The 95,138-nt window shown below is 70.4% G+C and carries 78 protein-coding genes and 9 pseudogenes; 46 read left to right on the plus strand and 41 right to left on the minus strand.

Annotated elements, in window-relative coordinates:
• Nucleotides 1–91 precede the first annotated feature (91 nt).
• The 3 genes from ACGFSA_RS08140 to ACGFSA_RS08150 form a co-directional block, all read right to left on the minus strand.
• Nucleotides 92–382: a hypothetical protein gene (locus ACGFSA_RS08140; RefSeq protein WP_393301382.1), complete on the minus strand. Its 291-nt coding sequence runs from the start codon at nt 380–382 to the stop codon at nt 92–94.
• 437 nt (nt 383–819) lie between these two features.
• Entirely contained in the window at nt 820–1,053 is a 234-nt protein-coding gene (locus ACGFSA_RS08145; protein WP_393301385.1) for a chaplin, read from the minus strand.
• 297 nt (nt 1,054–1,350) lie between these two features.
• The gene (locus ACGFSA_RS08150) at nt 1,351–1,761 is read right to left on the minus strand and encodes a rodlin (protein ID WP_393301388.1); all 411 of its coding nucleotides are present in this window, start codon (nt 1,759–1,761) and stop codon (nt 1,351–1,353) included.
• A 457-nt stretch (nt 1,762–2,218) separates the two neighbouring features.
• On the opposite strand from ACGFSA_RS08150, the gene ACGFSA_RS08155 reads away from it, so the two are divergent.
• Nucleotides 2,219–3,061: a chaplin gene (locus ACGFSA_RS08155; protein ID WP_393301391.1), complete on the plus strand. Its 843-nt coding sequence runs from the start codon at nt 2,219–2,221 to the stop codon at nt 3,059–3,061.
• 79 nt (nt 3,062–3,140) lie between these two features.
• Here ACGFSA_RS08155 and ACGFSA_RS08160 read toward each other — a convergent pair.
• The 5 genes and pseudogenes from ACGFSA_RS08160 to ACGFSA_RS08180 all read right to left on the minus strand — a co-directional run.
• Nucleotides 3,141–3,395, minus strand: a pseudogene (locus ACGFSA_RS08160) (dihydrodipicolinate synthase family protein); the annotation flags it as partial.
• Nucleotides 3,379–4,383, minus strand: coding sequence for an oligopeptide/dipeptide ABC transporter ATP-binding protein (locus ACGFSA_RS08165; protein WP_393301394.1), 1,005 nt, complete (start codon nt 4,381–4,383; stop codon nt 3,379–3,381). The pseudogene ACGFSA_RS08160 and the gene ACGFSA_RS08165, both read right to left, overlap by 17 nt.
• A complete protein-coding gene (locus ACGFSA_RS08170) occupies nt 4,380–6,347 on the minus strand; it encodes a dipeptide/oligopeptide/nickel ABC transporter permease/ATP-binding protein (protein WP_393301397.1) in 1,968 nt (655 codons plus the stop codon). The genes ACGFSA_RS08165 and ACGFSA_RS08170 overlap by 4 nt, the downstream gene beginning before the upstream one ends.
• Before the next feature lies 1 nt (nt 6,348).
• A complete protein-coding gene (locus tag ACGFSA_RS08175) occupies nt 6,349–7,299 on the minus strand; it encodes an ABC transporter permease (protein ID WP_393301400.1) in 951 nt (316 codons plus the stop codon).
• Between the two features lie 199 nt (nt 7,300–7,498).
• Complete coding sequence (locus ACGFSA_RS08180) at nt 7,499–9,094, minus strand: ABC transporter substrate-binding protein (protein ID WP_393301403.1); 1,596 nt, start codon at nt 9,092–9,094, stop codon at nt 7,499–7,501.
• Nucleotides 9,095–9,266: 172 nt separating this feature from the next.
• Here ACGFSA_RS08180 and ACGFSA_RS08185 point away from each other — a divergent pair, with 172 nt between their 5' ends.
• Entirely contained in the window at nt 9,267–10,001 is a 735-nt protein-coding gene (locus tag ACGFSA_RS08185; protein WP_393301406.1) for a FadR/GntR family transcriptional regulator, read from the plus strand.
• Nucleotides 10,002–10,184: 183 nt separating this feature from the next.
• Here ACGFSA_RS08185 and ACGFSA_RS08190 read toward each other — a convergent pair whose 3' ends face one another.
• The 3 genes and pseudogenes from ACGFSA_RS08190 to ACGFSA_RS08200 form a co-directional block, all read right to left on the minus strand.
• Complete coding sequence (locus ACGFSA_RS08190) at nt 10,185–10,877, minus strand: ABC transporter ATP-binding protein (protein WP_393301409.1); 693 nt, start codon at nt 10,875–10,877, stop codon at nt 10,185–10,187.
• Nucleotides 10,874–11,578: pseudogene (locus ACGFSA_RS08195) on the minus strand (ABC transporter permease); the annotation flags it as partial. The pseudogene ACGFSA_RS08195 and the gene ACGFSA_RS08190, both read right to left, overlap by 4 nt.
• Nucleotides 11,579–11,602: 24 nt before the next feature.
• Complete coding sequence (locus tag ACGFSA_RS08200) at nt 11,603–12,286, minus strand: FadR/GntR family transcriptional regulator (protein ID WP_393301412.1); 684 nt, start codon at nt 12,284–12,286, stop codon at nt 11,603–11,605.
• A 151-nt stretch (nt 12,287–12,437) separates the two neighbouring features.
• On the opposite strand from ACGFSA_RS08200, the gene ACGFSA_RS08205 reads away from it, so the two are divergent.
• The 7 genes from ACGFSA_RS08205 (at nt 12,438) to ACGFSA_RS08235 (ending at nt 20,515) form a co-directional block, all read left to right on the plus strand.
• A complete protein-coding gene (locus tag ACGFSA_RS08205) occupies nt 12,438–13,397 on the plus strand; it encodes a dihydrodipicolinate synthase family protein (RefSeq protein ID WP_393301415.1) in 960 nt (319 codons plus the stop codon).
• On the plus strand, nt 13,394–14,359 hold the full coding sequence (locus tag ACGFSA_RS08210) for an ROK family protein (protein ID WP_393301418.1): 966 nt from the start codon (nt 13,394–13,396) through the stop codon (nt 14,357–14,359). Before ACGFSA_RS08205 ends, ACGFSA_RS08210 begins: the two co-directional genes overlap by 4 nt.
• Nucleotides 14,356–15,036, plus strand: coding sequence for an N-acetylmannosamine-6-phosphate 2-epimerase (locus ACGFSA_RS08215; protein WP_393301421.1), 681 nt, complete (start codon nt 14,356–14,358; stop codon nt 15,034–15,036). The genes ACGFSA_RS08210 and ACGFSA_RS08215 overlap by 4 nt, the downstream gene beginning before the upstream one ends.
• Nucleotides 15,037–15,099: 63 nt before the next feature.
• A complete protein-coding gene (locus tag ACGFSA_RS08220) occupies nt 15,100–16,545 on the plus strand; it encodes a sialate:H+ symport family MFS transporter (RefSeq protein WP_393301424.1) in 1,446 nt (481 codons plus the stop codon).
• A gap of 415 nt (nt 16,546–16,960) precedes the next feature.
• A complete protein-coding gene (locus ACGFSA_RS08225; RefSeq protein ID WP_393301427.1) occupies nt 16,961–17,845 on the plus strand; it encodes a sigma-70 family RNA polymerase sigma factor in 885 nt (294 codons plus the stop codon).
• A 16-nt stretch (nt 17,846–17,861) separates the two neighbouring features.
• Nucleotides 17,862–19,973, plus strand: coding sequence for an MMPL family transporter (locus ACGFSA_RS08230; RefSeq protein ID WP_393301619.1), 2,112 nt, complete (start codon nt 17,862–17,864; stop codon nt 19,971–19,973).
• 95 nt (nt 19,974–20,068) lie between these two features.
• Nucleotides 20,069–20,515 (plus strand): VOC family protein, encoded by a 447-nt coding sequence (locus ACGFSA_RS08235; RefSeq protein ID WP_393301430.1) that lies wholly within the window; start codon nt 20,069–20,071, stop codon nt 20,513–20,515.
• On the opposite strand, the gene ACGFSA_RS08240 is transcribed toward ACGFSA_RS08235, so the two are convergent.
• Both ACGFSA_RS08240 and ACGFSA_RS08245 read right to left on the minus strand, forming a co-directional pair.
• The gene (locus tag ACGFSA_RS08240) at nt 20,452–21,195 is read right to left on the minus strand and encodes a DUF6597 domain-containing transcriptional factor (protein ID WP_393301433.1); all 744 of its coding nucleotides are present in this window, start codon (nt 21,193–21,195) and stop codon (nt 20,452–20,454) included. The two genes, ACGFSA_RS08235 and ACGFSA_RS08240, sit on opposite strands and share 64 nt — an antisense overlap.
• A 144-nt stretch (nt 21,196–21,339) precedes the next feature.
• Complete coding sequence (locus ACGFSA_RS08245) at nt 21,340–22,515, minus strand: YihY/virulence factor BrkB family protein (protein WP_393301436.1); 1,176 nt, start codon at nt 22,513–22,515, stop codon at nt 21,340–21,342.
• Nucleotides 22,516–22,532: 17 nt separating this feature from the next.
• On the opposite strand from ACGFSA_RS08245, the gene ACGFSA_RS08250 reads away from it, so the two are divergent.
• The 14 genes and pseudogenes from ACGFSA_RS08250 to ACGFSA_RS08315 all read left to right on the plus strand — a co-directional run bounded on the left by ACGFSA_RS08250 (nt 22,533) and on the right by ACGFSA_RS08315 (nt 35,305).
• Nucleotides 22,533–24,170: an acyl-CoA dehydrogenase family protein gene (locus ACGFSA_RS08250; protein ID WP_393301439.1), complete on the plus strand. Its 1,638-nt coding sequence runs from the start codon at nt 22,533–22,535 to the stop codon at nt 24,168–24,170.
• 46 nt (nt 24,171–24,216) lie between these two features.
• Nucleotides 24,217–24,699 (plus strand): annotated as a pseudogene (locus ACGFSA_RS08255) (helix-turn-helix domain-containing protein); the annotation flags it as partial.
• Between the two features lie 78 nt (nt 24,700–24,777).
• On the plus strand, nt 24,778–25,365 hold the full coding sequence (locus ACGFSA_RS08260; protein ID WP_393301442.1) for a GNAT family N-acetyltransferase: 588 nt from the start codon (nt 24,778–24,780) through the stop codon (nt 25,363–25,365).
• Nucleotides 25,366–25,664: 299 nt separating this feature from the next.
• The gene (locus tag ACGFSA_RS08265; RefSeq protein ID WP_310739661.1) at nt 25,665–25,748 is read left to right on the plus strand and encodes a putative leader peptide; all 84 of its coding nucleotides are present in this window, start codon (nt 25,665–25,667) and stop codon (nt 25,746–25,748) included.
• 115 nt (nt 25,749–25,863) lie between these two features.
• Nucleotides 25,864–27,561: a nitrite/sulfite reductase gene (locus ACGFSA_RS08270; RefSeq protein WP_393301445.1), complete on the plus strand. Its 1,698-nt coding sequence runs from the start codon at nt 25,864–25,866 to the stop codon at nt 27,559–27,561.
• Nucleotides 27,558–27,737, plus strand: coding sequence for a hypothetical protein (locus ACGFSA_RS08275; protein WP_393301448.1), 180 nt, complete (start codon nt 27,558–27,560; stop codon nt 27,735–27,737). The genes ACGFSA_RS08270 and ACGFSA_RS08275 overlap by 4 nt, the downstream gene beginning before the upstream one ends.
• Nucleotides 27,734–28,450, plus strand: coding sequence for a phosphoadenylyl-sulfate reductase (locus tag ACGFSA_RS08280; protein WP_393301451.1), 717 nt, complete (start codon nt 27,734–27,736; stop codon nt 28,448–28,450). Before ACGFSA_RS08275 ends, ACGFSA_RS08280 begins: the two co-directional genes overlap by 4 nt.
• On the plus strand, nt 28,450–29,019 hold the full coding sequence (gene cysC, locus ACGFSA_RS08285) for an adenylyl-sulfate kinase (protein WP_393301454.1): 570 nt from the start codon (nt 28,450–28,452) through the stop codon (nt 29,017–29,019). The genes ACGFSA_RS08280 and cysC overlap by 1 nt, the downstream gene beginning before the upstream one ends.
• Nucleotides 29,016–29,951 carry a sulfate adenylyltransferase subunit CysD gene (cysD, locus tag ACGFSA_RS08290; RefSeq protein WP_393301457.1) on the plus strand — a complete coding sequence of 312 codons (936 nt, stop codon included), beginning with the start codon at nt 29,016–29,018 and terminating at the stop codon, nt 29,949–29,951. The genes cysC and cysD overlap by 4 nt, the downstream gene beginning before the upstream one ends.
• Nucleotides 29,952–31,286 (plus strand): sulfate adenylyltransferase subunit 1, encoded by a 1,335-nt coding sequence (locus ACGFSA_RS08295; RefSeq protein WP_393301460.1) that lies wholly within the window; start codon nt 29,952–29,954, stop codon nt 31,284–31,286.
• A gap of 244 nt (nt 31,287–31,530) precedes the next feature.
• Entirely contained in the window at nt 31,531–32,646 is a 1,116-nt protein-coding gene (locus ACGFSA_RS08300; protein ID WP_393301463.1) for an aliphatic sulfonate ABC transporter substrate-binding protein, read from the plus strand.
• Between the two features lie 199 nt (nt 32,647–32,845).
• Nucleotides 32,846–33,637 (plus strand): ABC transporter ATP-binding protein, encoded by a 792-nt coding sequence (locus tag ACGFSA_RS08305; protein ID WP_393301466.1) that lies wholly within the window; start codon nt 32,846–32,848, stop codon nt 33,635–33,637.
• Nucleotides 33,624–34,544, plus strand: a complete 921-nt coding sequence (locus tag ACGFSA_RS08310; RefSeq protein ID WP_393301469.1) for an ABC transporter permease — start codon at nt 33,624–33,626, stop codon at nt 34,542–34,544. The genes ACGFSA_RS08305 and ACGFSA_RS08310 overlap by 14 nt, the downstream gene beginning before the upstream one ends.
• An 8-nt stretch (nt 34,545–34,552) precedes the next feature.
• The gene (locus ACGFSA_RS08315; protein WP_393301473.1) at nt 34,553–35,305 is read left to right on the plus strand and encodes a sirohydrochlorin chelatase; all 753 of its coding nucleotides are present in this window, start codon (nt 34,553–34,555) and stop codon (nt 35,303–35,305) included.
• Nucleotides 35,306–35,352: 47 nt separating this feature from the next.
• Here the strand turns inward: ACGFSA_RS08315 and ACGFSA_RS08320 are convergent, their stop codons facing one another.
• Complete coding sequence (locus tag ACGFSA_RS08320; RefSeq protein WP_393301476.1) at nt 35,353–35,985, minus strand: DsbA family protein; 633 nt, start codon at nt 35,983–35,985, stop codon at nt 35,353–35,355.
• Nucleotides 35,986–36,053: 68 nt separating this feature from the next.
• Nucleotides 36,054–36,638 (minus strand): TIGR03086 family metal-binding protein, encoded by a 585-nt coding sequence (locus tag ACGFSA_RS08325; RefSeq protein ID WP_393301479.1) that lies wholly within the window; start codon nt 36,636–36,638, stop codon nt 36,054–36,056.
• A 297-nt stretch (nt 36,639–36,935) separates the two neighbouring features.
• Here ACGFSA_RS08325 and ACGFSA_RS08330 point away from each other — a divergent pair, with 297 nt between their 5' ends.
• The gene (locus tag ACGFSA_RS08330; protein WP_393301482.1) at nt 36,936–39,323 is read left to right on the plus strand and encodes an MMPL family transporter; all 2,388 of its coding nucleotides are present in this window, start codon (nt 36,936–36,938) and stop codon (nt 39,321–39,323) included.
• 7 nt (nt 39,324–39,330) lie between these two features.
• On the opposite strand, the pseudogene ACGFSA_RS08335 reads toward ACGFSA_RS08330, so the two are convergent.
• The 4 genes and pseudogenes from ACGFSA_RS08335 to ACGFSA_RS08350 all read right to left on the minus strand — a co-directional run.
• Nucleotides 39,331–39,687: pseudogene (locus tag ACGFSA_RS08335) on the minus strand (nucleotide disphospho-sugar-binding domain-containing protein); the annotation flags it as partial.
• 17 nt (nt 39,688–39,704) lie between these two features.
• Nucleotides 39,705–41,012, minus strand: a complete 1,308-nt coding sequence (locus ACGFSA_RS08340) for an ABC transporter substrate-binding protein (protein WP_393301485.1) — start codon at nt 41,010–41,012, stop codon at nt 39,705–39,707.
• Nucleotides 41,012–41,449: pseudogene (locus ACGFSA_RS08345) on the minus strand (carbohydrate ABC transporter permease); the annotation flags it as partial. The pseudogene ACGFSA_RS08345 and the gene ACGFSA_RS08340, both read right to left, overlap by 1 nt.
• Nucleotides 41,446–42,191: pseudogene (locus ACGFSA_RS08350) on the minus strand (carbohydrate ABC transporter permease); the annotation flags it as partial. The pseudogenes ACGFSA_RS08345 and ACGFSA_RS08350, both read right to left, overlap by 4 nt.
• 126 nt (nt 42,192–42,317) lie before the next feature.
• Between ACGFSA_RS08350 and ACGFSA_RS08355 the strand changes: the two are divergent.
• Entirely contained in the window at nt 42,318–43,184 is an 867-nt protein-coding gene (locus ACGFSA_RS08355) for a phosphotransferase enzyme family protein (protein ID WP_393301488.1), read from the plus strand.
• A gap of 44 nt (nt 43,185–43,228) precedes the next feature.
• On the opposite strand, the gene ACGFSA_RS08360 is transcribed toward ACGFSA_RS08355, so the two are convergent.
• Together ACGFSA_RS08360 and ACGFSA_RS08365 are read right to left on the minus strand one after the other, a co-directional pair.
• On the minus strand, nt 43,229–43,957 hold the full coding sequence (locus tag ACGFSA_RS08360) for a 3'-5' exonuclease (protein ID WP_393301491.1): 729 nt from the start codon (nt 43,955–43,957) through the stop codon (nt 43,229–43,231).
• A 104-nt stretch (nt 43,958–44,061) separates the two neighbouring features.
• Nucleotides 44,062–45,294, minus strand: coding sequence for an SAV2148 family HEPN domain-containing protein (locus tag ACGFSA_RS08365; protein WP_393301494.1), 1,233 nt, complete (start codon nt 45,292–45,294; stop codon nt 44,062–44,064).
• A 379-nt stretch (nt 45,295–45,673) separates the two neighbouring features.
• On the opposite strand from ACGFSA_RS08365, the gene glgX reads away from it, so the two are divergent.
• Entirely contained in the window at nt 45,674–47,827 is a 2,154-nt protein-coding gene (gene glgX / locus ACGFSA_RS08370; RefSeq protein WP_393301497.1) for a glycogen debranching protein GlgX, read from the plus strand.
• A 97-nt stretch (nt 47,828–47,924) separates the two neighbouring features.
• Nucleotides 47,925–50,300: a malto-oligosyltrehalose synthase gene (gene treY / locus ACGFSA_RS08375; RefSeq protein WP_393301500.1), complete on the plus strand. Its 2,376-nt coding sequence runs from the start codon at nt 47,925–47,927 to the stop codon at nt 50,298–50,300.
• A gap of 38 nt (nt 50,301–50,338) precedes the next feature.
• Here the strand turns inward: treY and ACGFSA_RS08380 are convergent, their stop codons facing one another.
• Entirely contained in the window at nt 50,339–51,388 is a 1,050-nt protein-coding gene (locus tag ACGFSA_RS08380; RefSeq protein ID WP_393301503.1) for a cytochrome, read from the minus strand.
• A gap of 184 nt (nt 51,389–51,572) precedes the next feature.
• Nucleotides 51,573–52,175: a DUF1707 and FHA domain-containing protein gene (locus ACGFSA_RS08385; protein ID WP_393301506.1), complete on the minus strand. Its 603-nt coding sequence runs from the start codon at nt 52,173–52,175 to the stop codon at nt 51,573–51,575.
• Nucleotides 52,176–52,419: 244 nt separating this feature from the next.
• Between ACGFSA_RS08385 and ACGFSA_RS08390 the strand changes: the two genes are divergently transcribed.
• A complete protein-coding gene (locus ACGFSA_RS08390; protein ID WP_393301509.1) occupies nt 52,420–53,331 on the plus strand; it encodes a GNAT family N-acetyltransferase in 912 nt (303 codons plus the stop codon).
• Here ACGFSA_RS08390 and ACGFSA_RS08395 read toward each other — a convergent pair.
• Together ACGFSA_RS08395 and ACGFSA_RS08400 are read right to left on the minus strand one after the other, a co-directional pair.
• Complete coding sequence (locus ACGFSA_RS08395; RefSeq protein ID WP_393301512.1) at nt 53,303–54,433, minus strand: alpha-L-fucosidase; 1,131 nt, start codon at nt 54,431–54,433, stop codon at nt 53,303–53,305. The two genes, ACGFSA_RS08390 and ACGFSA_RS08395, sit on opposite strands and share 29 nt — an antisense overlap.
• Before the next feature lie 141 nt (nt 54,434–54,574).
• Nucleotides 54,575–54,701: pseudogene (locus ACGFSA_RS08400) on the minus strand (family 1 glycosylhydrolase); the annotation flags it as partial.
• Between the two features lie 157 nt (nt 54,702–54,858).
• On the opposite strand from ACGFSA_RS08400, the gene treZ reads away from it, so the two are divergent.
• Nucleotides 54,859–56,619: a malto-oligosyltrehalose trehalohydrolase gene (gene treZ / locus ACGFSA_RS08405; protein WP_393301515.1), complete on the plus strand. Its 1,761-nt coding sequence runs from the start codon at nt 54,859–54,861 to the stop codon at nt 56,617–56,619.
• A gap of 177 nt (nt 56,620–56,796) precedes the next feature.
• Here treZ and ACGFSA_RS08410 read toward each other — a convergent pair whose 3' ends face one another.
• Together ACGFSA_RS08410 and ACGFSA_RS08415 are read right to left on the minus strand one after the other, a co-directional pair.
• The gene (locus ACGFSA_RS08410; protein WP_393301518.1) at nt 56,797–57,924 is read right to left on the minus strand and encodes a M24 family metallopeptidase; all 1,128 of its coding nucleotides are present in this window, start codon (nt 57,922–57,924) and stop codon (nt 56,797–56,799) included.
• Between the two features lie 72 nt (nt 57,925–57,996).
• Nucleotides 57,997–58,632, minus strand: coding sequence for a nucleoside/nucleotide kinase family protein (locus ACGFSA_RS08415; protein ID WP_393301521.1), 636 nt, complete (start codon nt 58,630–58,632; stop codon nt 57,997–57,999).
• A gap of 91 nt (nt 58,633–58,723) precedes the next feature.
• On the opposite strand from ACGFSA_RS08415, the gene ACGFSA_RS08420 reads away from it, so the two are divergent.
• Nucleotides 58,724–59,113 (plus strand): VOC family protein, encoded by a 390-nt coding sequence (locus ACGFSA_RS08420; protein WP_393301524.1) that lies wholly within the window; start codon nt 58,724–58,726, stop codon nt 59,111–59,113.
• 70 nt (nt 59,114–59,183) lie between these two features.
• On the opposite strand, the gene ACGFSA_RS08425 is transcribed toward ACGFSA_RS08420, so the two are convergent.
• The 5 genes from ACGFSA_RS08425 to ACGFSA_RS08445 all read right to left on the minus strand — a co-directional run bounded on the left by ACGFSA_RS08425 (nt 59,184) and on the right by ACGFSA_RS08445 (nt 64,038).
• Entirely contained in the window at nt 59,184–59,759 is a 576-nt protein-coding gene (locus ACGFSA_RS08425) for a hypothetical protein (RefSeq protein WP_393301526.1), read from the minus strand.
• Entirely contained in the window at nt 59,756–61,009 is a 1,254-nt protein-coding gene (locus tag ACGFSA_RS08430) for a hypothetical protein (RefSeq protein ID WP_393301529.1), read from the minus strand. Before ACGFSA_RS08430 ends, ACGFSA_RS08425 begins: the two co-directional genes overlap by 4 nt.
• Entirely contained in the window at nt 61,006–61,752 is a 747-nt protein-coding gene (locus ACGFSA_RS08435) for an ABC transporter ATP-binding protein (protein ID WP_393301532.1), read from the minus strand. The genes ACGFSA_RS08430 and ACGFSA_RS08435 overlap by 4 nt, the downstream gene beginning before the upstream one ends.
• Before the next feature lie 409 nt (nt 61,753–62,161).
• Complete coding sequence (locus ACGFSA_RS08440) at nt 62,162–62,821, minus strand: LuxR C-terminal-related transcriptional regulator (RefSeq protein ID WP_393301535.1); 660 nt, start codon at nt 62,819–62,821, stop codon at nt 62,162–62,164.
• On the minus strand, nt 62,809–64,038 hold the full coding sequence (locus ACGFSA_RS08445) for a sensor domain-containing protein (RefSeq protein ID WP_393301538.1): 1,230 nt from the start codon (nt 64,036–64,038) through the stop codon (nt 62,809–62,811). The genes ACGFSA_RS08440 and ACGFSA_RS08445 overlap by 13 nt, the downstream gene beginning before the upstream one ends.
• 163 nt (nt 64,039–64,201) lie before the next feature.
• Here ACGFSA_RS08445 and ACGFSA_RS08450 point away from each other — a divergent pair, with 163 nt between their 5' ends.
• Both ACGFSA_RS08450 and ACGFSA_RS08455 read left to right on the plus strand, forming a co-directional pair.
• Nucleotides 64,202–64,924: an ABC transporter ATP-binding protein gene (locus tag ACGFSA_RS08450; RefSeq protein ID WP_393301541.1), complete on the plus strand. Its 723-nt coding sequence runs from the start codon at nt 64,202–64,204 to the stop codon at nt 64,922–64,924.
• On the plus strand, nt 64,921–67,557 hold the full coding sequence (locus ACGFSA_RS08455; protein ID WP_393301544.1) for an ABC transporter permease: 2,637 nt from the start codon (nt 64,921–64,923) through the stop codon (nt 67,555–67,557). The genes ACGFSA_RS08450 and ACGFSA_RS08455 overlap by 4 nt, the downstream gene beginning before the upstream one ends.
• Before the next feature lie 119 nt (nt 67,558–67,676).
• Here ACGFSA_RS08455 and ACGFSA_RS08460 read toward each other — a convergent pair whose 3' ends face one another.
• The 4 genes from ACGFSA_RS08460 to ACGFSA_RS08475 all read right to left on the minus strand — a co-directional run bounded on the left by ACGFSA_RS08460 (nt 67,677) and on the right by ACGFSA_RS08475 (nt 71,586).
• On the minus strand, nt 67,677–68,609 hold the full coding sequence (locus tag ACGFSA_RS08460) for a LysR family transcriptional regulator (protein ID WP_393301547.1): 933 nt from the start codon (nt 68,607–68,609) through the stop codon (nt 67,677–67,679).
• Between the two features lie 61 nt (nt 68,610–68,670).
• Nucleotides 68,671–69,864 (minus strand): glycine C-acetyltransferase, encoded by a 1,194-nt coding sequence (locus ACGFSA_RS08465; protein WP_393301550.1) that lies wholly within the window; start codon nt 69,862–69,864, stop codon nt 68,671–68,673.
• Nucleotides 69,865–69,916: 52 nt separating this feature from the next.
• Nucleotides 69,917–70,945: an L-threonine 3-dehydrogenase gene (gene tdh, locus ACGFSA_RS08470; protein WP_393301553.1), complete on the minus strand. Its 1,029-nt coding sequence runs from the start codon at nt 70,943–70,945 to the stop codon at nt 69,917–69,919.
• Between the two features lie 290 nt (nt 70,946–71,235).
• Nucleotides 71,236–71,586 (minus strand): hypothetical protein, encoded by a 351-nt coding sequence (locus tag ACGFSA_RS08475; protein WP_393301556.1) that lies wholly within the window; start codon nt 71,584–71,586, stop codon nt 71,236–71,238.
• A 392-nt stretch (nt 71,587–71,978) separates the two neighbouring features.
• Between ACGFSA_RS08475 and ACGFSA_RS08480 the strand changes: the two genes are divergently transcribed.
• The 10 genes and pseudogenes from ACGFSA_RS08480 (at nt 71,979) to ACGFSA_RS08525 (ending at nt 87,145) form a co-directional block, all read left to right on the plus strand.
• Nucleotides 71,979–78,110 carry a DNRLRE domain-containing protein gene (locus ACGFSA_RS08480; RefSeq protein WP_393301559.1) on the plus strand — a complete coding sequence of 2,044 codons (6,132 nt, stop codon included), beginning with the start codon at nt 71,979–71,981 and terminating at the stop codon, nt 78,108–78,110.
• Nucleotides 78,111–78,384: 274 nt separating this feature from the next.
• Nucleotides 78,385–78,690: pseudogene (locus tag ACGFSA_RS08485) on the plus strand (IS5/IS1182 family transposase); the annotation flags it as partial.
• A 391-nt stretch (nt 78,691–79,081) separates the two neighbouring features.
• Complete coding sequence (locus ACGFSA_RS08490) at nt 79,082–79,687, plus strand: helix-turn-helix domain-containing protein (protein WP_393301562.1); 606 nt, start codon at nt 79,082–79,084, stop codon at nt 79,685–79,687.
• 64 nt (nt 79,688–79,751) lie between these two features.
• A complete protein-coding gene (locus ACGFSA_RS08495) occupies nt 79,752–80,873 on the plus strand; it encodes an ABC transporter substrate-binding protein (RefSeq protein WP_393301565.1) in 1,122 nt (373 codons plus the stop codon).
• Nucleotides 80,874–80,876: 3 nt separating this feature from the next.
• Nucleotides 80,877–81,755, plus strand: a complete 879-nt coding sequence (locus ACGFSA_RS08500; RefSeq protein ID WP_393301568.1) for an ABC transporter permease — start codon at nt 80,877–80,879, stop codon at nt 81,753–81,755.
• Nucleotides 81,752–82,543: an ABC transporter permease gene (locus ACGFSA_RS08505; RefSeq protein ID WP_393301571.1), complete on the plus strand. Its 792-nt coding sequence runs from the start codon at nt 81,752–81,754 to the stop codon at nt 82,541–82,543. Before ACGFSA_RS08500 ends, ACGFSA_RS08505 begins: the two co-directional genes overlap by 4 nt.
• A complete protein-coding gene (locus ACGFSA_RS08510) occupies nt 82,533–83,711 on the plus strand; it encodes an ABC transporter ATP-binding protein (protein ID WP_393301574.1) in 1,179 nt (392 codons plus the stop codon). Before ACGFSA_RS08505 ends, ACGFSA_RS08510 begins: the two co-directional genes overlap by 11 nt.
• Nucleotides 83,708–85,114, plus strand: coding sequence for an NAD(P)/FAD-dependent oxidoreductase (locus ACGFSA_RS08515; RefSeq protein WP_393301577.1), 1,407 nt, complete (start codon nt 83,708–83,710; stop codon nt 85,112–85,114). The genes ACGFSA_RS08510 and ACGFSA_RS08515 overlap by 4 nt, the downstream gene beginning before the upstream one ends.
• A 16-nt stretch (nt 85,115–85,130) precedes the next feature.
• Complete coding sequence (locus tag ACGFSA_RS08520; RefSeq protein WP_393301580.1) at nt 85,131–85,502, plus strand: cupin domain-containing protein; 372 nt, start codon at nt 85,131–85,133, stop codon at nt 85,500–85,502.
• Entirely contained in the window at nt 85,499–87,145 is a 1,647-nt protein-coding gene (locus ACGFSA_RS08525; RefSeq protein WP_393301584.1) for an amidohydrolase, read from the plus strand. The genes ACGFSA_RS08520 and ACGFSA_RS08525 overlap by 4 nt, the downstream gene beginning before the upstream one ends.
• Nucleotides 87,146–87,861: 716 nt before the next feature.
• On the opposite strand, the gene ACGFSA_RS08530 is transcribed toward ACGFSA_RS08525, so the two are convergent.
• Nucleotides 87,862–88,086, minus strand: coding sequence for a helix-turn-helix domain-containing protein (locus ACGFSA_RS08530; RefSeq protein ID WP_393301587.1), 225 nt, complete (start codon nt 88,084–88,086; stop codon nt 87,862–87,864).
• Nucleotides 88,086–88,706, minus strand: coding sequence for a DUF2975 domain-containing protein (locus tag ACGFSA_RS08535; protein WP_393301590.1), 621 nt, complete (start codon nt 88,704–88,706; stop codon nt 88,086–88,088). The genes ACGFSA_RS08530 and ACGFSA_RS08535 overlap by 1 nt, the downstream gene beginning before the upstream one ends.
• Nucleotides 88,707–88,847: 141 nt before the next feature.
• Between ACGFSA_RS08535 and ACGFSA_RS08540 the strand changes: the two are divergent.
• Nucleotides 88,848–89,144 (plus strand): annotated as a pseudogene (locus ACGFSA_RS08540) (transposase); the annotation flags it as partial.
• A gap of 19 nt (nt 89,145–89,163) precedes the next feature.
• On the opposite strand, the gene ACGFSA_RS08545 reads toward ACGFSA_RS08540, so the two are convergent.
• From ACGFSA_RS08545 to ACGFSA_RS08555, 3 genes are all read right to left on the minus strand, one after another.
• On the minus strand, nt 89,164–90,033 hold the full coding sequence (locus tag ACGFSA_RS08545) for an alpha/beta fold hydrolase (protein ID WP_393301593.1): 870 nt from the start codon (nt 90,031–90,033) through the stop codon (nt 89,164–89,166).
• 67 nt (nt 90,034–90,100) lie between these two features.
• Nucleotides 90,101–90,658, minus strand: a complete 558-nt coding sequence (locus tag ACGFSA_RS08550) for a Uma2 family endonuclease (RefSeq protein ID WP_393301596.1) — start codon at nt 90,656–90,658, stop codon at nt 90,101–90,103.
• Nucleotides 90,659–90,707: 49 nt separating this feature from the next.
• Nucleotides 90,708–91,172: an ATP-binding protein gene (locus tag ACGFSA_RS08555; RefSeq protein ID WP_393301598.1), complete on the minus strand. Its 465-nt coding sequence runs from the start codon at nt 91,170–91,172 to the stop codon at nt 90,708–90,710.
• 155 nt (nt 91,173–91,327) lie between these two features.
• Between ACGFSA_RS08555 and ACGFSA_RS08560 the strand changes: the two genes are divergently transcribed.
• From ACGFSA_RS08560 to ACGFSA_RS08570, 3 genes are all read left to right on the plus strand, one after another.
• Nucleotides 91,328–92,182, plus strand: a complete 855-nt coding sequence (locus ACGFSA_RS08560; protein ID WP_393301601.1) for a Scr1 family TA system antitoxin-like transcriptional regulator — start codon at nt 91,328–91,330, stop codon at nt 92,180–92,182.
• Entirely contained in the window at nt 92,179–92,364 is a 186-nt protein-coding gene (locus ACGFSA_RS08565; protein ID WP_393301604.1) for a DUF397 domain-containing protein, read from the plus strand. The genes ACGFSA_RS08560 and ACGFSA_RS08565 overlap by 4 nt, the downstream gene beginning before the upstream one ends.
• 265 nt (nt 92,365–92,629) lie before the next feature.
• Entirely contained in the window at nt 92,630–95,047 is a 2,418-nt protein-coding gene (locus tag ACGFSA_RS08570) for a GTPase-associated protein 1-related protein (protein WP_393301623.1), read from the plus strand.
• Nucleotides 95,048–95,138 lie beyond the last annotated feature (91 nt).

Consider the following 95,138-nt stretch of genomic DNA (forward strand, 5'->3'; position numbering starts at 1 on the left):
GCCGCAACTGCGGCAACCGGCCCAGTACTCCCCTCCAACGAGGGGTTCGGGCAGCTGCCCATGGGCGGGGGGACTTCCGCCTTACGACGGATCAGCCGCCGAGGGGCATGCCGCCGAGCAGCGGCGCAGCCTCCTGGGCTGCGCCGGCTGCCTGACCGGCGACCATGGTGACGCTGCCCTTCTTCTGCACCGAGCCGGTGGCGCCGCTGACGGTGTCGACGACCGGGTCGACACCTTGCGGCGCCGCCTCCAGCACCTGGTTGACGCCGCCGTCGAGACTGAAGCCGGGGGCCGTGGCGGTGGTCGCGGCGAAGGCGGGAGCAGCCGTTCCGAGAGCAACCACGGAACCGGCAACGAGCGCAGCTGTCTTCGCGTACTTCACTTTCGGGTTCCCTTCTGCGGCGGCATCTGTTTCGGTCGCGTCCCCGCACCGCACAAGCCTTCTTTACCTGTGACTTCTGCCGCTTTCGCCCTGGGTAACGATCCCGTTCCGGCCGGGCAACTGCGCGGTCTCCTTTTTCTTCCGGAACACTCGATCGATTGCATGACTAATCACCGGAACGGGTGTTGTGCGGGTTCCGGGGGCGGAATCAGTGGTGCACTGTCAGGTGCTCCGTTCTGCGCAGCTGTCCGGGTGTCAGCCTCCAGCCGCCGGCGCTCCGCGCCCCGGGCCGGTGGAATGCCTCCGGTCGTTCCGCCGCATCCGGGCAGTGCCGCGTACCTCCGGGACGGAGAACGCAGAAGAGAGGAACGCCCCGGATCGCAGGAGATGCGATCCGGGGCGAACCGGAATTGAGCACGAAGCTCGACCGACAGCGGTCAGCTGTTGGCGCAGGCGTTGCCGAAGGCCGGGTTGATCAGACCGATCACGCTCAGGGTGTTGCCGCAGGCGTTGACCGGAATGTGAATCGGAGCCTGGATGACGTTGCCGGAAACGACGCCCGGGGAGTTGAGAGCGGAGCCATCGGCACCGGTGTCGGCGAATGCGGGCGTAGCGGCACCGATCGCCATCAGCGTTCCGGCGGCGATGGCGGCAACCTTGGTGTACTTCACTTTCATCCCTTTCTTTGACGGAGTCCGGAGCGGTCACGACTTTCGTGCCGCACGAGCGCTGTCCTGATCGCTCGTAACTCCGCCACTGCATTTCGTAACGATGTAAGTCCGTGCGCGAAACTCTTCAAGGAGAGAATTCTCGGAAATCCGCCCGAATGACGCAATCGCTTGATCGCCCGGCGCCACCGCCGGAATCGTCCGGCCTTTCCGATGCGGCGAGCAAGCGGCGGGCAGCAGCAGGCCCGGGCCGCGCAGGGGAGGAACGCCGACGGCCCGGGCCAGTTCGGTGCGGCCGGATCAGCTGTTGGCGGCGCCGTTGCCGGAGAGCACCGGGATGTTGTCCCGGATGTGCGACAGGGGCTCGTCACCCTTGGCCTGGGTGGAGTTCTCGGTGCACTGCTGGTTCTGCGGCGAGGGCAGGGCGTTGACGTCCTGGGCCGCGATCGGGACGACACCGAGAAGCGAACCGGTGTTGACCTTGGCCGGGAGGCCGACGCAGGGCTTGTTCAGGCCGCCCTGGACCAGACCGAACTGCGGGCTCCAGTCACCACGGGTCTCGGAGTCGCCGAAGGACTGCGAGGCGCCGTTGCCGTTGACCGAGATGGTACCGGTGTCGTTGCCGATGGCCATCGCCGGCGGAGCGAGCGTGGTCGAGCTGCCGACAATAGGGGCGGCGACGGCGCCCGCAGCCAGAACCCTCTTGATCACGATTAACCCTTCTCGTCCTTGACACCCCACGTCGGAGCGCCCTGCCCAACTCGGGGCACGACGTTTGGTTCTCTTCATTCACCCGAATGCCAGGACGTCGCGGACACCCGTACGAGAGCACACCCAGAAACCCGGAGGCCCGCCTGAACAACGGGCTGGAGAACATGCATGCGTCATCCGTCCGGGTGGTCACACAATTACCGTGGACTTTCGAGTTTCCTTCACCAATTCCCCATCGTTACGACTGTCGACAAGCGCACTTCCGGAACGCGTACGGCAGAGATTCGCCGATTCCGCCGCCACGCGACCATCGCTTGCCGAACACGGACATGGAGAACCGTCGGGGCGGCAGCCCCGGGCGGTAACTGCCACCGCCTAGTGAGAGAAATGTGGGCATTCCGCCCGCGCACGATGTCCTAAGAAAGGGCAACCAATGCGAAAAGCCTTGAGTAAAAGCATGATCGTCATGGCGGCGGCGTCAGGAATCCTGACCGCAGCCGGTGGCTACGCATTCGCGGATGCCTCGGCCGACGGGACGGCCGCCGGTTCGCCGGGCGTCGGCTCCGGCAATGCCGTGCAGGTGCCGGTGCACGTTCCCGTCAACCTCTGCGGCAACACGGTCAATGTGGTCGGGCTGCTGAACCCGGCCTTCGGTAATGGGTGCGAGAACACCGACAGCGGTTCGGACGGCAACGGAACCCGGGGCGCGAGCGCCGAGGGTTCAACCAGCGACTCCCCCGGGGTGCTGTCGGGGAACCTGATCCAGGCTCCTGTCGATGTCCCGGTCAATGTCTGCGGCAACTCCGTCGATGTCGTCGGTGCGCTGAACCCCACGTCCGGCAACGGGTGCGCCAACACGCACCGGCCGTCAACGACAGTGCCGCCCACCACCGTTCCCCCCGTCACGGTGCCCCCTGTCACCGTGCCGCCTGTCACCGTGCCCCCCGTCACGGTGCCCCCTGTCACGGTGCCGCCCGTCACGGTGCCGCCCGTCACGGTGCCCCCTGTCACCGTGCCCCCTGTCACCGTGCCCCCCGTCACCGTGCCCCCCGTCACCGTGCCGCCGACCACCACGGTGCCCCCCACCACCGTGCCCCCCACCACCGTTCCCCCCACCACCGTTCCCCCGACCACCACCGTGCCCGTCACCGATACGACGGTGCCGCGCACCCCGCATGTCCCCGACTCGCAGCTGGCCCACACCGGGGCCGCCGACCTCGGCCTGGCGGCCGGAGCGAGCGTCGCCCTGCTGCTCGGCGGCACGGTGCTGATGCGTCGCGCCCGCGCCGGACAGAAGTGACATAACAGCTGGATCGCGGACAGGTCCGGTAGGACAGCTTCGGCTGTCTTACCGGACCTGTTTCCGTAGAGAGGGCCCGTCAGAGGTGCGGCAGCCCGGCGTGGTCCGGGCACGCGGCGATCCTCGCGGTCTCCGCGGCGTCCAGGCGGCGCATCGGCGGGCTCATCACATTGGTGGTGATGATGCCGCGCAGCATCAGCGCCGTCTTGAACGCACCGAGGCCGGCGGCAGTGGCAGAGGCCGTGCCGGGGCGGGCCGCGCGAATGATGTCGAACAGGGCGACAAGGCGGTCCTGTTCGGCCTTGGCGGCGGCCCAGTCACCCCGAACCGCGGCCCGCTACGGGGGTCGGTGCCCCGGTGGGGGGCGCGGGGGTCTGGGGATGGACGCAGTGCCAGCGGTGCTCGCCGCTGCCGAGGGTGACGGCGGGAAAGACCGTGGCGCACGCGTCGTCCGCCTTCCAGCAGCGGGTGCGGAACGGGCAGCCGGACGGCGGGTTGGTGGCCGAGGGCACGGGGCCGGTCAGCACGATCCGTTCGGTGGCCTCCAGCAGACTGGGGGTCGCGGAGAGCAGTGCCTCGGTGTACGGGTGCGCGGGGGCGCCCGCCACATCCGCCGCGCGCCCCTCCTCGACGATGCGGCCGAGGTAGAGGACGGCGATGCGATCGGCGAGATAGCGCACGGTCTGGATGTCGTGCGAGATGAACACCATGCCGAGACCCAGGCGTTCACGCAGGTCGACGAGGAGGTTGAGGACCTGGGCGCGGACGGAGACATCGAGGGCGGAGGTCGGTTCGTCGGCGACGATCAGCTCCGGTTCGAGGGCGAGCGCGCGGGCGATGGCGACGCGTTGGCGCTGGCCGCCGGAGAGCTGCCCAGGCAGGGCGGCGAGGGTGTGGCCGGGCAGCCCGACCAGGTCGAGGAGGTGCTCGACGCGTGCCTCGCGCTCCTCGCGCGTACCGCGCCGGTGCACGTCGAGGGGGTCGCGCAGGATCTGGCGGACCGTGAGCCGCGGGTTGAGGGCGGTGGACGGGTCCTGGAAGACGACGCCGACGGCGGAGCCGAATTCGTCGCGGCGCCGGGCCGCGGGCATCTCCCACAGGTCGCTGCCGTGGAAGTGGACCTGGCCCTCGGTGGGCTTCTGCAGTCCGGTCAGCACCCGGGCGAGGGTGGACTTGCCGCAGCCGGACTCGCCGACCAGGCCGACGATCTCACCGCGCCCCACCTCCAGGGTGGCGTCGGTGAGGGCATGCACCGCGTCGCGGCGGAACACCCCGCCGCTGCGGGCCTTGTGGCGTACGTGGACGCCATCGAGCCTGATCACAGGGCGCTCCCTTCCAGCAGTGCGGCCTGCGCCGGGTGGTGGCAGGCGAAGCCGTGGTCGTTCGTGGTGCCACGCCGCGTGAGACCGGGGGTGGTGGTGCGGCACAGCTCGGTGGCCGCGGCGCAACGCGAGGCGAAGCGGCAGCCCTCGCCGAAGCCCTGCGGGGCGGGGACGATGCCGCGGATCTGATGCAGCCGGCCGGCGCCCGCTTCCAGGGAGACGACCGAGCCGAGAAGGCCACGGCTGTAGTGGTGGGTGGGGTCGGTGAGCACGGAGCGAGTGGCGCCGATCTCGGCGAGGCGGCCCGCGTACATCACGGCGACGCGGTGCGAGAGGTCGCCGACGAGCGCCAGGTCGTGCGAGACGAGGACCATGGCGAAGCCGAGTTCGTCGCGGAGCCGGACGAGGAGTTCGACGACCTGGGCCTGGACGGTGACGTCGAGGGCGGTGGTCGGCTCGTCCGCGATGAGCAGGCGCGGGCTGCGGGACAGGGCCATGGCGATCAGGACGCGCTGGCGCTGGCCGCCGGAGAGCTCGTGCGGATAGCTGCGCAGGGTGCGCTCCGGGACGAGGCCGACCAGTTCGAGGAGTTCGGCCGGGGTCTTCGTGCCGCCGCGCGAGGTGAGCTGCTTCAGCTGGGTGCCGACGAGTACGGACGGGTTGAGGGAGGAGAGCGCATCCTGGTAGACCATCGCGATCTCGGGGCCCATCAGGGCGCGGCGTTCCTTCGGCGGGAGATTCAGCAGGTTCCGGCCGCGGTACAGGATCTCGCCACTGACCTCGGCGTTGCGGGCGAGGAGGCCCATCACCGCAAGGCTGGTGATGGACTTGCCGCAGCCGGACTCGCCGACCAGGCCGAGGGTCTCGCCCTCGTGGACGGTGAAGTTCAGTCGGTCGACGACGGGGATGGCGCCGTAGCGGTCGGGGAAGCGGATCGCGAGGTCGCGTACGACGAGGAGTTCGGCGGCGTCCTCACGTACCGCGGTGATGGTCGGCTCGGTGGCGTTGACGCGGTTCGCGAGCTTGGTCAGGGCGGCGTCGATGTCCACGGTGGACGCGGCCTCGACGGGGTCGGGGGCCGTGGCCGTGGTGGGGTCGGCGGCGGCGCGGGCGCTCTTCGGCGCGGCGGAGGCGTCGGTGAGCCCCTCGGAGAGGATGTTGAGCGCGAGGACGGTGATCAGCAGCGCGAGGCCGGGGAAGAAGGTGGCCCACCAGCCGCCGGCCAGGAGAATCTGCCGGCCGTAGGCGAGGACGCTGCCCCAGCTCGGGTCGGGGTCCTGCACTCCGGCGCCGATGAAGGAGAGGCTCGCCTCGAAGATGATCGCCTCGGCGACCATGACGGTGGCGAACACCATGACGGGGGCCATGCAGTTGACGGCGACATGACGGAGCACGATGTAGCCGCGGCGGGCGCCGATGACCTTCTCGGCGGCGACGTAGTCCTCGCCGTACTGGGACAGCACATTGGCGCGGACCACGCGGGCCAGCGACGGGGTGTAGACGAACGCGATGGTGAAGATGATCACCGGGATGCTGGTGCCGAAGACCGCGACGAGGACGGCGGCCAGCGCGATCGGCGGGAACGACATCACGACGTCGAGGGTGCGCATGACGGACTCGTCGCCGAGCCGGCGGGAGGTCGCGGCGAGCGAACCGAGGACGGCGCCGACGGCCAGGGCGACGGCGGTCGCACCGAGTCCGATGGTCAGTGAGTAGCGGGAGCCGTGCACGACCCGGGCGAAGACGTCGCGGCCGGCCCGGTCGGTGCCGAACCAGTGGTCGCCGCTGGGCGCTTGTACCGGGGTGCCGGTGGTCAGCGGGTCCTGGGTGATCAGCGGGGCGAGGACGGCGCCGAGGATGACGACGAGCAGCACGCCGAGCGCGATGCGGGAGGTGACCGGAAGGGCGCGGAACGCGATGCCCGGTCGGGAGAGTCTGTTGGCCAGTCGGCCCGTGGCAAACATGTCACACCGTCCTGATGCGCGGATTGACCAGCAGATAGAGCAGGTCGACGATGACGTTGACCACCAGGAACGCGATGGCGATGGTCAGTACGGTGCCCTGGACCAGGGCGACATCGCCGCCGGTGACACCTTCGAGGATGAGCTTGCCCATGCCGGGCAGGTCGAAGATCGCTTCGATGACGACAGCGCCGCTGAGCAGGTAGCCGACCTTGATGCCGAGCACGGTCAGCGGGGTGACGAGCGCGTTGCGCAGCACCGAGCGGATGACCAGGAGCGGCGGCAGTCCGTTGCCGCGGGCGGTGCGGACGTAGTCACGGTCGAGTTCGGCGACCATCGACGTCCGTACGAGACGGGCGAGCGAGGCGGACACCGGGAGTGCGAGTGAGATCGCGGGCAGCGCCATGGTGGTGAGCCAGCCGCTGACCGAGTCGGCGGGATTGGTGTATCCACCGGTCGGGAAGACCGGCGTGTTCAGTGCGAACTGCTGGATGAGCAGCACCCCGAGCCAGAAGGACGGGATGGCGACCCCAGCCATGGACAGCACCCGGAACAGCTGGTCGGGCCAGCGGTCCCGGTACATGGCGCCGGTCACACCGAACAGGACGGCGAGGACGACCGCGAGGATCAGCCCGAGGGACGTCAGCTGCACGGTGAGCGGGAAGGCGGCGGTGATCCGGTCGAAGACGGGCTGGCTCGGCGGGACGGTCATCCCCAGGTCGAAGTGGAGCAGCTGCCCGAGGAAGTGGAAGTACCGCACGGGCAGCGGGTCGTCCAGCCCGTTGGCCTCGGCGAAGGCCGCACGGGCCTCGGGGGTGGCGCTCTCCCCGAGCGCGTTGAATGCCGGGGCGACAGGCGAGAACTGCAGCACCACGAAGACGAGCAGCGCGATGCCGAGGATCATCACCGGCATCATCGCGACGCGGCGCAGCGCGAGCCGGAGAAAAGCAACCATCGTCGGGTTCCTTGCGGTTGGTCGGCCGGGTCCGGTCCACCTGGCTGGGGTGGACCGGACCGGGTGATCGGGTGCGGTGGTTCAGCACCGGGTGATCTGACGTGGGGGTTCCGTCGCCGGATGTCCGTCGGACGGATGCACGACGGCGGATGACCGGCGCGGCGTGTCCCCCGCCGGCCCGGTCGGGAGTCGCGCGCGGTCAGGCGCGGCTGACGTCCAGGAACGACAGGCCCGTGGTGGGCAGCGGCTTGAAGCCGGGCAGCGCCTTCTCGTTCCAGGCGGTGGGCAGCTTCCGGTGCAGGATCGGGTAGAGCGCGGCCTCGTCGGCGACGAGGTCGGTGACCTGGCCCCACAGCTCCTTGCGCTTCGTCTCGTCGGCTGCCTGGGCTGCCTTGTCGAGGAGCTGCTTGACCTGCTTGTACGCGGCGGACTTGCCCCAGCCGTAACGGCTCTCCGGCCAGAAGCCGTAGTAGAACCAGCGCAGCAGCAGGTCGGCGTCGTTGCCGAAGACGGACGGGTCGCCGGGGGCGACGAGGACGTCGAAGCCGCCCTTGTCGACCTTGGCGTACTGGGCGGGCGACTGCGCGATGTCGAGGGTGACCTCGACGCCGGCCGCCTTCCAGCTCTCCTTCAGCAACGGGGCGATGTCCTTGACCCAGCCGGTGTCGGTGGTGAGCACCGTGAAGGACAGATCCTTGACGCCCGCGTCGGCGAGCAGCTTCTTCGCCCTGGTCACGTCGTGCGTGTAGACGGTGGCGGCCTTGTGGTAGTCGGGGTGGGTGGCCGGGACATAGCCCGTGGCCGCCGCGGCGTTGCCGACCATCGCGGTGGAGATGATCTTCTCGGTGTCCAGGGCGTAGTGCAGCGCCTGGCGCACCCGCTTGTCGGCGAACCGCTTGTCGGCGGTGTTGAACATCAGGAAGAGCAGGCCGAAGGACTGTACCGACTCGGTCTTCGTGGAGCCGGAGAGCCGCTTCACGTCGATGTAGGGGACGTCCTCGATGGCCTGGATCCGGCCGGACTCCATGGCGCTGACGCGCGCCGACGGGTCCGACATCAGGCGCCAGATCATCTTCTTGGCCTTGGCCGGGTGCGGGCCGTTGTACTTGTCGTAGGCCTCGAAGACGATCTTGTCCTCGCGGGTGGCCGAGACGAACGCGTACGGCCCGGAGCCGACCGGCTTCGCGTCGAACGCCTTGGGGTCGGGCTCGACGATCTTCCTCGGGACGATCCGGGCCACGGCGATACGGGACGGGAAGAGCGCGAAGGCGTACCTGAGCTTGAACTCGACCGTGCTCGCGTCGATGGCCTCGACGGTGTCGATGAACGGCACGAACTGCGCCATCAGTGAGGTGTTCTTCGGGTCCAGGATGCGTTCGAAGCTGAACACCACGTCGTCGGCGGTGACCGGCGATCCGTCGTGGAAGGTGGCGCCCTTGCGGAGCGTGGCCCGGTAGGTCGTGGCGTTGATCTTCTTCGGCATCTCGGTGGCGAGCGCGGGGCGGGCCACGAGCGTTGCCGGATCGAGATCCACGAGGCCTTCGAAGATGTGCATGTTGGCGGCGTACGGAGTCGCGCCCGAGGTGATCATCGGGTCGAAGCCGGTCGACAGGGGGTACGAGAGACCGGCCTCGATGAGGCCGCTGCCGCTGCCCTTGCCCGGCGAGCCGTCGGCGGTCGAGGTCGGTCCGCCGCATGCGGAAAGGCTCGCCGTGATGGCTGCCGCCGCACCGACAGCAGTGGTGTAACGCAGGAAGGTGCGGCGCTCGACACCGGCTGATCTCAGCTCGGGCACGGGTCCTCCAGGGATGTCGGGGGTGGGACGGAAGGGCGGGAAAGAACGAGGGCGGAAGCAGGATCACGGAGATCGCAAAGCCCGAAGCATCAGACGTCAGATGTCTGATGCCTTGATAGCGTGGGAACGTAGCTTGACAATGGAGAGGGGTCAAGAGGTGGGGAGTTCACATATGTCCGGTACGAGGCCCGGCCGGCAGCTGCTCCGGCAGGAAGTCGTCGAGGGCATCAAGCGCTACATCCTCGAAAAGCGACTGCGCCCCGGAGACCCGCTGCCCACCGAGCCGGCCCTGTGCGAGGCGCTCGGCGCCAGCCGTTCCAGCGTCCGCGAGGCCGTCAAGATCCTCAATGCGCTGGACATCGTCGAGGTCCGCCACGGGCACGGCACATACGTCGGCCGGCTGAGCCTGTCCGCCCTGGTGGAGAGCCTGACCTTCCGCGGGCTGCTCTCCCCCGACGACGACTTCCAGGTGTTGGCCGACCTCGTCGACGTACGCGAGCTCTTCGAACGCGGGATGGCCGACCGGATCGTCTCGCTGCTGACCCCGGAACAGCTCGACTCGCTGGAAGGCCTGGTGGCCACCATGCGCGCGACCGGGACGCAGGAGGGGAACGACTTCGTGGAAGCCGACCGGGCGTTCCACGCGCTGCTGGTGGCACCGCTCGGCAACCAGCTGATCGGCCAGCTGTCGATGGCCTTCTGGGACGTGTACGCGATCGTCGCGCCGCATCTCGACGGATTCACCCACGCCGACGAGACGACGACGATCGCCGCCCACCAGAACATCGTGGACGCCGCGCGGGCCGGTGACATCGCCGGCTTCATGAAGGCGCTGGGCGAGCACTACGCGCCGGTCAGGCGGCGGATCTCGGAGGCCCGCGCCCGCGACGCGGCAGCCATGGACTGACCGGACGTCGACGTCCACCGGGGAACGGAGCCAGGCCCTGCCGCTCACAGGGCCTGGCCCGGCGGGCCCTTGACGAGTGCCGCAGCGGTGCCTGGGGTCCGTGCGCGAACAGGACATCAGACAGGTGGCGGCACCCGCGTACGCACTGCCCCGTCCGCGGGCAGCACGTACGCGGGTGCTCCTTCAGCGGGCGCCGGACACCGGCGCCCGCGCCGCACCGGTCAGCTCGGCCATGTCGACGATCCGGTCCGCTGCCTCCGCCACTGCCGGATCGTGGGTCGCCACGACGGTGACGCACCGGTCCCGGCGGGTGCGGTCGGCGAGGAGAGCGGCCAGTTCGCCCGCCTGTGAGCGGTCGACGGCCGCGGTGGGTTCGTCGACCAGCAGCAGGTTCGGCGCGAGGAACAGGGCACGGGCCAGGGCGACGCGCTGGCGTTCGCCGCCGGAGAGCTCCTCCGGGCGGTGGCGCAGGCGGTGGCCGAGACCGACCTCGGCCAGCGCTTCCTCGGCGCGGGCACGGTACGCGCGAGGGCGCCTGCCGCTGATGTACACGGCGGCCAGGAGCTGTTCGACCGCGGGCAGGCCGGAGAGCAGATTGCCGCTCTGGAACATGTAGCCGATCCGTTCACGGCGGATCGCCGCACGCTGTGCGTCGGTGCGGGTCGCCAGGTCCTCGCCGTCCAGCAGGACCTGGCCGGCGGTGGGCCGCAGCAGGGCGCCCGCGACGGCGAGCAGGGTGGACTTGCCTGATCCGGACGGGCCGACGAGCGCGGTCGTACAGCCGGGCGCGAAGGTGACATCGAGGCCGTCGAGGACGGTGGTACGGGCGTCGGCGCGACCGAATTCAACGGTGACGCCGGTCAGTTCGAGGCTCATCGGCTGGCTCCCAGCATGGTCAGTGGGTCGGCGGAGGTGACCCGGCGCAGGGTCAGGGCGGTGCCCGCGAGGCCGACGGCGGCGACGGTGCACATGGTGACGGCGAGCGTGGCGGCGGGCAGGCTGAACGGCACCTGCTCACCGACCAGCAGCCCGACGGCTGCGGCGAGGACGGCGCCCGCCGCGGTGCCGAGGACGACGACCAGCGCGGCCTGGAGCACGGTGTGGGCGAGCAGCCGCCTGCGGGAGGCGCCGAGGGCGCGGAGCAGGGCCAGTTCGGGCCGGCGCTGCACGGTCCACACCGCGAAGAACGCGCCGACGACCAGCGGGGCGATCAGGTAGAGGAAGACCTGGATCAAGTTCATCGTGACGCGTTCACCGGTGTAGCCGGGGGCCGCCTCGTACGCCTTCTCCTTGGTGAGCGTCGTGGTGGAGAGCCGCTGGTCGAGGGCGGCGAACGAGGCGTCGCCGGCACGGCGTACGGCAAGGGCGCTGAACTGGTCGGGGATCGTGACGGTGGCGGAGGCCGGGGCGCCCGGGGTGCTGAAGCGGATGCGCTGCCAGGTCGTCAACGGGACGTAGGCGGCGGGAACATGCCCGTAACTGGAACGGTCGGTGAGGCCGGTGACGTGCAGCCGGATGCCGAGCCGGTCGATGACGAGGGTGTCCCCGACCCTTACCCCCTCGTCGGCGAGCTTGGCGGGGCCCGGCGGGCTCGACTCCGGTCAGCGTTCGAGGCGCGTGCGGATGCCGTCGAAGTGTGTGCGCATCGCCCGCACCGCCCGTTCCCCGTCGGCCGCCGCGACCGCCGCGACGATCTCGCGGTGCTGGGCGCAGGTGACCCCGGGGTCCTGGTGACCGTCGTCGACGTCCTCGCGCACCCGGTCCATGGCCGCCCAGAACGCGTCCAGCACCTCGCTCAGCAGGTGATTGTCGAGCGAGGAGTACAGCGCGAGGTGGAACGCGCGGTCGGTGGAGCGCGCGACGCGTCCGGTGCGCGCCTCGGCCTCCATCTTGGCCACGAGCCCGTGCAACACGGCCAGATCCTCTTCCGGTATGCCGGCCGTGACGGCTCCGACCAGCCCCGCCTCCAGCGCCTCCCGCACCTTCATCAGCTCGGCGAGCCCGGGCTCACCCCGGCCGTGCCGGACGGCCGCGCGGAAGGCGAGCGCCTCGACGAACGGCGAGAGGGAGAGCGAGCCGACGAACGTGCCGAAGCCGCGGCGGACCTCCACGACGTTGACAGCCTGGAGCGCCTTCAGAGCCTCGCGCACGGAGACACGTCCGACCCCGAACATCTCCATCAGCTCGGCCTCGGTGGGCAGCGCGTCGCCGGGGCCGAGCCTGCGTTCCAGGATCAGCTCCTTCACCTGGCGTTCTATGTCCTGAGCCATGGTGGGGCGCGCCACAACGTCCTCCTGAGGTGCTGTTGCCCCTTGACCGGTCGCAGGAGCATCTGTTTAAGGTGAGGTCAGACATAGGACATCTTACGTCTCACGTCTCGATCTGCGCAGCCGCCACAGGCCGCGATCGGTGTCCCGACAAGCTGGAGCCCTCACCATGTCTCTGACCGCACCGCTGCACGGCGTCGTCCCGCCGGTCTGCACCCCGCTCGACTCCCACGGGGAGGTCGACACCGCTTCTCTGGCCGAGCTGGTCGAGCACCTCATCGGCGGGGGCGTGCACGGACTCTTCGCGCTCGGCTCGACCAGCGAGGTCGCCTACCTCACCGACGAGCAGCGCGCCGCAACTCTGGAGACCGTCGTCCGTGTCACCGACGGCCGCGTCCCGGTACTGGCTGGTGTCATCGACACCACCACCGCACGCGTCGCCGAGCACGCCAGGACCGCCGCCGGCCTCGGCGCGGACGCACTGGTTGCGACGGCGCCGTTCTACACCCGCACCCACGGCAAGGAGATCGCCCAGCACTTCCGCCGGCTGCGGACGGCCGTCGATCTGCCGCTGTTCGCCTACGACATCCCGGTCGCCGTCCACAGCAAGCTTTCCTCCGCGCTGGTACGCGAGCTCGCCAAGGACGGCACGCTGGCCGGCCTCAAGGACAGCAGCGGCGACGAGGGCGGGCTGCGCCGGCTGATCGTGGAGCTCGGCGGGCGCGAGGGCCGCAGGGAGGGACCGGCTCCAGAGTTCAGCATCCTCACCGGTTCCGAACTCACCGTGGACGCGGCGCTGCTGGCCGGCATCGACGGCGTGGTGCCGGGCATCGGCAATGTCGACCCGGCCGGGTACGTCCGGCTGTACAACGCCGCGCGGGCCGGCGACTGGGCGCTCGCCGCGAGGGAGCAGGAGCGGCTCGTCGCACTGTTCGCCATGGTCGATGTCGGCCCGGAGGCGGACATGGGTCGCAGCTCGTCGGCGCTCGGGGCGTTCAAGGCCGCGCTGCAGCTGCTCGGGATCATCGCGTGCGGCGACACCGCGTTCCCGCAGATCCGGCTGAGCGACGAGTCGGTCGCCCTGGTGGCGCAGCGGCTGCGCGCCGCCGGCCTGCCCACGGTCCGATGAGCCAGAGCCCGCCGTCCTCGGCCACCGGCGCCCCGGTGATCGGACTCGATCTCGGTGGTACGAAGATCGCCGCCGCGCTCTTCGGCGCGGACGGCACCGTCCTGGCGCGGCACAGCCGGCCCACCCCGGCCCGGGACGGCGCCCCGGCGGTGCTCGACGCGCTCGCGGCGGCGGCCGCCGAGGTCGACCCGGCGCGGCTCGCCACCGCGCTCGGCGTCGCCGCCGCCGGAGTCGTCGATCCCCGTACCGGCAGGGTCACCAGCGCCACCGACTCGCTCCGCGGCTGGGCGGGCACCGCGCTCGGTGCCGGGCTCGCGGACCGTACCGGACTGCCGGTGGCCTGCGACAACGACGTACGCGCCACTGCCGGGCCGGAGCTCGCCGCGCTGGTCGCGGAGGGGTCGGCCCATGCGTCGCTGCTGTTCGCTGCGATCGGTACCGGTGTGGGCGGCGCGGTCGCCGTCGACGGGCGGATGCTGCACGGCGCCTCCGGTATCGCCGGACATCTCGGCCATCTGCCCAGCCCTGAGGCCGCGGGGCTGCCCTGCACCTGCGGTGCCACCGGCCACCTGGAGGTCATCGCCTCCGGCCCCGGCATCACCGCCCACTACGAACGGCTCACCGGCACCTCGGTGGACCGGCTCGAGACCGTGGCCGAGCGGGCCGCGCGGGGCGACGCGGACGCCGTCCACGCCATCACCACCGGCGCGGCCGCCACCGGCCAGGTGCTCGGCGGGCTCGCCAATGCCCTCGGCCCCGACCGGGTCGTCATCGGCGGCGGCGTCCCCCGGATCGGCTCGCTGTACGGCGATGCGCTCGCCGCGGCGTTCGTCGCCGAGCTGATGCCACCACTACGGGGACTCGTACCCGTCGCACCGCTGTTCGGCCACGACGCCGCGGTGCTCGGCGCCGCGGCCCTGACCACCACTCTCCCTCTCCACCACCCAGGAGCTCTCCGATGACCGCGCAGGAACTGGCCGCCTCTCTCCAGGGCAAGCTGATCGTGTCCTGTCAAGCGCCTCCCGGTGACCCGATGCGGGAGACCGGCACCCTGGTCCGGCTCGCGCAGTCCGCCGCCGCCGGTGGCGCCGCAGCGATCCGGGCCAATGAGCCGGAGGTCGTCGCCGCGATCGCCGCGGCCGTCGAACTGCCGGTCATCGGGCTCTGGAAGGACGGCGACATCGGCGTCTACATCACCCCGACCGTCCGGCACGCCCTGGCGGTCGCCGAGGCGGGCGCCGCCGTCGTCGCCGCCGACGCCACCGACCGGCCGCGCCCCGACGGCTCGGCCTTCGCCGAGCTGGTCACCGCGGTCCATGGGGCCGGTGCGCTGGTCATGGCCGATGTGTCGACACTCGCCGAGGGCGTCGCCGCGGCCGCGCAGGGCGCGGACTTCGTCTCGACGACGCTGTCGGGCTATGTGCCCGGGACGCCGAAGCAGACCGGTCCCGATCTCGACCTGGTGGCGGCGCTCTCCGCCGCGATCGACGTCCCGGTGGTCGCCGAAGGCCGTATCAACACCCCCGAAGAGGCCGCCGAGGCCCTGGCCCGCGGCGCCCACAGCATCGTCGTCGGCACCGCCATCACCGCTCCCACCGCCCTGACCACGCGCTTCGTGGCGGGCATAACCCGTCCCTGAACCAGCCCCCACCACGCGGGCGGCCACTCAAGGGCGAGTGCCGTGCCGCATCCTGGAGACACCGTGCAGACCGCCACACCCCCCACGCTCCCCTGGTACCGCGAGGTGAGCCCCACCCAGTGGAAGTCGTTCTTCGCCGCCTGGATCGGTTATGTCCTCGACGGCTTCGACTTCGTGCTGATCACTCTCGTCCTCACCGAGATCAGTGACGACTTCGGTCTGAGCACGGTGCAGGCGGCCAGTCTGATCTCCGGTGCGTTCATCACCCGCTGGTTGGGCGGTGCGGTGCTCGGCGCCGTCGGAGACCGCTTCGGGCGCAAGCTCTCCATGATCCTGTCGATCCTGCTGTACTCGCTCGGCACCTTCGCCTGCGGGTTCGCCTGGAACTACCACAGTCTGTTCGCCGCCCGGCTCGCCATCGGCATGGGCATGGCCGGTGAGTACAGCGCCAGTTCCACCTACGTGATGGAGAGCTGGCCGGCGAAGCTGCGCAGCCGGGCCAGCGGATTCCTGATCTCCGGCTTCTCGGTCGGCTCGGTGCTCGCCGCACAGGTATACAACTGGGTCGTGCCGTCGCTCGGCTGGCGCTGGATGTTCTACCTGGGCCTGATCCCGATCGCGATCGCGCTGTGGATGCGGCGGGCGCTCCCGGAGGCCGAGGAGTGGACGGAGTCCGTCGCGGAGAAGGGCGCCAAGCCCAATCCGTTCCGGCCGCTGTTCGTCACCCGTGCCCGGGCCACCGTCAACACGATGCTCGTCGTCCTCGCCACCGTCTCTCTCTTCATGATCTTCACCCCGGCCGGTACGGGGATGGTGCCGGTGCTGTCGGTGGTCGCCGGCCTGACGCTCGCCGCGTTCGCCGTGCAGCTGGGCGGGAAGCGCAGCTGGTTGCTGTATCTGTCGATGATCGTGACGCTGTTCTTCGCGTTCCTGTACTCGTGGCCGATCCAGGCACTGCTGCCCACGTATCTGAAGACGGAGCTGGGCTACACCCCCGACCAGGTCACCGATGTCCTCTACTTCGCGGGCTTCGGCACGATGGTCGGCTGCTGGACGGCGGGCTTCCTGGGCGACCGGATCGGCGCGAAGAAGGCGTATGCCCTGACGCTGCTGGCATCGCTCGCCTTCGTCTATCCGGTCTTCGCCGTGCACAACAATCTGCTGCTGCTCGGCGTCCTGCTCTTCCTGCTGCAGGCGACGAGTTTCGGCATCTCGGGGCTGCTGCCGCGCTACATCGGCGGCCACTTCCCGACCCGGAGCCGGGGCGCGGCGCTCGGCTTCACGTACAACGTGGGAGCGCTGGGCGGCGCCGTCGCACCGGTGCTCGGGGCGCATCTCGCGTCCGGCATGGACCTGGGCCGGGCGCTGGCCGTGCTGACGTTCGCGGGCACGGTGATCGTGGTGCTGCTGGTCGGGTTCGACGTACCGGCACGGCTGAACCGGCTCACGGACCCGGACGCGGAGTGGGATCATCTGGCGGTGCCGTCGGCGACGGAGCTGGTGGCCTGAGAGCCCGTCGGGTGACCTTCGATCGGAAAGCGGACGCGGTCTGGTGCGTGCGATTCCAAGGCGCTGGAAGGTCCTCGGATAGGGTCTCCCCTGCTCGTCGTGGTTGGGGCGCTGAATCGCCGATCGGCAGTGAGACGCTCGGCGTCTCACTGCCGATCGTCGCCTACCGAAGTCAGACGTCCGGCCACCGATCGAGACGACGTCTCAGTGTGACACCGCAGACCATTGGTGAGATGTGGATCACCTTTCGGGGGTGGATGTCACACTCCGGGTGCCCGGATCGCTCTCAGTCCTGAATGCATCCGCGACGAGAGGCTCTCCGATGTACTACCCCCCGCCGGACTCACAGGCAGCCTCATCCGAAGGCAGCCCGCGGGAGGCGGCGTCAGATCCGGCGGCGGACACCGCGACACTGGTGTTCAACGACCACCGTGAGCTGCTGTTCTCCATCGTCTACAACATGCTCGGCAGCGTCGCCGACACCGAGGACGTGTTGCAGGAGACATGGCTGTCGTGGACGACCAGAAACCAGGCGCCGAGTGCGGAGCGGATCGACAGCCCGCGCGCCTACCTGGTGCGGATCGCGGTGAACCGGGCCCTCGCCCACCAGGCCACCATCAGTCGCCGCCGTGAAACCTACGTCGGGCCATGGCTGCCTGAACCGCTCGTCGGCCCCCTCACCGACACTTCCGTCCCCGACAATGCCGCTGATGAGGCAGTGCGCGCCGAGTCGGTGTCAATGGCGCTGCTGGTGGTCCTGGAAACCCTCACTCCACTGGAACGCGGGGTGTTCGTCCTGCACGAGGTGTTCGGCTACGCCCACACCGAGATCGCAGAAATCCTCGGCCGCAGTCCCTCGGCGATTCGCCAGCTCGCCCATCGCGCCCGCGAGCACGTCCACGCCCGACGTGCCCGCTACGAGCCCGCCCCGCACGTCCGGCAGCAGGTGACCGAACGGTTCCTGGCCGCCGCGCTCGGCGGTGACCTGGACGCCCTCCTTCAGATTTTGGCGCCGGAGGTGACCCTGTGGGGGGACGCCGGAGGCAAGGGCCAAGCAGCGGGGGGCTGGCGGCCGCTCCATGGCCGGGGCAAGGTCGCCCGCCTGCTCGCCGCTGTGGGCCCCCACTCCGGCAAGGGCCTCGACATCGCCTACCGCAGCGTCAACGGCGACCCGTCGGCGCTGCTGTTCGCCGGCGACACCCCCTACGCCGTCCTCGTCCTCGACCTCACTCCGGACGGCAACCAGGTGTGCGGGATCTACGCCGTCGCCAATCCCGACAAGCTCTCTCACGTCGACTGAACACTGAGGAATTTACATCGTGCGAAGAATGGCGTCATTGCCCAGTGGCAGAGTGGCGAAATGGGTCGTCCTCGCCCTCTGGATGGCCCTGCTGGTCCCGGCCCTCATGCTGGCCGGCAAGCTCGGCGACGTTGAGAAGAACGACAATTCGGCCTGGCTGCCCAGTAACGCGGAGTCGACCAAGGTCGTCGACCGAGCCGAGAAGTTCCAGTCTGCCGATACCCTGCCCACGATTGTGATCTACGACCGGCCCGAGGGCATCACCTCCGCCGACATGACCAAGACCCGAGCCGACGCCGAAGCCTTCAAGGGCATCACAAACGTCGTGGGGCAGCCACAGGGCCCGGTGAAGGCCCGGGACGGCAAGGCCATCCAGACCGTGGTCCAGGTTCACAAGGACAAGACGGGCTGGGAAGGGATCGGCAAGGTCGTCGACGCGATGGCCAAGGTCGGCGAAGAGAACGCGGGTGGTCTCGGGTTCCACGTCACGGGACCGGCCGGTTACGCATCCGACTCGATCAAGGCCTTCAGCGGAGGAGGCGGCCTGACAACGATCACCGCGTTGGTGGTGGTCGTGATCCTGCTGTTCACCTACCGCAGCCCGTTGCTGCCACTGCTGCCACTGCTGACCGTGGGCGTCGCCCTGGTCACGTCGGAAGCGGTGATCTACCTGCTGGCGAAGAACGCCGGACTCACCGTCAACAAGCAGACCAGCTTCATCCTGACCGTGCTGGTGTTCGGTGCCGCCACCGACTACGCCCTCCTGCTCATCTCGCGGTACCGGGAGGAGTTGGGGCGGCACGAGGACCGGCACGAGGCGATGGCGGAGGCCCTGCACCGCTCAAGTCCCGCGATCATCGCCAGCGCCGCGACCGTCGCGGTCAGCCTGATGCTGCTGATGCTGGCCACCCTCAACTCCACCCAAGGGCTCGGGCCGGCCTGTGCCGTGGGCATCCTCGTCGGGTTGCTCGCCATGGTCACCCTGATGCCGGCCCTGCTGGTCATCTGCGGCCGCTGGATCTTCTGGCCGGTGAAGCCGTCGTACGGATCGGCCGGGGCGACCAAGGAGGGCCTCTGGACCCGGGTCGGCACCGCCGTCTCCGGCCGACCGCGGATCGTGTGGATCGGCACCGCGCTCGCCCTCGGCGTCATGGCGATCGGGGTGTTCGGGCTCAAGGCCGACGGGCTCTCCGCCAAGGACCAGTTCACCAACAAGCCGCAGATGGCCGTCGGCGAGGAGATCCAGTCCAGGCACTTCCCGGCCGGGTCGGGCGACCCCATCTACGTCGTGGCCAAGGCCGCCTCGGCGGAGCAGGTGAAGACCGCGCTGTCCGGCGTCCCAGGAGTCGCTGACGTCTCGACGCCTATGACCAAGGATGGTGAGGCCATCATGCTCGGGGAGCTCAAGGACGATCCCAGCAGCACGGCCGCGATGCGCACCGTCAAGCAGGTCAGAACCGCGGTCCACAAGATCGAGGGGGCGGATGCCCGAGTCGGCGGCAACACGGCGATCACTCTGGACACACAAGAAGCGGCCGCCCGTGACTCCAAGGTGATCATCCCCATCGTGCTGGTCGTGGTGTTCCTCATCCTCACGCTGCTGCTGCGCGCGATCGTCGCCCCGCTGCTGCTCATGGCGACGGTGGTGCTGTCGTTCGGAGCGGCCCTTGGCGTGAGCGGTCTGATGTTCAACCACGTGTTCCACTTCGCCGGGGCGGAAGCCTCCTTCCCGCTTCTGACGTTCGTGTTCCTGGTCGCCCTGGGCATCGACTACAACATCTTCCTGGTCACCCGGGTGCGCGAAGTGACACTGCTGCACGGCACCCGGCGCGGCGCGCTGATGGGTCTGTCCACCACTGGGGGCGTGATCACCTCAGCGGGTCTGGTGCTGGCCGGTACCTTCGCGGCGATGGCCTCGCTGCCGCTGGTGTTCGCGGCCGAGCTCGGGTTCGCGGTGGCGTTCGGCGTGCTGCTGGACACCATGATCGTCCGCTCGGTGCTGGTCACCGCGCTGACCCTGGACGTGGGTCGATGGATGTGGTGGCCCAGCAAACTGTTCAGGCGTCACGACGCCCCCCGGCCGCCGGTGGGCAAGCCCGACCTCGAACCCGCTCTCAGGGGCATGTGACAGCCTTCCGCCACGGGTCTTCCGGCGCCTGCCGGGAGGCCCGGTAAGGACGACAGGCGGACACGGCCCCGTCGCGGAGCATCCGCAGCCGAGGCATGACCGATTCGTACAAGACCCGTGGCGCGTGTCCGTTCTACGTTCGGACCATGACTCCACGACTCGACGCGATCGGCATCACGACCGCGGATCTGGCCGCATCGCTCGTCTTCTACCGCCGGCTCGGGCTCGACATCCCGGCCGGGGCGGATTCCGCACCCCATGTCGAAGTGACCCTGCCGGGCGGGCAGCGCCTCATGTGGGACACCGAGGACGTCATCCGCTCCTACGACCCCGAGTGGTCCGGTGCGCGGGGCGGCGACCGGGTCGGGCTCGCGTTCCGCTGCGACGGTCCGGCGGAGGTGGACGCGGTGTACGACGATCTGACCGGCGCCGGGTACCGGGGCCATCTGAAGCCGTGGGACGCCGTGTGGGGGCAGCGTTACGCGGTGGTCCTCGACCCGGACGGCTGCGCGGTGTCGCTGTTCGCCAACGCCTCGCAGTAGGCGGTCAGGGTCGTACCGGCCAGTTCGCGCATCTCCCGTGCGAGATGCGCCTGGTCGGTGCAGCCCGCCACGAGCGCCGCCGCGGCGTACGGCGTTCCGGACCGTACGAGAGCGAGCGCGCGCTGCAGCCGCAGGACCCGGGCCAGGGTCTTGGGCCCGTAGCCGAAGGCCGCCAGGGAACGGCGGTGCAGTTGGCGAGCGCCGAGACCGGCCGTGTGCGCGGTGTCGGCGACGGACCGGCCCCGCGCCAGCTGCACGGCGACGGACCGCATCAGCGGGTCCGCCGGCCCCGTCTCGGCCGCCCGCCGCAGTGCCACGGACTCCAGGGCCGTGGCGGGGTCGGCGGCATCGGCGATGCGCTCGGCGAGTACGCGCATCTGAGCGGCCGGCCACAGATCGGCGAGCTCGACCCGCTGATCACGCAGTTCGTCCGCCGGTACGCCGAGGAGCGCCGGTGCGGTGCCGGGGGCGAACCGGATGCCGGTGAACCGCCCGCCGGTCGCGCCGGCGGGCTCGTACGCACGGGTGTCGGGCCCGGCGACGAGCAGCCGGCCGTCGATCCAGAGCAGGTCCATGCAGCCGTCGGGCAGTACCGGTCGGACAGGCCCCTCGGGCACCTGCCGGGTCCAGACGACCGCCCCGCCGAACCGGGACTCCCGCTCCTCGTACGTGTCGCCCATGGCTCCACGCTAACGGCCTCCCCCACGACAGGGGGTGGATCGGCGAGCGGCGTCGTGCGGCTTCGACGACAACGCGGCAAGCGGAGTCGCAGGGCGTCGGAAGGCCAGTCCCTGTCGTGGGGGAGGCCGTAAGGGCTGTCCCCGCTACGAACGGGACTCCCGGGACCCCTTCGTCTCCTGCTTCGCATCCTTGGCCGGGTCCTTGGCGATGTCCTTCTCGCCCCTCGGCTGCAGCAGCCGGGACTTCACATCGTCCGGCGGCAGGAACCGCGACCACCGCTCCGGGAACTCGGACGGCATATAGGGACTGTCACCGTCCTCGTCGTACTCCGCCTTCGTCCGTGCCACCAACTCCGCGGCCTGGGCGGCCCGCGCCCGGTCGTTGGCCGCACGTGCCGCCGCCGTCGCCACCGACGGCCACACCCGGTCGATGGCGGCGTTGACCGCCGCCCCCACCAGTACCGCGAACGCGGAGATGCCGATCCACAGCAGCACCGCGATGGGGGCGGCCAGCGACCCGTAGATCGTCGGCCCCTCGACCGTACTGGTCAGATAGATCCGCAGCAGGAAGCTGCCGACCACCCACATGGCGAGCGCCACCAGCGCGCCCGGCACGTCCTCCATCCAGGGCGACCGGACCGGCACGGACACGTGGTAGAGCGTCGTCAGGAACGCGATCGACAGCAGGATCACCAGCGGCCAGTACAGGACGCTGATGACCTCCGTGCCCCACGGGACGAACTCCACGACCCGGTCGGGGCCGACCACCAGCAGCGGCAGTACGACCGCGCCGAGCAGCAGCGCGACGATGTACAGCAGGAAGGAGAGCAGCCGCGTCTTGACGATGCCGCGCTGGCCGTCGAGGCCATACATCACGGTGATCGTGTCGATGAAGACGTTCACGGCGCGGGACCCGGACCAGAGCGCGATCGCGAAACCGATCGAGATGACATCGGGCCGGGCGCCGGTCGTGACGTCCGCCAGGAGCGGTTTCGCGAAGTCGTTGACACCCCGCTCGGACAGGACCGTCTGCGCCGCGTTGAGGATATTGCGCTCGATGGAGGCGACCGTGGTGGTACTGGTCCACTCGTCGACATACCCCAGCAGTCCGATCAGACCGAGCAGCAGGGGCGGCAGGGACAGCAGGGTGAAGAACGCCGCCTCGGCCGCGAGTCCCAGAATGCGGTACTCCATGCACGAGTTGACGGTGTCCTTGAGCAACTGCCAGACCATCTGCCGCTTGGATACGTTGCGGTAGAGGACTCGGGCCCGGTGGAGCCGACCCGGTGGCCGCTCGGGTGTTTCATTTGCTGCCTGCACATCCTTACCGTATCGGCATGGCAGCCACCACCCACACCGTGTCCAATCAGGTCCCGCCGCTGGTCGGCTACGACGTCTTCGCGGCCGACCGCGCGCTCACCGAGGCCGTGGAGCGGCATCTCGCGCCCGAACGGCTGGCGGGGGTGCGCGAGGAGCTCCACGACCTGGGCCGGGCCGCGGGGTCCGCGCAGGTCCAGGAGTGGGGCACGCAGGCGAACGAGAATCCGCCGAAGCTCCGTACCCACGACCGGTACGGGCATCGCATCGACGAAGTGGAGTTCCACCCGTCCTGGCACCGGCTGCTCGGGCACGCGGTCGGCGCCGGGCTGACCGATGCCTGGGGGCGGCCCGGCGGGCATGTGCGGCGCACGGCCGGGTTCCTGGTGTGGACACAGGCCGAGGGCGGGCACGGCTGCCCGCTGTCGATGACGCACGCGGCGGTGCCCGCGCTGCGGACCGATCCGGTGCTGGCCGCCGAGTGGGAGCCGCGGCTGACGTCGTCGGTGTACGAGCGGGGGCTCCGGCCCGCCGCGCAGAAGGCCGGTGTGCTCTTCGGGATGGGCATGACGGAGAAGCAGGGCGGCACCGATGTGCGGTCCAACACGACACGGGCCGAGCCGCTGTCCGCCGACGGCGAGTATCTGCTCACCGGGCACAAGTGGTTCTGTTCGGCGCCGATGTCCGACGGCTTCCTGGTGCTGGCGCAGGCGCCCGGCGGGCTGACGTGCTTCCTGCTGCCCCGGGTGCTGCCCGACGGCACCCGCAACGTGTTCGCGATCCAGCGCCTCAAGGACAAGCTGGGCAACCGGTCCAACGCGTCGGGCGAGGTCGAGTTCGACGGGACGTGGGCACGCCGGGTCGGCGAGGAGGGACGCGGGGTCCGCACCATCATCGAGATGGTGGCGGCGACCCGGCTGGACTGTGTGACCGGGTCGGCGGCGCTGATGCGGCAGGCGGTGGCCCAGGCGGTCCACCACTGCACGTACCGCAGCGCGTTCGGCGGGGTGCTGATCGAGAAGCCGCTGATGCGGAACGTACTGGCCGATCTGGCACTGGAGTCCGAGGCGGCGACAGTGCTGGCACTGCGGCTGGCCGCCGCGTACGACGCCGGTACGGAGGCGGAGGCCGCGTTCCTGCGGATCGCGGTGCCCGCGGCGAAGTACTGGGTGACGAAGCGGTGCACACCCATGGTGGGCGAGGCGCTGGAGTGCCTGGGCGGGAACGGTTACGTCGAGGAGTCCGGGATGCCGCGGCTGCTGCGCGAGGCGCCGCTCAACTCGATCTGGGAGGGCTCCGGGAACGTACAGGCCCTGGACGTCCTGCGGGCGCTGCAGCGCGAACCGCAGGCGCTGAACGCGTTCCTCCAGGAGGTCGGCAGGGCGCGCGGTGCCGATCACCGGCTGGACGGGGCGATCAAGGGCATGCTGACCGAGCTCGCCGATCTGAACGGGATCGAGGCGCGGGCCCGTCGGCTCGTCGAACGGATGGCGCTGGTACTGCAGGGTTCGCTGCTGGTCCGCTGGGCGCCGCCGGAGGTCGCCGACGCGTTCTGCGCGTCGCGGCTGGGCGGGGACTGGGGCGCGGCGTTCGGGACGCTGCCGCACAGTCTGGACCTGGCGTCGATCGTGGAGCGAGCGCGGCCCATCGCGCACTGATCCGCCCGGAACAGCGACGGAGGGTGGTGCTGCGCCGACACGGCACCTGCCGAAGTCGCTGAAACCGGGCCGGGTGTGGCTGCCGTCGCTCGGCATGTGCCAGGTGGAGCCGCTGCCCGGCGGCTGGCTCGTGCAGGTGGCGGACGGCCCGTGGGAAGGGCCGCCGCACCGAGTGGTCCTCGACCTGAGCCGGCCGCGCGGACTCACGGCCAACGTGGTGGGCCCGGTCGGCACCTGGACCCAGCGGCTCTCGCCGCGCCACGCCGAGCTGCTGTACGCGCTGGCGCTGCACCGCGAGGGGCGTACGGCGTCCGAGCTGGCGGAGGACATCTTCGGTGACGCGACCCGGACGGTGACGGTCCGGGCCGAGATCTCGCGGATCCGGCGCCATCTGGCCGAGGTGCTGGCGCACCGTCCGTACCGCTTCCGCGAGGGCGTCGAGGTGGAGGTGATCCACCCGGAGCATCCGGGCGATCTGCTGCCGCGCTCGACGGCTCCGGTGGTGGTCAGGGCCCGTACGACGGAGTGACCGGAGAACCGGAGTCCTCCAGTCCGTACCGCGGGACAGGCTTGGGCCAGAGCTGCACGGCATGATTCCCTGACAGCCATGAGCAACACGGAACGCACAGCCGCCGCCGAGGTGACCGTCTGGTCCCTGGAACAGACCTCCCCCGACGACCTGAGGCCCGCCGCAGCCCCCGAGGGCGACATCCGGATCGTACGGTCGGCGGTGCCGCTGCCCGAGTTCAGCCGGTTCCTGTACACGGCGGTCGGGGGCGACATCCAGTGGACCGACCGGCTCTCGATGACGTACGCGCAGTGGCAGGAGGCGCTGGACCGGCCCGGTGCGGAGACCTGGGTGGCGTACGAGAACGGGACCCCGGCCGGGTACATCGAACTGGACCCGCAGGACGAGGGCGTCGTCGAGATCATGTACTTCGGACTGATCCCGGCGTTCCGCGGCCGCCGGATCGGGGGCCATCTGCTCGCTCACGGGGCCGCGCGCGCCTGGGACCTGGCGGAGCGCTGGCCGGAGCGGACGCCGACGAAGCGGGTGTGGCTGCACACCTGTTCCAAGGACGGCCCGCACGCGATGGACAACTACCTGCGGCGCGGGTTCCGGCTCTTCGACACGAAGGTGGAGCTGGAGCCGGACGTGGCCACGCCGGGGCCGTGGCCGGGGGCGCAGCGGTAGGACGCAGGCCGGCGCCTTGCGCGCCGCGGGGCCGTCCCGGGACCGGGACCACTTGTTGCGCCCCGCCGCGCGAGGCGCCGCGCCGGATCGCCGTGCGTCCGCCGGGTATGTGCGGCTGCCCGAAGGCGGCGATCCGACCGGACCTCGTACGGACACACCGGGAGCTAGCGGCTCATACGGATCGGAACGCCCCCCTCCTCAGCGTGACCGGCACCACATCGTCTCATGTTTCGGGACAGTCTCGTCCACATCATGGATAGTGGTGGACTGCTCCGAGACGCGCGTGACAGGCTTCCGTCATGCCTGGAACTGGGATCGCCTTGGTGAGTCGACGCCACGTCGACCTCGGCCGCATGTCCAGCGCCATCTGTCCGGCGAGCTGAGAGTCCCAGCACCCGCCGCGTTCCCCCTTTCTCCGCAACTCCTGCGCACCGCCGCGCCTCAGCGCGAGTGTGCAGTTCAGAGCCGCCCTCCCGCAGTCCCGAAGGACGTACTGTCATGGCCGCCACCCCGGAACAGCCTGCGACCACCACGCCCCGCCGCAAGGCCGGACGCCACCGTGGCGAGGGCCAGTGGGCCGTAGGACACCACACTCCGCTCAACGGCAATGAGCAGTTCAAGAAGGACGACGACGGTCTCAATGTGCGGACACGCATTGAGACGATCTACTCCAAGCGCGGATTCGACTCGATCGACCCCAACGATCTTCGTGGGCGCATGCGCTGGTGGGGTCTCTACACCCAGCGCAAGCCCGGGATCGACGGTGGCAAGACCGCGATCCTGGAGCCCGAGGAGCTGGACGACAAGTACTTCATGCTGCGGGTCCGGATCGACGGCGGCCGGCTGACCACCGCGCAGCTGCGCGTCATCGGCGAGATCTCGCAGGAGTACGCGCGCGGCACCGCGGACATCACCGACCGGCAGAACATCCAGCTGCACTGGATCCGCATCGAGGACGTCCCGGCGATCTGGGAGAAGCTGGAGGCCGTCGGGCTCTCCACCACCGAGGCGTGCGGCGACTGCCCGCGTGTGATCATCGGTTCGCCGGTGGCGGGGATCGCCGCCGACGAGATCATCGACGGCACGCCCGCGGTCGACGAGATCCATGACCGCTACATCGGCAACAAGGAATTCTCCAACCTGCCGCGCAAGTTCAAGACCGCGATCTCCGGCTCCCCGGTGCAGGACGTGGTCCACGAGATCAACGACATCGCGTTCGTCGGCGTGATCCACCCCGAGCACGGTCCGGGTTTCGACGTCTGGGTCGGTGGCGGACTCTCCACCAACCCGCGGCTCGCCGAACGGCTGGGCGCCTGGGTACCGCTGGACGAGGTCCCGGACGTCTGGGCCGGTGTGGTGGGGATCTTCCGTGATTACGGCTACCGGCGGCTGCGCACCCGCGCCCGGCTGAAGTTCCTGATGGCCGACTGGGGCCCGGCGAAGTTCCGCCAGGTACTGGAGGACGAGTACCTGAAGCGTCCGCTGATCGACGGGCCCGCCCCCGAGCAGCCGAGCAGCCGCTGGCGCGACCACGTGGGTGTCCACCAGCAGCAGGACGGCCGTTTCTACGTCGGGTTCGCGCCCCGGGTCGGCCGGGTGGACGGCTCCACGCTGGCCAAGATCGCCGACCTGGCGGCCGCGCACGGTTCGGACCGGCTGCGCACCACCGTCGAGCAGAAGATGCTCATCCTCGACGTCGAGCAGGACCAGGTGGACTCCCTGGTCGCGGGACTCGAGGCGCTCGACTTCCAGGTGAAGCCCTCGCCCTTCCGGCGCGGCACGATGGCCTGCACCGGCATCGAGTTCTGCAAGCTGGCGATCGTCGAGACGAAGGCACGCGGCGCCTCGCTGATCGACGAACTGGAGCGCCGCATGCCGGAGTTCGACGAGCCGCTCACCATCAACATCAACGGCTGCCCCAATGCCTGCGCCCGCATCCAGACCGCGGACATCGGCCTCAAGGGCCAGCTCGTCCTGGACGCCAACGGCAACCAGGTCGAGGGCTACCAGGTGCACCTCGGTGGCGCACTGGGGCTGGAGGCCGGCTTCGGCCGCAAGGTCCGTGGCCTGAAGGTCACTTCCGCCGAGCTGCCCGACTACGTCGAGCGGGTGCTGGGCCGGTTCCAGGCGGAGCGCGAGGACGGCGAGCGGTTCGCGACCTGGGCGGCGCGGGCCGGTGCGGAGTCGCTGTCATGAGCGAGCGCGCCGCACCGTTCTACTGCCCGTACTGCGGCGACGAGGACCTGCGCCCGCACGAGACCGGGCACGGTGCCTGGGAATGTGCTTCCTGCAACCGCGCGTTCCAGCTCAAGTTCCTGGGTCTGCTGACCCGGGGACTGGAGCGCGACAACGTTGAACGGGACGGGACATGACGGAGACTCTGCAGACCGGACAATTCGGGGCCGAGGAGCTCAGGGAGCTGGCCGAGCGAGCGGGCCGGGAACTCGAGGACGCCTCCGCGCCGGAGATCCTGCAGTGGGCCGCCGACACCTTCGGCAAGCGGTTCTGCGTCACCTCCTCGATGGAGGACGCGGTCGTGGCGCACCTCGCGTCCCGCGCCTTCCCGGGCGTCGACGTGGTCTTCCTCGACACCGGTTACCACTTCGAGGAGACGATCGGCACGCGTGACGCCGTCGAGGCCGTGATGGACGTCAATGTCATCACGCTGACCCCGCGGCAGACGGTGGCCGAGCAGGACGCCGAGTACGGGCCGAAGCTGCACGACCGGGACCCCGACCTGTGCTGCAAGCTACGCAAGATCAAGCCCCTCGAGGAGGGCCTGACGTCGTATGCGGCCTGGGCGACCGGGCTGCGTCGCGACGAGTCCCCGACCCGCGCGAACACCCCGGTCGTCGGCTGGGACGAGAAGCGGCAGAAGGTCAAGATCTCGCCGATCGCCCGCTGGACGCAGGACGACGTCGACGCGTACGTCGCGGAGCACGGGGTCCTCACCAACACGCTACTGATGGACGGTTACGCCTCCGTGGGCTGCGCGCCCTGCACCCGCCGGGTGCTGGAGGGCGAGGACGCGCGCGCCGGCCGGTGGGCCGGGCGAGGCAAGACCGAGTGCGGGCTGCACGACTGATGACGACTGATCAGGAGACTTCGATGAGCGTGACGGAGACAGGAGCCACCATCTGGCTGACCGGTCTGCCGAGCGCGGGCAAGACCACCATCGCGTACGAACTGGCCGGGCGGCTGCGCGGCGAGGGCCACCGGGTGGAGGTGCTCGACGGCGACGAGATCCGGGAGTTCCTCTCCGCGGGTCTGGGCTTCTCCCGCGAGGACCGGCACACCAACGTCCAGCGGATCGGCTTCGTCGCCGAACTGCTGGCGGCCAACGGCGTGAAGGTGCTGGTCCCGGTCATCGCCCCGTACGCGGACAGCCGGGACGCGGTACGCAGGCGTCACCAGGCCGAGGGCACCGCGTATCTGGAGGTGCATGTCGCCACTCCGGTCGAGGTGTGCTCCGTACGCGATGTGAAGGGGCTCTACGCCAAGCAGGCGGCGGGCGAGATCAGCGGGCTCACCGGGGTCGACGACCCGTACGAGGCGCCCGAGTCGCCGGACCTGCGGATCGAGTCGCACCAGCAGACCGTGCAGGAGTCCGCGGCGGAGCTGTACGCGCTGCTGAGCGAGAGGGGTGCAGCGTGACGACCGTCGCGACTGTGTCGGAAGGCACCGACAATCCGTACGCACTCAGCCACCTGGACTCCCTGGAGTCCGAGGCGGTGCACATCTTCCGTGAGGTGGCGGGAGAGTTCGAGCGGCCGGTGATCCTGTTCTCCGGCGGCAAGGACTCGATCCTGATGCTGCACCTGGCGCTGAAGGCGTTCGCGCCGGCGCCGGTGCCGTTCACGCTGCTGCACGTCGACACCGGGCACAACTTCCGCGAGGTCCTCGACTACCGCGACCGCACGGTCGCCGAGCACGGGCTGCGGCTGCGTGTCGCCTCCGTGCAGGAGTACATCGACGCCGGGAAGCTCCGCGAGCGCCCCGACGGCACCCGCAACCCGCTGCAGACCGTGCCGCTGACCGAGGCGATCCAGGAGCACCGCTTCGACGCCGTGTTCGGCGGCGGCCGCCGCGACGAGGAGAAGGCACGCGCCAAGGAGCGGGTCTTCTCGCTGCGCGACGAGTTCTCCCAGTGGGACCCTCGCCGCCAGCGCCCCGAGCTGTGGCAGCTGTACAACGGCCGCCACGCCCCCGGCGAGCACGTCCGGGTCTTCCCGATCTCCAACTGGACCGAGCTCGACGTCTGGCAGTACATCGAACGCGAGGGCATCGAGCTTCCGGAGATCTACTTCGCCCACGAGCGGGAGGTCTTCAACCGCTCCGGGATGTGGCTGACCGCCGGTGACTGGGGCGGCCCCAAGGAGGGCGAGCGGGTCGAGACCCGGCAGGTGCGCTACCGCACCGTCGGCGACATGTCCTGCACCGGCGCGGTCGACTCGGACGCCACGACGCTCGCCGCCGTGATCACCGAGATCGCCGCCTCCCGGCTCACCGAGCGGGGTGCGACGCGCGCCGACGACAAGATGTCCGAGGCCGCGATGGAAGACCGTAAGCGCGAGGGGTACTTCTAAATGACCACCGTATCCGAGCAGTTGTCGACCACGACCCTGCTGCGGTTCGCCACCGCGGGATCCGTCGACGACGGCAAGTCCACCCTCGTCGGACGTCTTCTGCACGACTCCAAGTCGGTCCTCACCGACCAGCTGGAGGCCGTCGAGCACGCCTCGCGCAGCCGGGGCCAGGAGACGCCGGACCTGGCGCTGTTGACCGACGGGCTGCGGGCCGAGCGCGAGCAGGGCATCACCATCGATGTCGCCTACCGCTACTTCGCCACGCCGCGCCGCCGGTTCATCCTGGCCGACACCCCGGGGCATGTGCAGTACACCCGGAACATGGTGACGGGGGCTTCGACGGCCGAGCTGGCCGTCGTCCTGGTGGACGCCCGCAACGGTGTCGTCGAGCAGACCCGCCGGCACGCCGCCGTCGCCGCGCTGCTGCGGGTGCCGCACGTGGTCCTGGCCGTCAACAAGATGGACCTGGTCGACTACGCGGAGCCCGTATTCGCCGCCATCGCCGAGGAGTTCACCGCCTACGCCGCGTCGCTCGGCGTCTCGGAGATCACTGCGATCCCGATCTCCGCGCTCGCCGGTGACAACGTCGTGGAGCCGTCCGCGCACATGGACTGGTACGGCGGCCCGACGGTCCTCGAACACCTGGAGACGGTGCCGGTCAGCCACGACCTCACCGGCTGCCACGCACGTTTCCCCGTCCAGTACGTGATCCGGCCGCAGACCGCCGAGCACCCCGACTACCGGGGCTACGCGGGCCAGATCGCCGCCGGCGCCTTCCGCGTGGGCGAGGCCGTCACGGTCCTGCCGTCGGGCCGCACGTCGACGATCGCCGGGATCGACGCGCTCGGCGAGAGCGTCGACATCGCCTGGGCGCCCCAGTCGGTGACCGTCCGGCTCGCCGACGACATCGACGTCTCGCGCGGTGACCTCATCGCACCGGCCGACGACGCGCCGGCCGTCACCCAGGACGTCGAGGCGACCGTCTGCCACGTCGCGGACCAGCCGCTCGTGGTCGGCCAGCGGGTGCTGCTCAAGCACACCACCCGCACGGTCAAGGCAATCGTCAAGGACATCCCGTCGCGGCTGACGCTGGACGACCTCTCGCAGCACCCGGCGCCCGGACGGCTCGTCGCCAACGACATCGGCCGGGTCGTCGTCCGTACCGCGGATCCGCTCGCGCTGGACGCGTACGCGGATTCCCGGCGCACCGGCTCGTTCCTGCTGATCGACCCGGCGGACGGCACCACGCTGACGGCCGGCATGGCGGGCGCCTCGTTCGCCTCCGAGGCCGAGGCCCAGGCCCAGGCCGCCGACGACGCCGAATGGGACTTCTGATGGTTGTCGACATCTACGCGACGTTCGCGAAGGAGGGCGGCCGCATCGGCAGCGGCGCCCTCGGCAGCGGCCAGGGCGGGGTTGCGCGATGTGCGCGATGACGTACGCGCACTGCCTGCGCGCCCGCCTGCACCAACCGCACCGCCTGTACCGCCAGTTCAGACGAAGACATGCCGACTGCCCGGCCGCGTCCCCGTAACCGTCGAGGGACGCGAGCACCGGGCCAACGAGAGGAACGCCTCCCGTGCCTGCCACCCGTTTCCCCCTGCGCCGCAGCCTCGCCGCAGCCGCCGCTCTGCCGCTGCTCGCCGTGGCGCTCACCGCCTGCGGCTACGGCTCCGCGGCGAAGGACGACGACGCCAAGAAGGCGAACGTCTCCGCCGAGGGCAAGAAGCTCTCCGCGGACACCGTGAAGATCGGCTACTTCCCGAACCTCACGCACGCCACCGCCCTGGTCGGCATCCAGGAAGGCATCATCGCCAAGGAGCTCGGGGGCACGACGGTCAAGCCGTCTACGTTCAACGCGGGCCCGTCCGAGATCGAGGCGCTCAACGCCGGTTCGATCGACATCGGCTTCATCGGCCCCTCCCCCTCCATCAACGGCTTCACCAAGTCCAGGGGCAAGAGCCTGCGGATCATCGGCGGTTCGGCGTCCGGCGGTGTGAAGCTGGTCGTCAACCCGAAGAAGATCAAGACCCTGGACGACCTCAGGGGCAAGAAGATCGCCACCCCGCAGCTCGGCAACACCCAGGACGTGGCGTTCCTCAACTGGATCTCCGAGAAGGGCTGGAGGGTCGACGCCCAGAGCGGCAAGGGCGACGTCTCCGTGGTCCGCACGGACAACAAGGTGACCCCGGACGCCTACAAGGCCGGTTCCGTCGACGGCGCCTGGGTCCCCGAGCCGACCGCCTCCAAGCTGGTCGCCCAGGGCGCGAAGGTACTCCTCGACGAGTCGACGCTCTGGCCGGACAACAAGTTCGTGATCACGAACATCATCGTGTCGCAGAAGTTCCTCACGGAGCACCCGGACGTCATCGAGGCGGTGCTGCGCGGTTCGGTCGACACCAACGCGTGGATCAACGCCAACCCGGACAAGGCGAAGGCGTCCGCCAACACCGCGCTCAAGGAGCTGTCCGGCAAGGAGCTGCCGGCCGCGGTCCTCGACCCGGCGTGGAAGTCGATCCAGTTCACCGACGACCCGCTGGCCGCCACGCTCGACACGGAGGCCAAGCACGCGGTGAAGGCGGGTCTGCTGGAGCGGACGGATCTGACGGGCATCTACGACCTGAAGCCGCTGAACAAGATCCTCAAGGCCGCGGGCAAGCCCGAGGTCGCCGACGCCGGTCTCGGCGTCAAGTAAGACCGACCGGCACATGGGGGGTGGGAGAAGGAGCAGGGCTGGGTGCGTGCAGCTGCAAGGCGGAGGATTGAGACATGGCGGAGCCATGGTGATTGACGACAACGCGGCAGATGTGCGTGCCCAGCCCCGCGACGCCGCCCCCCCATGTGCCGGTCGGTCTAAGACCGACCGTTCCAGGATCCCCCAGGAGGTGACGACCATGGCGACGACCACGCTCACCAAGGCCGAGGACCGTACGGCGGTCGGGCACGCCGCCCGTATCGACCACGTCTCGAAGTCCTTCGGCGGACCGGAAGGACAGCAGCTCGTCCTGGACGACATCACGCTCGATGTCGCCCCCGGCGAGTTCGTCACCCTCCTGGGAGCTTCCGGGTGCGGTAAGTCGACACTGCTCAACCTGGTGGCCGGACTCGACCGCCCGACCGCGGGGTCCATCGAGACCCCCGGCGGGCGGCCGGCCCTGATGTTCCAGGAGCACGCCCTCTTCCCGTGGCTGACCGCGGGCAAGAACATCGAACTCGCGCTGCGACTGCGTGGAGTACCCAAGTCCGACCGCCGCACGGAGGCGGAGCGGCTGCTCGAACTCGTGCGGCTCGGCGGGGCTCACGGGAAGCGGGTGCACGAACTCTCGGGCGGCATGCGCCAGCGGGTGGCGATGGCCCGCGCGCTCGCCCAGGACAGTCAACTGCTGCTGATGGACGAGCCGTTCGCCGCTCTCGACGCCATCACCCGGGATGTGCTGCACGACGAGCTGACCCGGATCTGGCGCGAGACGAACGTCTCGGTCCTGTTCGTCACGCACAACGTGCGGGAGGCGGTCCGGCTCGCCGAGCGGGTCGTCCTGCTGTCGTCGCGGCCGGGCCGGATCGCCCGCGAGTGGACGGTCGACATCGACCAGCCGCGCCGCATCGAGGACACCGCGGTGGCGGAGCTGTCCGTCGAGATCACCGAACAACTGCGTGGGGAGATCCGCCGACATGGCCAGCACTGACACCACCGCCAAGGACGGCACCGCCGCATCCGGCACTGTCAAGGACGCCTCCCAGGATCTCGCCGGGCTGGAGGCGGGGCTCGACGCGCTCGACGCGGTGCGGGTGAGCCGGACTCCGGTTCGCCAGGTGCTGGTGCAGAAGGTCCTGCCGCCGGTCGTGGCTGTCGCGCTGGTGCTCGTCGTCTGGCAGATCCTCATCCGGGCGAAGGTCACCGACGACTACAAGCTGCCGTCGCCGTCCCAGGTCTGGGACGAGGTGACCAACGCCTGGGCGCAGGGCACCCTGCTCGACTACATCTGGACGAGCGTCTCGCGCGGCCTGCTCGGCTTCCTGCTGGCGCTCGTCATCGGTACCCCGCTCGGACTGCTGGTGGCGCGCGTGAAGGTGGTGCGCGCGGCGATCGGCCCGGTGCTCTCCGGTCTCCAGTCGCTGCCGTCGGTGGCGTGGGTGCCGCCTGCGGTGATCTGGCTGGGGCTCGACGACAGGATGATGTACGCGGTGATCCTGCTGGGCGCCGTCCCGTCGATCGCCAACGGTCTCGTCGCCGGTGTCGACCAGATCCCGCCGCTGCACCTGCGGGCCGGGCGGACGCTGGGCGCCACCGGGCTGCGCGGCACCTGGCACATCGTGCTGCCCGCCTCGCTGCCCGGCTATCTGGCGGGTCTGAAGCAGGGCTGGGCGTTCTCCTGGCGCTCGCTGATGGCCGCCGAGATCATCGCCTCGTCGCCCGATCTGGGCGTGGGCCTGGGGCAGTTGCTGGAGCAGGGCCGCGAGACCAGCAGCATGTCGATGGTGTTCCTCGCCATCTTCCTGATCCTGATCGTCGGCATCGCCATCGACCTGCTGATCTTCAGCCCGCTGGAGCGGTGGGTGCTGCGCAGCCGCGGCCTCCTCGTCAAGAACTGAGTACCGCCATGTCCTCCCCCGTACTTCTCGTCATCGCCCACGGCAGCCGCGATCCGCGGCACGCGGCGACCGTGCACGCGCTCACCGCGCGGGTACGGGCGCTGCGGCCGGGGCTTCGGGTGGAGACCGGTTTCCTGGACTTCAACGCCCCGTCCGTGCCACGGGTGCTGGAGCGTCTGGCCGCGGAAGGGACGGATGACGTCGTCGCTCTTCCCCTGCTGCTGACCCGGGCCTTCCACGCCAAGGCCGACATACCCGCCGTGCTGCGCGAGGCGCAGGCCAGGCTGGGCCGGCTGCGGATCCGGCAGGCCGACGTGCTCGGCCCGTCGCCGCTGCTGAACGCCGCCCTGGAGCGGCGACTGCACGAAGCCGGGCTCCGCCCCGGTGACCGAAGCTCGACCGGGCTCGTCCTGGCCTCGGCGGGCTCCACGGACCCGGAGGCGATCGCAGTGATCGCTGAAATCGCGCGGGAGCTGCGGCACACCGGTTGGTGCGCCGTGCGGCCTGCGTTCGCCTCCGCATCTCTCCCCCGTACCGAGGACGCGGTACGGGCCCTGCGGGCCGAAGGCCTCCGGCGCGTGGCGGTCGCCCCGTACGTCATCGCCCCCGGCCGCCTCCCGGACCGTATCGCCGCGGGCGCCCGGGAGGCGGGGGCGGATGTACTGGCCGACGTGCTCGGTCCTTCGCGGGAGTTGGCGCGGCTGCTGCTGCGCCGCTACGACGAGGCGTGTGTGCCGCGCGTGGCGGCGCTCACCGCCTGACACCGGCGCAGGCCACGCGTCCGGCCGGCTCCGGCCGGGCGCGACGCTCAGCCGACGTCGAGGCTGCCGGTGCGGGTTCGCTTGAGCTCGAAGAAATCCGGGTAACCGGCCAGCACCCGGAAGCTGTCGAAGAGCCTGCCCGCCTCCTCGCCGCGCGGGGCGGCGCGCAGCACCGGACCGAACCACACCGTGCCGTCGACATGGATCGTCGGTGTGCCGACATAGCCGTCGGCCTCCGGGTCCTTGCCCACGTCATGGCTGCGCCGCAGCGCTTCGTCGTAGGTGTCCGCGTGCGCGGCACCGGCGAGCGCGGCGGGCAGGCCGAGCTCGGCGAGGGATTCGGCGATCACCTCGTCGAAGTCCTCGTTCTTCTGCTGGTGGATGCGAGTGCCGAAGGCGGTGTAGAGGTCCCGGAGCACGCCGTCGCCGTGGTCGGCCGCCGCGGCGACCGCGACCCGTACCGGGCCGATCGACTTGTCGACCAGTTCCCGGTACCAGTCGGGCAGTTCATTGCCGGTGTTGTGCAGATGGAGGCTCATGACGCGGAAGCGGAGCTCGATGTCACGCTGCTGCTCCACCTCCAGCATCCAGCGGGAGGTGATCCAGGCGAACGGGCAGGCGGGGTCGAAGTAGAAGTCGACGACGGCCCGGTCCGAACTGTTATTCCGATGAGTGGTCATGGCCCGAGCTTAGCCAGCCATTGGCATACGGCCACGGGCCAATCAGCACCCCTTCCAGTGGGCCACTTTCAGGCGGCGGTCCACTGCGGATCGCGTCCGCTCCGGGCCAGTGCGCGCGCGAGGACGGGCGCCGATCCGGGCACGTCGACCTCGTCGGCGAAGCCGCCGTACTGCCGGTAGAGCTCGGCGGACCCGTCGATGACGCCGAGGACGTACGCGGCCGCCCCGTCGGAGAGCCTGAACTCCTGACCGGTCGCCCGGGCCACGTCCCAACTGTGCAGAGCCGTCTCTTCGATGAGCATCGCGGCGATCTCGGCCGCGGGGGAGGACGCATGGCCCAGGTCGATCTCGCCCTCCCAGACGGCCGGGTCCGACCAGGCGGCGACGGCCCGGTCGAGCTGCGCCGCGTACTGCTCGGCCCAGTCGGCGTCGGCGGTGAAGTCACGCGCGGTGAGCTCGTCGGTGAGGGGCGTGCGCCGGGCGCGGTGCTCCAGGCCGTGCGAGGTGTAGAGCACCCAGTGGTTGATCAGTTCCCGCAGATCCCAGTCACCGCAGGGAGTGGTGGGCGCGGTCAGCTGTTCGGCGCTGATGCCACGGGCGATACGGGCCGCCTCGGCGGCGCATTCGGTCATATGGGCGTGCTCGGTCTTCATGCGCCGGACGGTACGGCAGGCCGCCGGCGCCGGTATTGAAGAAATGCGACAGCGGCCCGTGCCGGACGTCCGGCTCGCTCAGGACTCGGCGTCGGCCAACGCCGGGTGGCGCCCGACAGCCTTTTATGTGTAAGGGTCATGGACCGCCCCTCTCAGGGATCCCCGTGGCTCGCAAGGTGGAGAACGGGCCCCGCAGGTTCACCGGGGAGCATGAGGAGAGAACTCGATTCCGCCCCTACCTTCGGAGCAGCGACGATGGCAGGGAGCCGGCGTCGGCCACGAGGGGACAGGTCCGTCATGAGAACAGTGGATTCGGGGCGCACGGGGGCGCCACGCGTACGCGGCATCGCCGCCCGGGCCGGCGGCTGGAGCGCACGGCACCGATGGGCGGCGGTGACCGTATGGGTGCTGTTCGTCGTTCTCGCGATGGGACTCGGCTCGGCGGCTGGCCGGGTCGACGTGAAGGAGAGCGACCAGCTGTCCGGCGAGGTGGGCCGGGCCGTGCAGATCACCGAGGACGCCGGGCTGAAGGATCCGGCGGGCGAGACCGTGCTCATCCAGGCCGACAGCCCCTCGGTGAAGGCCACTTCACCGGAGTTCCGCTCCGCCGTCGACGCCGTGATGCAGGCGGTCCAGTCCACCGGTGAAGTGACCGCCGTGACCTCTCCGTACTCGACGAAGAGCATCTCGGCGGACGGTCGCAGCGCGCTCGTACAGTTCGAGATGCGGGGGGATCCCGAAACGGCGAGCGCGCGCGTCGAACCGGTGCTGAAGGCCGTCGACAAGGTCCAGGGCGAGCACGACGGTTTCGTGATCGAGGAGATCGGCAGCGCCAGCATGGGCAAGACCTTCGAAGACGCCTTCGGCGACGACTTCCAGCGGGCCGAACTCTCCGCCGTACCGGTCGCCCTGGGCATTCTGCTGATCGCGTTCGGGGCCCTCGTCGCCGCCCTGCTGCCGGTGGCTCTGGCCATCACGGCGATCATCGCGACGATGGGGCTGATGGGCGTGGTCAGCCATCTCCAGCCGATGAGCGAGACGGCGAACTCGGTGATGCTGCTGGTCGGTCTGGCCGTCGGTGTCGACTACTGCCTCTTCTACCTGCGGCGCGAGCGCGAGGAAAGGGCCAAGGGGCACGACGCCCGGACCGCCCTGATGATCGCTGCGGCAACCAGCGGGCGCGCGATCATCGTCTCCGGTGTAACGGTCTGTGTCGCGATGGCGGGCATGCTCTTCACCGGTCTCGCCGAGTTCGAGGCGATGGGGCTCGCCTCGCTCATGGTCGTCGCGGTCGCGATGGTCGGCTCGGTGACGGTCCTTCCCGCCCTGCTCTCGCTGCTCGGCGAGCGGGTCGAGAAGGGGCGTGTGCCGTTCCTCAACCGCCTCAAGCGGTCCGCCGGCACCCAGCGGAAGTCGACCGCTCACCACAACCGCCCACACCCGTCGGCCGTGCAACCGGGCACTGCGAGTGGCGAGAGCCGGGTGTGGCGTGCGGTACTCAACGCGGTGCTGCGCCGCCCCTGGACGGCGCTGGTGATCGCGGCGGGCGCACTCACCGCGATTGCGCTGCCCGCCGTCGGCATGCACACCCAGAACCTCACCCTGGACCAGGAGTTCGGCAGCTCGCTCCCGATCGTGCGGACGTACGAGCGGCTCAACGCGGCGTTCCCCGGCGGCGCCGACCCGGCCCGGGTCGTGGTGAAAGCCGACGACATCAACGCCGCTCCGGTACGTCAGGCGCTCGCCGACTTCCGTGAGCAGGCCGTCGCGTCGGGCGCCTCCAAGGGCCCGGTCGGCATGGTCACACACGACGCGGAGAACATCGCGGTCATCGACGTACCACTGATCGGTGGATCCGATCAGAACAGGGCCGTCAAGAGCCTGGATCTGCTCCGTGACCAGGTGCGCCCGGACACGCTCGGTAAGGTCGACGGCGTCGAGGCGCCGATCACCGGTATGGTCGCGGGGTCGAAGGACTTCAACGACCAGATCGTCGGCGCGGTGGTGCCGGTATTCGCCTTCGTCGTGGTCTTCGCCTTCCTTTTGATGCTGCTCTGCTTCCGTTCACTGACGATCGCGGTGACGTCCATCGTGCTCAACCTGCTGTCGGTGGGCGCCGCGTACGGCATCCTGACCGCTGTTTTCCAGCACGGCTGGGGCGCCTCTCTGGTCGGTGCGGAAGGGGTGGGGGCAATCGTCTCCTGGCTGCCGCTCTTCCTGTTCGTGATCCTCTTCGGGCTCTCGATGGACTACCACGTGTTCGTGGTGTCCCGGATCCGGGAAGCCCGACTGCAGGGCCGTTCGACCAGGGACGCGATCGCCCACGGCGTGGTGACAACGGCAGGCGTGGTGACCAGCGCGGCGGTCATCATGGTCGCGGTGTTCGCGATCTTCGGCACGCTGTCGATGCAGTCCATGAAGCAGATGGGCGTGGGCCTGGCCGCTGCGGTGCTGATCGACGCGACGATCATTCGCGGGGTGTTGCTGCCGGCCGTCATGGCGCTGCTCGACGAACGCAACTGGTACCTGCCGCAGTGGCTGAGGTGGCTGCCCGACCTGACACACGACGAGTCGGCCGTCGCGGACGGGGTGCGCGACGACCGGGACCCTGATGCGATTCCCTCCCCTGCCGTCGGGGCCACGGGGGAAACCCAGGACAGCACACTCACCGGACAGTCCCGATAATCCTTGCTCAGGCGGGCAGTTCGGCTTCGATGAGGCCGAACTGCCCGCTTCGTGCCGCCCTCCCCCGCCATGTGCTCCCGTACCGCCGCCGCCTTCGCCGCCACCACCGGGTCCCCGGCCGGCGCAAGCACGGCGGTACGCAGCGCCTCCGGGGTCACCTCGTCCATCGGCAGATGACGGGCGACGCCCAGCGCCTGCAGCATGTCGGCGTTGCCGAACCGGTCGACCGCCTGCGGGACGGCGACCATCGGGGTGCCGGTGGCGAGGCCCCCCTGACTGCCTGACCGCCGCCCGCACCCCCGTGGGTGAGGAACGCGTCCGCCTGCTTGAGCACGGAGAGCTGCGGCACCCAGGTGCGCGCCTCCGGACCCCCTTGTCCCGTCAGCGCTGATAGCGCGCCAGGACCCGGTTCCCGTCGTCGACCAGGCGTTTCTTCAGTTCGTCCCGTCCGATCGCCCCGCTGTAGTACTCCTGGAGTGCGGGCGTGGCGACCTTGTCCTTCCACTCGGGGTAGCCGCGCACCGACTGGGCGGGCGCCGGGCGCAGCCCCTTCGCGAGTGCGGCGCCGGTCGCCCAGCCGTTCTCGGCCGTACGCAGAGCCGGGTCCGCGAGCGCCGCCGTGCCGGTCGGAAGCATCCAGTCCCCCCGCGCCAGGCGCACCATGTTCTCCGGGCGCAGCAGGAAATCGATGAACTCCACGGCCGCCTTCTTGTGCGGGCTGGCCTCGGCGACGGAAAGGGTCTGCGGGCTCACACCCTGGGCGAGCCCGTCACTGCCCGCAGGGGCGGGCAGCACGGTCCACTCGAAACCCTTCGGGGCCTGCTCGACGACCTGCTGACGGTACGAGAAGCCCAGCGGAACCATCGCGTACCTGCCGCCGAACAGCCCCGGAAGGGTGTCGGAGCCCCCCATGCCGAGCGTGGTGCGGGCAGCGCTGTGATCGGTGTTGACCTGGTCGCGGATGATGCCGGGCATGACCTCGTCGCCCTCGTCGAGACGGATGGTCACCTTGCCGTCGGCGCCGCGGTGGAAGAGCCGGCCCCCGCTGGAGACTCCGAGGTTGAGGGTGACGGAGACCGGTTCCCGGAGCGGCCAGGCGACTCCGTACGTCGCCTTCCCTTCCCCCTTGCCCGTCAGTTCCTTGGTGACCTGACGGAATTCGTCCCAGCTCCAGGGCTTCGCGGGGCTCGGGATCCGGACCCCGGAAGCCTTGAGGATCTTGGTGTTGGCGATCAGGACCCGGGGTTCCTGGAGGAACGGCACCCCGTAGACACCGTCGCCGAACGTCGCGGTCCGCCAGCTCTGCTGCGGGATGTCGGCGGCCAGCCGGCCGGGGAGCAGTGTGCGCAGGTCGGCGAGATAGCCGCCGTACGCGAAGTCGGCGAGGTCGTCGGAGGCGTCATAGATGACATCCGGCGCCTCGTCGCCCTCGAAGGAGGTGAGCAGCTGGTCGTGCACGCTGTCCCAGCTGCCCTGGACGTACTCGACCTGAATGTCGGGATGGTCCCTGTTCCACTCCTCGACCAGCTGCTTGTTGGCGTCGACGGACTCCTTCTGCCAGGCCAGCGACTGGAAGCGGAGCTTGATCCTCCCAGTGTTGTCCGTTCCGCCGCCGGTACCGCTGCAGCCGGTGAGGAGCAGAGCCAGTGCGGTGGCCGCGGCGGCTGCGGTACGCACGAGTGCCCGCATCAGCTCTTCACCGCCCCGGCCAGCATGCCCCCGGTGATCCGGCGCTGGATGATCGCGAAGAGGACCAGGGAGGGCAGGGTGGCGAGGAACGCGGCGGCGGCGAGCGGCCCGAGCTCGGCCGCGCCCTCCGCGCCGAGGAAGTGGGTGAGTACGACCGGCAAGGTCTGCTTCTCCGGTGTCTTGAGCAGGACGAGCGCGAAGAAGAACTCGTTCCATGCAGTGATGAACGCGAAGAGTGCGGTGGCGACGATGCCGGGGGCCAGCAGCGGGACGGTGACCGAGACGAGTGTCCGCAGTCTTCCGGCGCCGTCGACCGAGGCGGCTTCCTCGAGTTCGGGCGGTACGGCGCGGACGTACCCGACCAGCATCCACAGCGCGAACGGCAGCGCCCAGACGACGTACACCATGATCAGCCCCCAGAGGGTGTTGATCAGATGAAACTGAGCGCGGTGATGGAGAGGGCGACCGGCCTGAGGGCCGGCCAGGTGACGGTACGGAACCGGCGCCAGGCACCCGCGCCGTCCAGGGCGGCCGCCTCGTGGAGTTCGCGCGGGGTGTTCTGGAGCCCGGCCAGAAGCGCGACGGTGGTCTGCGGCATGCCCGCCCAGACGCCGACGACGATCACGGCGGGCAACGCGGTGGCGAGTCCGGTCAGCCAGTCCCGGCCGTCGCCGAGCCCGAGATCGCGGATGGTCTCGTTGAGGACGCCCGCGTCCGGGTTGTAGACCAGCCGCCACATGATGCCGACGACCACTTCGGGCATGGCCCACGGGATGATCGCGAGGGCCCGTGCCAGCCAGCGCATCCGCAGGTTCTGGTTGAGCAGGAGGGCGAGGCCGAGGGCCAGGACGAACTGCGGGACGGTGACGCCGACCGCCCAGACGAGGCCGATCCGGAACGAGTCCCAGAAGAGGGCGTCGTGGAGCAGGTCCCGGAAGTTGAGCCCGCCGACCCACTGGGTGGAACGGGTGCGGCCGGACTGGGCGTCGGTGAACGCCAGCGCGATGCCGTAGAGCAACGGGCCGACGCTGAGGATCAGGATCGGGATCAGGGCAGCAGTACAAAGAACCACGTACCGGCGTTCCGGTTGACCCGCGGGGCTGCTCCACCGTGCGTGGACTCCGGGCTCCCGGGCGGGCCATGCCGCCCGGACTGTACCGTTGCATTCGCTAACGTCATGAATTCGACCCCCTTGCGTCATTGGATCGGTTTCACCCGGATCTGGCCGCTCAGGTTGCCCCCGCCATGGTGCTGACGGGTCGTCGGTTCGTCAAGGTCGCCTGCACAGATGCGAAAATCGGATCCATGAACGAGATGCGTACGCGCGAGGTGCTGACCGCTGCCGGACTGTCCGACGGCGCGGAGCTGCTCGCGCTGGGTGAGAACGCGGTGTTCGCCGTCGGCGGCCTGGTGGTCAAGGTCGGTCGGAACGCCGTGCAGAACCCGGAACTGCTGGCCCGGGCCGAGCGCGAGGTGGCCGTCGCGGAGTGGCTCGCCGGATCGTCGGTCCCCGCGGTGCGGGCGGCTGAGCCGAAGGCGCGGCTGGTCGAGGGGCATCCGGTGACGGTCTGGCACCGGCTCCCCGACGCGGTACGTGCTGCCCAGCCGCGGGATCTGGCGCAGCTGCTCACCCTGGTCCACGCACTGCCCGCGCCGGAGGGCTTCACGCTGCCCCGGCGTGAGCTGCTCGGCGGGGTGGAGCGGTGGCTGCGGCTCGCGGGCGACGCGATCGATCCGGCCGACGCACAGTATCTGCGGGACCGGCGGGACGGATTCGCGGCGGCGGCTGCGGCGCTGGTACCGCATCTGGTGCCGGGGCCGATCCACGGAGACGCCCTGCCGCGCAATGTCCATGTCGGTCCGGACGGGCCGGTGCTGGTGGACCTGGAGACGTTCTCCACGGATCTGCGCGAGCACGATCTGGTGGTGCTGGCGCTGTCCCGGGACCGGTACGGGTTGGCGGCGGAGGCGTACGACGGGTTCACGGACGTCTACGGGTGGGACGTCCGCGAGTGGGACGGGTGTGCGGTGTTGCGGGGGGCCCGGGAGACGGCGAGTTGCGCGTGGGTCGCGCAGCACGCACCGGGGAATCCGGCGGCGCTGGCGGAGTTCCGACGCAGGGTCGCGTCCCTGCGCGACGAGGCCCCGGAGGTGCGGTGGTATCCGTTCTAGTGCCGTGACCGGCAATGTTCGCCCCTGGGCCCCGGGGCGCGCGTTCAGGTGGTGACCTGGGCCGGTTCGCGTACGGGCCAGTGGGGGTCGATCACCGCGTCCGCGGTGCCCTTGCGGCGCAGGAAGGACTGGAAGTCCGCTGCCCAGTCCGCGTACCACGTGATCTGGCGCTCGTGGAGTTCGCTCGCCGTCAGTGCGGCGACCGAGCCGTGGCGTGCGGCTATCGCGTACGCCACCCGTACCGCCGCCAGCGCGTCCGCGCTCGCGTCATGCGCACCGCCGTGCACCACTCCGTACTCGACGCAGACCGCCTCCAGGGTCCGCTTGCCCTTGCGGTAGCGGTCGACCGCCCGGTCGATCGTGTACGGGTCGACGACCGGACCGATCCCGCCACCGCCGAGCCGGTCGCTCAGGGACGGCAGCCCATGCCGGCGCAACTCCGCCGTCAGCAGCGTCAGATCGAAGGCGGCGTTGTACGCGACGACTGGCACCCCCTGGCGCCAGTAGCCCGTGAGCGTCTCGGCGATCTCGTCCGCCACCTCGCGCACCGGCCGGCCCTCCGCCGCTGCCCGCTCGCTGCTGATGCCATGGATCGCCGAGGCCTGCGCGGGAATCCGGATCCCCGGATCCGCCAGCCAGGTGCGCTGCCGCACCGGCTCCCCGTCCCTGCCTGCGACGCCGACGACCGCGGCCGTCACGATCCGGGCCTCCAGCGGCTCCGTGCCCGTCGTCTCCAGGTCGAAGCCGACCAGCGCCTCCCGGTGCCAGCTCATCCCGTACCTCCTTCGTGGTGCTCTCCCCCAGGTGATGACCACCCTGCCATGCGCCACTGACAACGCGTGCGACAGGTGACGCGTAGGCAGGCGAGGCGAAGGGCTCAGGAGACCGGCCGGGAGTCCGTCCACACGGACTCGAACTCCTCGCGGTACGTCTCGAAGAGCCCGTGCTCGTTGTCCTGACCGGCCCGGACCACCGCCCGGCCCCCGCCTCGCAGCACCAGCACCGGCGCCTCCATGCCGCGTGCGCGCCGCAGATAGGGCTGGACGACACCCACCGCGTCCGACCCGTCGCCGTCCACCAGATAGGCCGTGAAGCGCGGCGTCTCGTCGAAGACGTGGATCTCGAACGCGCCCGGATCACGGAGTTTGGAGCGGACCCGGCGCATGTGGAGGATGTTCATCTCCACCGACCGGCTCAGCTCGCCCTTCTTGAGCCCGAGTTCCCGCTCACGCCGCTTGACCGCGCTGCTTGCCGGGTTGATGAACAGCAGCCGGATCCGGCAGCCCGATTCGGCGAGCCGGACCAGCCGGCGGCCGGAGAAGTTCTGCACCAGCAGATTGAGGCCTATGCCGATCGCGTCGAGGCGGCGCGATCCGCCGAAAAGGTCCTCGGCGGGCAGCTGGCGCTGCAGCCGGACCCGGTCGGAGTGGACGGAGACCACATCCGCGTACCGGTCGCCGACCAGTTCCTCGACGGCGTCGACCGGCAGCCGGTCGGCGGACGGCGTCGCGGCGCCGCTGCCCAGGATCTCCAGGAGGCGCGCCGAGGCACGCTCGGCCTGGGCGAGGACCGCCTCGTTCAGCGCACGGTTGCGGGAGACGACATTGCGGGCGACCTCCAGTTCGTCGAGTGCCAGCTCGACATCACGCCGGTCGTCGAAATACGGCTCGAAGCAGGGCCAGTGCTGGACCATCAGCTCCCGCAGTTGCGGGAGCGTGAGGAAGCTGAGCACGTTGTCGTCGGCCGGGTCGAGCAGATAGCCCTTACGGCGGGAGACCTCGCGCACGGCGACGGCGCGTTGCACCCATTCCTGTCCGGCGGGGCCCGCGGCGGCCACCACCCAGTCCTCGCCGTGCACCGGCCCGTAGATCGGCCGCAGCACCGCGGCAACCACGGAGCGCAGCCGCTGTTCCACGAGATTCAGCCAAATATAGGCACGCCCGGCCCGCTGGGCCCGGGTCCGGACCTCGCTCCAGGCTTCCGCGCCCCAGCCCAGTTCGGCACCGATCTCCATGGGCTGCGCAAGCGAGACCGCCCCGGGCGGGGCGTCGACGGATTCCCCCTCGTGACCTGGGTCACCTGGGGGCAGCTCGAACCCTCCCGAGCTCAACCGCGCACCGCCTTCCGCTCCCCCACCAACGATCAAGGAAGGGTACTCCGGGAGCGGGAGCCGGTGCAGCCGGATGGACAGGCTCCTTTCTCAACTTCCCCAGACCTCAGGCGCGTTCCCTGCGGCAAGATCTGCCGTAGTGAGCTGATTCATAGTGCTTGAGCACCCCGTCAAGGGCCGTATTCCGGACGTGTCCCCCGGTCAGGTTCTCGGACTCCGGTTCCGGGCGACACGGAGAGGCCCGATGTTGACCGGTCCGGCGGACGTGGCCGACCGGACCGTGCCACGTCCTAGGTGCGGGGCACTCTTTCGGGGAAGATCTGGCCGGGTCGGTCCCAAGTGCCCCAGCACCCGGATCAGAAGTGGAAGAGTCATATCCATGCAGGTCTGGCCGGGACAGGCGTATCCCCTCGGTGCCACGTACGACGGCGTCGGCACCAACTTCGCGGTCTTCTCCGAGGCCGCCGACCGAATCGAGTTGTGCCTGCTGCACGACGACGGTTCCGAGACGGCGGTGGAGCTGAGGGAGACCGATGCCTTCGTCCGCCATGCCTATCTGCCCGGGGTGATGCCCGGTCAGCGGTACGGATTCCGGGTGCACGGGCCGTACGAGCCGCAGCGCGGGGCCCGCTGCAACTCGGCGAAACTGCTCCTCGACCCGTACGCGCGGGCGGTCTCCGGGCAGATCCGGTGGGGTGAGGCGGTGTACGGCTATCCGTTCGGCCGGCCCGACGCGCGCAACGATCTGGACTCGGCGCCGCACACCATGAGCTCGGTGGTGGTCAACCCGTACTTCGACTGGGGCGACGACCGGCGCCCCCGTACGGACTACCACCGCACGGTGATCTACGAGGCCCATGTGAAGGGGCTGACGATGCTCCATCCGGGGCTGCCGAAGGAACTGCGCGGTACGTACGCGGCGCTGGCGCATCCGGAGGTCATCGCGCATCTAACGGAGCTCGGGGTCACGGCGATCGAGCTGATGCCGGTGCACCAGTTCGTCCAGGACCACCGGCTGGTGGACGCGGGACTCGCCAACTACTGGGGCTACAACACCATCGGTTTCTTCGCCCCTCACAACGCGTACGCCTCCCGCGGCGACTGCGGAGAGCAGGTGAGCGAGTTCAAGCAGGCCGTACGGGCCCTGCATCAGGCGGGCGTCGAGGTCATCCTCGACGTGGTCTACAACCACACCGCGGAGGGCAACCACCTGGGACCGACACTCTCGTTCCGGGGGCTCGACAACGCCTCGTACTACCGCCTCGCAGATGATCAGCAGTACTACATGGACACCACGGGGACCGGGAACTCGCTGCTGATGAGGTCCCCGCACGTGCTGCAGCTGATCATGGACTCGCTGCGGTACTGGGTGACCGAGATGCATGTGGACGGCTTCCGCTTCGATCTCGCCGCCACCCTGGCCCGGCAGTTCCACGAGGTGGACCGGCTGTCGTCCTTCTTCGACCTGGTGCAGCAGGACCCGGTGGTCAGCCAGGTGAAACTGATCGCCGAGCCGTGGGACGTGGGCGAGGGCGGCTATCAGGTGGGCAACTTCCCGCCCCTGTGGACCGAGTGGAACGGCAAGTACCGGGACACGGTCCGGGACCTGTGGCGGGGTGAACCGCGGACCCTCGCCGAGTTCGCGGGGCGTCTGACGGGATCCTCGGACCTGTACCAGGACGACGGCCGGCGCCCGCTCGCCTCGATCAACTTCGCCACCTGCCACGACGGCTTCACGCTGCACGACCTGGTCTCGTACAACGACAAGCACAACGACGCGAACGGCGAGGACAACCAGGACGGCGAAAGCCACAACCGGTCGTGGAACTGCGGCGCGGAGGGCGAGACGGACCAGCCGGAGGTGCTGGAGCTGCGCGAACGGCAGATGCGGAACTTCGTCGCCACGCTGATGCTGTCCCAGGGGGTGCCGATGCTGAGCCACGGCGACGAGTTCGCCCGGACGCAGTACGGCAACAACAACGCGTACTGCCAGGACAGCGAGCTGTCCTGGGTGCACTGGCCGGAGCCCCGCAAAGCCGGTACGGAGGACGAGGAGGGGGACGACCGGGAGTCCCGCAGCAGCCTGCTGGAGTTCACCCGGGCGATGGTCTGGCTCCGCCGCGACCACCCGGTCTTCCGGCGCCGCCGGTTCTTCCACGGGCGGCCGGTGGAGGGCACGCACGACGAGCTGACGGACATCGCCTGGTTCACGCCCGAGGGCAGTGAGATGACACAGCGGGACTGGCAGGCGGCGCATGCCAAGGCGCTGACGGTCTTCCTGAACGGGCACGCCATCTCGGAGCCGGGCCCGCGGGGCGAGCGGATCTCCGACGACTCGTTCCTGCTGATGTTCAATGCGAGCGCCGACACGCTCGAATTCGCCGTTCCGGTGAACCACGGCCGACAGTGGTCGGTGGTGGTCGACACGGCCCGCCCGGAGGGGGTGCAGCCGGGAGCGGGCCCGAAGGTGTCCGCGGGTGACCGGGTGACGCTGGTGGGGCGGAGCATGGCGGTGCTGCAGCGGCCGGCGTAGTCGTCGGGGCAGCACGCCCACAGAGTCGACCCCTCGTCCGGATGGATCGGCCGGATGCCGTGTCACAGTCGGCTCCAGGCTGGGTACGTACGTTCGCATGACGCCCACCGCCACGTACCGGCTGCAGCTCCAGCCGGACTTCCCGTTCTCGGCCGCCGGGCGCGCGGTGCCGTATCTCGCCGCGCTCGGCGTCTCCCATCTGCATCTGTCGCCGGTCCTCGAAGCCGTACCCGGCTCCAGACACGGTTACGACGTGGTCGACCACAGCCGTGTCCGGGCCGAGCTCGGAGGTGAGGCGGGGCTGCGGCAACTGGCGGCTACGGCGCGGGAGCACGGACTCGGGCTGGTGCTGGACATCGTGCCGAACCACATGGCCGCCGTCCCGCGCCACAACCGGGCCCTGTGGGAGGTCCTCCGCGAGGGCCCGGACTCGCCGTACGCCCGCTGGTTCGACATCGACTGGGCGGCGGGCGACGGACGGGTGCTGCTGCCGGTGCTCGCCCGTCGGATCGGCGACGAGATGGAACGGTTCCAGGTGGACGGGGAGGTGCTGCGCCACGGCGAACAGGAGTTCCCGCTCCGGGCCGGTACCGCCGGTCTTCCGCTGCCGAAGCTGCTGGACGCCCAGCACTACCGGCTCGGCTGGTGGCGGCTGGCCCGTACCGAGCAGAACTACCGGCGGTTCTTCACCATCTCGGACCTCATCGGGGTCCGGGTGGAGGACCCCGAGGTGTTCGCGGCCACCCACGGCAAGATCCTCGAACTGGTCCGGGACGGTGTCGTCGACGGACTGCGCATCGACCATCCCGACGGGCTCGCCGACCCCGCCGGCTATCTGGAGCGGCTCGACGAGGCGACCGGCGGGCGGTGGACGGTCGTGGAGAAGATCCTCACCGGTACCGAGCCGCTGCCCGCGGGCTGGGCCGTCGCGGGGACGACGGGGTACGACGCGCTGCACCGGATCGACGGGCTGTTCACCGATCCGACGGGCGCCACCGAGCTGCTCGGCCGGTACCGGGAGTTCGCCGGCCCGGCCGGGGACCGCGGCGGCTACTGGCCGACGACGGTCCGCCGGGCCGCGTACCGGGTGGTGACGCATGAACTGGCCGCGGAGACCGCGCTGCTGACCCGCCTCGCCGTACACATCTGCGCCGAGGACCCCGCGCTGCGCGACCACGCCCCGTGGGCGCTGCGCACCGCCGTCGATGAACTGCTCGTCCGTGTCCCGGTCTACCGCCCGTACGTCACGGCGGGCGGGCCCTGCACCGAGGCGGCGGAGGCGGCGCTGCCGGACTCGGCCGTACGGGACGCCAGGGCGTTGTTCTCCGTGCCCGAGGAGGCGACGGCCGTCGATGTGGTGCGGGACCTGGCGCTGGGGCGGCTCGGTGACGGGCCGGACCGGGCGGCATTCTGCGCCCGGTTCGCGCAGACCGCGTCGGCGCTGCGGGCCAAGTCGGTCGAGGACACGGCCTTCTACCGGTACGTGCCGCTGATCTCGGCGACCGAGGTGGGCGGTGATCCCGGGTTCCCCGCGGTGGCACCGGAGGAGTTCCACGCCTTCTGCACCCGGCTGGCGCGCGACTGGCCCGCCACCGGCACCGCGCTGACCACGCACGACACCAAGCGCAGCGCGGATGTGCGGGCCCGGATCGCGGTCCTGTCGGAGTGTCCGCAGCAGTGGTCGGAGCTGCTGACGGAGCTGGCGCGGGCAGCCAAGAATGCGGTCGCGCCCGATCCGCAGCTGGCCTGGCAGGCCTGGCAGACGGCGTTCGGCTGCGCGGGGCTGCCCGTCGATGAGATGGCGGGCCGTCTCGAACCCGCGCTGTTGAAAGCCGTACGGGAAGCGGGCCTGTTCACCAGCTGGACGGAGCCCGATCCGGTCTACGAGCGGGCGGTGTCGGACTTCGTCGCGGCCGGTCCCGCCGCCGGCACCGGGCCGGCACGGGAAGCGTTGCAGCGGTTTGCGGCGTCCCTCGAACCCTTCACCCGGGCCAACGTGCTCGGCGCGGCCCTGGTGCAGCTGACGATGCCAGGGGTGCCGGACCTGTACCAGGGGACGGAGCGGGAGTACGTGGCACTGGTCGACCCGGACAACCGGCAGCCGTTCCGCCGCCCGCCCGAAAACGGTCCCGTCAGCGAGAAGGCAGCGCTCACGGTGGCGGCACTGCGACTGCGGCGGAATCGGCCGGAGCTCTTCGGCGAGTCGGGGACGTACACCCCGCTGACCGCGCAGGGCCCGGCGGCCGCGCACTGTCTGGCCTTCTGCCGCTCCGGCGAGGTCGTCACGGCGGTGACCAGGCTGTCGCTGCGGCTGGCCGGGGCGGGCGGCTGGCGCGGGACGACGCTGGCGCTGCCGGGCGACGGGCCGTGGACGGATCTGCTCACGCCGGGACGGGACTTCCCGGGCGGTCCGGTCGCGGTGGCCGCGTTGTTCGCCGAACGACCGGTGGCGCTGCTCCGTGCCTGTCGTTGAACCCGGGGCGGACCGGTCCCGGTGCCGGGGACCGGCACTCAGCCGGGTCGTACGAGGAGGGTCCGCGGGCCGCGGGTGAGCAGTCCGGTACTGGACGGACGGAATCCGTCCGCCCAGCGGAGCCGGGGCATGGCGTCGAGCAGGGCGCGTATCCCCTGCTCGGCCTCCAGCCGCCCGAGCGGGACGGCCGGGCAGGACTCCGGTCCTGCGGTGGACCGGCTCTGGTCGGTCCGGAAGGGGTCGAAGAGATCGGGGGCGGCGTACCGCTCAGGGTCGCGGCCCGCCGCGCCGATCAGACAGGCGACGGGCGCCCAGGCGGGGAGTGTGCCGCCGCTGACCCGAACCTCGGCGACGGTGCGGCGCAGCACGACCTGCACGGGCGGGTCGCGGCGCAGCGACTCGGTCCAGGCGCGGTGGGCGAGGGCGGGTTCGATACGCAGGGCGGCCAGGAGGTCGGGGGCGTCCAGCAGATTGGCGAGGAAGGAGGCGAGCGCCGTCTCACGGACGCCGGTCCGGCTGGTGCAGGGGGTGATGGGGTGACCGGGCGGCTGCGCCGGGTCCGGGGAGGCGCCCGGGGCGGCGGCGCCCACGGGCAGCCAGCGGCAGAACTCCTCGACAAGATCGGCCTGTTGCCACCCCGCGATGCGGTGCGCGAGGACGTAGGCGGTCCGTTCGACGCGTTCGGAGAGGTGGCGGGGCACGGTCGCCGCCGGCCGCGCGATGTTCTGCGGCCGGGGCAGGCAGAGCCTGCCGCCGTGGCAGAGCCCGCGCGGCGCGGGGCCGCCGCGGGGTTCGCCGTCGTGCGGGAAGCCGGTGAACCGCGGGTCGGTGAGGGCGGTCGACACATCGGCGTGCCTGCTGAGCAGCCATGCGCCGAGGGGGGCGTCGTAGCTGAGCGGGTACTCCTCGCGCAGCACGCGGTAGAGCCGGTACGGATCGTGCGCGGCGCCGGGCGCGAGCAGGCTGGGGCCGGTGCCGGGCCGGGCGGTCCTGTCGGGCCGGCCGGGACGCGCGGTCCGGTCGGCGCGGTGACCAAGGTCCTGCGCGGAGGCGGGCGGGGGTATGCCGTCGGGCGCGTCGGCCTGCATCCTTGCCCCCCGGGGTCGGTGCGCCGCTGTGTGGCGCGGATGAACCAAGGGGACCACTGCGGAGCGCTCAGCGCAGTGGAGGTACGGCCGTTCGGGTGAGAGTGGCCGTCGCGCGCAGCAGCTCAGGCCTTTCTCGCCCTCGCCGGACGCGGCCTCCACCAACAGGCGTGATCCACGCCCCGGCTCAGGCCGGACGCCCCGGAAGCCCCGGAAGCCCCGGCGCCCCGGGCGGCTTGAGTGCGGGCGCGGACAGCCGGAAGGTGATCCGGCCGAAGCTCACCTGGTCCCCGTCGCGCACCGACACCGCACCGGTCACCCGCTGCCCGTTCACACACGTGCCGTTGGTCGAGCCGAGGTCGCGCAGGATCCAGCGGCCGCCGTGCACGGTGAGTTCGGCATGCTTGCGCGAGACGGTCTCATGGGTGAGCCGCAGTCCGTTCGCCGGATCGCGGCCGATGAACACGGGGTACGGGCTCGGGGCGGGCAGCAGCAGTTTCGGCAGTCGCTCGGCCTGCCAGGCCCTGCGTACCCGGGCCGGGAACCCGGACACCTCGCCGACCACCCGGAACAGCCCCTGCGTCCAGCGGCCTTCGCTCCGCAGGTCGGCGGTGAGTGCCACCAGCTCTTCCGGGCGGCGGGCGGCCAGGGCCAGTTCCATGCGCCGTACGAACGTGTCGTGGGAGAGCCTGCCCTGCGCGGCGCCTTCTCTGAGCACACCGAGAACACGGTCGCGCTGAGCATCGGACACCCGCGCGGGATACGTGTGGAACTCGAAGGGCGACGTCACAGGGTCAATTGTCGGGGCGACCGCCCCGGAGTGTCCAGAACAACCGTTCCTGGTCAGTGAACGCTAATCCGGTGGACGGTCCACCGCAGGGCCGGTTACGGTGACCATCCGCCCGAAGACCGAGGAAGGAGGCGAGAACAGTGCGTACGTGTACCACTTCATTCCCGCGCTCCCGTCCCGTTCGCCGGGCGGTTTCGGTTTCGGTCTGACCGGGAGCGCATCGCTTCTTCCGGAGGACTCTTCCATGACCGATCTGGTCATCCGCGCGCTCACCGAGAGCGACGCACAGCTTTTCCGCACCCTTCCCGACCGCGGTCTCGTCGGCCGCGCCGCCTTCGGGCACAGCTACGCCACCGTGCGCGAGGGTGGTGAGTACCGCCCCGAGTGGACCTGGATCGCCGAGCGCGGCGGTGTCGTGGTGGCCAGGGCCGCCTGGTGGTCGGGGCCCGCGGACACCGCACCCGTGACGCTCAACTGGTTCGACTTCGCCGACGGCGAGGACGAGGCGGGCACCGAACTGCTGCGCCAGTCACCGCTGTACGCCGAGTACGAGCTGATCCTGCCCGCCGGCTGGCGGGAGCGGCCCGATGTCGCGGCCGCCGCCGAGGCCAGGATCGCCGCCGCCCGTGCGGCCGGGATGAAGCCGCTGGTCGAGCGGTACCGGTACGAGTGGACGCCGGAATGCGGGCTGCCCGAGCGGCCCGACCGGCTCACCTTCCGGCCGGAGCCGGACGACGCGGTGATCCTCGACGTGCTGCGCCGGGTCCACTCCGTGACGCTGGACGCGCACGCCCGCCGGGCCATCGAGGGACCCGGCGGACTGGAGCAGGCGGCGCAGGAGGAGCTCGACTTCTTCCACTGGTGCCCCTCGCCGCGCTCCTGGTGGCAGCTGGCGTACACGCCCGAGGGCGAAGTGGCCGGACTCCATGTGCCCGCCCGTAACCCGGGCGGGCCGTGCATCGGCTTCATCGGGGTCGTACCCGAGCAGCGGGGCCACGGCTACGGGTACGACCTGCTCGTCGAGTGCACGCACTTCCTGGCCGCCGAGGGCGCCGAGTTCATCGCGGGCGCCACCGATCAGGGCAATGCGCCGATGGCGGCCGCGTTCGCCCGGGCGGGCCATCCCATCAGTCAGGAACGCATCCATCTGGTGTGAGGTTCGGGGTGAGCTCCGCCAGCCAGTCCAGGCGGAGCTGCTGCTCGGCGGGGATGGTCGCATCCTCGCCGCGCGGCCCCACGTTGAGCAGCAGGTTGCCGCCCGCGGCCGCGGTCTTTGTGACCAGTGAGGTCAGCGCGGGGCGGCTGAGGAAGGCGTCGGGTGACGAGTTCCGGTTGTAGCCGAAGCTGTGGTCGATGCCCCGGGTGATCTCGTACGGGTCCGGGCCGGTGTAGCGGGCGAACTCGGGGGTGCGGAAGTCGTAGTACGGGGGCTTGCGCGGCACGAACCCCTCGCCCTGCGCGATCGTTCGGCGCTCCCACCGGTCGTACAGGGCCTTGGCACCCGGCAGGTGGAGGGCGCGCCACATCGACGCGTAGGGGAACAGCCGGTCGTTGACGACGCCGTGCGGAACGGTGAAGCGGAAGTACTCGATGAGCCGCTGAACGTCGGTGCGCGAGCCGGGCCAGGCGATGTCGTTCCACAGGATGTCGGGCCGGTAGCGGCGTATCAGTTCACGCATCTGGGCATCGGCGTACGCGGGGTAGTCGCCGCGCGGCACGGCGGAGACGGTGTCCGCGCCGGTGCCGATGGGCCGGTCGTCGAAGGTCCAGTCGAGCCCGCCGGAGTAGTAGACCCCGAACCGCAGCCCTTCGGCGCGGACCGCTTCGGCGAACTCGCCGACGACGTCGCGGGTGGTGTGCCAGCCGGTGCGGTGCGGGTTGCGGACCTCGGAGGGCCAGAGGCAGAACCCGTCGTGGTGCTTGGTGACGAGGACGGCGTAGCGGGCGCCGGCAGCGCGGAAACTGCGGGCCCAGGCCGCCGGGTCCCAGCCGTCCAGGCCGTCGTTGAAGTCGTTGCCGAAGTCGGTGTACGGCCGGGTGCCGTAGGTCGCCCGGTGGTGGGCGGAGACGGGGCTGCCGGGGAAGCGGAGCGCGTTCTCGTACCACTCGGCGTACGAGGTCCAGCCGAGCGGCGTCCGGCGGCCGGCGAGGGGCAGCTCGTCGGCGGGAACGTACGGCGGGGCCCAGCCCGGTACGGACGCGGGTGTCCAGTGCACAAAGATCCCCAGCTGGGCCTGGGACCACCATGAAGCAACCATGGCGCGAAGTATTGATCATTGAGGGGGCCGTTCGTAAGATCCGGGCGCCCCCGGCCTGATCCGAAGGAAAGGCCCTGCGGGTACCACCGAGCTGACGGCGAGCGGCCGATGACCGTGGAGGACACCCGCACGGAACCGCAGTCCCGGCTGGGCGGCGAAGGAGTCCCAGCCGGAGGGGGTTGCCGTCGGTGTCGGCTGCTCCTTCGGTCCGGAAGGCGGAGGCGGACGCTCTCCAGAGGAATCCCGGCGGGAACGTCGGCACGGTCATCTCGGCCTCCAGCAGCCGTGCGAATGAGCAGAACCTGGCAGGGCAATGATCAGAACCAGACCTTAATCGCCAGTAACGGGCTCGATCCAGTGTCGTTGGCCGGTGGTCCCGACTTCTGCCGACCATGGGGCCGGAACGAGGAGACGAGGAGCGACGCATGCTGTTCGAGGTATGGGCACCGGAGGCGGATTCCGTCGGTCTGCGGCTGGCGGGTGAGCTGCGGACGATGGAGCGCGACCCGGCACGGACGGGCTGGTGGACAGCCGAGGCGGAGGCCGTGGACGGGGACCGGTACGGCTTCGTCCTCGACGACGGCCCCGTGCTGCCCGATCCGCGCTCGCGCCGCCAGCCGGACGGCCCGGACGGCGAGAGCGCCGTCGTCGACCAGGAGGCGTACACCTGGCGCACCGAGTGGGCGGGCAGGGGACTGCCGGGTGCCGTGCTGTACGAGCTGCACGTCGGCACGTACACCGAGGAGGGCACCTTCGACGCCGCCGCGGCGCGGCTGCCGCATCTGGCCGACCTGGGCGTCACCCATGTGTCGCTGATGCCCGTCTGCCCGTTCCCCGGCAGGCACGGGTGGGGTTACGAAGGGGTGTCGCTGTGGGCCGTGCACGAACCGTACGGCGGCCCCGACGGGCTGAAGCGCTTTGTCGACACGGCGCACGGGCTCGGTCTTGCGGTGGTCCTCGACGTGGTCCACAACCACCTGGGACCGTCCGGCAACCACCTGCCCGCCTTCGGCCCGTACTTCACCGAGACCCACCACACGCCGTGGGGCGCCGCGGTCAACCTCGACGCCGCGGGATCGGACGAGGTCCGCGCGTATCTGCTGGGCAGCGCGCTCGGCTGGCTGCGCGACTACCGGCTCGACGGACTGCGGCTCGACGCGGTCCACGCCCTCGCCGACACCCGGGCGCTGACCTTCCTGGAGGAGCTGTCCGCGGCGGTCGACGCGCTCGCCGCGGAGCTCGGCCGTCCGCTGCCGCTGATCGCCGAGTCGGACCTCTGCGACCCGCGTACGACCACCCCGCGCGCGGCGGGCGGCATCGGGCTGCACGCCCAGTGGAACGACGACTTCCACCACGCCCTGCACACGGCGCTGACCGGCGAGTCCCAGGGCTACTACGCCGATTTCGCCACCGCCCCGCTGACCGCCCTCGCCAAGACCCTGACGAGCGCCTTCTTCCACAACGGCACGTACTCCGGCTTCCGCGGCCGCACCCACGGCCGCCCCGTCGACATCGCCCGCACCGCGGCCACCCGCTTCGTCGGCTATGGGCAGACCCATGACCAGATCGGCAACCGGGCACTCGGCGACCGGCTCTCCGCCTCCCTCTCCCCCGGGCTGCTGGCCTGCGCGGCGGCGCTCGTGCTGACCGGCCCGTTCACCCCGATGCTGTTCATGGGCGAGGAGTGGGGCGCCCGTACCCCCTGGCAGTTCTTCACCGACCACACCGACCCGGCGCTCGCGGAAGCGGTACGCAGCGGCAGGCGTCGGGAGTTCGCGGCGCACGGCTGGGCGTCGGACGACATCCCGGACCCGCAGGACCCGGCCACTCGCGACCGCTCCTGTCTGGACTGGACCGAACCGGAACGCGAACCCCATGCCCGCCTTCACGCCTGGTACCGCGAACTGATCGCGCTGCGCCGCACCCTGCCCGATCTGTCGGATCCGGATCTGGCCGCGGTGAAGACCGCCCATGACGAGCAGGCGCGCTGGCTGGCCTATCGCAGGGGCGATCTGCGGATCGCGGTCAACCTCGACAAGAAGCCGGCCACGATCCCGCTCGGCGGCGGACGGAACCGGAACAGCGAGGGCAGGGTGCTGGCCGCCTGGGAGCCGGTGGAGACGCCGGGCGCGGACGGGCTGCTGCATCTGCCGCCCGAGTCGTGCGTGGTGCTCGCCGACGACTGACGGCCTCCCCCGCGACAGGGAGCCCACTCCCTGTCGCGGGGGAGGCTGTGAGGGCCTGCGGAAGTGGCACCCTCACCGACACTGCCGGCGGGTGCCCGACCGCTGCCGTACGACGTACAGCACCACTTCCGCGACCGGGAGCCGGAAGCCGGGGGCTGAACGCTCCTCCCGGTCCGGCTATTCGACGATCGCCAGCTCGCGTGCGGTCGTGTTGAGCCGGCGCCCGCCGTCCTCCGTGACGGTCACGATGTCCTCGATACGGACGCCGAACCGGCCCGGCAGATAGATGCCGGGCTCCACGGAGAAGCACATCCCGGGCACCAGCGGCTGCTCCTCGCCCTCGATCATGTACGGGGGTTCATGGGTGGTGACACCGATGCCGTGTCCGGTGCGGTGGATGAAGCGCTCGCCGTAGCCGAACTCGGTGATGACGGCGCGGGCCGCCCGGTCGATCTCCTGGCAGGCGACCCCGGGCCGGACCGCGCGGCAGCCGGCTTCCTGCGCCTCCCGCACGATGTCGTGCACCCGCTGCTCCTCAACGCTGGGTTCGCCGACATGGACCGTGCGCGAGGTGTCGGAGCCGTAGCCGTGCTTGAGGCCGCCGAAGTCCAGCACCACCATGTCGCCGCGCTCGATGGTGCGGTCGCCCGCCTCGTGGTGCGGGTTGGCGCCGTTGGGCCCGGAGCCGACGACGGTGAAGTCGACCTGCGAGTGCCCGAACTGCTTGAGCAGCGCGGCGAGATCGGCGGCGACGTCGGTCTCCTTGCGGCCGGAGAAGCGGACCTTCAGGATCTCCTCGTACGTGGCGTCGGCTGCGGCCCCCGCTGCCGCGAGACGCTCCAGCTCGGCGGCGTCCTTGACCGCCCGCAGCATCGGCAGGGCCTCGGTGAGGGAGACGTACGAGGTGCCGGGGAGGAAATTCTGCAGCCCGAGCAGGTGCATCGCCCAGGCGTTGTCGCTGATTCCGAACCGGCCGGCCGCGTCGAGCAGCGGGGCGGTCACGGCGTACGGGTCCTTGCCGTCGGTCCAGTCGCGCAGGGTCAGGGCCGGGGAGCCGACGGCCCGCTCGGCGTCCGGTGCCTCCAGGGTGGGGACGACGAGGACCGGGTCCTGGCCCGCCTTGAGGACGAGGAGGGTGAGGCGTTCGGTGTTCACCGGGTGGTAGCCGGTCAGGTGGACGAGGTCCGGGCCCGGTGCGACGAGGACACCCGCGAGCCCCGCCTCGGCGGCGGACTCGGCGGCCCGCTCCATCCTCGCCCGGTAGTCGTCGGCGGTGAACGGCACGGGCTGGTCGGGGCTGGACATGCGGAACCTCCTGGCGATGCGACACGGCAGACAACATCCTGCCCGGCGGCGACAGTCGGCGCGAGTGGGGGGTCAGGACGTCGGGCGCAGCCGTACGACGAGGTCGGCGCGGTCCCGGCCACGGTCGACGAGCCGGGCATTGGTTTCGTCGGACCCGGCCACCCAGCGCTCCGCGTACGGCCGGGGCTTGCCGAACCGCACATGGCGGTCGACGAGCCTGCGGACCCGTACGTCCGGGTCGAGGTCCAGGAACCAGACCTCGTCGAGCAGCCCGCGCACCGGCGCCCAGGGGCCGTCGTCATGGAGCAGGTAATTGCCTTCGGTGACGACGAGTGGGATGTGCGGTGGTACGGGAACGGCCCCGGCGATCGGCTCCTCCAGGGTGCGGTCGAAGGCGGGAGCGTAGACGGGCCCCTCCTCCCCGGGCGTGCGCAGGCGTCGGAGCAGGGCTGCGTACCCGGCGGCGTCGAAGGTGTCGGGGGCGCCCTTGCGGCCGGCCCGGCCCAGCCGGTCCAGCTCGGCCCGGGCCAGGTGGAAGCCGTCCATCGGGACGAGGACGGCGAGCCCGGCCAGCGCCTCGACGAGCTGGGCGGCGAGGGTGGACTTCCCGGCTCCGGGCGGCCCCGCGATGCCGAGTATGCGGCGATGGCCGGGGACGGCGAGCCGGCGGGCGCGGGCCGACAGTTCGCCGACGTCACTCAGGTGCATGCGGGACATTGTCCCGGCATGGGCGGCACCCTCGGTAGTGTTACGTATAACTCAGCCGTATGCCCCCGCTCCGTACCCCCGAGGAACCGCCATGTCCCACATCGCCCTGGTCACTCTGGTCGTCCGCGACTACGACGAGGCCCTCTCCTTCTACACGGACGCCCTCGGCTTCGAACTCGTCGAAGACACCGACCGCGGGGACGGATCCCGCTGGGTCGTCGTCCGCCCGCGCGGCGCCGCGGCGGGTACGGGGCTGCTGCTGGCCCGCGCCAAGGACGAGGGCCAGAGGGCTTCCGTCGGCGCGCAGACCGGCGGCCGGGTCGGCTTCTTCCTGCACACCGAGGACTTCGCAACCGACCACGCACGGATGCTGGCGGCCGGAGTGCGCTTCCTGGAGGAGCCGCGCCACGAACCGTACGGCTCGGTCGTGGTCTTCGAGGACCTGTACGGCAACCGCTGGGACCTGCTCCAGCCCGCGTGAGCCGCGGGCTTCCCGCCTCGCGGGAGCGTTGTCAGTGGCCACCTTCCGCGCATTCCACATGGTTGAGACATCAGCGAGAAACCGAAGTCCGTGAGAATGCCAGCAGGAGTGCGAGTGCGAACAGGGCAACCGCAACCAGCCACGCAGTCACGCTGCCGGAAGGGTAGAGGGCAACGGCCCACCAGGTGTGGGTCGTGTAACCATCGGGGTTGTAGGCGCGGCCGAGGATGATGTTGATGATGAGGAACATCAGCCCGGCTCCTGCTGCCGTGGCTTCATTGGCGAGGCGGCGCGTGAGGAGCGCGAGCGCGAGAAGGAGAGTGACGTTGCGTGGGATGTCCATCCCCACCACCAGTCCGGCCGCGTGTGCGAGGGTCGCAGTGAGAATGATGGCGCCCTGATCGAACCGGCGGACGGCTAGAACCGCTGTGGTCTCGGCTTCATGCAGTTGCCGTTCGAGGCAGTACATGACGGCGATGACGATCAGGACGGGGGTGAAGTAGGCGAGTTGGGCGCTTCCCATCCCGCTGGCCAGGCTGGGGACAGGGACTTCACTCGCCCCCACCGTCCAGCACACCACGACGAGCAGGGCGAGGGCCGCGGGGGCGGCCCACCAGTGGCGCACAGTGATCGCATAACGGTTCATGAGAGGGCCTTGTTGCAGTGCTGCTGGCTCGCGGCTGTCTTGGTGAACCAGTCGGCCTGCTCTTCGGCGGAAAGCCGGCGGATCTTTTGGAGTGCCGCCCATTCCGTAGGCGGCAGCGCTGCCTGTACACCCTTTTCGTCCAATCCGACCACCAGGGCGGCCCAGGCAGCGGCGGGAGAGCCCGGCTGTCGGCAGTCGTCCACACCGGCGAGCGCGGCTGTCCCGGTTACTGCCGATTCCGCCAGGTCTGCGGCGTACTGGGCTGAGTCTTGGCCACCGCCGCGCGGAGGCAGCGACCAGTTCAACGGCCACGTGCCCGGCTTGAGCGGAACCTTCGCGGAGGTGACGCGCAGCTCTTCCGGGACAGCTATTTCAGCATCCTTCAGCCGTTTGATCGGAGCCAGGGCGTCTCGCCGCAACTGTTGGGCGTAAGGCTCGTACTCCGGCGGCACACACACCCTCGGCGCTTGACCGGTACAGGCCATGGCGACGCTGCGGGGGCTCGTGGGGTTCCGGTAGCCCCAGTCAATCACCAAAGCGCGGCCGGCTGTGAAGGTGAGTGCCGCCACGGCAATGGCAACAGCCACCGCCCAGGCGCGTTGGTGCATCCGGGCCAGAACCCAGAACGCGAGGGCCAGGCCAGTAACAACACCCCACGGCACCAAATAAACAGCCGGGGTGAGCACATCGGTGACGGTCGACTGCCCGTCGATGAAGCCACCCAGGTGACGCACCCAGGCGTTGGACATCGCGTGCGGCATGGACAGCCACGCCCAGCAGCCGATTCCCGCAGCGGGCGCTGCGATGCTCCTGGGCATGATGAGTCCGAGGCACCAGCCGATGACCAGCCAACCGAGGGAAAGCAATGTCAGGTGCGCTACAGCGAGCCACCCGGCCCCCTCAGGCAACACGCCCACCGCCTGGTAGGCCATCACGAGCGCGCCGGTGACGAGGACGAGCAGCAGAATCAGGACCGGGGTGACAGCCCGCAAGAGCTGCCGTACCGCACTGCGTTGGCCGGTGGTGCTCAAAGCGCCCATCAGGCGGTGGCGGCCCGCCTCCCACGCGGCAGCCGCGGCCGCTCCCGGGGCGATGACCGCGATGGCGTGGGCGGCCAGTTCACCGGATTCAACCCCGTACCTCGATGGTGCGGTGAAGGTGGCGTCGTCGACGTACAGGCCTGCATATAGCAGGATGGGAAGCACCAGCCAGGGTGTGGCCGAGGCGCGGAGATTTGCCCAGGTAATCATTCGGCCGCCTCCAGGAGCGACGCGTAGGCGCTCTCCAAACGTCGGCCCGGCGCGCAGTCCGGGGCAGCGTGGCCGGCGAATTCCTTAACCGTTCCCCTGAACCTCGGTTTCCCCGATTCAAGGACCACAACCTCGTCGAACGCCTCGTCGAGGTCGCCGATGTCGTGAGTGGAGACGATCACGTGGACCTTGCCGCGCAGCGAAATCAGCAAGTCGAGGAACCGGCGCCGCTGATGCGGGTCGAGCCCGACGGTTGGCTCGTCAAGAAGAAGCAGTTCAGCTTCATGGACCAGCGCCTGTGCAAGAGCGATCCGCTGCTGCTGGCCACCTGACAGTGTCTTGATTTTGCTGTTGATCTTTTCGGTGAGGCCGACGCGCTCGATCGCCTCCGTCGCGGCGTGCCAGGCGTCACGCTCCCGCATGCCCTTGAGCCAGCCCACATAGGCCACATGCTCTCTGCACGTCAGCCCGGGGAGGAACCCGGGATGTTGCGGCAGCCAGGAAACCTTGCTTCGGTAGGCCCGCGTGTGTTTGCGGTTGGCCGGATCAAGTTCCCCGTACTGGATGCGTCCCGAATGCGAAATCGAGGCGCTGGCACCGAGGGAGAGCAGAGTGCTCTTGCCCGCGCCGTTTGGGCCGAGAGGGACGGTGTGGCCGGGTGAGAACGCCAGGTCCAGCCGGTCGAGGACCGGACGTGACCTGCGGCCGTAACGGAAGGTGCAGGACTGGTAGTGCAGGGGCATGAGGGTCTCTCGGAGCAGAAAAAGGCCCCCAGGGGTGCGCACGCGCTACGCGGGCGCGCCCCTGGGGGAGAGGGAAGGCGCTTAGTACGTCACGGTCAGCGACTTGACCGAGACATGCACGCCCACAAGGGCATCGTTAACAGCAAAGCAGTAGTCGCCGGAGCCGTGGTCGGCCAACGTACCGGAAGAGGTTGACGTGCTGCTGGCGAAACAGTTGGTGAAGGAAGCTCTCACGTAGTACGGGTCCGGCCCGAGAGTGTCCTTACGGAGGAGGACACGGCGGGCGACGTGGCAGTCCGGCACCGGGATCGGCGAGCTGGTCCAGGAGGCGAAGTGGGCGGTCGCCCGGCTGCGCGGCGCGTCGCATTGAGCGGCCGGGTGCGAAGGACCGGGCGGCCGGGCCGGGTGTTCAGCGGTTCGCCCGGCCCTCCAGGTACGCGAGTACGGCGAGCACCCGCCGGTGCACCGTGCCGTCGTCCGGTTCCAGACCGAGCTTGGCGAAGATCGAGCCGATGTGCTTGCTCACCGCCCTCTCCGTGACGACGAGTTCGGCGGCGATGGTGCCGTTCGCCTTGCCCTGGGCCATCAGTTCCAGCACCTCGCGTTCGCGCGGGGTGAGGCTCTGCAGCGGTTCGGCGGACGACCTGCGGGTCAGCAACTGGGTCACGACCTCCGGGTCGAGGGCCGTGCCGCCTGCCGCCACCCGGTCGAGGGCCTCCAGGAACTGGTCGACCCGGCCCACCCGGTCCTTGAGGAGGTAGCCGATGCCCTGGGCGCCCTGGGCAAGCAGCTCGGCGGCGTAGGTCTCCTCGACGTACTGGGACAGGACGAGGATCGGCAGCTCGGGCAGGTCCGCGCGGGCTGCGACGGCGGCGCGCAGGCCCTCGTCCCGGAACGTCGGCGGCAGCCGTACGTCGAGGACGGCGGCGTCCGGCCGGTGCTTCAGCAGGGCGGGAAGGATCTCGGGCCCGGTGGCCGCGTCGGCCACCACCTCGTGGCCCGAACTGGTGAGCAGCAGGATCAGGCCCTCCCGCAGCAAGGCGTTGTCCTCGGCGATCACGATCCGCACGGCAGCTCCACTTCGATGTCCGTCGGCCCTCCGGTGGGGCTGCTGATGCGGGTGGTGCCGTCCAGTGCGGCGACCCGCCGCCTGATCCCCACCAGGCCGCTGCCGGCGCGTTCGTCCGCGCCGCCGTGTCCATCGTCCCCGACGACCACACGCAAGGTGTCGGGGCCCCTGCCGATCCGGACGGTGGCGGCCGTCGCGCCGCTGTGCTTGCTGATGTTGGTGAGCGCCTCGGCGACCACGAAGTACGCGGCCGCCTCGATGGCGGCCGGGAGCCGCCGCCCGTCCTCGACACCGTCGAGGTCCGCGGTGACGGGTACGGCGACATCGGCGGCCAGCGCCCGTACCGCACCCGCCAGTCCACGGTCCGTCAGCACGGGCGGATGGATGCCGCGGACCACGTGCCGCAGCTCCGCGAGGGCCGCCTCCGCGCCGTCCTGGGCCTCGTCGAGGCGGAGCCGGGCGGCGGCGGGGTCGCGGTCGAGGAGCTGCTTGGCGAGCCCGATGCGCATCGACAGGGCGACGATCCTGGCCTGGGCTCCGTCGTGCAGATCCCTTTCGATGCGGCGCAGTTCGGCGCCGTGCGCCTCGACGGCACCGGCCCGGCTCTCGGTCAGCTGGGCGATCCGGTCGGCGAGCACGGTGGACGGCGAGAAGGTGAGCAGGGACCGGGTCCAGCTCGCAGACAGATCCGCGAGTACGGAATGCCAGCGCAGCATCCATCCCTGGCGCGCGGGCAGCGGTGTCCCGTACTCGTCGGCGGCCCGCCGGTCCAGCAGGTGCACGACGGGCAGCGCGGCCCCGTCGACGAGGAGCCCGACCGGCCACAGCACCATCGTGAGGTAGCCGAGGACGTTGCCCATGAGCGCCTGGATCGGCAGCCAGAGCGCGTCGCGCCAGACCGTCGGGTCGGTGAGTACGCGTCGGACCCGCTCGGAGAGTTCACCGCTGTCCAGCGGCGGATACGGCATCGGCGCGAACGGTACGCCGAGCCGCGCCGCTGCCCTGCGGCGTTCGAACTCGGCGAACCGGCGCAGCACTTTGGCCGCCTCGGGCAGGGCGGGCAGCCCGATGAGCACGACGGCGAACAGCAGGACCGCCACCACCAGGAACGTGCCCACATACGCGGCCAACGCGATCGGAACGCCGATGAGGAGGTAGCGCGAGGCATCCCACGAGCGCCGGATGGCGGCCGTCAGCGGGGCAGGAGTGGTGCTCATGACGCACCACGTTACGGGGGTTCGGCCACCGCCGGAGTGGGGATCTCCCCCCACCCCTGGTGGAGCTGGCTGCACCCCCTTCACGGGAGTGCGCACCCTCGTGCGAGCACTCTCATCCGCATAGCGTTTACGCAGGTCAGAAGGCATAGGCGGAGAAGGTACGGTGGAGTCAACGGTGGACACGATCACAGCGGCGCGGGCAACCGCGCTGAGTCTGGAGTCGGTGAGCCGACGCTACGGTCGGCGGGGCGGCGGCCAGGAGGCGACCGCGCTCGACGCGGTGAGCTGTGTGGTCCCGGCCGGGAGTTTCACCGCGGTGGTGGGCCCCTCGGGATCGGGCAAGAGCACGTTCCTCCAGTGCGCGGCGGGCCTGGACCGGCCGACATCGGGGACGGTACGGATCGGGGGCACCGATCTCGGCTCGCTGTCGGAAGCCGCGCTGACGCGACTGCGCCGGGACCGGATCGGCTTCGTCTTCCAGTCCCACGCCCTGAACCTGGTGCCTTCGCTGAGCATCGAGGAGAACGTCGTACTGCCGCTGGTGCTGGCGGGCGCCGATCCGGCGGACGAACGGGTGCTGACCCGCGGCCGGGATCTGCTGGCCCGGGTCGGCCTGACGGGCCGCGGTGCGCAGGGCCCCGCGACGCTCTCGGGCGGCCAGCAGCAGCGGGTCGCGGTGGCACGGGCGCTGGTGACCGAACCCGATGTGATCTTCGCGGACGAGCCGACGGCGTCCCTGGACCCGGAGTCGGCGGCGCTGGTCCTCGGTCTGCTGCGGGACGCGGTCCGGGTCGACGGCCGTACGGTCGTCATGGTCACCCATGATCCGATGGCGGCGAGCTGGGCGGACACCGTGCTGACGATGGACAGCGGTCGGCTGCGATGAGCACGGACACACCGACGGACACGCAGAGGCCGTACAAGGACGCGCGATCCGGGATGCGGCGGGCTTCGGCGTTCCTCGCCCGGCGTTCGCTGAAGACCCACCGCCGGGCCTGGACCGCGGTGTTCGCCGCGACGACGGCCACTGCCGCGCTGATCGGCGCGTTCGCTTTCGTCATCGGTTCGCTGCTGCTGGCGAAGCCGCCGCTGGAGCGCCATGCCGGGGCCGACGCGGTGGTGGCGGCCGACCAGCGGGTGACGTACACGGTGAAGCCGTGGGGCAGTAAGCCGAAGACCGCGACGGCGTATCTGGCGGAACGGGTCCGTCTGGACCGCTCGGTGGTGGCGAAGGCGGCCGGCGCCGACGGGGTCGCGAAGGCCGTCGCCGACGATTCGGTTCCGGTGGCTGTGGGCAGTGGGAGCGGGGGTACCGGCGGCGGAGCTTCGGCTGTCGGCCGTTCCTGGGCGTCCGCCGCGCTCACTCCGTACCGGCTGGCCGGAGGGCACGCGCCGAGGACCTCCGCCGAAGTGGTCCTGGACAGCGCGCTGGCGGCCGCTGCCGGGAGCGCGCCGGGCGACCGGGTGACCTTGCAGATCGACGGGGCTCCGCGGCCGTACACCGTCAGCGGCGTTGCCGACACCGGTCACCGCGGCGGCGCCCCCGCCGTCTTCTTCACCGAGCGTCGGTTGACCGCCCTGGCCGGGCACCCGGGCACGGTCGATGCCATCGGGATCGTCGCCGAGAAGGGCGTGTCCGCGGACGCGCTGCGGGCGTCACTGGACAGTGCGCTGCCCGACCGCGCACATGGCGACCACGGGATACGGGTCCTCACCGGTCCGGAGCGCGGGCAGGCCGAGTACCTCGACGCGCTCGGCAGGCGCGGCGATCTGCTGTCCATGCTCAGTTCGATCACCGGAACGGTCTTCATGGTGGCGCTCCTGGTGATCGCCACCACGCTCTCTCAGGCGGTCCACCAGCGCTCCGGCGAACTGGCTCTACTACGTGCGGTCGGGGCGACGCCCCGTCAGCTCAGGTCGGCCGTCGGCCGTGAGACGAGCCGGGTGGCCGGCGCCGCGGCGGTGCTGGGCGGGATCGGAGCCGTTCCGCTGGGGCTGCTGATACGGTCCCTGCTGACCACGGACCCACTGCCGCTGCCCGTACCGGTGTGGCTGTCGTTCGTCGCGGGCGCCGTGGGCGCGGTGCTCGTCACGCTCGCGGCTCGTCCGGTGGCGATGCTCGCGGCCAGGTCCATCACCGGGCTGCGGCCCGCCGCGGCGCTGGACGTGGCCCGTGCGCCCGAGCCGGGCAAGCCGGGCCGGGTGCGTACGGGCGCCGGAGCGGTGCTGGCCGTCGCGGGCGTCGGTTCGGCGGGCGCGGCAACGGTACATGGCGGGCAGGCCGGCGCGGTGGCGGCCTCGGGTGCGGCGACCTCGCTGATCATCGCGGTGGCGCTGCTCAGTCCGTGGATCGCCCGGACGGCGATGCGGGTGCTCGGCACACCGATACGGCGTGTGGGCGGGGTCTCCGGATTCCTGGCCGCCAAGTCCGCCGCCGCGCACCATCGGCGCCTCGGTGCGGCGATCACCCCGATCGTGCTGGTCGTCGCCTTCGTCTGCGTACAGCTGGCGGCCGACTCGACAATGGAGCGGGCCGCCGACCGGCAGGCCGCTGCCTCGCTCCGGGCGAACCTGGTGGTGACGGGTCCCTCCGCCGGACTGCCGGCCGCTGCGGCACAGGCGGTGCGCGAGGCGCCCGGAGTGACGGCGGCGACCGGTGTGCTGCGTTCGAGCGTCGTCCTCGCCCGTCGCGAGGTGGGCGATCCGAAGCTGGACCGGCTCCCCGTGCTGGGCGTGACGGCGGACCAGCTGTCCGGCACGCTCGATCCGCACGTTACGGCGGGCGATCTGGCGGACCTCACCGGCCGGGGCACGATCGCGGTCGGCGAGGACCGGGCCGCCGATCTCGGCGTGGGCACCGGCGACACGGTGAAGCTCCGTCTCGGCGACGGTACGGACGTACGGCTCCGCGTGGTGGCGCTCTACGAACGGGCGCTGGGGATCGGTGAGTTCATGCTGCCGCGCGAGACCCTGGCCGGGCATGTGTCGGCCCCGCGCGACCAGCGGATCCTGATCCGCACGGCGGACGGCGGAGCGGCTTCGGCTTCGGAGGTGCGCCGTGCGCTCGCCCCGTACGCGGGTGTACGGGTCCGTGCCGCGACGGCGGACGACATACGGATCGCCCCGTCGGCCACGGGCGGGAAGAACGCCTTGACCGTCATCGGTGTGGGGGTGATCGGCGGCTTCGCACTGCTCGCGGTGATCAGCACGCTGTCCCTGATCACGGTGGGCCGCCGCGCGGAGTTCCGCCTGCTGCGCATGGTCGGCGCGGGCCATCGGCAGGTGAGGCGGATGGTGGCGCTGGAGACCGGTCTGGTGACGGTGACGGGCCTGGCGATCGGCACGCTGGTCGCGGCGGTCCCGCTGGTGGCCTTCGCCGTGTCGACGACCGGTTCGTTGCCCTACCTGCCGCCGGTGCAGTACGGGGTGCTGGTACTGGCCGTGGCGGTGGCGGCGGGTGCGGGGACGATGTGGCCGGGCTCGTCCGGCGGCCGCTCCGTCCTCAAGCGCCGCGGGTGAGCCCGTACGGCACGACCGGGCCCCACCGACGCGGATCGGGCCCGCCCCTCGATTGAGGGCGACGCCCGCGGTGGGCGCGCGCCGGGGGGAGGCGCACAACGTGCCCGCCCCGGCGCGCGTCATGGTGAGGCCGGCAGCGGCAGCGCCGCTTCCCGTACCGCCGCCGTGGCCAGCGCGTCGAGCACCGGCGCGATCAGCGGATGCCCCTCCGCGCCGTGCCGCACCGCGGCGAAGACCCGGCGGGTCGGCGCGCTGCCCTCCACCGGCCGCACCACCACCCCCGTGAGATCCATCCCCCGCAACGCCGACCGCGGCACCAGCGCCACCCCGGCACCCGCGCCGGCCAGCGCCACCACCGCACGGAAGTCGTCCGAGGAGTGCTCCAGCCTCGGCTGGAAGCCGGCGAACTCGCAGGCCAGGACCACCACGTCATGGCACGGGTTGCCGGGGTACGGGCCGATCCACGGGTCCTTCTCGAGGTCCGCGATGGCCACCTGGTCCTGGCCGGCCAGCCGGTGCCCCACCGGCAGCACGGCGTCGAACGGCTCCGAGTACAGCGGCACCCGGGTCAGCCGCCGGTCGTCCTCGCCGGGCGCGCCCCGGTATTCGACGGCGACCGCCACATCGACCTGCCGGTCGAGCACCATCGGCACGCTCGCGTCGCCTTCCGCGTCCTGCACCCGGACCCGGATGCCGGGCGCGGTCGACGTCAGCTCGGCGATGGCGGGGGCGAGCACGAGCCCGATGCCGGTGGCGAACGCGGCGACCGTGACCGTACCGGCGTCTCCCGCCCCGTACGCGGCGAGCTCCGCCTCGGCCCGTTCCAGCTGGGCCAGCACCGCATTGGTGTGCGTCAGCAGGATCTCGCCGGCCGGTGTGAGCCGTACGCCGCGGGCGCTGCGGTCGACCATCCGGTGGCCGGTCTCCTGTTCCAGGGCGGCGAGCTGCTGGGAGACGGCGGACGGCGTCAGATAGAGCGCGGCGGCTGCCGCAGTCACGGTGCGGTGGTCGGCCACCGCACGGAGAATACGCAGCCGCCGTGCATCGATCATGTGATCCATTGTCCCAGGCCCCGAGGGGTGTACGGGGCCTGGGACCACCCCGCTCGTCGAGCTACTCGCCGAGCGCGGCCCGTGCGTCGACGAACGCGTCCACCGCACGGTTCACGTCGGCCGTGGAGTGCGCGGCCGACAGCTGGACGCGGATGCGCGCCGCGCCCTGCGGGACGACCGGGTAGGAGAACCCGATCACATACACACCGCGCTCCAGGAGCAGCTCCGCCATCCGGCCTGCCTTCGCCGCGTCCCCGATCATCACGGGGGCGATGGCGTGGTCGCCGGGCAGGACGTCGAAGCCCTCCTCGGTCATCCGGTTGCGGAAGAGCGCGGTGTTGGCGTTCAGCCGCTCGCGCAGGTCACCGGCGGACTCCAGCAGGTCGATGACCTTGAGCGAGGCCGCCGCGATGACCGGGGCGAGGGAGTTGGAGAAGAGGTACGGGCGGGACCGCTGGCGCAGCAGTGCGACGATCTCGGCGCGGGCCGCGACGTAGCCGCCGGAGGCACCGCCGAGCGCCTTGCCGAGCGTGCCGGTGATGATGTCGACGCGGTCCATGACGTCGTGCAGCTCGGGCGTGCCGCGGCCGCCCGGGCCCACGAAGCCGACGGCGTGCGAGTCGTCGACCATGACCATGGCGTCGTACCGGTCGGCCAGGTCGCAGATCTCGCCGAGCGGGGCGACGTACCCGTCCATGGAGAACACGCCGTCGGTGACGATGAGCCGGCGCCGCGCCCCGGACGCCTCCTTGAGCTGCTGCTCCAGGTCGTCCATGTCGCGGTTCGCGTAGCGGAACCGCTTGGCCTTGGAGAGGCGGATGCCGTCGATGATGGAGGCGTGGTTGAGGGCGTCGGAGATGACCGCGTCCTCCGGACCGAGGACGGTCTCGAACACGCCGCCGTTGGCGTCGAAGCAGGAGGAGTAGAGGATCGTGTCCTCCTGGCCGAGGAACGACGAGAGCCGCTGCTCCAGCTCCTTGTGGACCTCCTGCGTCCCGCAGATGAAGCGGACCGAGGCCATCCCGTAGCCCCAGCGGTCCAGCGCCTCGTGGGCGGCGGTGATCACCTCGGGGTGGTCGGCGAGGCCCAGGTAGTTGTTGGCGCAGAAGTTGAGCACCTCACCGGGGCGGCCACCGGCGGTGACGGCTACGGTCGCGGACTGCGGGGTGCCGATCACGCGCTCGGGCTTGTGGAGTCCGGCGGCCTTGATCTCGTCGAGGGTCGTGCGCATGTCGTCGCGTACGGAGTCGAACATGAGGGGTGTCTCCTGGTGTGTACGGGCCGGTACGAGGTCGGTACGAGGTCGGTCAGACGGTCCAGTCGAGGATGATCTTGCCGCCGCGTCCGCTCGCCGCGTCGTCGAAGGCCGCCTCGAAGTCGCGGTAGCCGTACCGTCCGGTGACCACGGGGGCGAGGTCGAGGCCGCCCTCCAGCAGGACGGACATGGCGTACCAGGTCTCGTACATCTCGCGGCCGTAGATGCCCTTGATCGTGATCATCGAGGTGACGACGCTGGACCAGTCGACGGCGAACTCCTCGGACGGCAGTCCGAGCATGGCGATCCGTCCGCCGTGCGTCATGTTCGCGATCATGTCGCGCATGGCCTCGGGGCGGCCGGACATCTCCAGGCCGATGTCGAAGCCCTCGCGCAGGCCGAGGTGGCGCTGGCCGTCGGCGATGGTCTCCTCGGCGACGTTGAGGGCGAGGCTGACGCCGACCTTCCGCGCGAGTTCGAGCCGGGCCTCGCTGACGTCGGTGATGACGACGTTGCGGGCGCCCGCGTGCTTGGCGACGGCCGCGGCCATGATGCCGATCGGGCCGGCGCCGGTGATCAGGACGTCCTCGCCGACCAGCGGGAAGGACAGCGCGGTGTGCACGGCGTTGCCGAACGGGTCGAAGATCGCGGCGATGTCGAGGTCGACGGGGACCCGGTGCACCCACACGTTGGAAGCGGGCAGCGCGACGTACTCGGCGAACGCCCCGTCCCGGCCGACGCCGAGCCCGACGGTGGAGCGGCAGAGGTGGCGGCGTCCGGCCAGACAGTTGCGGCACTTCCCGCAGACCAGGTGACCTTCGCCGCTGACCAGGTCACCGACGGCGATGTCGACGACATCGGCGCCGATCGCGGCGACCTCGCCGACGAACTCGTGGCCGAGGACGAGCGGCGTCTTCACGGCCTGCTGCGCCCAGCCGTCGTAGTTGCGGATGTGCAGGTCGGTTCCGCAGATGCCGGTGCGGAGGACCTTGATCAGCACGTCCGAGGGGCCGATCTCCGGCTCGGGAACGTCCATCAGCCAGAGTCCGGGCTCGGCCTTCTGCTTCACAAGTGCCTTCACGGCTGTGGCTCCCTGTACGTGGTGCGAGGTGAACGCCCCGGGCCGGGGGCAGCCTCGAAGGGAGCCTGCGGCCCGGGGAAGATGAGAGGGACGGCATGGGGGCAGCACGCACGGTGATCGGCTGCCGCGCACCATCCTCCGCCGCCACGGAGAAATCTGCCGTACCCCGCGCCCCAGGTCCATCGAGGTTTTCTTAAGCGCAGCCGCAGCTCCGCTTCATGCCCGCCCCTCCGGAAGGGGCCGGCCGCCCTTCGGTACGGGCGACCGGCCCGCTGGAACCGGGCGTGCGATCAGTCGCCGATCTCCTGCGGCGGGGTGTCCCGGCCCGGTACCTCATTGGGCGCGAGGATCCAGTCGTCCCCCGGGTACGGCTTGGTCCATCCGGTGGACGCGTACCGGTGATCCGGTTCAGCTGCGCCGGGTTCCTTGATGATCAGAAAGATGTGCTTGATCTTGGACGGGCTGCCCAGCTTGGCCGGGATGACCTGCTCGCGGTCGTGCGACGAACCGTAGGTCTTCTTCTGCCCCAGCAGCTTCGCCCAGTCGTTGTTGACGAAGACCCGGTGGGTCGGCGCACCCAGCTGCCGCTTGGACGGCATCGGGAACGTGGTGAAGCCGAGACGCAGGGGCGTGGTGGACACCAGCCCAAAGGACCCATTCCGTTGGCATTTTCCGCCAACACTTAGCAAAGTTGCGCGCATGCCATGTGCTGGCTTGATGAGGCGCCCCTATGGGTTGATCTAGGACATTCCGCGTGCCGTCTGCCACGTCGTGACGACCTTGACACCCGCCCTCTGGCCTGAACTCCCGGCATCCGACCCCGACTACGGGCGTTCCCTTACGCAACCTTGACCTGCTCATGACGCCTGCAAAGTGTTCCCGTGATGCGGCGCGGATGATCCCTTCGCCCCCCATGGGACCTTTCCCTTCTATTGCAGGAGTCTTGATGAGTCGTGCGCGCTTGAGAGCGTGGCCGAGATCGTCGCGGGCCCGGATACCACGCGTATCTGGGCGTTTACGGCAAGTTGCCAGCGTGGTGTCGCTGTTGTTGTTGGCCGAGGCGGCCTTGGTGGTGGAGTCGACGGGCGAGGCGGTGGCGGTGGGACAGCCCGCGGCAGCCACCGAGTCGGCGACCGCGCCCGCCTACGGGCCGGCGGAGGCGGCGGATGAGGCCTCGGCGGTGCTGATGGCCCGGCTACAAAGCCGCAAGATCGAGGTGCTGTCCGAGAGGGGGGCGGACTCGACGACCTGGGCGCTGCCCAGCGGTGCGCTGCAGACCGAGACCTTCACCGGGCCGATCCGCGTGAAGCAGGACGGCACATGGCTGCCCATCGACACCACCCTGGCCGATGCCGGTGCGCAGCTTGAGCCGAAGGCGGCCGCTGCCGAGGTGGCCCTGTCCGACGGCGGGGATACCGCGTTGGCCTCGGTGAGCCAGGGCAAGGCCACCTTCGGTCTGGGCTGGGCCGAGCAGTTGCCGACGCCGACGATCAAGGGCTCGACCGCCGCTTACGATCTGGGCGACGGGCAGACCCTGAAGGCGACGGCTCTGGCGCAGGGCTTCTCCGAGAACATCACCCTGGCCGGTGCCCCCGCCGATGCGGTGTCCTACCGCATCCCGCTGCGGCTGGACGGGCTGAAGCTGTCCCAGGCCACGTCCGGGCATCTGCTGCTCAAGGACGCGGATGGGAAATTGGTGGCCGAGGCGCCGGCGCCGATGATGTGGGATGCGTCGAAGAACCCCGCCTCGGGCGAGTCGGACCACCGCGCGAAGGTGGACACGAAGATCGAGACGGGGACGGATGGCAGCCAGACGCTGGTCCTGACCCCGGATGCCGACTTCCTGGCCCGCACGGACCTGACGTACCCGGTGACCGTGGACCCGACGTCCACGCTGGCGGCGACGACCGACACGTGGGTGCAGACCCCGGACTACCCGGACTCTCAGCAGGGCTCGCCGGAGTTGAAGTCGGGCACCTATGACACGGGCACCAACAAGGCCCGCTCGTATCTGAAGTTCGACGTGGCCAAGTTCGCCGGCAAGCACATCATCGACACGAACCTGGCGCTGTATTCGTTCTACTCCTCGACCTGCGCCACCACGGGTGCGGGCACCGAGGTGCGGCGGATCACCGGCAGCTGGGACTCGGCGGCGATCACCTGGGGTGCGCAGCCGGCCACCACGGCCACCGGTGCGGTGGTCAACAAGGCTGCGCTGGGCTACAACACTTCCTGCCCCGGCGGCACGATGAACTTCGACATCGACGCCATTGTGGCCGCGTGGGCCAGTGGCTCGGCCAATTACGGGCTGCGGATCGCCGGTGCGAATGAGACCGACCCGTACACCTGGCGGCGCTTCCGCTCCGCCAACTACATTTCCGGTGACAACTCGGCAGAGCCGCATCTGACGGTCACGTACAACTCCTACGCCACCAACTCGGCCCTGGCGGTCTCGCCGTCGCAGCTCAACGCCTACAACGGCAAGCGGTACGTCACCTCGCTGACCCCGACACTCTCGGCGAAGGTCACCGATGCCGACGGAGGCAACGCGCAGGCTCAGTTCGAGGTCACCGCCGACCCGGCCTACGCCGACACCACCTACAGCTACACCGCGCTGGGCAAGTCGGTGACCTCGGGCTCCACTTCCACTCTGGCGGTGCCGTCGGCGAGTGCCTTCCCGGCCGGCTCGCATCTGCGCTACCGGGTGCGCGGCTATGACGGCACGGACTACGGCACCTGGTCGGGCTATTCGACGTTTGTGCTGAACACCGGGCTGCCCGTCGCGCCGAGCATCTCGTGCCCGGTCTACCCGGTGAGCACGTGGTCGGCGAAGGCGTCGGGCGCGGTCTCCTGCACCCTGGACACCACCTCGACCGACGGGCAGGGCTTCAAGTGGGGCCTGGATGATCCGGCGATGGCCAAGCGCATCGACGACACCGTCGATGGCACCGGCGGTGACCCGCTGACCATCAGCATCACCCCGGGCGATGGCTGGCACACGCTGTATGCCAAGACCATCGACTCCGGCGGCAACCTGTCGACGGCCACTACCCAGTATTCCTTCGGTGTCGGCGCCGACGGCGCCGCGCTGCTCAGCCCGGGTGACGGCGACCGTCCCGCCCGCCGCGTGGCACTCTCGGCCACCGGCAAGCCCACGTACACCGGTGTGACCTACCAGTACCGGCGTGGTGAGACCGACGCCTGGAAGAACGTGCCGCTGGCGGACGTCACCAAGAACGCCGACGGCTCGGCCATTGCCGCCTGGCCGCTGGCCGCCCCCAACGGCGCACCCCCGGCCCTGGCCTGGAACATCACCACATCCCTGGCCGAGGACGGCCCGGTCGATGTGCGTGCCGCCTTCACCGACGGCACCACCACTGGCTACTCCCCGACAAACACCATCACCGTCGATCGCAATGCCGGCACCGCTCCGTCCGATGAGGTCGGCCCGGGGTCGGTGAACGACCTGACCGGCGACTACACCCTGTCTGCCACGGATGCGTCCGCGTTCGATATGAGCGTCTCGCGCACGGCCTCTTCCCGGAAGCCGACCGCGGGTGCGGACGCCGAGGGCCAGGCGGCCATCTTCGGGCAGCAGTGGACCTCGGGCACCACCGCCGAGCTGACCGACTCCGACTGGGGCTATGTCCGCAAGACCTCGGCTACCTCGGTGGCCCTGGTCGACGTCGGCGGGGACGAGCTCGGCTTCACCGCCACCTCCACCGGTGGCTGGAAGGCGGAGCCCGGCGCTGAGGAACTGACGCTCACGGGGAGCCTGACCGGCTCGTTCACGCTGAAGGACACCGAGGGCACGACGACCACGTTCGCCAAGGTGGATGCGGCGGCGACCACCTGGCAGGTGTCGGCCACCTTCCTGCCCACCAGCAACTCCACCACGACTGTGGTCTCGGAGAAGGTCGTCTCGGGCACCAAGACGCTGGCCCGCCCGAAGTACATCATCGCCCCCACCTCGGCGGCGGCGGCCGCGACCTGCCAGACGACGCCGTCCACCAAGGGCTGCCGACTGCTGGAATTCGTCTACGCCACCAGCACCACCGCCACCAGCACCGTCGTGGGTGACTTCACCGGCCAGGTGAAGGAGTTGCGTCTGTGGTCCACCGATGCCGGTGCCGCGGCGGCAACCTTCAAGTCCGTGCAGACGTATCAGTACGATGATGCCGGACGCCTGCGCAAGGCCTGGAATCCACAGATCACCCCGTCCCTGATCACCGGTTACACCTACGACAGCGCCGGCCGGGTCACGACCCTGACGCCGCCTGGTGAGTTGCCGTGGACGTTCACCTACGGTACGGCCGGTAACGCGGCCACCGCGGGCGCGGGCATGCTGTTGGCGGCCTCCCGGCCCACTCTGCAGCGCGGGTCGCAGTCGCAGACCGACGGCGGTACCGCCACCACCTCCATGGTCTACGACGTACCGCTGACCGGGACGAAAGCGCCATATGCCATGAGCGCGTCGAGTGTCGCGACTTGGGGCCAGAGCGATGTGCCGACGGATGCCACCGCGGTTTTCCCCGCTGATGCCGTGCCGGCTTCGCATGACGGCGCCAGCCTGACCGCCACCTCCTACACCCGAGCCGCAATCTCCTATGCGGATGCCTCCGGACGCGAGGTCAACACCGCCACCCCCGGCGGCCACCTGACCACCACCGAATACGACCACACCGGCAACACGGTGCGCGAACTGTCCGCCAAAAACAGTGAATTGGCGCTTGCCACCGACGGGCCGGGCCTGGAGGAGCTGACCCTGCTGGGTATCAACAACTCCTCCACCGCCGAGCGCGCGCAGCAGCTGTCCACCACCCACCTGTTCTCGGCCGACGGTCTGCGCGAATTGGAATCCAGTAGGCCGCTGCACCTGACCACCCTGACCGGTGTCCTGAAGGCCGGCACCGGCGGCACCGACCTGCCCGCGGGCAGCGAGATCCCCGCCCGCCAGCACACGGTGACCACCTACGACGAGGGCCGACCCACCGACGGCAGCGCCACAGTCGCCGACCAGCCCACCACCGTCACGGTCGGCGCGCACGTCGACGGCTACCCGACCGACGCCGACACCCGCAGCTCCAAGACCGGCTACGACTGGGTCAAGGGCCTGCCCACCTCCACCACCGACGACCCCGCAGGCCTCAACCTCACCAAGACCACCACCTACGACACCCAGGGCCGAGTCACCAAGACCACCTTGCCCAAGTCGACCGGTACCGACGCCGGCGCGACGAGCACCACCTACTACTCGGCGACCGGCACCGGCGCCTGCAACGGCCGCCCCGAATGGGCGGACCTGGTCTGCTCCACGGGACCTGCAGGCGTGATCACCGGCGGCGGTTCGAACCCCACCCAGCTGCCCACCAAGACCGTCGAATACGACCGGTGGGGCAAGACGGCGAAGGTGACCGAGACCGCCAACTCCGTGACCCGGACCACCACCACCACGGCGGACAGCGCCGGACGACCCACAAAGGTCGCGATCACCGGCGGGGTGGGCACCGCGGTGCCGGACACCACCACCACCTACGATCCGACCAGCGGTGACGTCGCCACCGTGACGTCGAACGGCCAGACGATCACCCACACCACCGACATGCTCGGCCGGGAGATCGCCTACAACGACGGGGTGGGCAACACCGCCACCACCGAGTACGACAGCCTGAACCGACCGGCCAAGGTGTCCGACTCGGCCCCGTCGACCACCACCTACACCTACGACACAGCCAAGGACCCACGCGGCCTGGAAACCTCCCGCACCGACTCGGTCGCCGGCACCTTCACCGCCGCCTACGACGCGGACGGCGACCTGACCACCGAGCAACTCCCCGGCGGCTACACCCTGACCACCAGCCAGGACGAGACCGGCACGGAGACCTCCCGGGTCTACACCCGCGATGTTGACGGCGTGATCGTTGCCTCCGACACCGCCGACCACTCCATCCACGGTCAGACCGTCGCCGACACCGACGCCGCAGGTCAGGCCTATGCCCGCGGCTACAGCTACGACAAGCTCGGCCGCCTCACCCAGGCCGACGACACCGCCCCCGACGGCACCTGCACCCGCAGGAGCTACACCTTCGACAACAACACCAACCGCACCGCCCTCGCCGTCGCCACCAGCGCCGCCGACGCGGTCTGCACCTCCACCGGCGCGACCAGCACAAGTAGCACCTACGACAGCGCCGACCGCCTCATAGCCACGGGCACCGTCTACGACGCCTTCGGCCGCACCACCACTCAGGCATCGGGCGCAACCGTCGGCTACTACGCCAACGACCTCGTCCAGCAGCAGACCTCCGGCACCAACCGGCAGACCTGGAACCTGGACGCGGCTGGCCGCCTGGCCGCCTGGACCACCGAAACCAACAACGCCGGCACCTGGACCCAAACCAGCGCCAAGACCAACCACTACGGCAGCGGCGGCGACAGTCCCGATTGGACCAAGGAGGACGCCGACGCCATCACCCGCAACGTCCAAGGCCCGGGCGGGAATCTGGACGCCATCGCCAGCATCACCACCGCCACTTCCGACACCGTCCTGCAACTGACCGACATCCACGGCGATGTCACCGTCCAGCTCCCGCTGGACACCACCCAGCCGCTCACCGCACTCGCCTACGACGAGTACGGCAATGCCGAGGGCGCCACTCCCGCCACCCGCTATGGCTGGCTCGGCGGCAAGCAACGCTCCAGCGAAACGGCCACCGGCGTCACCCTCATGGGCGTCCGCCTCTACGACCCCGCTCTCGGGCGCTTCCTACAAGTCGACCCGATTCCGGGCGGCAACGCCAACGCATACGACTACGTCAACGGCGACCCGCTCACCGGTTACGACCTCGACGGCAACTATGGATGGCACTGGCACTCGCCATGGCACGCTACCCGCTGGGGGCCGCTGCACCACTGGTACAGCAGGGCACGCAGTGGATGGCACTATTACCGGCACCGTGCCAGGCACTACTGGCATCGGGGTCGCACGTACTGGCACCGTGCCAATCGCAACCATTACTTCAGGGCCTGCACGGTGTGGGGTGGCTCCGCCGGAGGAACAGCCCTGACGTACGGCTGGTGGGCCGGTCAAGTCGACTGGGCCTTGACAGGGATCTCCTTCGGCTTTGGATGCGCCGGAGGCATGGCGGGGTACGCATGGAACTGAGAGGTAGAGGTCGCCAAGGAGACGCTTCCACTCGCAAACCAGATCGTATCGGCATCGTCATTGCTTCCATCGTCGGGCCGAGCATCATGCTGTTGGCGCACTTGGCAATCCCAAGAGTGTCCCTCTGGCTGCTCGTTATACCGTCGATAGCCGTAGGGACGGTTCTCACCTCGGCACTGCGCCGACGAGGGCGACGACTCTGCGTCAGACATGAGTGAAGCCCCTGGTAGGAACGGGTCTGCGAAGAAACGTTCCGTACAACCAGAGGCTCCACGTGGCGTCCAGTATCACCTACACCGCCGTGCTCGATGTCCGCAGGGCAACCGCCGAGCATCTCGCGAAGCTGCTGCGCGGGCACCGCGAGCAGCTCAGGACCCGCAAGGGCACTCGCGCGCTCGACGTCTTCAAACAGGCGGTGCTCGTGCTGCGCTGGTTCGTCGACGGCACCCGGCTGGTCCAACTCGCCCGGGACAACGGCATCTCGGTACCGACCGCCTACCGCTACCTGCATGAGGGACTGACCGTACTGGCCGACCACGCGCCCGATCTGTCCACCGCGCTGGAGAGAGCGGCGGCAGCTTCACATCCGGTGCCCGGACGCCACATGTCCTGGCGTCAGGCCGGACCTGCCCGCCGGCAGGGTCGACAGCTCAGAGCCTGTCGGGTGACCTTCGATCGGAAAGCGGACGCGGTCTGGTGCGTGCGATTCCAAGGCGCCGGAAGGTCCTCGTAGCGGAGCTACTAGGGCATTTCGGCAACGCGGGAAGCGTGCGTGCCAGGGCGTGGCCGCCCGATCAGAGGTCACCCGACAGGCTCTCAGGCGGCGACGCGCCTCCGGGGTGCCGGCGGTGCGGTAGGTCACGTTCCGATCAAGGCCACAGTAAGGCCTTGTGGGGTGGGTCACCTCGACATATGGTCCGTATCACTCCAGCGAACAAAGTGTTCGCTGATGGCACATCAGGTGTTCACTCATGACCGACCGATCGATGGCAGACCCCTCCGACGGCGCCGTCAACCACGCCAGCGCCGACGCAGCTCTGGGCGCCCGCATCCGGGAGTACCGGATGATGCGGCGGATGTCGCTGCGCGCCTTGGGGGAAGCAGCTCAGGCCAGCCCCGGGTTCCTCAGCCAGCTGGAGCGCGGGCAGGCGAATGCCTCCATCGGCATGCTGCGGCGCATTGGTGCGGCACTCGGCCTCACCGTGGCCGACCTGTTCGACCAGAACAACACGCCGGGTCCACACGTGGTGCGGCGTGCCGACCGGCCGATGCTGCACACCGCCCCGGGCAGCCGCAAGTCACTCATTTCGCAGCGGCCACTCGGCCATCTGGAGGTGTACGAGGGCGAGTTCGACCCGGGAGCCTCCACCGGCGACGACGCCTACACGCACGGGGATTCCCAGGAGATCCTCCTGGTCCTCAGCGGCGCCGTACGGATCGAACTCGACGACCGCGCCCACGCCCTGGAGGCCGGCGACAGCATCGAGTACCGCTCCTCGGTGCCGCATCGGGTGGTCAACCCCCACGAGGCGCCCGCCGAGGTCCTCTGGATCATCAGCCCACCAACGCCGGACTGACATCACCCTCCCCTCGCTCCCTCTCATCCCTGCTTGTCTTCACCCCGTCCCCCTGGAGACACACATGCCTGGAATCTCACGAAAAATCCTTGGCTGCACTGCTGTCGGCAGCGCCTTGCTGCTGGCACTCACCGGCTGCGCGGGCACCAGCCCCACCGCGACCGACATCGACCTCGGCTCCGGCCCGGCCGTGGCGGGCCAGGTGAAGAAGGGCGCGCTCGACGGCGTCACCCTCTCCTTCGCTTCGTACGGCGGCATCTACCAGGACGGTCAGGAGTCGGCCGCTGTCAAGCCGTTCGCCACCGACTCCGGTGCGCGGGTTCTCTCCGACGGCCCCACCGACTACACCAAGCTCAAGGCCCAGGTCGACTCCAAGAACGTCACCTGGGACGTCGCGGACACCGACTCCATCTGGGCCGAGCGGCAGTGTGGGAAGCTGCTGATGCCACTCGACACCACCATCATCGACACCTCGAAGCTGCCCAAGGACATGGTGGGCAAGTGCTCGGTACCGGCCATGACGTACGGCATGGTGCTGATGTACGACAAGTCCAAGTTCGGCGACAACCCGCCGAAGGGCTGGGCGGACTTCTTCGACACCGCCAAGTACCCCGGCAAGCGCGCCATACCCGGCGTGCCCTCGGACGCGGCCCCCGGCCCTCTGGAGGCGGCACTGCTCGCGGACGGGGTCGCCCCCGACAAGCTCTTCCCGCTCGATGTCGACCGCGGGCTGAAGAAGCTCACCAGCGTCCGCTCCTCGCTGGTCTTCTGGGACACCGGTGCCCGCTCCCAGCAGCTGCTGGAGTCCGGTGAGGTCTCCATGGCGATGGTGTGGACCGGCCGCGCGTACGCAGCGGTCAAGAATGGCGCGAAGTTCGCCCCGCAGTGGAACCAGTTCATGCCGATCTCGGACTCTCTGACAGTCCCCAAGAACGCCAAGAACCCCAAGGCCGCCATGGCGCTGATCAACTACTACCTGGGCGCCGAGCAGCAGGCCAAGCTCACCGAGCTGACCTCGTACTCGCCGATCAACTCCGACGCCAAGCCCAAGATCGACCCGGCCACGACGGAGTACCTCACCTCCACCCCCGAGCGCCAGGCGCAGGCCCTCAAACTGGACAACGCCTGGTGGGCGAAGAACCAGGAGCAGGTCATCCCGAAGTGGTCCGACTGGCTGGCGCGATAACCCATGACCGCCCTGATCGAGATCGCCTCCCCGGCCGCGGCCGGCCGGCGCCCCAAGGGCGCCGACGGCCGGTGGGGGTGGCTGCTGCTGCCCGCGCTGGTGCTGCTGGCCGTGCTCTTCCTGGTGCCGCTGGGACTGATGGCCTGGCGCAGCGTCAGCGAGCCGACCCCCGGCGCGGGCAACTACTCCTGGTTCCTCACCAGCGACGTCGCCCTCGCCACCCTGGTCCGCACGCTGACCGTCGGCGCCGTCGTCACCCTGGTGACGCTGGTGCTCTCCTACCCGTATGCCTATCTGATGACCGTGGTCAGCCCGCGGAAGCGGATCTGGCTCACCCTGCTCGTGCTGCTGCCGTTCTGGACCAGCCTGATGGTGCGCACCTTCGCCTGGGTGGTGCTGCTCCAGGACAGCGGCGTGATCAACCAGTTGCTCGGCACCGTGGGGCTGGGGCCGCTGCACCTGATCCGCACCCCCACCGGTGTGGTGATCGGCATGGCCCAGGTGCTGATGCCGTTCATGGTGCTGCCGCTGTATGCGGTGATGAGCGGCATCGACCGGCGACTGCTGGACGCCGCGCAGGGCATGGGGGCGCGCCCGGCCACCGCGTTCCTGCGGGTCTTCGTGCCGCTGTCGCTGCCCGGTGTGAGCGCCGGCGCGCTGACCGTGTTCATCACCTCGCTCGGCTTCTACGTGACACCGGCTCTGCTGGGCTCGCCCGACCAGGCGCTGATCTCGCAGCAGATCTTCACCCAGGTCAACGGGCTGCTCGCGTGGGGCCGGGGCGGCGCGATGGGCATGATGCTGCTGGCGGTGACGCTGGTCCTGCTGGGGCTGGTAGGTATCGTCCTGCGATTCACCCGCACCCGTGGAGGTGTCCGATGAGGACCGGGCCCGCGCGGATCGCGCTCTGGGCGTTCGGCGTGCTGGTGGGCCTGTGGCTCATCGCGCCGACGCTGGTGGTGATCCCGCTCAGCTTCACCGACAAGGCGTCCCTGGTGTTCCCGCCGAGCGGCTGGTCCACCCGCTGGTACACCAACTTCTTCACCGACCCCCGGTGGACCGACGCACTCTTCTCCTCGCTGCAGGTGGGCGCCCTGGTCGCGGTGGTGGCCACCGTGCTGGGCACCGCCGCCGCGATCGCGCTCACCCGGTCCGGCTCGCGCTGGGTGAAGGCATCGTACGGGCTGCTGCTGGCACCCATGATCGTGCCGACCGTGGTGGTCGCCATCGGCGTGTACGCGCTCTTCCTCCAGTACAACCTGCTGGGCACCCTGCTCGGCTTCATCACCGCCCACACCGTGCTGGCCCTGCCGTTCGTGATCATCCCGGTGACGGCGAGCCTGCGCGGCTTCGACCGGCGACTGGAGGACGCCGCACTGATCTGCGGCGCCACCCGGTGGGGCGCCATCCGGCAGGTGACGCTGCCGCTGATCGCCCCCGGAGTCGTCTCGGGCGCTCTCTTCGCCTTCGTCACCAGCTTCGACGAAGTCGTGGTCTCGCTGTTCATCCAGAGCCCGTACCTGCAGACCCTGCCGGTCAAGATGTTCGCCAGCGTGACCCGGGACACCGATCCCACCATCGCCGCGGCCGCCACCCTGATCATCGTCTTCACCACGGTGCTCGTACTGGCCGCCACCTTCGCCACCGCCAGGAGGAACCGTGTCCGCTGAGCCCAGCCTCATCAAGGCGCGCGGAGCCCGCATCGAGTTGGCGCAGGTGCGCAAGGAGTATGCGGACTCCGTCGCCGTCGACGACGTCTCCCTGGTCATCGAACCAGGCGAGTTCATGACCCTGCTGGGCCCCAGCGGCTCCGGCAAGACCACCACCCTCAACATCATCGCCGGGTTCACCGCCGCCACTTCGGGCACGCTGACCATCGACGGCGTACAGATGCAGGACCTGCCGCCGCACCGGCGCGACATCGGCATGGTCTTCCAGCACTACGCGCTCTTCCCGCACATGACGGTGGCGGAGAACGTCGCCTTCCCGCTCAAGCAGCGCAAGATACCCAAGGCCCGCCGCGCCGAAATGGTCGAGGCGGCTCTGGAGACCGTAAGGCTCGGCGGCTACGGCCACCGCAGGCCGCGCGAACTCTCCGGCGGCCAGCAGCAACGGGTCGCCCTGGCCCGAGCGGTGGTGTACGAGCCCAGTGTGCTCCTGATGGACGAGCCGCTCGGCGCGCTTGACAAGAAGCTGCGCGAGTCGCTCCAACTGGAGATCAAGCGGGTGCACCAGGAGGTCGGCTCGACCTTCGTCTTCGTCACCCACGACCAGGAGGAGGCGCTGGTCCTCTCGGACCGCATCGCTGTCTTCAACGACGGCGGCATCCAGCAGGTCGGCACCGCGAGCGAACTGTACGAGAAGCCCCGCAGCCTCTTCGTGGCCGAGTTCCTCGGCGAGTCCTCCACCGTGCGGGGACAGGCCGAGCCGGACGGCGACGACTCCTGTCTGCGGGTCGGAGACCGCACCGTACGCGCCGCCGGCCGACTGGCCGAGGGCAGCGCGGCTGCCGTCGTCGTCCGCCCCGAACACCTGCGGGTACAGCCGGCCGCTGCGCCCGTCGCCCCCGGGGCCAATGCGCTGTCGGCCCGGGTGACCCAGGAGATCTACCTGGGCTCCGGCCGCAAGCTCGAACTCGCCCTGCCCGACGGCACGGTGCTGCTCTCCCGCGAGCAGGCCGACAGGCTGTCCGAGGTCCGCCCCGGCGACGAGGTCACCCTGGTCTGGGACGTCGAGCGGGGCGTCCTGCTCGGTGACTCACCCACCTCCACCCCCACCCCCATCCCCACCCCCGAGGACCGGACTCCGGTCGCCTTCGCAGGAGAGAGCGGCAGATGACCACCACCGCACCCGCCACCAGCCCCACCTTCGTCAACGGCGACGTCTCCTTCTGGTTCCGGGAGGGCGGCATCCCCGCCCGCCGCCCGGCGCTCCCCGGCGACCTCGACGTGGATGTCGCGCTCGTCGGCGGTGGCTACACCGCACTGTGGACCGCCTATTACCTCAAGCAGGCCCAGCCCGACCTGCGGATCGCCGTGCTGGAGAAGGAGTTCGCCGGCTTCGGCGCCTCCGGCCGTAACGGCGGCTGGCTCAGCGCCGAGCCGCCGGGTCAGATGCACCGCTATGCCAAGGCGCACGGCCGGGAGCCGGCCGTCGCCATGCAGCGCGAGATGTTCTCATCCGTCGACGAGGTCATCCGGGTCGCCGCCGACGAGGGCATCGAGGCCGACATCCAGAAGGACGGCTTGCTGCACGTCGCCACCAACGCCGCACAGGAGCGACGGCTGCGCGACCGGCTGCCGTCGCTGCGCGCCGAGGGCTGGGGCGAGGACGACCTGATCGAACTGGACCGCGACCAGCTCGCCGAACGGGTCCGCGTCGCCGACGCCCGCAGCGCCCAGTGGAGCCCGCACTGCGCCCGCATCCAGCCTGCCAAGCTGGTCCGAGGCCTGGCCGACGTGGTCGAGCGGATGGGCGTCGCCATCTACGAGGACACCGAGGTCACCGAGATCCGCCCGCACGAGGCGGTCACCGCGCACGGCACCGTCCGGGCGGATTTCGTGATCCGGGCGCTGGAGGGGTTCACCCCCGGGCTGCGCGGCCACCGCCGGTCCTGGCTGCCGATGAACAGCAGCATGATCGTCACCGAGCCGCTGCCCGAAGCGGCGTGGGAGGAAATCGGCTGGCGCGGCGCTGAGCTGATCGGCGACGAGGCCAACTCCTACTGCTACATCCAGCGCACCACCGACGGCCGGATCGCCATCGGCGGGCGCGGCATCCCCTACATGTTCGGCTCGCACGTCGACCAGCGGGGCGAGACCCGGACCGCCACCCAGCTGCAGTTGCAGGCCATCCTGCGGCAGCACTTCCCGGCCGCCCGGAACGTCGCGATCGACCACACCTGGTCCGGGGTGCTGGGCGTACCGCGCGACTGGTGCGCCACCGTCCATCTGGACGAACGGACCGGGCTCGGCTGGGCCGGCGGCTACGTCGGGCACGGCGTGACCACCACCAACCTCGCCGGACGCACCCTGCGCGACCTGATTCTGCGTCAGGAGACCGACCTCACCCGGCTGCCCTGGGTCGGCCGCAAGGTGCGCGGCTGGGAGCCGGAGCCGCTGCGGTGGCTGGGCGTGCGCAGCCTCTACGTCGCCTACCGCGCCGCCGACCGGCACGAGAACTCCGGTCTGGAGCGCACCTCCGCCATCGCACGCGTCGCCAATGTCATCAGCGGCCGCTGAAAGGAGCCGATCCTCCGTGAACACCACCACCGCCGTCGCCTTCCTCGCCGACGCGACGACCACCGACCTGCCCCCCGCAAGCCTCAAGCCCACCAGCACCACCGGCCAGCAGGAGACCGCCCGCACCCTGTGGGAGTCCCCCGACGGACTGGTGGAGGTCGGCTTCTGGGAGTGCGACCCGGGCCACTTCACCGCCACCCGGGACGGCTACGACGAGATCTGCCAGGTGCTGGCCGGCTCCGCCACCGTCCACACCGATGGCGGCGAGAGCGTCGAACTGCGCGCCGGCTCCACCCTGGCGATGCCGGCCGGCTGGCGCGGCACCTGGCAGGTGCACGAGACGATCCGCAAGGTGTACGTGGTGCGCACCCACCGGGCCGACGCATGACCCTCGTGCTGCACGGCGGCCGGGTATGGACCGGTGATCCGCAGCGGCCGCACGCAACCGCCGTCGCCGTGGCCGACGGCCGGATCACGGCCGTCGGCTCCGACGCCGAGGTCCGGGAGGCCGTCGGCCGGCCGGCCGAGCTGTTCCACCTGGCCGGCCGGACCGTCGTGCCGGGCCTCCAGGACGCGCACATCCACCCCGTCTGGGGCGCCCTTGAGGCCCTGCGCTGCGACCTCACCAGCGCCACCGACACCGAGCAGTGCGTCGTGGCCGTCCGGGAGTACGCGATGGCCAACCCCCAGCAGCCGTGGATCCGGGGCGGCGGCTGGGGCATGGACTGCTTCCCCGGGGGCTGGCCCACCCGGGAGCTGCTGGACGCGGTCGTCCCGGACCGGCCGGTCTTCCTGCCCAACTCCGACCACCACTCGGCGTGGGTCAACTCGGCGGCGCTGGACCGCGCCGGGATCGACGCCGGCACGCCTGACCCGGCGGCCGGGCGGATCGAGCGCGACGCGACCGGCCGGCCCACCGGGGTACTGCACGAGAGCGCGATGGACCTGATGGCCCGAGTGCTGCCGCCGGACACCGTCGAGGACCAGCTCGCGGCGCTCCACCATGCGCAGGCCCACCTCTTCCGGTACGGCATCACCGGCTGGCAGGACGCCATCGTCGGCGCCTACGGCGGGGCCGGCGACACCCTCGCCGCCTACCGTCGGGCCGACGCCGAGGGGCTGTTGAAGGCCCGGGTCACCGGTGCCCTGTGGTGGGACCGCGACCGCGGCCTGGAGCAGTTGGACGACCTGGTGGCCCGGCGCGGCGAGCCCGGCCGCCGGTTCCGGGCCGGAGCGGTGAAGGTGATGCAGGACGGTGTGCTGGAGAACGGCACCGGCGCCCTGCTGGAGCCGTACCTGGACTCCTGCGGGTGCGCCACCGGCAACCTCGGCCACTCCAACGTGCCCGCCGAGCTGCTCTCGGAAGCGGTGACCCGGCTGGACGCGGCCGGCTTCCAGGTGCATTTCCACGCGATCGGCGACCGGGCGGTCCGCGAGTGCCTGAACGCGGTCGCGGCCGCCGTCCGGGCGGGCGGGGCGCGCGACCGGCGGCACCACATCGCCCATGTGCAGCTGGTCGACGACGCGGACATCGGTCGCTTCGCCGAGCTGGGGGTGGCGGCCAACGTCCAGTCGCTCTGGGCGAGCCATCACCCGCAGACGGACGAGCTGATCGACCCGCTGCTGGGCACGCGGCGCGCCGAGCGGCAGTACCCCTTCCGCCGGCTGCTGGAGAGCGGCGCCCGGCTCGCCGGGGGCAGCGACTGGCCGGTCACCACGGCCGACCCGTGGCAGGCCATGCACGTCGCGGTGCACCGCACCGAACCGCCCGGTTCGGCGCATGCCGACTGGCCGGGCGCCGACCGCCCGTTCGGGCCGCGGGAGCGGCTGGAGCTCAACGACATCTTGCGCGCCTACACCGCGGGCTCGGCCTGGGTCAACGGCAACGACAACGAGGTCGGCTGCCTGCGCGAGGGCATGGCCGCTGACCTGGCGGTCCTCGACCGGGACCTCTTCGGCCCGGACGCGGACCTGGCCGGCTCACGGGCGGTGCTCACCCTCGTCGCGGGGGAGGCGGTGCACGCGGAGTGAACGCGGCTGGCGGCCTCCGGAGCCGTCCGTCTGCGCGGCATCCCATGGGATCGGCGACGACGTGCCTCGGAGCGAGCGGTCCATGGCGACCCGTGCGGCTGGACGGGGCCGTCGCCGCCGGTGTTCCTACGGCACCGGGCTTGCGGAGAGCCGGACTTCGGAGGCGGGTGGCGGCGCGGCCGTGTGGGAAGGTTCGGTCACGGCGTGTGCGCTCTCCTCGGGTGCCGGCGGGCGGAGGAAAGCCGTCAGCGATTGAGGTCCGGCACAGGCACGCCGAGTCCGTCGTACGCTCCGGAGCGACATCGGCGACGAGACCATCGTGAACGCCCCGGGCCGGGGCAGCCTCGAAGAGAGCCTGCGGCCCGGGGAAGATGAGAGGGACGGCATGGGGGCAGCACGCACGGTGATCGGCTGCCGCGCACCATCCTCCGCCGTCACGGAGAAATCTGCCGTACCCCGCGCCCCAGGTCCATCGAGGTTTTCTTAAGCGCAGCCGCAGCTCCGCTTCATGCCCGCCCCTGCGGAAGGGGCCGGCCGCCCTTCGGTACGGGCGACCGGCCCCTGGAACCGCGGGTGCGATCAGTCTCCGCTCTCCTGCGGCGGGGTGTCCCTCTGCCGCGCCCTGCCGGCCCCTGCGGCAGCACAACGTTGTACTGGCCGTTGACGGTACGCGGCACTCTCTTACGGAACATTGGCAACGCCAGTGGCCGGGGGTGTCAGTCCGTGCGAACGCTGAGCAGGTCGCCGGGCTGGCAGTTCAGCTCGCGGCAGAGCGCGGTGAGGGTGGAGAAGCGGATCGCCTTCGCCCGGTCGTTCTTCAGAACGGAGAGGTTGACTACCGTCACCCCGACCCTGGCTGCTAGTTCGGACAGGGTCATGCCGCGCTCGGCCAGTAGCCGGTCCAAGTGGACCTGAACCCGATGTTCTTCCTCCGGCGGCATCAGACCAGCCCCTCGGTGTCGGCGCGTAGCTTCGTACCGCGCCGGAAGACCTCACCCAGGGCCAGGATGAGGAAGGCGAGCAGGACGTACTCGCCGGTGAAGGTGGCTGAGAAGGGGATCTGATCGGCCATGGTGGTGCCGCTCACCAGTGCCTCCGTGGTGAGCGCCGGCAGCACCGGGGAGAGGACGGCCTGCACCAGCACGGTGAGTCCTATGACGCTCAGGCGACGGGCGTTCTTCGGTACGAAGACGTCGCCGTCGCGCAGGGTCCTGGCCATCTGAAAGAGGAGGGCCAGGACGAGGAGCAGGAGCAGGCTGCCGATGAACTCCGGCAGCGCGAGCAACAGACGCTGGCCCAGGTCGGGATGGGCGAAGACGAGGTCGGCCTGGTGAGTGCCGGTGAGAGTCATACCGTGGCCCGCCACCGCGTCGGTCACGGTGCCCGGTACCCGGGTCGTGGTCTCGACCTCGACCTCGCGGGTGTCCACCGGGTCGGTGAGACTGACCACCCCGAGGACCGGGAGCAGCACCCCGAAGACGCCGGCCAGCAGAGCGGCCAGGCCCAGAGCTGTTTCCAGCAGCCGATTGTCGGTCCGGCTCCACCAGGACTTCGTACCCATGGTTCCCCCTGAGCTTGACAGCACACCTATCGCTTATCGATAGTATCGATAAGCGATAGGTGTGCTGTCAAGCTCAGGGGCGACAGAGGGTCAGGTGGCTTCCCGTGGCTGACGGTGGCGGGCAAGCGGCTGACCGGCTGGATCGCCATCGACGTCGACGCCACCATCATCATCACGGCGGCGTCGAAGAAGGCCGGGGCGGCGGTCACGTTCAAAAAGACGTTCGGGTTTCATCCGCTGGCCGCGTGGTGCGCAAACACCACCGAGTCCCTGGCCATGCTCCTGCGACCGGGCAACGCCGGAGCCAACACGGCGGCCGACCACATCAACGCCCTCACCGACGCCCTCGCACAGATCCCCGGCTCCTCGGCCGCGAAGATCCTCATCCGGGTGGACGGCGCCAGAGCCACCCACGGGCTGCTGGAACACCTCGAAGCACCACCCATCCCTACGTGGTTCAGAACTTCCGCAGAAACGCCCTGATGGCCGACGCGAGCTGCTGCGGCTGGTCCTCCGGGATGAGCGTGTAGCTGTCGGCGATCTCGATGAGCTCGCCCTTGGGCAGCATCTCGGCGAGCCGGCGTCCGTGCTCGGGCGGCATGACCTTGTCCTCGGCCGCCCAGACGACGAGCGCGGGCCGGTCGAAGTCACGCAACTTCTCGGCCCACCGGAGCAGTTCGGTCCTGGGCGGCACCCCGAGCACGTACCTGCGCAGATCGCGGCGGATCGCCGCCGACGTCCACAGCGACCGGAACCACGCGTCCATCACCTCGTGCGGCACCGGCCGCTTGCTCATCCGGCCCCAGGTCATCGGCAGCCGCCGCATCGGCTTCAGCTTCAGCAGGTTGAAGGCTACGTTCAGCCCGCCGGGCATCTTGGCAGAGGCGTAGAGGTTGGAGCCGGGCAGTCCGGGCGGGAAGTTGTCGAACGCCTCGCAGGAGGTGATGACAAGCTTCCCGATCCGCTGATCACGGCCGTCGGCGACGAGAGCCTGAGCCCCGCCCCAGTCGTTCATGACGAGCGTGACATCGGTGAGGTCGAGCGCGTCGAGGAACTCCGCGACCAGCCGGGCAACCCCGAGGATCGACAGATCGGCGTCCGGCTTCATGGGTCTGCGGTGACCGCCGAGCGGCAAGGTCGGAACCACACACCGGTAGTCGGGGCGCAGATCGGCGACGACGTGCCGCCACAGCGAACCGTCCATGGCGACACCATGCAGCAGAACGACGACGGGGCCGTCCCCGCCGGTGTCCTGGTACGCCACCGGACCTGCGGAGAGCTGGACTTCCGAGGCGGGCGGCGGGGCTGCGTGGGAGCGTTCGGTCACGGGGTGTGCACTCTCCTCGGTTGCCTACGGGCAGGGGCGGCGCGCAGTCGACCCTATGCCGACGCGCTCACAAATCGCCAGTGTCCAGGTCCAGATCGAACGGTCCGGGCAGGTGCAGCACGGCCCCGAACGGGTACGGGCCGTCCACCCGCGTGTACCCCAGACGTCCGGGCTCGGCGAACAGAGTCACGCTCCGTTCCACCCGGTCGACCAGCAGATACAGCGGCGCCCCGTACTCGGCGTACCGCCGCCGCTTCACGACGCGGTCCGTTTCGGCGTTGGAGTCGCTGGTGACATCGACCACGAGCAGCGTCCGATCGGGCAGCAGAGCACCCGCGCCCTTGGCCTCCACAGCCGGCACTACGGCGATGTCAGGGACGTACCAGTTCGACGACCCGGGCAGATCCAGGTTCCCCGACCCGGTGACACACCCCAGCTCACGGGCGCGCGGCTTGATCTGATCGCGGATCACCTCGGCCGTGGCCTCGTGATCCCAGGTGGGCCGCACGGGCTCGATGACCCCTTCGACGATCTGGGCACGGTCGCCCCGGATATTCTGGACTGCGTACTTCAGAGCGCGTTCGGGGTCGATGCCTTGGCTGTAGTCGGCAGGCGCGGCGGTCATGTGCCCAGAGTGCCCCGTTTTCGTTCCCCACGACAAGCAGAACCCGCTGTCAGTAGAGCAGGTCCAGCTCGGCACGGACCGTTTTTCCCGGCGGTACGCGGTCCACCACCGCCCACCGGTCGGCCAGCGCCTCCACCAGGATCAGCCCGTGCCCGCTGCCGGAACCGGGCGGCGGCGCCACCAGCTCCCCCGGCTCCGGCAGGCGCCGCTCACCCCGGGCGTCCGTGACCTCGATCCGCAGAACGCCGAGCGTGCGCCGGTCGCCCGGAGCATGCACGAGCCTCAACTCGAAGTCCCGGCCCGGCACCCGGCCGTGCGTCACCGCGTTCGCCGCCAGCTCGGCGACGATCAGCGCGGTCGTCTCGGACGCGTCACCGCCGTACGGGATGCCCCACTCGTCCAGTTGGTGCAGAGCAAGCTGCCGGGCGAGCCGGGCACCTCGGGGCGTGGAACTGAATCGCTGCACGAACACACGTACGGTGAACGGCGCTTGCGGGGACGCGGGTGCTTCCATGCGCCCACCGTGACGGCCGGAAGGACGGTTCCACCAGGTCAAAAACCCGTACGCTGAGTCAGCGTACGGGTACGGAGTGTGGACAGTACGCGTAACAGTCCGTGACCATGGGTGCGTTGTGGACCGGGACGGGCGGGCACGGGAGGTGGCCGGACATGACGGACGGCACGGGTGGCACAGGCGGCACGACGGGTGGGGACGGCGAGCCTGAGCCCTCGGACACCCTGAAGGCGTTCGGCGAGGTGGTCAAGGTCTTCCGCAAACGGGCGCGGCTCACGCAGGAGGAGTTCGCCCCGAGGGTGCGGTACTCGGTGCCGACGGTCGCCTCGATCGAACAGGGGCGCCGGTTCCCACCGCCCGCGTTCGTGGACCGGGCGGAGGACGTGCTGGATGCGTTCGGAGTGATCAGGGCTGCGGCGAAGCACTTGTCGCGGCGGCGGGGGCTGGCGAAGTGGTTCCGACATTGGGCGCAGCTTGAGGCGGATGCGGCCAGCCTGTACACGTACGAGTGCCGATTGATTCCGGGCCTGTTGCAGACCGAGGCATACGCACGGGCGCTTTTCATGAACCAGCTTCCCCCACTGGGTGACGAACAGATCGAGGCTCAGCTAGTGGCCCGGGTCGAGCGGATGGCGCTGCTGACGGAGCGGCCGAACACCGCGTACAGCTTCATCCTCGAAGAGCACCTGTTCTTGCGGCGCTCAGGTGGGGCAGGGGTCACCCGGGGGCTCATCGACCACGCAATCGGGCTCGCCCGACTCCGCAACGTCGAGGTGCAGATCATGCCTCAGGTGCAGGAGAACCACGCCGGACTGGACGGTCCCATGCAGCTGCTGGAGACTCCGGACCACAAGTGGTTCGCCTACGGCGAAGGGCAGGAAAGCGGTCACCTCCATACCGACCCAGCGGTCGTCAGTATGCTCCAGATGCGATATGCCAGGATGCGATCACAGGCTCTCTCCCTGGAGGACTCCATGAGCCTGTTGGAGCGGATGCGAGGAGCAGCATGAGCACCACAGACCTGGCATGGTTCAAGAGCAGCTACAGCGGCGGCTCGGGCGACTCCTGCGTAGAGGTCGCTACCTGCCCCGACACCGTCCACGTCCGCGACTCCAAGGTCGAAGATGGCCCCCAGCTCGCCCTCTCCCCCGCCGCCTGGACCGGCTTCGTCGCGTACGCCGTCCAGCGCTGATCACGTACCGGAGTTGAGCGCACCCATCAGGCCGACGCGAGAGACGCCGCTGGACTGAACGCCTCCGCGGAAGTTACCGAGATCACGTTTCGGCAGCGTGCCTGCGGGGGCGGCGCACCTTGATAGCGTCGCTCCCGCGATTGCGGACCGGTCCCCGCCGGGGTCGTCGCCGCGCCCGTACGGCCGGTCCATGACGGACGGCCGACGAGGGCGAGGCGTGCTGAGGCACGGGGACGTACGCGGCAAGGACGAAGAGGGCCGACGCATGAGCCTCGCGCAGTTGCACTACACCTCTGCCTCTGCGGGGGACGACGGGGTCGGCGCACGGTTCACCGCGGTCGGTGGCGGGATACCCACTCCGGTGCTGACCGAGGCGGAGAAGCTGCTCGGTTACGAGCCTCCGGCCGGGGCGCCGTATCGTCCTACGAACGTCGAACTCCGTTCGTTTCCGGAGACATTCAGCTTCAGCGAGCTCTCCGACGGCAGCCATCTGCTGAGTCGCACTGTGGCACTCGGGGGTTCCGGCGCCGGTCACTTCCACGCGCACGCGGTGCATCTTCCGGCCGGCACGCGCCTGCCCGGCGACGCGCTCCCGATCACGGCGTGGCGGTCGCCGAACTGGGCATCAACCACGCCGGACACTGGCACACCGGACCGCATATCCGCCCTGCCCGCCTCCGTCGCCTTCGGGCAGGAGGCACTCAACGACTTCGCGGTCTCCCGCGGCCCCTGGCTCGCGGCGGTCTTCGCCGATCTGCGCCGCGTGAGCGAGAAACCGTCGTCGGCGCAGCTCGTCCTCGTGGAGCGGCAGAGCGCGGACGTGGCCCGGTGGATCGCGCTGGCCGGAGCCGTACTCCCGCCGGAGCACGCCCAGCGGCTGACGTTCACCACCTACACCCGCCGCCCGCCGCACTCCCCGCACCAGGTCATCGGCGTACTGCCGGACGACGCACCCGAGCCGACCGACCCTGGCTTCCGTGTGCACATGTGTGCCGGCCGCGCTCCGGAGGGTCCGGTGGACGACACCTGGGCGGAGACCGTCGCCCGGGTCTGGCGCAGCCGCGCACCGGAACTGTTCCGGGCAGCGGCCGCGCTGCCGGGCGAACCCTTCGCCGCCGGACCACTCGCCTTCACCGCACTGCACGCAGGCATCGCACTCGGCCCGAACGGGCGTGCCGCAGCAGCCGATTGGGCCGGCGAGCGACCGTACGCGCTGAACGAACAGCAGATGCACCGCCTGGCCACCGCGCTCACGGCACCGGCCGACGACCGCAGCGCCTCCGAATCGGCGTCCGTGGCCCGGCTGCTGGCAGCGCTCGAAGGACGTACCCCTGCCACCACCACGGCGCCGCTCGCCGCACTGCTGGTGACGGAGGCGGTTCGGCGAAACGACGCAGCGCTGGCACTCCCGCCACGCTCGGCGTTCGCCGAACCCGCAATCGTAAAGCAGCTGGCCGACGGACTCGGCCCGGACCTGCTCGCCGAACTCACCTCGGGCGCAACGGAGTCCACCAACGGGGTCACCATCGGGCGCCTGGTGCAGCTGCTCCGGATCACCCGACTGCTCGACATGGACCTCACCGACCAACTCCCTTCAGTCGCACGGCACATGGCCCAAATACTGCTCGCATCTCTGGCGCCGGACAGTGTCCCCGCGCTGCTCGACCTCCTGGACGAACAGTTCGACGTCCGCACGGCGCTCCTCGGCGAACTCGACCAACTCGCCCTGGGCGCCCCGTCCGCCGCCGAGGAGCTCCTCACTCGCGTCGCCCTCCCCTTCACCGGCGCGCAGGCACTGCCGCATCTGCGGATGTGCGCCGAGGCACCCCGCGCGAAGGAGCAGGGCTCCGACCGCATCATGGCGCTGCACACGGTTCTGCGCGCCGCCGGGTTCTCGCCGTTCGCGGAGCCGCTGGTCCTGCGCACCGCCGTCGGGCTGATCTGGGGTGACGCCACCCCGACGGCGGGCGAAGCCAGGCTTCTGCTCGGCGAGTCCGGATCGGACTCGCACCGGACGGCCGGTACGTGGTCCCACCTCGTCGACGCGGCACTCCACGCCCCCTCCGACGACGAGGAGGCGGCGGAACTCGCCCACGATCTGCTGCGCTGCTTCCCTCAGGAGATCGGCACACGGGTCCGCGGTGCGCTGCAACTTCTGGACTTCGCCCGCGACGTCAGGTCCGGCGAGTCGGCGCCCGGCTGGCCCGACCGTGCAAAGGCTCTGCGTGCCCGCGCAGAACCGGTGGAGCCCACTGTGCTGGAGCACGCCTACGGCGCCCTTGCCCACAGTCTGCTCGCGCGGGACCGGCCCGACGCGGAGCTGTACGCGTTCGTGCACAGCGACGACGCGGACCTGATCGCCGCCTACGGCCGGGCAGCCCGCCACGGCGACATCCTGGCCCGGCTGCGCTCCGAACCGGCGTACGTGGCCGACTGTTTCACCGTCTGGAGCGCCCACCCGCACGCGGGCCGGGCCTGGAGCGATACCCGGGCCGCACTGCTGGAGGAGGTGCTGCGTCCGGTGGTGCGCGGCCTGTCCGGCAGCGAGATCACGGCGGTGGAGCGGGCCGTCGAGCGCACAGGGAGCAGCCGCACGGCGGAGGCGTTCCGGGCCTGGAACCGGCCGGGCACGTTCGGCAGACGGCTGGGGAGCCGGCTGACGGCGCGGGTGCGGCGGTCCTAGTAGGGCTTTGTTAGGTACCCCGGATGTTCAGCCAGGGGTAGGGTTGTGATCTTCTTTCAGGTGTGACACCTGAGGAGATGGAAGAGGTCCG

It is taken from the genome of Streptomyces sp. NPDC048496 (assembly GCF_043200055.1).
Classification (GTDB): domain Bacteria; phylum Actinomycetota; class Actinomycetes; order Streptomycetales; family Streptomycetaceae; genus Streptomyces.

Bases quoted from the DNA above. Each gene is read 5' to 3' on its own strand.
- ACGFSA_RS08155 (WP_393301391.1), top strand. From the start codon at position 2,219: ATGATCGTCATGGCGGCGGCGTCAGGAATCCTGACCGCAGCCGGTGGC.
- ACGFSA_RS08170 (WP_393301397.1), bottom strand. From the start codon at position 6,347: ATGTTTGCCACGGGCCGACTGGCCAACAGACTCTCCCGACCGGGCATC.
- ACGFSA_RS08175 (WP_393301400.1), bottom strand. From the start codon at position 7,299: ATGGTTGCTTTTCTCCGGCTCGCGCTGCGCCGCGTCGCGATGATGCCG.
- ACGFSA_RS08185 (WP_393301406.1), top strand. From the start codon at position 9,267: ATGTCCGGTACGAGGCCCGGCCGGCAGCTGCTCCGGCAGGAAGTCGTC.
- ACGFSA_RS08190 (WP_393301409.1), bottom strand. From the start codon at position 10,877: ATGAGCCTCGAACTGACCGGCGTCACCGTTGAATTCGGTCGCGCCGAC.
- ACGFSA_RS08205 (WP_393301415.1), top strand. From the start codon at position 12,438: ATGTCTCTGACCGCACCGCTGCACGGCGTCGTCCCGCCGGTCTGCACC.
- ACGFSA_RS08210 (WP_393301418.1), top strand. From the start codon at position 13,394: ATGAGCCAGAGCCCGCCGTCCTCGGCCACCGGCGCCCCGGTGATCGGA.
- ACGFSA_RS08215 (WP_393301421.1), top strand. From the start codon at position 14,356: ATGACCGCGCAGGAACTGGCCGCCTCTCTCCAGGGCAAGCTGATCGTG.
- ACGFSA_RS08235 (WP_393301430.1), top strand. From the start codon at position 20,069: ATGACCGATTCGTACAAGACCCGTGGCGCGTGTCCGTTCTACGTTCGG.
- ACGFSA_RS08240 (WP_393301433.1), bottom strand. From the start codon at position 21,195: ATGGGCGACACGTACGAGGAGCGGGAGTCCCGGTTCGGCGGGGCGGTC.
- ACGFSA_RS08250 (WP_393301439.1), top strand. From the start codon at position 22,533: ATGGCAGCCACCACCCACACCGTGTCCAATCAGGTCCCGCCGCTGGTC.
- ACGFSA_RS08260 (WP_393301442.1), top strand. From the start codon at position 24,778: ATGAGCAACACGGAACGCACAGCCGCCGCCGAGGTGACCGTCTGGTCC.
- ACGFSA_RS08265 (WP_310739661.1), top strand. From the start codon at position 25,665: ATGCCTGGAACTGGGATCGCCTTGGTGAGTCGACGCCACGTCGACCTC.
- ACGFSA_RS08270 (WP_393301445.1), top strand. From the start codon at position 25,864: ATGGCCGCCACCCCGGAACAGCCTGCGACCACCACGCCCCGCCGCAAG.
- ACGFSA_RS08275 (WP_393301448.1), top strand. From the start codon at position 27,558: ATGAGCGAGCGCGCCGCACCGTTCTACTGCCCGTACTGCGGCGACGAG.
- ACGFSA_RS08280 (WP_393301451.1), top strand. From the start codon at position 27,734: ATGACGGAGACTCTGCAGACCGGACAATTCGGGGCCGAGGAGCTCAGG.
- cysC (WP_393301454.1), top strand. From the start codon at position 28,450: ATGACGACTGATCAGGAGACTTCGATGAGCGTGACGGAGACAGGAGCC.
- ACGFSA_RS08295 (WP_393301460.1), top strand. From the start codon at position 29,952: ATGACCACCGTATCCGAGCAGTTGTCGACCACGACCCTGCTGCGGTTC.
- ACGFSA_RS08305 (WP_393301466.1), top strand. From the start codon at position 32,846: ATGGCGACGACCACGCTCACCAAGGCCGAGGACCGTACGGCGGTCGGG.
- ACGFSA_RS08310 (WP_393301469.1), top strand. From the start codon at position 33,624: ATGGCCAGCACTGACACCACCGCCAAGGACGGCACCGCCGCATCCGGC.
- ACGFSA_RS08315 (WP_393301473.1), top strand. From the start codon at position 34,553: ATGTCCTCCCCCGTACTTCTCGTCATCGCCCACGGCAGCCGCGATCCG.
- ACGFSA_RS08320 (WP_393301476.1), bottom strand. From the start codon at position 35,985: ATGACCACTCATCGGAATAACAGTTCGGACCGGGCCGTCGTCGACTTC.
- ACGFSA_RS08325 (WP_393301479.1), bottom strand. From the start codon at position 36,638: ATGAAGACCGAGCACGCCCATATGACCGAATGCGCCGCCGAGGCGGCC.
- ACGFSA_RS08330 (WP_393301482.1), top strand. From the start codon at position 36,936: ATGAGAACAGTGGATTCGGGGCGCACGGGGGCGCCACGCGTACGCGGC.
- ACGFSA_RS08340 (WP_393301485.1), bottom strand. From the start codon at position 41,012: ATGCGGGCACTCGTGCGTACCGCAGCCGCCGCGGCCACCGCACTGGCT.
- ACGFSA_RS08355 (WP_393301488.1), top strand. From the start codon at position 42,318: ATGAACGAGATGCGTACGCGCGAGGTGCTGACCGCTGCCGGACTGTCC.
- ACGFSA_RS08360 (WP_393301491.1), bottom strand. From the start codon at position 43,957: ATGAGCTGGCACCGGGAGGCGCTGGTCGGCTTCGACCTGGAGACGACG.
- glgX (WP_393301497.1), top strand. From the start codon at position 45,674: ATGCAGGTCTGGCCGGGACAGGCGTATCCCCTCGGTGCCACGTACGAC.
- treY (WP_393301500.1), top strand. From the start codon at position 47,925: ATGACGCCCACCGCCACGTACCGGCTGCAGCTCCAGCCGGACTTCCCG.
- ACGFSA_RS08380 (WP_393301503.1), bottom strand. From the start codon at position 51,388: ATGCAGGCCGACGCGCCCGACGGCATACCCCCGCCCGCCTCCGCGCAG.
- ACGFSA_RS08390 (WP_393301509.1), top strand. From the start codon at position 52,420: ATGACCGATCTGGTCATCCGCGCGCTCACCGAGAGCGACGCACAGCTT.
- ACGFSA_RS08395 (WP_393301512.1), bottom strand. From the start codon at position 54,433: ATGGTTGCTTCATGGTGGTCCCAGGCCCAGCTGGGGATCTTTGTGCAC.
- treZ (WP_393301515.1), top strand. From the start codon at position 54,859: ATGCTGTTCGAGGTATGGGCACCGGAGGCGGATTCCGTCGGTCTGCGG.
- ACGFSA_RS08410 (WP_393301518.1), bottom strand. From the start codon at position 57,924: ATGTCCAGCCCCGACCAGCCCGTGCCGTTCACCGCCGACGACTACCGG.
- ACGFSA_RS08415 (WP_393301521.1), bottom strand. From the start codon at position 58,632: ATGCACCTGAGTGACGTCGGCGAACTGTCGGCCCGCGCCCGCCGGCTC.
- ACGFSA_RS08420 (WP_393301524.1), top strand. From the start codon at position 58,724: ATGTCCCACATCGCCCTGGTCACTCTGGTCGTCCGCGACTACGACGAG.
- ACGFSA_RS08425 (WP_393301526.1), bottom strand. From the start codon at position 59,759: ATGAACCGTTATGCGATCACTGTGCGCCACTGGTGGGCCGCCCCCGCG.
- ACGFSA_RS08430 (WP_393301529.1), bottom strand. From the start codon at position 61,009: ATGATTACCTGGGCAAATCTCCGCGCCTCGGCCACACCCTGGCTGGTG.
- ACGFSA_RS08435 (WP_393301532.1), bottom strand. From the start codon at position 61,752: ATGCCCCTGCACTACCAGTCCTGCACCTTCCGTTACGGCCGCAGGTCA.
- ACGFSA_RS08445 (WP_393301538.1), bottom strand. From the start codon at position 64,038: ATGAGCACCACTCCTGCCCCGCTGACGGCCGCCATCCGGCGCTCGTGG.
- ACGFSA_RS08455 (WP_393301544.1), top strand. From the start codon at position 64,921: ATGAGCACGGACACACCGACGGACACGCAGAGGCCGTACAAGGACGCG.
- ACGFSA_RS08460 (WP_393301547.1), bottom strand. From the start codon at position 68,609: ATGATCGATGCACGGCGGCTGCGTATTCTCCGTGCGGTGGCCGACCAC.
- ACGFSA_RS08465 (WP_393301550.1), bottom strand. From the start codon at position 69,864: ATGTTCGACTCCGTACGCGACGACATGCGCACGACCCTCGACGAGATC.
- ACGFSA_RS08490 (WP_393301562.1), top strand. From the start codon at position 79,082: ATGACCGACCGATCGATGGCAGACCCCTCCGACGGCGCCGTCAACCAC.
- ACGFSA_RS08495 (WP_393301565.1), top strand. From the start codon at position 79,752: ATGCCTGGAATCTCACGAAAAATCCTTGGCTGCACTGCTGTCGGCAGC.
- ACGFSA_RS08500 (WP_393301568.1), top strand. From the start codon at position 80,877: ATGACCGCCCTGATCGAGATCGCCTCCCCGGCCGCGGCCGGCCGGCGC.
- ACGFSA_RS08505 (WP_393301571.1), top strand. From the start codon at position 81,752: ATGAGGACCGGGCCCGCGCGGATCGCGCTCTGGGCGTTCGGCGTGCTG.
- ACGFSA_RS08515 (WP_393301577.1), top strand. From the start codon at position 83,708: ATGACCACCACCGCACCCGCCACCAGCCCCACCTTCGTCAACGGCGAC.
- ACGFSA_RS08525 (WP_393301584.1), top strand. From the start codon at position 85,499: ATGACCCTCGTGCTGCACGGCGGCCGGGTATGGACCGGTGATCCGCAG.
- ACGFSA_RS08530 (WP_393301587.1), bottom strand. From the start codon at position 88,086: ATGCCGCCGGAGGAAGAACATCGGGTTCAGGTCCACTTGGACCGGCTA.
- ACGFSA_RS08535 (WP_393301590.1), bottom strand. From the start codon at position 88,706: ATGGGTACGAAGTCCTGGTGGAGCCGGACCGACAATCGGCTGCTGGAA.
- ACGFSA_RS08550 (WP_393301596.1), bottom strand. From the start codon at position 90,658: ATGACCGCCGCGCCTGCCGACTACAGCCAAGGCATCGACCCCGAACGC.
- ACGFSA_RS08555 (WP_393301598.1), bottom strand. From the start codon at position 91,172: ATGGAAGCACCCGCGTCCCCGCAAGCGCCGTTCACCGTACGTGTGTTC.
- ACGFSA_RS08560 (WP_393301601.1), top strand. From the start codon at position 91,328: ATGACGGACGGCACGGGTGGCACAGGCGGCACGACGGGTGGGGACGGC.
- ACGFSA_RS08565 (WP_393301604.1), top strand. From the start codon at position 92,179: ATGAGCACCACAGACCTGGCATGGTTCAAGAGCAGCTACAGCGGCGGC.
- ACGFSA_RS08570 (WP_393301623.1), top strand. From the start codon at position 92,630: ATGAGCCTCGCGCAGTTGCACTACACCTCTGCCTCTGCGGGGGACGAC.